An 81,069-nucleotide genomic window follows, 5' to 3' on the forward strand; every position below is an offset into this window, starting at 1 on the left:
GCCTGTTGCCATGCACCGAGTTGTCCGAGGCGGTTAATGGTTTTATAATAATCTGCTTCATTGTATTTATTTCCTCTGCTGAGAAAAGTATGTTCTCTTAGTGGACGGAACCGAAATAAACCCTGGTGGTATTTCATGATGCCATTCCGGAACGTATCCACCTTATAATCTTTCCTTTGAATAACACTATCTGGTATATCTGCAATACCGGTTTCAGGATAATAATAAATATTGCCCATGCTGAATTGCAATAATTTGCTTGAATCTGCAATGGGTCTATGCGTGAGGTTAATATCCCAGGTGGGGTTTTCTTTTCTTTTACGGTCCGCCTCTGCAATCATTTCGGCCTGTTTAAAAGGGTCTAATGTGAGGGGCAGTAATTTGGTGTCAAGCGTATCAACTACAGCGAGAAGGTCGTCTCTGTTAAAATTATAGTACCCGTTCTGGCGAAATAAATTCGTGAGGCGATCCATTTCGTCGCTGATTACCTGTTTTGTATAAGGAATACCCTTTTTTAATAGTTGAGCACTTTTATTGGCCATTACAAGCGCCTGAAGGGTAGAATCTGAGAAATCGTAAGAAACCGAATCGATATGAATATTTTTTCCTGCCTTTATATTCATGATTACATTGGCCCGGATTTGTTTTTTAACGGTATCAATCACTACAGAATCCTTTAGGTCACTATAAAAATATCCCTGACTATTCAGGTAAGCATTCATGAAATTGATGGAGCGGGGGAGGTTGCTGCTATCAAAAACTGGCGGATTATATAGGTAGTTTCTTAGACCTGCATATTTCTGAACAATCCTGACCTGTAAACTATCTTCCCAATAATTCTGTAATTCAGTTATTAAACGTTTTTTCTCATCTTTGGGAATTGTGTCAAGGATATTGATCTTGTTGCTATAAACAAATGGTCTGTTAGCAGGAAAGTTTACCACTTTTAGATGCTTTTGTTCGGAACAAGCGCTCAAGAGTCCTGCCAACAACAGTAAACTGATGAACGATGCCAGATAACCTCTTTTTCCAATCAAACGCATAGTAGATGTTAAGCAAGAATGAGCTCAAATATATTCAATCTTTATGCCAGAAAAAACAAAGGATCAGTGAAAGGTTGTTTTTGGCCGAAGGCACAAAACTTGTTGCGGAATTATTGGAAGCAGGTTATCCCATCAAAAACATCTATGCATTGGAGTCCTGGGCAGCTCCTTTACCTGATTTGCCCATCACCCGCATTTCACCCATCGAGCTGGAAAAAATCAGTACCCTTCAAACCCCTAATCAGGTTGTAGTAGTGGCAGAACAAAGGGAACCAACTGGTGAACCAGTATTAAAAAATAAGCTAACCCTTGTTTTAGATGGCATTCAGGACCCGGGTAACCTGGGTACCATTATTCGCATTGCAGACTGGTTTGGCATTGACCAGATTATTGCCAGTAACGATACCGTTGAACTATACAATCCAAAAGTAATACAGGCTACCATGGGTAGCTTTCTCAGGGTGAAAATCTGGTATCGTGAATTGGAAGAGTTACTAACCACAATCAATGTGCCTGTTTACGGAGCTTTATTAAATGGAACTTCAATGTATGCAACAAAGCCACCCAAAGAAGCTTTACTGGTAATTGGGAATGAATCAAAAGGCATCAGGGGAAATATACTGCCCTATATTAAACATGCTATAACTATACCCCGCACTGGAAAAGCAGAATCATTGAATGCAGCTGTAGCAACGGGCATCTTATTGGCGCAATTGTGTGCATCTGCAGGAAAATAATTACCTGAATTGAATCGCTTTTACCGGACTTAATTTTCTTACCATCAGAGAAGGGATTAGCAATGCACAATAGCAAACGATAGTAGTACCAGCAATAACAGTGGCCACCTGCCACCATACAATCTCCATAGGTGCTTCAGTAACATAATAAGACGCCTCTTCCAGTCGGATAAAACCAGTGAGTTGTTGTAGCCAGCAAATGCCTAAGCCGGATAAAGTGCCAATACCAATTCCCAAAAGGGTAATAAAGGAAGCATGCAAAAGAAAGATTTTCTGGATGGTCCAGTTACTTGCGCCAAGGGCTTTCAGAATACCCACCATTCTGGTTCTTTCCAATATTAGTATCAATAAACAGGTAATCAGGTTAATGATTGCAACTGAAGACATAACAATAAAAATTACATCCCTGTTTACATCCTGAATATCCAGCCAATCGAATATATTGGGGTATACTTCCCGTATGGTGCGGCTCATCCATTCGGTAGGTAAAGCGGCCGATAAGTTTTTGCTGATACTATCCATCTCAGTATACTGGTTCACAAAAATTTCATAGCCACCGATCTGTTCCTGGTTCCAGTCGTTAATTCTCCTGATCAACCTGATATCGCCCAGAATGAATAGTTTGTCGTATTCTTCAATGCCGGTTTTATAAATGCCTTTCACCAATAGTTTTCTATAGGTTCTGCTGTCATCGAGTGAGGATACAAAATGAACCTTTACTGTATCAAATACTTTAATACCTAATTGGTTTGCGAGCGCTTTTGAAACAATGATTTCCTTACTGTATAAACTATCACTAAAGTTGATCCAACCACCTTGTTGCATAAAAGGTGTTAAAGTGCTGCTGTCGTACAAATGGTCAACCCCTTTTAGCAACACACCTTCAATTTCATTGTTGTTTTCTATTACAGCCGACTTGGTAGCAAAATGTTGCACACTTTTAATGCCGGGTTGAAGGCGAATGGTGCGCTCAATGGCGCTATCCATGGTAATAGGTGTTTCTTCTGCAATAAGTGATTTGCCTGTTTCATATTTCTGTACCCGAAGATGTCCCCAGAAACTAAAGACTTTTCCGGCAACGGTATGCTGAAAACCATTAACAAAGGCAAGGGTAATAATCATCGCCATTACACTAAGTGTAGTAGCAGCAATCGACAATCGAATGATGAAGCGGGAAAACGCATGCTGGTGATTAAAAGCAATTCGCTTCGCGATGTCGGATGAAAGTCCCAAAGGCGGTGATTTTGGTAAAAATACGAACTGACAATGAATGATCGGTAGCTTTTAGTTTTTAGGTATTAGGTGTTAGGTATTAGGCGTTAGGTGTTTGCTATTTGGTTATGTGTTTGGGCAAGTATCTCAAATAACTGGTCAACTTATTTTAGGCATTAACAACCTGCAACCCAGTACCCAGCACCTAATACCTAACACCTAACGCCTAACCCCTCAAACAAACAACAGTAATTTTCAACACCTGATTCGCATTGATTGCATTATCTTGTTCTAACTTGCGTTTTATTGTGATGCTATGAAATATGTCTTACTGATACTCTTTATTTTCAGTGCCGGAACACCGTTGATGAGTCAACGGAAACCCGATTTTGTTTACATGGATGGCATCAGAAGCCCCAAACTCTTTCAGCAAAATGATCAGCAGTCGATACCCATGATCAGGTTAGGAAGCAGTGATTTGTTAGAACTTCATTTTGATGACCTGACCGGATACCCGAGAAACTTTTTTTATACCTATGAATTATGTAATGCCGACTGGACGCCTGCAATGTTAAATCCTTTTGATTATATAAAGGGCTTTGTTCAAAACAGGATATCACAGTACAGGGTATCATCATTGGCCCTTACCAAATATGTACATTACCAGGCCTTATTGCCCGATAGAAGTGCGGTGCCAACAAAAAGCGGAAATTATATACTCAAGATTTTTTTAGATGGAGATACCAGTAAGCTGGCATTTACCAAACGTTTGATGGTAGTTGATAATCGGGTAGATATTGGAGCGAGAATTTCACAGCCATTTAATAGTAACTTACTCAGAACACACCAGAAGATACAGGCAACCGTAGCGGCAAAGGAGTTGAATATTATGAGTCCGCAGCAACAAACCAAACTTATCATTATTCAGAATAACAGATGGGATGATGCTTCAACCATTATTCAACCAGCATTTATTCGTAACAATATGCTGGAATACAATAGTGAACAGGAGGCAATTTTCCCGGCGGGAAAAGAATTTCGATGGGCCGATCTGCGGAGTTTTCGATTTGAGAGCGACAGGGTTGATAGAGTCGACAGAACCGTACAACCCAACCGCATATTCATGAAGCCAGATGCTATACGTAACGATTTACGCTATGCATTTTTTAACGATAGAAATGGGTGGGATGAAATTGGTTCGATTGAATCTATTAATCCATGGTGGCAGACAGACTATGCATATGTAGAATTTTCATTAATGCCTAATGGGGGGAAACCGATTCTGGGTAAAGATGTTTTTATAACAGGTTCATTTACCGGTGCTGCGGCAAGTGATAGCTCCTTAATGTATTTTGATGAAGAGAAGGGTATGTACCGAAAAACCTTATTCCTGAAGCAAGGCTATTACAGTTATAATTATGTGACTAAGAATAAAGGCAAGCAAAAAGAAAAATCCGATCCTGGATTAACAGAAGGAAATTATTGGGAAACAGAGAATGAATACCTAATTTTATTTTATTTCCGTCCACTCAGCGGTCGTCATGATGAATTGGTGGGCATAACCAGACTCAATTCAAGAAATCTCAACAATGGATTCTGATATCCTCTGCGTAAACTCCTTTCCTCCTGTTCCCTGCGGTGAATGTGCGTACTTTTTCACAGTATGGAACAGAGGAAACGAGTGTTTGAGCTGAGGGAAATGATAAACTGAAAGTTCAGCAACCAAAAAATTAGGGAAAATAGGTCTCAACCCTTACTTTTGCACCGGCAGGTCTTACACGACCAGCTCCTGCTGAACCTCCCCAGGGCAGGAATGCAGCAAGGATAGGCGGTTGTAGCGGTGCGATGTGAGTAGCCTGCCATTTTTTTCTTCCCTATACCCTGAAGGCTTTGCCTGAAGGGTTAACTCAAATACACTATGAAATTTTTTATCGACACTGGTAACCTCGAACAAATTAAAGAAGCTAATGACCTGGGTATCCTGGATGGTGTAACAACCAATCCTTCCCTGATGGCAAAAGAAGGCGTAAAAGGCGAAGCAGCAATTGCGAATCACTACAAAACCATTTGTGAGCTTGTAGATGGCGATATCAGCGCTGAAGTATTGTCTACCGATTTTGTCTCAATGGTAGAAGAAGGTAAAAAGCTCGCAGCTATTCACCCAAATATCGTGGTTAAAGTGCCGATGATTAAAGATGGTATCAAAGCCATTAAATGGTTCACTGATAATGGTATCCGTACGAACTGCACACTGGTATTTTCTGCCGGACAAGCAATCCTTGCTGCTAAAGCAGGTGCGAGCTATGTATCACCATTTATTGGTCGTATCGATGATAGTGGTTGGGATGGTATGGATCTGATTGGTCAGATCCGTCATATTTATGACATACAGGGTTTCAAAACGGAGATCCTTGCTGCATCAATTCGTAATGCATTGCACATCATCAAAGCTGCTGAATTAGGTGCTGATGTTTGTACCTGCCCGCTCGATTCTATTCTTGGATTACTGAAACATCCTTTAACGGATATCGGTCTTGCCAAGTTCCTGGAAGATGCTAAAAAAATGTAAACTTACATGGTTGAAATAGTAAGGCCGGATTTAATAGATCCGGCCTTTTTTATTATTATAGTTTAGTATTCTTTGGTATTTATGCATGTGCAGTTAGTTCAATACATTTTCTTTCCTTGTTGCTGAGCCTTGCTGCCTCGAGCACCTGCATTACCCTGATACCATCTACAGCCGAAACCGGGTTTTCTCCTTTTTGACGAATCGCATCATGTAGTTTGGAAAAATAATGACCGTAATTGCCTGCAATGGTTGATATTTTTTCTTTTATCTCTTTTCCGTTTAACCTGGTATGCAATAAGCCCATTTCCGAATCAGGCTCAACACCCCAATTTGGCTGGTCTGGGGTAGCGCCAGTTAATAGTACTGTTTCCTGATTATCGGCCCTTGTTTTGAGGAAGGAACCATATAAGCCATGCAGGATAAAAGAGGGCAGGGGTTCTTTTACTAATAGGCCAGATTTCAGACGTACCCTTACTTTGGGATAATAAAGTAACAGATCAATATAATCATCAACTTGTGATCCAGGTCTGAGTGTTCTGATATCTGCGAAAACTGCTTCTGGTAATCCAAATAAACAGATAGCCTGGTCGATCAGGTGTGGACCAAGATCATATAATAGACCAGCACCCGGGGCCGCAGTTTCTTTATGTAATTTCGGACTCAACTCATCTTTGTATCTATCGAAATGAAATTCAGCTTCATGAATCGGTCCCAGTAAATCTTCAGACACTACTTTTTGTACCGTTTGAAAATCACTGTCCCACCGCCTGTTTTGAAAAACTGAAAGCGTTTTGTTTTGTTGTTTTGCCAGTTGATCCAATTCAATAGCTTCCGCAACAGTGGTCGTGAATGCTTTTTCTACCACTACATGTTTATTTGCAAAGAGGGCTTTTTTTGCATAGTCAAAATGTGTACCGGTAGGTGTATTAACAATAACGAGTTCAATACTTTCATCATTCAGTATCTCATCAAGAGAACGTGCAATTTTTACATAAGGATAGATAGCAGTAGACTCAGATTTCGTTCTTTCCCAAATATAAACCAGCTCAAATCCAGGATTGAGGTGTATGAATGGGGCATGAAATACTTTTCCTGATAATCCAAATGATAAAATAGCGGTTCTGATGGGTTGCATGATGTATGATTAACTTGTTTGGTGCTGGGTGCTAGGTACTAGGTGTTAGGTATTAGGTATTAGGTGTTAGGTGTTAGGTGTTAGGTGTTAGTTCTGAAATAAATAGTGGCTAAGCATTATTTATTAAGTGATACCGCCTAAAAGCTAAATGCTAATAGCTAAAGGCTAAAAGCTAACACCCTTCTCCCTCGCTTTCATCTTGTCCATATAGCTGATACCTTCAGTGATCCATTTTTCTGCTGGTTTACCGAGCAGGTAATGCTCAAACCATTCACGTTGACGCTTCTGGTAATCGATCTGGTTTTCTTTTTTGGCTAGTCCATGGTTTTCGTCTGCATAAACCAACATAACATGTGGTTTCTCCATTCTGCGCATGGTACCATACATTTCTATGCCCTGATGCCAATCAACTGCACCATCTTTATCTCCAAATGCAACCAATAAGGGTGCTTTTATTTTTGCCGCATTGAACATAGGTGAGTTGCGTATATGTTCCTGTGTGCGCTCATACCATGGGCCATCAAAACGACCCTGACTTGTTTCAAAGATTTTCTGGTCAGGTGTTCCGGAGTTCCAGTAGATGGAGAGTGACATGCTGATCAAATCAGTTAACGGAGCGCCTGCACATGCTGCTTTGAAAAGATCCGTTTGTGTAATGATAAATGATGTTTGGTAAGCACCCCAGCTATGTCCCATGAGACCAACCTTAGTTTTATCAATCATGCCTGATTTTAAAACTTCTTCAACAGCAGGTACAACACAGTTAACTGCGCTCATGCCAGGTTCATTGGCGTCGTAAACAATATCAGGTCTGAATACAAAGTATCCATTACTGGTATAATTGGTAGTGTTGTAGGCGCTTCTTTCTGAAGGGGTAACATAACTATGAACAGTATTCGATAATAGTTCATAGATGTAAACAATCATCGGATATTGTTTACCCGGCTCATAATTGGCAGGATAGAAAAGTGCACCTTGCATTTTTTTACCTTTTTTATTGGTAAAATTTACCAATTCACTTTTACCCCAATAAAAATCGTTTTGTTGTGGATTGGTGCCGGTGATTTTTTTCTGGTTACTGAAATCATCTGTAGTAAATAATTCCGGAGACAGGTTATAGTCTTGTTTTACATAACTGAAACTATTTGCTTCACTGGCTTTTGTAATACGGCCTATTGATAAGTTTTCAAAAATCAAAGGTTGTACGGAATTGTTTTCCAGTTTGGCATAACCAAACTTCTTTGTCTTATCACCGTACAAAGAAATAAAAATAGGCTTGCTATCATCCAGGTAAGGATATTCAAAATCAGTTCTGGTAATACGATGGGTTATTTCTTCTTTTTCTCCATTGGTAATTTTCCTTGCACCAGATCCATCAGGTTTTACTGCCCAAATATTGTATTCGTCATATAGTAATACCTCTTTATCATCTTTCAACCATCCACCCATTCCAAATGGTGGCTTGCTGGCAGTATGATCGTCTCTGGTGTTCCAGAATGTAGATTTGATATTTTGGGTAAGGTTTACGGTTTGTTGTGATGCTATATTGTAGCTCCACCAATTTTTATCGCGGAAAAAATACAGGAACTTACCTCCTGGAGATGATTGCGGGCCAGTATAAAATCCAGACAGCATTTTCTCATACATTAACTTCTCTTCCCCTGTTTTGGTATTTACAAGGTAAAAATCAGCGTAGTCTTCTTTAAATGCCGGTTTGTATTTTTTATTGGTAGCAGTAATGGCATAAGCCTGATCGCCGCTAAGCAGTGCTATCGGAGTAGCTTCTTTGGCCAGTTGTACAAACTGGTTGCCGGTGAAGTTCCAGGCACATAAATAGCTGGCATCTTTGTCCTGACCAAAAGTTACTTTTTGTCTGGGTTGGATTTCCGGGTCTTTCCAATGCCAGATATCTACCGCTGCCAGTTTATCATCTGTTTTGGCTACTGGTTTAGGTGTTTTAGACGAGTCGCCAGGTTTTTTATCTTCTTTTTTTGGTTTAGCTGTCCAGGGTTTAATACCAAAAAACAGTGCACTCATATCATCGCTTAACCTTGGGGCGGATCCATTATGTATCCGCATATCTTTAGGAAAGGAGGATACCTGCAAAGGATCAAATGATTTAAGTGTTGGGTTGTTATAGAGATTGATATACCCATGAACGGTGGCATTCTCTTCTTCAAAATCTTTGTGCTTAATGGTTTTAAAGAAAGCAAAACCTTCCCCTTCACGTTGCCAGCTTAATTTAGAAAAGCGCAAAGTATCGCTGGCGATGATCTTTAAACTATAATTTTTAAGACTCAGTAATTCAACTGCATTACCGGCTGCATTCGTTGATTCAACTATATAAGAGAGGTAATCACTTTTTTTATTGAAAGCATATTCTGTTACATTGCCGATGGTGTGGGTACTTCCATCAGCAAGATTTTTAATGAGTAGTACACTTCCTTTGTCTTTATGTTCTTTTGGAGGAGCTAGATAAACTGCCAGAAATTTTCCGTCTTTGGAAAAACCGAAACGACTGATGTTCTGGATTATTTCTTTTTTTCCGGTTGCCAGGTTTAATAAACCCATTTTATATTCTATCGGTTTACTTTGCTCGCGTAATTTCTCTGCTTCTTTATACGGTAAGCCAATACGATATGCTACCCACTGGTTATCACCGGAAAATTCGAATGAAGTAGCGAAAGCGAGTTTATAGGTATTATCCGTTTTACGGTTTACAATGAAAAGGGTGTCATTGTCTTCCTGAATATTGATATTATAACCTACCCAGTTACCATCGGGTGAAAGGTCCGTTATACCCAACTGCTGCCATTTTCCATAATCAGCAGAAGTAAGTTGTTTTTTTTGCTGTGCATCAGCAGTGAAAAAAGCCAATGAACCCATTAGCAGCAGGTAGAAGAAATGTCTCATTTTGGTTGTTTTATCCCAACAAGATAGTGAAAATGGTTTATTTAGGTAAAGGGCAAGCGCTCTGGGGCTATTGGAAGAAAAAAATGTTAAAACTATAAACAAGTAAAGCAATAATCGCCTTCTTTTGTTATTGTCGCAAAATGCAAAGCTCTGCGTTTGCCAAAAAATATACACATGAAGATTCTGTTAATTGAGGATGAGTCAGCCGTAATATCACTTATAGAAAGGGGGTTGAAGGAAAAGGGACTTGATATAAGTGTGGCCATGGATGGCAGTACTGGCTTACAAATGATTCAGAATCATTCCTTTGATCTGGTGATCCTTGACCTCATGTTGCCCGGTATTAATGGGGTACAGGTTTGTAAGGAAATTCGCACACTTGGTTTCGACCTGCCCATCATTATGCTTACTGCTTTAGGAAGCACCGAAAATATCATAACCGGACTCGATAGCGGTGCAGACGATTATATGGTAAAACCATTCAAAATAAATGAGCTTATCGCAAGGGTAAATGCATTGGGTAGAAGATCGATAAGGCTAACCAAAAACACAAATGCCAACCTGTTACAGATTGCAGATCTCAAATTAGACATGGATGCGAAAATTGCTATGCGCAATGACGAAGTGATCGCACTTACCTCTACCGAATATAAACTGCTGGAATTTTTTATGAAGAATCAATCGAGGGTTCTTTCCCGGATGGAAATCCTTGAAAATGTATGGGATATTGATTTTAACCTGGGCACTAACGTAGTAGATGTTTATGTAAACTACCTCAGAAAGAAAATTGATAAAAGCAGGGAAACCAAATTATTTCATACCATGATTGGAATGGGGTATATGATGAAGGAGCAAGCCTGATGACGATACGTAATAAAATTACTACACTATTTACCATACTCACTGGCGCGATTATTTTCATGCTGAGTATTTTTATTTACCATTTTTCCCGTCGCTCCATCGAAAAAGAATTTTTTCACCGGCTTGGTGTTCGTGGCAGTATTGCTGCACAGGCTCACTATGAAGCAGAAACTTTAAGCGCAGCGGTATACAATGAGATAAGACAAAAACACTTACAGCACTTACCAGAAGAAAAAGAACATTTTTTTGATAAACTCCCCAACAGTGATTCATTGAAGCGCCTTGGCATAACAGCACCGGCAGGATTTAATGAACAAATCGTAAAGAATGTATCGATTGAGTTTATTGAAAATAATACCTATTACGTGGCAAGGCCTTATCTGCATGAAGGTAAACGATATACGGTGTTTATGTCTGCCAGAAACGAAAGCGGAGAATTGGCATTGAATGATTTAAAGCAGAACCTGTTTCTGGGTATTGTATTTTCTGTATTGGTGGTGTTTATTGTCGGGCTAATCTTTTCCGCAGAAATTGTGGGACCTATTACCAATATCATTAACCGGGTTAAGAAGATCAGTGTTTCGAACCTTGATCTCCGGCTGCCGGAACAAAAAGTGCGTGGAGAGATCACCGATCTTACCCAAACATTTAATGATATGCTCGACAGACTCGAAACCTCTTTCGAAACACAAAGAAATTTTGTAAACAAGCTATCTCATGAATTGCGTACGCCGCTTACCGCAATCATTGGAGAGGCAGAACTGGCATTGGATAAAGAGCGTACATCAGAAGAATACAAAGGTGCATTATCCGTAATATCAAGAGAAGCAGATCAATTACATCATTTAACCACCAGCTTATTAGAGCTGGCACAGGCAGGGAATAGTATCAATGAAGAATTCATGGGAACTATTCGTTTGGATGAGTTGGTGATAGCAGTAAAAAAACTGGTAGACTTCACTGATCCGCAAAATGAGGTGTATTTGAACTTTGAAAGACTTCCCGCTGATGAAGCCAATCTCACTGTATTCGGAAACCAGAATCTTTTAAAATTAGCCATTACGAATGTGGTTCAAAATGCCTGTAAATATTCCGATAATGGGAAAGTAACGATATCTCTCAGCGCTACTTCAGATAAACAATGTATACTGGTGGTGGAAGACCATGGAATTGGTATACCACAAAAGGAGATACGGTATATTTTCGATCCCTTTTTCCGTGCATCAAATACCAAGGATTATAAGGGGTATGGTGTTGGACTTCCACTTGCACAAAAAATCATCCGGATTCACCGGGGTGAGATAAGGTTTACTTCGATGGAAGGGGCAGGAACAAAGGCAGAAATGCGTTTTCCGATTCATTCCTGATCAATTACAATACTACATATTATAATATTTTCACTGCAAATTAGAGCGGGATTAGAAAATGTCTCGATTTCTAATCCCGCTCTTAACAAGTTCTAACAGACCCTTAATTGAATCCTTAGGCCATCCCAATGACTGCCAGGTAGTTTTGTTTTTTATTCAACTAATTCGGTTGATGATAAAACAAGACAGCATGAAAAGAATTATTATCCCAACAAGATGTACAACCCATGCGGTGCATCTGTTTCAATTGGCAATCAAATTATATAGTAAAGAAGGTTTTCATTGTACTTTCTTACAGGTAATACCGATTCCAGACAATGAAAGTGATTTAATGACCCTTGGCAGGGCTCCTTCTGGTTATGTGTTTGAACCCAAAGACTTGTCGGCCATTAAAGAAATGACAAATGAAAATCCTTCCATTATAAAAGGGTATACCATTGATCAGGTTTATGGTGATTCTCCTGCAGTATTCAAACAATTTATAGAAGAGTATGGGGTTGATATGGTTTTTTATGCCCGGGAAGAATGGCAGGATCAGGCCAGAAAATCTGGTCTGGATGTTTTCAGGATGCTTTGCCGTGCCCGTTGCCCGATTATGTATGTAGCTAAATCTGAACTCTCAGAAATTTCAGCAGAATTCCTTCAGCCGCAAACAAGGGATTATGCATCAGCAAGGGAAATGACCGATGCTGTTTCCCGTATTCATGCATCGAAACAACCGGGTATGGAAATTCCGGAAACAATGGTTTACCAGTTTAATGCAGTAGAGAAAAAACTTTCAGGTTATGCTGATAAAATGCAATCGAACGATATCCCTACAATGAAAATGGGTGGACTATCAGGCTATTTCCTGAGAGAACAAAGACTCGAGAAGATATTGTTGCAGTCAAATGCATCCCTGTTATTATTGACCATTTGATCTTATATAAACTAAACCGAAAACAGTCGTTATGTTAATGAAGGGCAAGATACCAGTGAGGTATATACTGGGTAAAATAAAATATGAGATCCTGCTGATAACACTATATACTTCTGCTATATGGTATCTCAGTAAAAAATACAATATCCATGAATTGTCGATACCATTGGGTGTGCCAACCATATTAGGTACGGTACTATCATTGCTATTGGCATTCCGATCGAACCAGGCTTACGATAGGTGGTGGGAAGCAAGGATTATTTGGGGGGCAATTGTCAACGATTCAAGAACGCTGACAAGACAACTGCTTTGCTTTGTACAGTCAGGTTATAATGATCCGGAAAAACAACACTTTGTCAACCGTTTTGTAAACCGACAAATATTTTGGTGTTATAGCTTGGGAAAAGCGCTGCGTGGATTAGATCCGTTGGAGGGAGCAGGTAGGCTCATGTCGAAAAAGGAAATTGAATTTGTAAAAAAACATGATAGTGTTCCTTATGCAATACTCAACCTTCATGCGAAAGATTTAAAACTGGCATTGGAAGAAGGATGGATCAATGAATTTCAGCAGGTAGAACTTGATGATACATTAAGCCGTTTATGTGATTCGATGGGTAAATGTGAGAGAATCAAGAACACGGTATTCCCTATGACCTATAGCCTATACATACATTTTGCGCTTTATTTCTTTATTGTGCTTTTACCATTTGGTGTAATTGAATTTGTTGGTGTGATAGAAATTCCACTGGTAACCATTCTTGCTTCTTTCTTTTTACTCATTGAAAGGATGGCAGTACATCTGCAAGATCCTTTCGAAAACAGACAAACCGATACGCCAATGATGGCTATTGCAAGAAGTATTGAAAGAAACCTTAGACAAATGCTGAATGATGAAGAAGTGCCGGAGAGCATGCGGCCGGAGCGGTATTTTTTGATGTAGGGGGGGAGTCCGATAGTCCGAGGTCCGGAAGTCCGGAAGAATTAGGGATAAGTAGTTTGGGAGTCGGGAAGAAATAGTTTTATACAATTAGCGTTTTTTAGAATGAAGATCCTACAAACTCTTCCAGGCTTCCAAACTACTCATCCTCCGGACTTCCAGACCATTGTTGTCCGAGGAAATTTAACCACGAGCTGTAAGTGTCGCGTATGATGGAACACAGAAAGGCTTGCAGCTTGAAGCCAATTTTCCCCGGACCTCGGACTTCCCGACTCCCCTCAAAACAACTTCATCCCATAATGCCCAATCGTAGTAAAAAGTGCGCAACGGGTAAAGACGCCAATACAGCACCAAACCAATAATTTATTGAGCGGTACATTAAAACCTACTCCAACACCAATACTCACAGGCGCGCCAACTGTCATGGTGCCAAAAAAACCAAGACCAATAAGGCCATATTTTTCCCAGAGTGTATAGATTAAACCTGTTTTTGGTTTTGCGGGTTTTGGCTTTCGATACCTTGCCAGAAATTGTTTGATTTTATCGCCCAGAAAAGTGGCTATAAAAACACCGGAAAGTCCGCCGATCAAACTCGCCAGAAAAATTACCCAGGTAGGTAAACCAAAAGCAAAACCGGCTGGTATTGCTGCATAAATTTCAAAAGTAGCCAAACCTGCAACGGTTAAAATCTTTAATGTCATAAACAGTATACTGAATAAGGTATGTAATAGCGTGAAAATAGGGAGAGAACCGCAATGTATAATCAGTTAAAAGGTAATTGTTTGTGAAGGTTTTATAAGCTGTTATCCCCCTATTATGAACATATATTGGTTTTTGGGTTAAAAAGCTTGCATTTGCACAAGTTGCTGTCTATTTTGTTTTGCAAATTAATTTAACCCTCTAAAGCTTGCTTATGAACAATTCAAAAATGTTGGTATCCGGTATTGCCGGAGGAATCGCTGCATTTTTTGCAGGATGGCTCATTTATGGAATTCTATTGACAGATTTCATGGCCCAAAACACCACGAGCAGTGTTATGCGTGCGGAAACGGAAATGGTATGGTGGGCGATGATTGTTGGTAATCTTTTATATGGATTACTATTCTCCTATGTTTTTAGTCGTTCAGGTAATGTAAACAGTCTCTCTAGCGGACTAATAGGAGGAGTTGTTTTAGGTGTCCTTATTGGCGCATCTATCGACCTCACTATTTATGCGCAACTGAATATGTTCACCCTCAATGCAGTATGGGCCGATATTGGTGCATCTGCTGTTCTTGGTGGGGTAACCGGAGCCGTTGTAGGCCTGGTGAATGGCATGGGTAAAAAAGCCTAGCCAATAAACAAAGCAAAAAAGCGACCTGAAAGGGTCGCTTTTTTTTTGACTGGTTTTTGGTTTAGGAAATGTGTGTCTATCTTCCCTCTCTTTTAATATTATGAATCGAATAGATCGTCTTTTTAGCATCCTTACTTTTCTGCAGTCTAAAAAATTTGTGCCTGCCGAAAAAATTGCTGAAAAATTCAACCTAAGTATCAGAACTGTTTACCGGGATATTAAAGCGCTCAATGAATCTGGCGTGCCGGTTAGTTTTGAACAGGGTAGGGGATATTTTATAGTAAATGGATATTTTCTTCCGCCTGTTTCATTTACCAGTGAAGAAGCCAATGCATTACTGCTGATGGAAGCAGTTGTAAATGGTTTTTCGGATAAATCCATCCAAAAGCATTATTCCAGTGCATTGAATAAGGTAAAGTCAGTATTGCGCGGAACACAGCAGGATAAACTGGAGACATTGTCATCTCGCATCAGGTTACAAGTGCCGGAATGTATGACCTTACAGGTATCATACCTTTCTGTACTCCAGCAATCAATTACCGGACGAACGATGATACAAATTGCCTACCTCAACAAAAACCAGGAACCCAGTATCAGAAAGGTAGAACCCATCGGGCTTATCTTTTACGCATTTGCCTGGCACCTGATTGCCTGGTGCCATAAAAGAAAAAGCTATCGTGATTTCAAAGTCGCAAGAATACAGAAGCTCACCAATACCGATATCCCCTTTATCTACAAAAAACATATTTCCCTGGATAGCTACATGAAAGATATTCCCGTTGAATACTGAAGAACAGAGGAACAGAGAAACAGAGGAATGTCCAATGTCCAATGTTTATTCGAAACCCAAAATTGGAAATTGGACATTCCTCTGTTCCTCTGTTGAATATTTTTTTCCCCGCTGCCATAGGGTTGTCAGTGGGGCATAATTGTTTTGTGGAAACATTTAAAACAATCAATTATGACACAGATTCAAGCCTTTCAGCAAGAGCTGGAAAACGAAGCAGTAGTAACCCGTAAAATGTTGTCGCTGGTGCCCAACGACAAGTACTTTTGGAAGCCTCATTCAAAAAGTATGACCCTGCAACAGCTCGCTACACATATTGCAGAACTGCCTACCTGGATTGGCATGGTATTGAATACCGATGAGCTCGATTTTGCCGCGCATCCGTATAGTCCGAAAATTATCGAAAACACAGCCGACTTGCTGGCTTATTTTCAAAGCAGTTTAGAAGAAGGACGCAAAGAACTTACCAACGCCGACCTGTCTACACTCAATAAAAACTGGACTTTACGCAATGGAGATCAGATTTATACTGTAGAAACCAAGTATAGCTTTCTTCGATCAACCTTCAGTCAGGTAATACACCATCGTGCGCAATTAGGTGTATATCTAAGGCTGCTCGACATTCCCATTCCTGGAAGTTATGGTCCCAGTGCAGATGATCATATAATGTAGCTCCTATCCATTGTTGTCCCGGGAAAATTTGCTAGCATCTTCTGAGCCACAGGCTACATGCCACAAGCTGCAAGCAATTAGTAAACCAGACATTAAACAGGAGCCAGGTAATTAGGGAAGATAAAAAAGAATAAATACAATCAGTACCCGTGGACAGACCTTCATTGGCATTGGTGTCAAGCGCAGCGATGACAGACTAAATCATGCGTAGCAGATTTAGTCAGAGGCCAATGTAGTCTGGGAACGGGTACGGGGCCATTCGGCCCAGGAGTAATATTCAATTTTGACCAGACGAGTGATCGAATTTATTCAGTGTCAAAATGGAATAAAGATTGCTAAACCCTTAGATAAGGCCGATTTAAAAAGTAAGGGTTCTATTTTCAACTTACGTCAAGATGATTGCTGCAGAAGCATTTCAGAGATAGATGCTTTTTTTTACCGGACAGCAATGGCTTCAGGCTGCAAGTCAAGCGTAGGATGGAACACAGATCTTCATGATTTTCAAGATCTATCATGATAAATCTTGAAAATCATGATAATCCGTGTACTATTAATAACAGATAGTCTATTTACGGCAACCAAATATTTCTTTAAGCAACTGACTTTAAATTTTCTCCCTCTTTAATTCTATTGCATAAAGGAAAATTGTCCATCTATCAGCAGACATTATCCATTTTTCAGAGGCGTTAATCGAATCAATTTTGTATTGTCAATTTCGACACAACAATTGAAAAATTACAACAATGAAAAATTTTACCGTTCCAACAAGAGATCAAGTATCTGCAGCTAACCAGGCAATTTTCGACAATTTGAACAAAGCACTGGGCTTTGTACCGAATTTATATGCCACAATTGCATATTCCGATAATGGACTTGGAAGATACCTTGCCTATCAAAATGCTAAAACAAGCCTGAGTAATAAAGAAAAAGAAGCGATCAATCTTGTAGTCAGCGAAATTAATAATTGTGTTTACTGTAAAAGCGCCCATACCGTAATCGGTAAAATGAATGGGTTTACAGATGAACAATTATTGGATATACGCCGTGAAAAAGCAGCAGATCCAAAGCTTGATGCACTTGTAAAACTCACTGGTAGCATTACCCGTAACCGTGGTAATCGAGACAGCGTTTTATTGGGTACATTTTATGCGAATGGTTATACCGATGAAAACCTGGTTGACCTGGTTTTACAGATAAGTGAAAAAACAGCGATGAATTACCTGCATAACCTAACGCAAGTGCCAGTTGATTTTCCAGTTGCTCCTGCACTTTAAACTGTAACTTACATTGCTTAATATGGTATTTCCCCAACAAAGAGCCGGCTATATGCCGGCTTTTTGTTAGGGAAAGGGAAAATTGTCCATCCTTTTGCGTCCATCCTCCATTTTTTACTGGTGAGTTTTGAATCATTTTTGTATGGTAAAAGAATTAGCATGAACAACACAACAGCAATCAAAGAAGCTACAAAATCTGACTACCAAAAATATATGGCAGATGGGGTAAGTTATTTGGTATACAAACAACAAATGGCGGCAGATCTTGCCTTGAATCCTGATCAGCAAATTCAATCTTATATACATCTTAACCAAAGCAGAATGGCGAGGGTTGAAAAAACCTATATACCTTCTGAAACTATAGTGCAGCAGGTAATGAACCTGAAACACCAGGTAAACTGGTTGATATTAACAGAGCACTGGTGTGGCGATGCCGCACAAACTTTACCAGTGTTCAATGCTATTGCTGCTTTAAGTAATGGAAAAATTGCATTGAGACTGGTTTACCGCGATAAAAATGAACCGCTCATGAATCAATACCTGACTGAAGGCTCCAAATCGATTCCTAAGTTGGTTCAACTTGATTCAAATTTCAACGTAACAGGTATTTGGGGTCCAAGACCATCGGAAGCGCAAAAATTGGTTAAAACCCTGAAAGCAAACCCCGAAACAAGCGCTACTTACGCTAATGCCTTACACTTATGGTATGCAAAAGACAAACAACTATCCCTTGAAAAAGAGATCAGCCAATTATTGGTTAGGGCAAATTTGTTTTGTGTGGATTGCTTTTCATAAGATAGATCAATAAAAGTTAACATGGAAAAACGATATCCTTTACCCCCATTTACGGAAGAAACTGCCAGACAAAAAATTCAAATGGCAGAAGATGCCTGGAACAGCAAGGACCCCATAAAGGTTTCTGCAGCTTATACACCAGACAGTGAATGGAGAAACCGTAACCAGTTTATCAATGGACGGGATGAGATTATTCAGTTCCTTACGGATAAGTGGCACAGAGAATTGCATTATGTGCTCAGGAAAACATATTGGGCACATGGAGATAATCGAATTGCGGTTCGGTTTGAATATGAATACATGCTAGAAACAGGACAATGGTATCGTGCCTATGGTAATGAGAATTGGGAATTTGACGAAAATGGATACATGGCAAAACGCTATGCAAGCATCAATGACCTGGCAATTGAAGAGAAAGACAGGTTGATTAAATGAACAATGTAAACACTATTTTATATGAATCAGCATAACATAAACCCAGACCTTATCGTAATGGCAGATGAGTGTGGTGATAGCTTATGGGAAACTGTGTTAAGTCAGGCAGATAATAAGCATAATGCAAATGAACCCAATAATGCATTACCAGTTCCAACTACAGAAACCACCAAAAATCACCAATAATGGCCAGGAATTTCGCTTCAATAGCATTTACCGATACCATTAAAGCAATGCAGGAAAAATATGGTAGCAGGTTGAGTTATGCCCGCATGGAAAAAGAAGTTTACCAGGAAGGGTTAACAGAAAATGAAATTCAATTTATTGAACAAAGAGATAGTTTTTATATAGCAAGTATTGGTGAACAGGCCTATCCTTATATACAACACAGGGGAGGCCCCAAAGGATTTGTAAAAGTGTTGGATAAGCATAAGTTCGGGTTTATTGATTTTAGCGGAAACCGGCAATACATATCTGTCGGAAATATTTCGGTAAACAATAAAGTTGCTTTAATCATGGTTGATTATCCTTCCAGGACCAGGTTGAAAATTTTAGCCAGAGCAACCATACTTGAACTGAAGGATCATCCGGAAATATTTAACCTGCTTAATCTTACAGATTATAAATTCAAGCCTGAAAGAATGATGGTATTCGAAGTAGAAGCTTACGACTGGAATTGTCCCCAACATATAACTCCCCGGTACACAATTGAGGAGATTGAAGAAGCATTTGCCGGACAGCGCGAACAGATCGTTAAATTGCAGGATGAAATTGCTTTACTTAAGCAAAAATTAAAAGAAAAATGACCAAAGAATTAAAGCGGGTAGTAATAACCGGAATGGGAGCAATTACACCATTAGGAAATTCAGTAGAAACATTTTGGGAAAATATAGTGGCAGGAAAAAGCGGAGTAGACTTGATCACAAAGTTTGATACCACTTTGTTTAAAACCAAATTCGCTGCTGAAGTAAAAGATTTTGATGCAGGATTGTATTTTGAAAAAAATGAAGCTAGAAAGTATGACCTTTTTACTCAATATGCTGTGGCAGCTGCAGAGGCTGCCATAAAAAATGCTTCCCTGAATTTTGATATTCTCAACAAAAATAAAATCGGCGTAATCTGGGGATCCGGTAATGGAGGCATCATCACTTTTCAGGATCAACTGGAAGACTTTTTCAAAAGCAATAAAAACCCCAGGTTCAATCCATATTTTATCCCTAAGATTATTGCCGATATACCTTCCGGCGTTATTTCCATACGACATGGTCTGAGAGGTTTAAATTTTTCTACCATATCGGCCTGTGCTTCTTCAACCACAGCCCTCATTGATGCGTTCAATTATATCCGTTGGGGAAAAGCTGATATTATTATTGCAGGAGGTTCAGAAGCAGCCATCAATGAAAGTGGGGTAGGAGGTTTCAATGCGTCTAAGGCTCTGAGTACAAACAATGAGAACCCACAACAGGCATCAAGACCTTTTGATACTAACAGAGATGGATTTGTAATGGGTGAAGGTGCTGGTGCCCTGGTTTTGGAGAGTCTGGAGAGTGCATTGAATCGCGGTGCTCATATTCTGGCAGAGATAGCAGGTGGAGGCATGGCAGCAGATGCCTATCATTTAACCGGCACACATCCTGAAGGAGAAGGGGCCTATCTTGGTATGATAGATGCATTGGAAGATGCAGGCATTAATCCTGGAGATATTGATTATATAAATGCACATGCTACTTCTACACCTTTGGGAGATGAAAGTGAATTAAGAGCTATTGAAAGGGTTTTTGGTAGGCGAAATGACCTGAACATCAGTGGCACCAAGTCAATGACAGGTCATTTATTGGGCGCTGCTGGTGCTATTGAAGCCATCATTGCCGTAAAATCTGTACAAGATAATATAGCGCCCCCTACCATCAATACAGTGGATGTAGAACCAGCCTGGAAAGATAAATTCAACCTTACACTGGGAAAAGCACAGCATAAAGAGATCAACTATGCGATGAGCAATACCTTTGGCTTTGGAGGGCATATTGCAACCCTTATTGTAAAAAAATATGGTTAAAATTTGCCTTAGTATTACGTTACCTGTCTCTCGCTAACTTTAAAATCAAACCATGCTTCAGCAATCTGCATTTACTCTTGTGAATAAGCAAAATGGAAATCTTGCTTTTAAATTATTTTCATTTGAAGATAACAGCCATTTTGATCATATACAGCGCAATAATTACTTTTCGCTAATATGGGTTAAGGAAGGAGCAGGGGTTCTAAAAGCAGATTTTTCTGAGTATCATTTTGAGTCAAATAGTTTATTTGCATTTTCTCCATATCAGCCTTATATGTTTGCTGAAAGTACCAACATAAAAGGAATAGCTATTTATTTCCATCCAGAGTTTTTCTGTATCTACAAACATGATCGCGAAGTTTCCTGTAATGGGGTGCTTTATAATAATATATATAACCCTCCCTTTGTTTCGGTAGACGACAAATCGGCAAATACTTTTCAACTATTGTGTGAGCAGATAAAAACAGAAATGCAAAACACGGAACTGGCCCAGTATGAATTACTTGTTTCTTATTTAAAGATATTTTTAATCACTGCATCCCGGCTTAAAGTACAGCAGCATCAGGATGTGTTCGATGAAAAGCAAACGGATAAAGAACCTTTTATCCTTCAAAAACTAAAAGATGCAATTGAAGCGCATTTTAAAACCAAACATGCACCGTCCGATTATGCTGAAATGCTTTATATCACACCCAAGGCACTGGCTAAAATAACTAAATCGCATTTCAATAAAACACTCAGCAGTATCATTAACGAAAGGATTATTATTGAAGCCAAACGAGAGTTATACCTCACTAATAAGACCGTCAAACAAATCGCCTACGAATTAGGTTATGATGATGAATACTATTTTAGCCGATTTTTTAAAGTAAATGCAGAAGTGTCGCCACAGATATACCGGGAAACTGTTGGTTATGCTAAAGCAATGGGATAGCAGGTGTTGATGGGAGATTTACATTTAAAATAAAAATCCCCCGATAAATTAGCGGGGGATTTTTTATTGGAAACAGGTTAAAGAATTAACCTGCCACTTGTTTGCGAATAATATTCAATGCACCACCTGCTTTAAACCATTCAATTTGTTGTTGGTTATAAGTATGGTTAACACTGATTTTGTCAGAAGAACCATCTGCATGGTGCAATACAACCGTTAATGGCTCACCTGGTGCAAATGAAGTAAGTCCTTCAATATCGATGGTATCATCTTCCTGAACTTTCTCGTAATCGTTTTTATCGGCAAAAGTCAGGGCAAGCATACCTTGTTTTTTCAGGTTGGTTTCATGGATACGGGCAAATGATTTAACCAGTATTGCACGAACACCTAAGTGACGGGGTTCCATGGCAGCGTGTTCTCTTGAAGAACCTTCACCATAGTTTTCATCACCTACCACGATTGAACCAATATTTGCTGCTTTGTAAGCACGCTGTGTAGCCGGTACTGGACCATATTCACCAGTCAATTGATTTTTAACTGAGTCGGTCTTTTCATTGAAAAAGTTCAATGCACCAATCAGCATATTGTTACTGATATTATCGAGGTGACCACGGAATTTCAACCATGGACCAGCCATTGAAATATGGTCAGTGGTACACTTGCCTTTTGCTTTGATCAGGAGTTTCAAACCTTTAAGGTCAGTTCCTTCCCATGCTGCAAAAGGATCAAGTAATTGTAAACGTTTAGAAGTAGGATCAACTGCCACCTGAACGCCACTACCGTCTGCAGCAGGTGCCTGGTAGCCGGCATCTTCAACTGCAAAACCACGCTGGGGTAATTCTTGTCCAGTTGGTTCATCCAATTTTACCTGCTCTCCTTTTTCATTGGTAAGTGTATCGGTAATTGGATTGAAAGTTAAATCACCTGCAATTGCCAGTGCTGTTACCAGTTCTGGTGAAGCAACAAAGGCAAGTGTATTTGGGTTACCGTCTGCACGCTTCGCGAAGTTTCTATTGAAAGAGTGTACAATGGTATTGCGTTCTGCTTTTTCGGCACCTACACGATCCCACATACCGATACATGGTCCGCAGGCATTGGCAAATACAGTTGCGCCAATTTCTCCAAAAATATCCAGGAAGCCATCACGTTCAATAGTATAACGTACTTGTTCACTACCAGGTGTAATGGTGTATTGTGCTTTTGTTTTCAATCCTTTTTCTTTTACCTGACGAGCAAGACTAACTGCGCGACTGATATCTTCATAAGAACTGTTGGTACAGCTACCAATCAAACCTACTTCTACTTTGGTAGGCCATCCATTGGCCGCGGCCATTTCTTTCATTTTAGAAATAGGTGTAGCCAAATCCGGAGTGAATGGTCCGTTCAGGTGTGGTTCCAATTCACTCAGGTTGATTTCAATAATTTGATCGAAATATTTTTCAGGATCTGCGTAAACTTCCGGATCAGCATTCAGGTAATCTTTCACACCATCGGCCATGCTTGCAACTTCCGCACGTCCTGTTGCTGATAAGTAACGGCTCATACTTTCATCATAACCAAAAGTAGAAGTGGTTGCACCGATTTCGGCACCCATATTACAAATGGTACCCTTACCAGTACAACTCATTGCACTTGCACCTTCACCAAAATATTCAACGATAGCACCAGTACCACCTTTTACTGTAAGGATACCTGCCACTTTCAGGATTACATCTTTAGGGGCAGTCCAGCCACTGAGTTTACCAGTAAGTTTAACACCAATCAGTTTGGGCCATTTGAGCTCCCAAGGTAATCCCGCCATAACATCACAAGCATCCGCACCACCAACACCGATTGCAATCATACCCAATCCACCTGCATTTACGGTATGTGAGTCTGTACCAATCATCATACCACCAGGGAAAGCATAGTTTTCCAATACTACCTGGTGAATGATACCCGCACCTGGTTTCCAGAAACCAATGCCATATTTGTTAGAAACAGAAGCCAGGAAGTCATACACTTCTTTGCTCTCTGCATTGGCTACTTCAAGGTCTTTTTTAGCTTCCAGTTTGGCAGTAATCAGGTGATCACAGTGTACAGTTGAAGGAACGGCCACTTTAGGTCTGCCTGCCTGCATAAACTGCAACAATGCCATCTGCGCTGTTGCATCTTGCATTGCTACGCGGTCTGGTGCAAAATCTACATAAGATTTACCTCTTTCAAAATTGCTAAGGGCTTGATCCTTATGCAGGTGGGCGAAAAGAATTTTTTCAGACAGGGTAAGCGGGCGTCCCAGCGCCTTACGTGCAGCATCTACCTTGGCAGGCATCTCGGCGTACACTTTCTTGATCATTTCAATGTCAAATGCCATGGAATAATAGTTTAATATTTTTGGATGTCAGATCTCAGATGTCAGATGTAAGGATGATTGAGGGTTTGGAATGGGTCAATCGATGTTTTACCTCTGATTGGGTGCAAAATTACGAAAAAAGAGGGTACGGTGGATGGCTTGTGGTTATCGTCTATGGGCATAGTTATAATTCAAAATTCAAAAATCAAAAGCTAGTGGCCGGACTATGGACCATGGACATAAACTAATCGACATTCGCGCTCTCATTCAACAAAATTTTCTATTTTGCAGTACAAGCCCCTTATCAACCGTAGATTATGCAAAAAATCAGAGAATTTTTAGAACTAAGGGCATTTGGTGTTTGCACCGCCATGGGGGAGAAGTTGGGAATCGCCAGCTCCAGGATCCGGATGTGGTTTATCTACATTTCCTTCCTCACCATGGGCTCGCCCGTAATCATCTATATGATCCTCGCTTTTTGGATCAATATCAAAAATTACATCCTCGCCGGAAGGAGAAACCCGTTGAGAAACTGGTAAAACAGACGAACAAAGGAACAGACGAACAGAGGAACAGAGGAATGTCCAATGTCCAATTTCCAAGTATATACTTCGACGTTGGATATTGGACATTGGACATTCCTCTGTTCCTCTGTTCTATACCGCTTTCCTAAGCTTTACCAGCTTTTCCAACAGTGGTTTTAACAGGTCTAGTTTGAGCATATTTGCGCCATCGCTTTTTGCTACAGCGGGGTTGGGGTGGGTTTCGATGAAAAGTCCATCAGCACCTGTGGCAATAGCAGCTTTGGCGATAGTGCCTATTAGTTGAGGGTTACCTCCGGTTACACCGGTGGTTTGATTGGGTTGTTGTAAAGAATGGGTACAATCCATGATTACCGGACAGCCATGTTCCTTCATCCAGGGAATATTACGATAATCAACTACCAGGTCCTGATAACCAAATGTAGTACCACGTTCGGTAAGCATGATTTGCTCATTACCCGCCAGTTTAATTTTATCAACCGCAAATTTCATGGATGGACCACTTAAGAACTGACCTTTTTTCACGTTTACAACCTTACCGGTTTCTGCTGCAGCAATCAGCAGGTCGGTTTGGCGACAGAGAAATGCTGGTATTTGAAGAATATCGATAAATGGCGCTGCCATTGCAGCCTCATCGTGTGCATGTATATCAGATGTGGTGGGTAATTTGTATGTATCTCCCACTTTTTTAATCAGGGATAAACCATTGTCGTCACCTATTCCGGTAAAAGAAGAAGCACTGGTACGATTAGCTTTGCGATAACTGGCTTTAAATACATAAGGAATACCAAGGTCCGCACAAATCTTTGATACGGTATCACCCACTTCCATTACCAGGTCTTCACTTTCTACTACACATGGACCAGCAATTAGGAAAAAATTATTGGCATCATATTGCTGGTGCTTGAACAGGTCGGCTAAATAGGAAGGAATCATGGTAGTTGTTTAGTAGGCAAAATTAAGGAAATGTTTTAGGTGAATGGTCAATGGTGAATTGTCAATACTGGAATCTGTTCTTCAGTATTCATCATTCACAATTAACAATTCACCATTCACCCAAAAACATTCCTGTTTTTTGTCTTTCTTTGTCCCTCTAAATCCGTATTGCATGTCGCAACAAAAAGAAAAAATTCTTGTTATTGGTGCTTCTGGTCAGATTGGGGTTGAATTGACAATGGCACTTCGCAAATTGTATGGCAATAATAATGTGATAGCTTCTGATTTACGCGAACAGAATCCTTTATTGGAAGGTACTGGTCCTTATGTGAGTCTGGATGTAATGAACAAGGAAATGTTACATGTCCAGGTTATCCGCCAGAACATTACGCAGATATATTTGCTGGCAGCGATTCTTTCTGCTACCGGAGAAAAAAATCCCAACCTTGCCTGGCACTTGAATATGCAGGGCTTATTGAATGTGCTCGATATTGCCCGTGAAGAGCAATTGACCAAAGTTTACTGGCCCAGCAGTATAGCAGTTTTCGGTCCTACTTCACCCAAACAAAATTGTCCGCAACAAACCATCATTGAACCCACTACTGTTTATGGTATCAGTAAGTATGCGGGTGAGTTCTGGTGCAATTACTATTTCCAGCGTTATGGTGTTGATGTAAGAAGTATTCGTTATCCAGGGTTAATCAGTTATAAGTCTGCCCCAGGTGGCGGAACAACAGATTATGCGGTTGAAATTTATCATGAAGCCCTGGAACATGGAAAATATAACTGCTTTCTCGAGGAAAATACTTACCTGCCTATGATGTATATGCCCGATGCTATTCGTGCAACGCTCGAATTAATGGAAGCCCCTGCTTCTAAAATAAATGTTCGAACATCTTATAATGTGGCCGGAATGAGTTTTTCACCAAAAGAAATAGGCGCTGAGATAGCCAAACATATTCCCGGATTCTCAATGGCTTATGCCCCAGACTATCGCCAGCAGATTGCCAATAGCTGGCCACAAAGCATCGACGATAGTGTTGCTGCAAGCGATTGGGGGTGGAAACCTGAGTATGATTTGTCTAAAATGACAAAAGACATGCTGGATAACCTGAAAAAATAGATAGTTGGTGCAACTTTTTTTACCCCGGTCGTATCATTATATACGATTTGACACCTGAAAGGATATCATTTCCATTTCAATCAAATCTTTACCGGGGGGTAAACTAAAAAGAGTCGCAATATTTTTTATTGCGACTCTTACTTTATAAATGAGGTCAGTATTTAATTAGAACCTGAAACCGATATTAATACCGGCTCCACGAATACCTGCCCAAGGGCCATCAGACTGAATACTTGCACCAGTAGAAGTTACAACAGCGTTTTTAAATTTAAATGGCGCTGCATCGATGCCATCCAATTCAGCTTTAACAGCATCTCTTTCCTGTTGAGTATTGAAAGCCTTGGTTACGGCAAGGGTACCGCTACTGCTTCCATAGTGACCACCAATGATCCAGATATCCAAAGTCAACACTTTGAAAATTCTGTGCTGGGTGCCGAACATAAGTCCACCACTGGTAGATTTTATTTTACCTGCAACTGGCGCTTCATCTGTTACATTAGTTGTACCATTATTATAGGTATACTTAACTGGCGCAGTAATATCGAAGCTGGCGAAACGCATATAAGGAGCCACATAGAATCCTCTCATATTGCCTTTTCCAAGGTAGATACGAACTTCAGGAGTAATAGCGGTATTACCCATCTGAAATTTGTTGAAATCGAAATCGGTACCGTCTACCAGGCTTTCAAATGTACTTTTGAAAGGAAGTGTTCCTTTAGCCATGGTTCTAAAACCAATTGCTGCTGAGAAGCGGTTGGTAAGTTTTCTTTCATAAGTAAAGTGAACGTTTTTGGCCACGAGAGAGCTCAGGTTCAGTTTTACAATGTTTTTTCCTTTTAACAACAAAGGAACCTGTGCTTCCGATACAAACGGAATACAGAGTAGGAGTACAAGCCATTTTTTCATACTGTTAGTTTTAGTGGTTACAATATAGCCAGGTCGGCTACAGTTTTATTTTCAAGCACTTTTAGGGTATTGTCTCTAACCTCAATCATGACTCTGTTCAACCCGCATTTTTTTTCATTGCAGTCATGACATTTTTCATAGAAATTCAAACTCACACAGGGCAGTAAAGCTATGGGTCCTTCGATCAGCCTCATTACAGTGGCTAAAGGGATTTTATGTGGCTCTACATTGAAAAAATAGCCACCCCCTTTGCCTTTTTTGCTTTCTAATAACCCCGCTTTCTTCAGTTCAAGCAGGATATTTTCCAGGAATTTCAAGGGTATTTTCTTTTTGCTGGCTATTTCAGCTATCAATACCGGCCCGTCTTTCTTGCGCTCCGCCATAAAGGTAAGGGCTTTAAAGGCATATTGTGTTTTTTTTGATAGCATAAAATGTTGATTAATGGAATATTCTAATAGCCCCTCGAATAATTTTAATAAAAGGTTATTACCGGGCTATGAAAATAAACTGGCCAAAAATGATTTTCTTTACAAAGAAATCAATCCCATGCGAAAAATATCAAAACTTTCTTTATTTCTCCTATTAGCACTCGTATTTTCTTCTGAAACAGAAGCACAAATCATTAAAAGGCCCAGGGCACTTTTATTCGGTAACATGGCTTATGTATCGCCATATGGTGCAGGTCTGGATGCTAATTATCGTGGTGGTGTTGCTGGAGAATTTGGCGGTGGACTCGGTCTGGGTAAAACCATGCTCACTGGTAGCATCGGATATCAACTTATCAGCAGTCGCTCAGGAGTGGCAGCAGGAAATCTGCGGATCATTCCTATTAAAGTTGGCATCAGGCGCTATCTTGTTGGGAGCATTTTTCTGCAAGCCAATGGTGGTATTGCTTCACAGAGTTATGCGCACAATGGACCCAGCGGATCATCCTTTGTATATGAATTAGGTGGTGGATTGAAACTCCTGAAATTATTAGAGTTACAGCTTACCACAAATAGCTGGAAACAACCATCGGCATCAGCAAGATCAAATGCATTGTTTTTTAAAGCAGGCTGGTCTATCAGGCTATAAACCCAATACCTCCTTCATACCCAATACACCTTTGTGCTGTATGGCATATTCAGCGGCCAGTACTGCACCGCCCGCAAAACCTTTTCGGTTGTGTGCGGTATGAATGATTTCTATGTCATCAATGGGTGAACTGTATTTTATTTTATGTGTGCCGGGTGCTGGATCAATTCTTTCAGAAATGATGGTAAGTGCTTCTTTCTCTGTTGAAGCTTCATTCGTCCAATGTTTTTTGGTTGGAATGGAAGCCATGATTTGTTCTGCTAATGTAATAGCAGTTCCGCTTGGTGCATCTTTTTTTTGAGTATGATGAATCTCTTCCATAGACACATCATAATCTGTGTGCTTACTCATTAATTTGGCAAGCTGTTGATTGATTTCAAAGAATAGATTTACACCGATGCTGTAATTACTTGCATAAACCAATGTGCCATTTTGTTGGATACAATATTGTTTTGCTTCATCAAATTTTTCAAGCCAACCGGTTGAACCACAAACTACGGGCAGTCCTAGTTCCAAACATTTCATTACGTTGGTGAATGCACTGTGTGGACTGGTAAACTCAATTGCCACATCTGCTTTGGCAGCATTTGCTGCGTTGAGTTCATCGGCATTGTCGAGGTCTACCTTGAGGGTAATGGTATGTCCTTTCGCTACTGCAATTTCTTCAATGGCTTTACCCATTTTACCGTATCCAACTAAAATTATATTCATTACACAGGTTTGAATGGTTATCTTATGTTAACTGGTTTTTTATTCGGTTGTTTTAAATTCATGACCAGACCAAATCCTGGCGATTTTGTTACAGGATTAAATGTTGGTGTAACCTGCATGCTTAGGTCGCTGCTCACATCAAAATGTTTGAGGTGCGCAAAAACGGTTGCATCTGCAATTTGTAATCCATAAGCTATAATAAACCAAAGGATAGAATAATCCCGGTCGCGGCGAAACGCATTTCGGTAACTCTGTACCGATGAAATACTTAGGCCCTGCAATTGCGGATCTATTTTCCAGTAATCTGTACTATCCCTATTTGGTACGGGCAACTGTGCCTTAAACAAAGCTTCATAAGCAAACTTTGTTTTTTTGTACATGTTGTTATTATAGAAGAAGGTAATGGTAGGAATGGCCAGAATGCCATACACCACCGGTATCTTCCAGTATTGTTTGTTGTATGCCTGTCCCCAGCCCGGTAATAATGCTCTTCTGGTAGCTATTTTAGGAATATGCGGTTTAACAGGTTTCTTCATCTTTGCCAGGCTGTCTTTTTGCACTGTGGTATCGGCTAAGTTGAATGCAGAACTGCCAGCGAGCTGTTCTTTATCAGATTGCGCGTGGAGATTTGAAAGCCCGGTAATGAGGGCAACAGATAGTATGAAGGACCTTAATACACCCATTTAGCTATTAACTCACCGTTACATTCATGGCATCGAGTATCTTATTGAGTTCTTCCAATGAATAATATTCGATGGTGATACTGCCATAACCTTTTTTGTTATGTACCATTTTCACTTTGGTGGCAAAGTGTGATGCTAAGTTATCTTCAATTTTTTTGTAAGCGGGCGGAAGATCTGATTTTGCCGAAGATTTAACAGGTTCATTTTTTTCTGCCTGGTAGAGTTTACGTACCAGTTCTTCGGTTTGTCTAACGCTTAATCCGCGTTGCTGAATTTCTTTATAAACGAATAATTGTTTATCAATGGTATCGATATTAACGAGTGCCCTGGCATGTCCCATGCTAAGGTTTCCGCTTCTAACTGCCAGTTGAATATCAGGAGGTAATTTTAGCAGACGGATATAGTTGGTAACCGTACTTCTTTCTTTCCCCATTCTCTCAGCCACCTGCTCTTGTGTATAACTGAGTTCATCCATCATACGCTTATAGCTGAGGGCTATTTCAACCGCATTCAGGTTTTCTCTCTGTAAATTCTCTAAGAGTGCAAGCTCAAGTAATTGCTGGTCGTTGGCCTGACGTATATAAACTGGTACGTCTTTTAATCCAGCCAGTTTTGCAGCACGAAAACGGCGTTCGCCTGCAATTAGCTGGTATTTATTATTCGCTAATTTAGAAACAGTAAGCGGCTGAATAATATCATGCAGTTTCAATGATTCTGCCAACTCCTTCAAAGCCTGCTCATCAAAATCGCGACGGGGTTGTTTAGGGTTAATCTGTATGTCTGCTAAAGGGATACGACTGATATGGGTAACCTGCTCAACAACATCTGTCTTCAAAGTACCGGCCGTAGTCTTAAGATCCGCATCAATATTCTGCAACAAAGAACGAAGTCCCTTGCCAATGAGTTCTTTATTTTGTTTTGGGTTGGTCATGGTTTTGTTTTTTGGAAGGGTATTGGGAGTCAATGGTAAATAGTCCATAGCGCATAGTAGCAAGAAGGTTTTACCATGGACTATGGACTATCGACTATGGTCTACTCAATTATCCTCTCCTCATTCGACATTTTAGTTAAGCCATTATTTTGCAGTATCTCTTTTGCCAGATTCAGGTAATTGATGGCACCTTTACTTTCTGCATCATATAGTATCACCGGTTTACCTACGCTGGGTGATTCGCTCAGGCGGGTATTTCTGTGTATGATGGTAGAGAAAACCATTTCATCGAAATGTCTTCTAACTTCACTCACGACCTGATTACATAAACGTAAACGGCCGTCGTACATAGTCATCAAAATGCCTTCTATCTGTAATTCCGGGTTTAATCGGCTTTGAACAATTTTAATGGTGTTCAGGAGTTTACCCAAACCTTCCAGCGCAAAAAATTCACATTGTACAGGAACAATTACGCTGTCGGATGCTACCAGTGAATTCACGGTAATTAAGCCGAGTGAAGGAGAGCAGTCGATGATGATGAAGTCGTATTTATCCTTCACTGCATCAAGTATCCCTTTCATAACATTCTCACGGTTGGGATAATTGATCATTTCAATTTCCGCACCAACGAGGTCGATATGTGAAGGGATGATATCCAGGTTGGGTATTTCACTTTTCAGGATTACATCTGCAGCAATCGTATTATTCACCATACAGTCGTATAAACTGCTGGTAATATTGTGCAGATCAAAGCCTACACCAGTGGTGCTGTTTGCCTGAGGATCGGCATCAACCAGTAATGTTTTGAATTCTAAAACAGCAAGGCTGGCTGCCACATTAATGGCAGTGGTCGTTTTACCGACGCCTCCTTTCTGATTAGCAACTCCAATAATTCTCGCCATAATTGTCTCTTGTTCGTATGTACGAACTTTTTATAAGTTATAAGTCTATCGCTGTTCCGATTGCAGGAAGAAATAATTCCTTACCTGCTGCTGCAAATGCTTGTTGTGCCGCAGTTTTATCAATTTTAATAAAACCGAAAGTATCGTAATGTACGCCAACCACTTTTTTGCATTGTACAAAATCTGCACATCTTACTGCGTCGGCAACATCCATCGTGAAATTATCACCTATTGGCAGTACACAGAAATCAAGTTTACTCCAGGATGGTATTAATTGCATATCCAAAGTAAGTGCAGTATCTCCGCTGTAATAGAAATTACCTTCTTCTGTTATAAAAAGAAATCCCATTGGATTACCCCCATAACTCCCATCTGGTAAACTACTGCTGTGTTGTGCCACTACGCATTTTACTGTGCCAAAATCAAAGGACCATTTGCCACCTGTATTCATGGGGTGTGATTTTTCAACACCTTGTTTTTGTAACCACTCATGCACTTCCCATGCTGATACTACCTGACAACCTGTTCTTTTGGCAATCGAAACAGCATCGGCTACATGATCAGTATGACCATGCGACAGAAAAATATAGTCTGCCTGAATGGAGTTTACATCGATATCTTTTGCCAGTTCATTATAAGTAATAAACGGGTCGAAAAGGATTTTTTTTCCCTTCACTTCCACCTGAAAACAGGAATGTCCATAATAAGTCAGTTTCATATCCGCCTAAGTTTTGAAGGAGGTCAAAAATACGGTTTCGGGCATATCTTTTGAAAGAATCTTATCCATAGGGGCGGGGCTTAGTCCTTGGTCATTAGTCAATGGTCGATAGTCCATAGACCATAGGAGGGCAATAATGGTTGAATGTGCTGAAATTGAGTAGTTACCATGGACCATGGACTATAACCCAAAATGCAATATTTTCATCCCCTGGTCGTCTACATATAAGATAAATCAACTACATGCGTAACGCGGGAACACTTTGGATCATAGCATTGATCATGCTTTTATTGGATTTTTATGTATTTCAGGCGGTACGTACCGTGTCACAGAATCTCTCTGAAAGGGCCAGGTTTTGGGTAGCGGTTGGGTATTGGGTATTTTCTGTGCTGGCAATACTGGCATTGATTTCCTTCCCTTATGTGCAGGCTTTCCAGGCTTCCCGCTTTTACCGTAATTATGTTTTTGCTATCCTGGTGGGCCTGTTTTTTGCCAAGCTGGTAGCGGCTATTTTCTTCTTTTCCGACGATTTACGCCGCATGGTACTTTGGCTCATGAGCAAAATATTTCCAGGTACAGGTGCTCAATATATGAACAATAATGGCGGTGGAATACCCCGGTCAACCTTTCTTAGCTGGCTGGGTATAGGCGTAGGAAGCTCCCTTTTTGGCACACTATTATATGGATTTAGTAATAAATATAATTACCAGGTAAAAAGAATCAAGCTCAAATTCCCCAATCTACCTGCCGCATTTAATGGATTTAAACTGGTGCAGATTAGTGATGTGCACAGCGGCAGCTTCCAGAATAAAAAGGCGGTTAACCATGGTATTGACCTGATTTTACAAGAAAACCCCGATCTGATCCTTTTTACCGGCGACCTGGTAAACGACAGGGCCAGTGAAATGGATGAATACAAACCCATTTTTGCCCGGCTAAAAGCTCCGATGGGTGTTTATAGCACATTGGGTAACCACGATTATGGCGATTATGTAGCATGGCCAACCCCGGCAGAAAAAATGGCTAACCTGGATGCATTGAAACAGGTTCATGCTGATATGGGGTGGCGACTGCTGATGAATGAACATGTGAAGCTGGAAAGAAATGGCGAACAAATTGCCCTACTTGGTATAGAAAACTGGGGCGCAAAAGGTCGTTTCCCCAAATACGGTAAAATGAACGAAGCCTACCCCGGCACAGAAACCATACCTTTTAAAATATTGATGAGTCATGATCCAAGTCATTGGGACGCCGAGGTAAGAACCAGTTACCCGGATATAGACCTCATGCTCTCCGGACATACACATGGCATGCAATTCGGTATCGAAAACCCTTATTTCCGCTGGAGCCCTGTACAATGGATGTACAAGCAATGGGCTGGATTATACGAAGAGGGAAAACAAAAACTCTACGTAAACAGAGGCTTCGGCTTTATCGGTTACCCCGGCAGGGTGGGGATATTGCCGGAGATTACGGTGATTGAATTGGAGATGTGAATTGTCAATGGTGAATGGTGAATATAGATGGTGCTGCTTGAGCTATTGACCATTCACCATTGACAATTCACATCTCCTACAATTTCACCGGTAAAATAAGTTTCAAGTACTCCCATGCTATTGTAATAGCCGCATCCTTACCCTGCTTTTCAATGTCATAGGTAAGTCGTTGGGTCATTTTGTTTTTCAGGGGTTTAACTTTTACCCGAACAAGGTCTTCTGCAGCATTGTATTCATCTGCAAGGTGTTGCTTATTTCTGGAGTTGATGATGATGATCCACTCATTTTTACCCGGGATAGTAAAGAGGGCATATTTTCCTTTAGGAATTTTTTTGCCACCAATGGTTACCGGAGTTGAGAAGTCGACCGTAGTAGCATTATGTGCACCAGTAGCCCAAACCTGGTCATAAGCTACTAATCCGCCCCAGATCATCCTGCCTTTTACACCTGGTGAACCATATTCGATATGAATATGCGTGTTATTGATCGTTTCCATGGTCACTCTTTTTGGACTGCTTTTCATGGTGTCTTTGGCAGTCAAGCCATTATTTACACTGTCTGCATACCCATTTCCAGCCATGTGGTTGTGTTGGGCATTAATAGTAATAGACAGGATTGAAAAAAGAGTAAGCATGAAGAAGGTTCGCATAAACTGGGTGGTTTATACAAATAAACGAATTATGTACTATCGTTTACTAATCTTATTTCGACTGATATTTCTTTGCCGGGTGCATTTAAAACGTTTAATGGAGGATGTTCTAAGCATCGCATGCTTGGTATTTCTTCCCTTCATTCTCTTTCTCCATAAACGGAAACTAGTTTTTTTACTGAATTGGCGCATCAGCTCAATCACCTCCTGTTCTTTCAAACCAAACTGAAAATGGATGGCTTCAAATGGGGTACGGTCTTCCCAGGCCATTTCTATAATTCTATCAATATTCAGATCCGTTAAATGTTCCATAAAGCTTTAACAATTACAATAAGAAATCGTTTAGTACGTTAACACTATATCCATATTTTTAGTTATAAGACAACGATTTAAGGCTGTCTGGTGTCTGATTGGGGAAGTTTGGCACGGTCATTGAAATGTTAGGGAGTATAAAATAAACCTTATGAAGAAGAAATTAATTTTAGCAGTGTTTACGGTAACAGTGTTAGCCGTTTCCACACAGGCACAGGGTATCAGGCTGGGCGCCAAATTAGGGGCTAACTTAAACAAGGTATCCGGACAGTCATTCAGCGACGGATTTGACCTCGCTTACCACGTTGGTGGATTCCTTGAAATAGATTTTAATAAAAAATGGGGTATCCAGCCGGAGGTATTATGGAGCCAGACTGCTACCAAGCGTTCCAGTTTCAATACCATTTATGCCAGTGAAATAAATCCTTTTAATAATCAGGAGAAAATCAAGCTCGACTACCTGAGTATCCCAATTTTATTGCGTTATAATGTTGGAAGCATACTTACTTTAAACCTTGGTCCACAGTTTGGTATTTTGCTGAATCAGGATAAATCATTATTGCAGAATGGCGAATCTGCTTTTAAAACTGGGGATTTTTCGATGGTCGCTGGTGGACAGCTAAACTTTAAAGTATTGCGTATATATGGTAGGTATAATATTGGCCTGCAAAACATCAATGATATCGATAATAAAGATAAATGGACAAATCAACAGATCCAATTGGGTCTGGGTTTGAGGTTTTAAGATCCAATATCCATCAGGGTTTTAAACCAGGGGTAATCTTCTTTCGAAGGTTACCCTTTTATTTTGAAGGTCTTTTTTACCCCTGCGATTTCCTGTTTAAAATCTGCCAGCTCTTTCATTTGCTGTTGAATAAAACTGTTGTCTTCTAACTTGCCAATCACCGCATTCATTTCAGCCATATTCTCATACACCATTTTACGATAAGGGTTTTGATAGTCTTTGGCCCTTGCATCATAAATTCCCTTGGTCATCCATTCTTTGGTGGTTATTGCATCAGTAAGCAATTGAGATAGCTGGTGCTGGTTTATCTTTTTTAAATTTAAACCACTTATTTCTGCCAATGCAGCAAGTGCATGTGCCGTTTTGTTGGAGGCATATTTGTTACCCAGTAAAATATAATGGGCATGTACTTCATCCCATGATTTTATTTTACCAGACCTTATTCTTTCTTTTAGCTGTTGTAATTCTTCCTCTGTTACAAGTTGACCGCCCAGGTTTACCCAATTGGTTTTTTTGGTTTTTGCAGGAAGAGCAGCCAAAAGCGTATCTAGCGATTTTATCTTTTGTTCTTTAACCAGTTTCAATAAATGTAATGTGCCATAATAATGAATCAGTTCCCGAAACAGATGATATGCCATACGCACTTTTATCAGGATTACTTTTCTTTTGCTATTTTCAAATCCGTCAACAGTTATTTCAAGTTCATCTACCAACTTATCACCGCTTGATAATAATTGTTTTCCGATTTTGGCGGCTTCTGCTGGGGTTAAAACTGTTTTCGCTTTGTTGTGTTGTGTATGATATGCCCTGCCTGTTGCTTCCTCCATAATAGTGAGGGCAGTAAATAATTCGTTGATGGTATCCGGCGCCAGATAGTCGTATTCGATATTTTGTATCCTTTCGGTTCTTTTGTCTCTGTCAACATATTTCCAGGCATTTCTTGCAAGGGCATACATATTGTAACGAAACCAATAGCCCGGCATAATAACCAGTTGATCCTTGCTTACATCATTGCTTACAAGTGAGAATGGGAGTTGGATATTTAATTCGGCAGGGTAGTCGCCTTTGGTAAGAATGGTAAAGCCCGCAAATACAGAATTGTGTTTTAAGCTAACACAGAGTCCAGGCCAGAAACCTCTTCCCATAATGATTTCGCCATCCGCACCGCGACTATTATGGTTTGAGCCAATAGTAGCACCGGCGGCAATATTACTCTGACCCATTACGAGTGAAGCGCAGAGGAATGAATTGTTATGGTGTTGTTCGTATGCGGGGAAGATTAAAGAGTTTAATACTTCACAGCAGGAAATGGTGGCATTATGACCAAGGTATGAGTTGATAAGTCTAGCACCGTATTTCAACTGTGAGTGGGAAGCCATGATAAAGCGAACGGCTTTAACCCCATAAAACATTTTACAACCAAATCCAATAATGCCATTCACTGCTTCACAGCCTTCGCCAATCTGGGTACGACCTTCCTCTCCTGAGTTTACCGTAAGGTTTTTTAGTTTGTTCGCACCTTTTATATAAGCGTCTGTGCCGATCCAAACATCCTTAAGGATATTACAGTTTTTGATTACAGTACGATCACCAATCTTGCCGTAATAACCTCTTTTATTATCGTAGCGAGCTTCTGTAAAATCCCTGAATTTATCCTGTAAAATTTTGTCGTGTTTATCCCTGCTCCATAAGAAAGCATCGCCTGCGAGCATTCCGTTAAAGGGTAATACCCTTCTTCCGGTGTTTTCATTGCAGATTTCCATCCAAATCCTTACCTCTTCTGATTCTCCCTGTTTTACTATTCCGTTTCCGAATTTGGCATGGTTTGTTGAAACAACTTCATTTACATTGGTAATGATTACTTCACTGCCAATAATATAGTGAGAGAGATAGTTCACATTATCAATACAAACATTATCTCCAAAATCGCAACTGATGATGGTGGAATTGTAAAGTCCAACAGGCACTTTCAAATCACTAAACCCTAAGCAAAATGGTTCCAGTTTACCAATGCGAACCAATCCGAAGAATTTGCAGTTTTTAACCAGTTCAGGATTAAAAGCATCTGATACCAATATTTTGGTCCAATCATCACTGGTATTTCTGTTTCGCACCAATACTTCTATTTCATAAGCATTGAGCATGCGATAAGTTATACCATTGCGGTTTTGCATGTTCCTTAAATAGTACTCATTCTTACCTTTTGGAAGGTATTCTGGTCCAAGGAAATGATAACCGAGAGAAGATATAGGTGTTTTGGTAATCTTATTTTGCGTCATGCACTGGTTGGTTTTGGTGCTTGAAATGAATGCTTATTCTACTGTTACACTTTTGGCAAGGTTTCTTGGTTTGTCCACATCTAAACCTTTTGCCAATCCAACATAATAACTCAATAATTGTAATGGAATACAACTGAGTAATGGTGCAATTACTTCATCAGTATCGGGAACAAACATAACATCATCGGCCATGCCTGGAATAATATCATCGTTTGTAGTTGCTACCGCAATTACTTTACCCTTTCTTGCTTTGATTTCCTGCACATTGGAAACAATTTTCTCATAATAAGAGTCTTTGGTTGCGACAAATACAACCGGCAGATTTTCATCTACCAATGCAATTGGTCCATGTTTCATTTCTGCAGCCGGATAACCTTCTGCATGGATATAAGAAATCTCTTTTAGTTTTAAAGCACCTTCCAACGCAACGGGGAAATTGTATCCGCGACCCAGGAACAGGAAGTCGCTGGCGTCTTTATATTTTTCTGCTATGCGTTGGATATTTGAAGTATCAGCCAGAATCTCTTTTACTTTTTCCGGTACCGATTCCAGTTCTTTCATTAATGAGAAATACCTGTTTTGATCGATGGTGCCTTTTGCATAACCAATTTTCAATGCCATCATTGCCAATACAGCTAACTGACCTGTGAATGCTTTGGTACTTGCTACGCCAATTTCTGGTCCGGCGTGTGTGTAGGCGCCTGCATGACTTAATCTCGCTATACTGCTTCCAACAGCGTTAACTACGCCGAAAATGAATGCACCTTTTTCTTTGGCGCTTTCTAGTGCTACTAATGTATCTGCAGTTTCACCACTTTGAGAAATGGCAATAATTACATCTCCCTGGTTTACTACCGGGTTTCTGTAACGGAACTCAGATGCATATTCTACTTCAACCGGAATTCTGCACAATTCTTCTATCTGGTATTCAGCAATTAGTCCGGCATGCCAACTGGTACCGCAGGCGACAATCAAAATACGTTGTGCATTTTTCAATGCTTCAATATGGTTGTCAACACCGCTCATGATGATCTGTCCTGTTTGTGGCAATAACCTTCCTCTCAGGCAATCAAAAATGGTATCAGGTTGTTCATGAATTTCTTTGAGCATGAAATGATCATAGCCACCTTTTTCAATGGCAGCCAGTTCCATATCAAGTTTGGTAATGAATGGTGTTTGTTTTTCATTACCTAAATTTTTCAGGATCAGTTCATCTGGTTTAACGATGGCGATTTCATAATCGTTTACATACACTACTTCTTTGGTGTATTCTATGATGGGTGAAGCATCACTGGCCAGAAAATGTTCGCCTTTTCCGATGCCAATAACAAGCGGACTTCCTTTTCTTGCCGCAAGAATAGTTTCGGGGTCATCGTTTGAAATGAGCAGGATACAATAGGCACCTACAATACGTTTCAAAGCAATACGCAGCGCTTCTTCGAGTGTGCAGTTATTGTTTTTTTTGATGTCTTCAATAAAGTTCAACAATACTTCTGTATCTGTATCGCTTTTGAAGCTATAGCCTTTAGAAATCAATTCCTGTTTAATAGGGGCGTAGTTTTCTATGATACCGTTGTGTATCATGGCCAGTTCGCCACTTTGTGAAACATGCGGGTGGGCATTGCGATCACTGGGTTCACCGTGGGTGGCCCATCTTGTATGCCCAATTCCGATATGAGCCTGTACATCTTTACCCACTGTGTCTTCTTCCATCTCGGCCACTTTACCTTTTTTCTTATACACGTTTAGTTTGCCATTATTCAATAATGCTACTCCTGAACTATCATACCCTCTGTATTCCAGTCTTTTTAAACCTTTTAATACAATCGGATAGGCTTCTCTGTGTCCTGTATAGCCAACAATACCGCACATAATTTTTCACTTTAATAGGTCAATAATCAACGGTAACTTTCCTTTTTGAAAACTTACCAGAACTGCAAATATTCAACTTAAACTTAAATAAATTCAATGCATTACACATTCAATCTTTCAAAAGAATATGTTTTAGAAGATGATTGCGTTTTATTGCGTCCTTTAGCCATGGAAGACTGCGAGAATCTGCGGTATTTTTCCGCGAATGAACCGGATATCTGGACTTACTCCTCGCAAAAAGCAGCAGGAGAGGAGCATTTAAAAAAATATATTGCAACGGCACTGGAAGCAAGGGCTGCTGGTAATGAATATCCTTTTATTGTTTTTGATAAGAGAACGAATGAGTATGCTGGCAGTACACGTTTTTACGATATTCAGTTGCAGCACCATACGTTACAGTTAGGATTTACCTGGTACGGTAAGAAATTTCAGGGAACTGGATTGAACAAGCATTGTAAATATTTACTACTAAAGTTTGCCTTTGAACAATTGGGCATGGAAAGAGTAGAGTTTCGTGCCGACAACCTCAACGCCAGAAGTATTGCAGCCATGAAAAGCATAGGATGCACAGTTGAAGGCATATTACGCAGCCACACCATCAAATCCGACGGAACCCGCAGAGATTCCATCGTTCTGAGCATTTTAAAACACGAATGGTTCGAGCATGTCAAGCAGCGTATCGAAGCTCAGTTATAGCAGGTAGCAGATGGTCCATGGTCGATAGTCCATAGACCATAGTCGATAGGCCATGGTTTGTTGTTTATCTACTAATTAGGTGAGTGAAAGAAAAGTAGTATTAGTTCACAATGCCTTCAAACCATGGTCCATGGACTATAGACTATGGTCTAAGGCCTATCTGCTATTCATGTGAATGAAAGAAAAGTAGTACTAGTTCACAATACCTTCAAACTATGGTCCATGGACTATCGACTATGGTCTATCTGCGTCTTTTCGCAGTTGACTACTGATAAATTTTAAGTAACTTTGTTCTATAGACAGTCCCCCCCGCTGAATCTATTTTTTAAAGTTATGCAACAGCGGACACTTGTAACCAACACCGAAGACATTCGTAGTATCGCAAGAGAGATAAATATCTTTTCTTGTAAAAGACAGATTTTTAAAGTTCAGTTGAACCAGTTTTCAGAATCGGAGAATTTCGAAGTGGAGAAAAGACTGGTCAGACTTTATTCTCTTGGTCAACACAGAATTTGGGCAGTATTGCCTGTTTATACCATCATTATTTACCTGGCATTGGTTTTTACCAAAATCATTCCATATGGTGAACTGGGTATAGTACCAACGATTCTTTTATATGCACCTTTTGCGTTTGGTGCCATACTACTGTTGAAAGTTTTGACAGCATGGTATGCAAAGCGTTCACTGATTAAGTTGTCGCATGAATTAAATGCTGCACCTTCCTTTGTTTTCGGCTAACTTTTCTGAGCATTCGATTGATAAAAGTTTCACCTCAGCCGGTGGAACTTTTTTTATTTACAATAATCATGATAATCCGTGTTCCATCATACGCTCCTGTATAGGTCGTGAAAAATTTCCCCAGAAATCAATAACATATAATTCCTGGCTTTACCATGGACCATGGACCATCGACCATGGACTATAGCCCCGGCTATATGCTAAAGCAACAACCCCTGCAGAAAGAAATACGCAAAACTGAAATAGATGATAAGTCCTGTTACATCTACCATTGTAGCAACAAAAGGTGCAGATGAAACAGCGGGGTCGGCACCCAGTTTTTTCAGGAATATCGGTAGCATTGAACCAGATAATGTGCCCCAGAGCACAACACCTATCAGGGAGAAGCCAACCGTAAAGGCAATCATCATCCAATGTTCACCATAAATTTCTGGAAAGAAGGAATGCCATACAGAAACACGTATAAAACCAATGATGCCCAATACGGAGCCCAATAATAAACCACTTAAAATTTCTCTTCTCAATACACGCCACCAATCGCTAATGGATATTTCACCAACCGCCATCGCCTGTATTATAAGGGTTGATGCCTGTGAGCCACTATTACCTCCACTTGATATAATCAAGGGTACAAATAAGGCAAGCACAACTGCTTTGGCGATCTCATCTTCAAAATAACCCATCGCAGTAGCTGTAAGCATTTCACCCAAAAAAAGTACAATCAGCCAGCCAACCCTTTTCCTGAAAAGTTTGAATAAAGGAATATCCAGATAAGGTTCATTCAATGCTTCCGTACCACCAATTTTTTGCATGTCTTCACTGAACTCTTCATTGGCTACCCATAACATATCATCGATGGTAACAATGCCCAGTAGTACATTATGATCATCTACTACAGGAAGCGCCACGCGGTTATTCATTTTAAATACCTGATTGGCATGTTCCTGATCGTCGTTTACATTTAGTGAAACTACACGACCATCTATTATTTCATCAATGCGTTTATCGGGTGGTGCAAGGATAACATCCCTGATCCTGATATCATCAATTAGTGCACCCGTTTCATCGATTACATAAATCACATCAATGGTTTCACTGTTCTTGCCAAATTTCCGGATGGTAGAAAAAACCTCAGAAACTTTATTGTAGGCATACACATACACATAATCGGGTGTCATCAACCTGCCTACACTGTCTTCCGGATAACCCAGCATCGCCAGGGTAATTTTACGTTCTTCAGGATCCAGTAGTTTGATGAGATCACGAATGGCTGCTTTAGGAAGTTCTTCTAAAAAGTCGGTCCGGTCATCCGCAGGCAATTCATTCAACAACTCTGCTGTTTTTGCAGAAGGAAGTTCTTTTACAATATCTTTCTGTTGCGCAATATCCAGGATCTTAAAAACACTGGCCGCCCGATGAATGGCCATATTGGCAATAATCTGAGCCTCATATTCAGGGAAATCATTGATCAGTTCAGCCACGTCGCTGATATTCTGGTGATCCAGGAATTCCCTGATCTCCAGCTTATCTTCTTTTGCAATGAGCAATTCGAACTGCTCATTGATTCCGGGATGTTCTAATTCGAGCGACATAGGCGCAATTTACGGGGGATTGTGCAATAGGCAAACCGGAAACCTCTAAATCGTTGTAATTTGCCCTGCGCTAATCCTTACATTTATCTTATGATACTTCCGATACTTTCTATTGCAGCATCCCCTGAGAGAGGAAGGGGGGTGTTTACCACAGCAGATATTGAAACAGGTACCATTGTTGAAATATCTCCTGTATTGGTACTCGATCCGGAAGAGAGAAGCAAAGTAGAACAGACCATGTTGTTCAATTATATTTTCGAATGGGGCGATGACCTGAAAGGAGCCTGTGTTGCGTTGGGATATTTATCGGTTTATAACCATTCCTATACCGCTAATTGTATTTATGAAATGGATTTTGAACATGAATTGATGCAGATTAGAACAGTTAAACCCATTAAGGCAGGAGAAGAACTTTTCATCAATTATAATGCAGACCCGGATGATGCCAAACCCATTTGGTTTGAAGTAAGCTGAAATAAATGGATTACCAAACTTATATACCAAGGGATGATCTGGCTGCATTTATAAAATGCTATTGGACTTTATCTGCACCAGCTTCCGGCACTGAAGAAAGACAACGTATTGTGCCCGATGGCTGTATGGAAATGATTTTTCATTCCGGCGATTTGTACCGGCAATATTTACCAGATGCGACAGCTATTTTACAACCACGCTATTTTGTTTTCGGACAAATTACCCAACCCCTCGAAATAGCCGCAACAGGAGCAACAAAAATCTTTGCGGTACGCTTTCATCCCGAAGGATTTCTGCCTTTTATTCAAATGCCCATTCAGGAAATGGATAACAAAGCAGTAGACCTGACCCATCTATTCGGTACCGAAGGGAAATTATTAGGAGAAAAAATAGTTGGCGAACAAACAGTAGCAACACAAATAAAACTGGTAGAAGATTTTTTACTGCAACAAATCAAAAACCCGCTAACGATCGACCGGATAGCAGCCTCTAGTGTACAAGCCTTACTCGAATTAAAAGGCCAGCTTTCTGTGGACGCACTGGCCGACCAGATTCAGGTGCATCGCCGGCAACTCGAAAGAAAATTTGCCACAGTTATCGGTTTAAGTCCAAAACAATTGGCGAAAATTATTCGTTTACAAGCGGCATTAAAAATGATGCAGGAGAAAAAATTTACACACTTAACAGAACTAGCCTATGAAAATGGGTATTTCGATCAGGCACATTTTATCAAAGACTTCAAAGAGTTTACAGGCGTTACCCCCGGAGAGTTTTATGCAGACCAATTAAAAATGAGTCATTTATTCAGTGGTTCCTGAGTATTGTCGCGATTTTACAATTTTAAATAAGTAGATAATCTCAGTTTTGAAAAAAAATAATAGCATGAAAAGGATGATAGTCATGGTTGCATTATTACTGGCAGGTAATATGGCCCTGGGACAGCAAATTAAAGCCGTTCAGTGGATGTTGGGTAAATGGATAATAAATACACCGCAGGGTGCGATAATGGAAATATGGGAGGCCAAAAACGATAGTACGCTAAAAGGTAAATCTGTATTTGTAAAATCTAACAACGATACTATTCCTCAGGAGCAGATTGAATTAGCTTTTCGAAATGGCAGTTGGTATTATATACCTACGGTAGGTAACCAGAACAACGGTCAGCCTGTTTCATTTAAACTGATCTATTTACGCGGAACAGAATTCATCAGCGAAAACCCAACCCACGATTTCCCCCAACGAATAGCCTATAGGCGTATAAAGCAAAACCTATATGCCAGCATTGAGGGTAAAAGAAATGGACAGTATAGCAAACAGAATTTTGATTTTATAGCTGAATAGTTTTAGCCACAGATTCACAGATTTTGAACAGATAATCTGTGAATCTGTGGCTAAATAATAAATTTACAGGTGCCTATATAATTCCTGAACCCGCTTCATTTCAAACGTTTGGAAAGTTTTAAACCCTTCCCAAAGCGCAACCATAAAAATCTGCCATCTGCCATCCTCCAATTCAAATCCGCCATCAGCGATCAGACATCCGCCATCAATGAATTATATCCTGCACATTCTTCCCAATGTTCTCTGCAATTTTTTGCATCGGTAAATCATTGTCGTCTTTGCCAAATGGATCTTCAATTTCTTCTGCAATTAATTCAAGGCTTGCAAGTACATAGAATATAAATACCACTACAGGAATGGTTAATATACCGAGTGAAAGAGCAAATCCTAATGGTAAAGTAATTACATAGAGGAAAATAAATTTCTTGATAAATGCACTGTAAGAATAGGGAATAGGCGTGTTTTTAATTCTTTCACAAGCTCCACAGATATCGAGAAAGGATTGTAATTCATTGTTTAAAAACAATAACTGGTAATCACTGATTACTTTATCGCGGTGCAGCAGGTTGATTTTATTCATCAATAACATAACAATCTGGTTAGGTATATGCTTGCTACTGTCGAAGCCTGCTATTTCAGGATGTGGATTTGTATCCAGGGCCAGTCTTGTTTTTTCATTTTGTAAATGCAACCTTAGCTCCTGTGCAAACAGCGGGATAAGTTTTTTGAAGAAAGTCCTGTTTTTATCATCATCAATAGGAAGGATACTGTTGATTTTAACGGCAAGGTTTCGGCTATTATTGACCAATGCGCCCCATAATTTTCTACCCTCCCACCAGCGGTCGTAGGCTGTATTGGTTCTGAAAACCAGCAGCATTGAAATGGCAAAGCCAAGCAGGCTATGCATTACCGTGATGTTTTTAGCATAGCTTCCTTCGGAGAGCTTTAAATAGTTTGCCTCGAGGTAAACTATACCCCATGAGTATAATCCGATAAAGATGAGAAGGGGAAAAAGTTGGCGGATGGTTTCTGTTTTATGAAAACTAAATAAGAAACGCATCCAGTCTTTTGGGTTATAGCTGATCATGGAATAAAAGTAATCATCCCAATGCAATCTTGTATACAGTCCGTAACAAAAGCTTAATATTGGTCAACCGTCATGAACACAGAATTTTGCAGAAAGCAACCTCTTGCACCAACAGCACGCATTATCTAAATCATCTTTCGGCAGGAACTTTCAGTGGGGTGTAGCCATTTCTGCGGCACAGAATGAAGGTGCATGGAATATTGATGGACGTGGTCCCTCCATCTGGGATCAGTTTGCAAGAAAACAGGGGAAAATAAAAGGCAGCGCCAAACCTTACCAGGCCTGCGATTTTTACTATCGTTATAAAGATGACCTGATGCTGGTGAAAGCCATGGGTTTCGATTGCTTTCGCTTTTCCATCTCCTGGAGCAGGATATTACCTGAGGGTATGGGTAGGGTAAACAAAGATGGAATAGCTTTTTACAACAAACTGATTGATGAGTGTTTGCAGCTTGGGTTAACCCCTTATGTTACCTTATACCATTGGGATCTGCCATTGGCATTGCACAAAGATGGTGGCTGGACGAGTCACCAGATGCTTAAATGGTTTACGAGATTTGTTCAGGTATGTACGCATGCCTTCGGTGACAGGGTAAAAAATTGGATCGTACTCAATGAACCAATGGGGTTTACCTCGCTTGGTTATATGATAGGAAAACATGCACCAGGTAAAACAGGGCTGAGTAATTTTCTTCCTGCTGTACATAATGCTATTCTTTGTCAGGCAGAAGGGGGTAGACTTATTCGATCAGAAATTTCGAGAGCCAATATTGGCACCAGTTTTTCTTGTAGTGAAGTAGTACCATATACACAAAGGGAAGAAGATATAAAAGCGGCAAAAAGAGCAGATATACTGCTTAACCGGTTATTCATAGAACCTTTACTCGGCCGTGGATATCCGCAGGAAGCAGGGTTTACACTGCTCGATAAACTGCATATTTACAACAAAGCCTGGAAGTACACAGAGCGCATGCAGTTTAATTTTGATTTTATCGGTATCCAGAATTACTTCAGTACAACGGTAAAACATAATCCACTCATTCCATACATACAGGCATCCGAGGTAAAAGCTGCAACACGGAAAGTTCCTCATACAGATATGGGATGGGAAGTAAATGCAGATAGCTTTTACCGCATGATCAAACGTTTTTGGTTATATGGGGGCGTTAAAGAAATTATGATTACAGAAAGCGGCGCATTTTATAAAGACCAATTGATGAATGGCATCATTGCTGACACCCAAAGAATTGCATACTTTGAACAATATCTTTCAGCCGTTCTTCGTGCAAAAAAAGAAGGGGTGAATATCGGAGGTTATTTCGCCTGGACCCTCACCGATAATTTTGAATGGGCCGAAGGCTATCATGCCCGATTTGGATTGGTACATGTTGATTTTAAAACACAGTTGCGCACCATCAAGCAATCAGGATATTGGTTCCGCGATCTTTTGTACAATAAGCTTTGAAGAAGGGACTTAGCTTCAGGCTACAAGCTTCTAGCCACTAGCTTCTAGCTACTAGTTTTTTTTCTTTTAATTTAACCATCCACAAGTGTAAATAAGGTAATTAAATATTTATTTTAAATAGGATTCTTACAAAACAAATTCGTAAGCCCTGTCAATAATTCAAATAATAGCAGAAAATCTAAAACAAGCACCCATTAAGGCTTGTAGCTTGCAGCCTGAAGCTTGCAGCTAATATTCCCCCCATTCCTGAATTGTTTCAGTAAGTTTGGAGTCACTAAAAACTAAAGCATGCGGGCAATTATTGGCTTGTTCGGAATCCTCCTTTTCGCAACTACAGTATCAATAGCACAAACAAAGCAGGTACTGCCTTTTTATACGTTGTATGAGACCACCAAAGATATCAAGGTTGTAAAAAATCGTTCTTCTTTACGGAAAGATGCATTGGTTTGGACTGATACCACCAAAAGATTGCGTTTCTATATGCACAATGCAAGAACAGGGCAACTTAATATTGCATTGCAGGCAATGGCCACTAAAGCTGTAAAGCAAATAACACTTGAAGTAAAAGGGAAAACCTTTCGTTTTTCCGTACCAGTATCTTCAAAGCCGCGTGAAATAAAAATAGGTAGTCTACAACTAACAGATACTGGTTTTGTTGAACTGGTATTATCCACTAAAAAATTATTACCGGGTAATGCAGGCATCGGTAACCTGATACTATCCGGCGAAGCAGCAGAAGGAATGCGTTTTAACGCCAAAGAAAGACTCAATGCCGCTTCTGTTCACCTACGTTATCCATTGGCTGACTCAATTAAAGCGATTGGTTTTTATAATGAAGTAACAGTGCCTGCAGGGTATGATCCTGTGCATAGTTATTATATGGCTACCGGGTTCTCGCGTGGTTATTTTGGCATACAGGTAAACAGCGAGCAGGAACGCCGGGTTATTTTTTCTGTATGGGATGCCGGAAATGAAGCCATCGACCGCAACAAAGTAGCTGATTCTAACAGAGTGAAACTATTGGCAAAAGGAGATGGTGTAGTGGCGAATGATTTCGGAAATGAAGGTACAGGCGGACATAGTCATTGGGTGTATAACTGGAAAGCAGGTGAGACTTATCGTTTTCTGGTAACAGCACTTCCGGACAGTGCATCTCAAACCACTATTTATACGGGTTATTTCTTTGTACCTGAATTACAAAGATGGAAACTCATTGCAGCATTCAGGGCACCAAGAGATGGCAATACACTGAATAAACTGTATTCATTTAATGAAAATTTCTGGGGCGATAACGGACATTTACAACGTCGTGCATTATTTGGTAACCAATGGGTACAACAACAACGTGGAGGAAGATGGGTGCCCTTAACCGATGCGATATTTACAACTGATGCAACAGGAAAAGCAGGTGATCGTTTCGATATTGGCGCTGGTATTACAGGCGAACAGTTTTATATGTGGAACGGTGGTTTTAAAGAACAGGAGGCAAAACCAAACGATCAGTTTAAAAGACCTAATACATCAAAAGCACCATTAATCGATTATACCAAAGATGCAGATACACTGGCACAAGCGAAAAAAGATATTGCTGAGATTGCTGAAGCTGTTAAAGCCGGTAAGATCGATACTACAGGGAGTATAGAATCTGTGTACTACCATATTTTATCACAAGGCACTGGCGAATACGTATCTGTAACCGATACAGTAACGGTTCATTATAAAGGATCTCTATTATCAGATGGAAGCATATTCGATAAAACCCGCGATAAACCAGCCACATTTCCTTTGCGTAGACTTATACGCGGATGGCAGTTGGCATTGCCTAAATGCAAGGTAGGAGGTAAAGTACGGGTAATCATCCCCTCCGCCCAAGCCTACGGCATAAGAACCCGCAGCAAGGATATCCCACCGAATAGTATATTGGTATTTGATATAGAAGTCGTTGCGGTTATGAAGGCTGCTAGCTACTAGCTTCTAGCTGCTAGTATAGCGAATGATGGAACACAGATTTTCATGATTTTCAAGATCTATCATGATAAATCTTGAAAATCATGAAGATCCGTGTTCCATCATACTCGACACCTACAACTCACGGTTAAATTTCCCCGGACAACAATGACTTGCAGCTTGCAGCTCAATTATTGACAACTTATGCAGGTTCGCAACTAATTGCTTGCAAAGGCCGGAAAAGCTGTTTAACTTAAGACTATCTACTTTTAACGATAAACCTTGCCTATGAAAGCGGCTCGTCAATTAACGATCGCGATGTTGCTGTTGGCAACAGTTGCAGCATTATATGTTGGTTATCAACTCATCGCTGACCCAACAGGAAGTACCTTGAGTATTCCCGTTTATTTTCTTAATGGAACTATGTTCAAAGATTTCGGCACACCCGGCTGGGTCATACTGCTGTCGATCGGGGTACTGGGCTTAATCACACTTTTAACCGTGATAAAAAAACTCAGACACTTTCATGTATTTGTGGTGGTTCAGGGCATCATCATTTGTTTACTGGTTATTGCCCAAATGATCATTATTGGTGAAGAATACATCCTTCAATACCTCTTCCTCATGCTCGGCATGGCCATTGCCATTGTAGGCGGGCTGTTGGGGCAGGTGGATAGGAGGAAGAAATGAGAAATAAGGAATAAGAAATAAGAAATAAGGAATAAGAAAGTAATATTTCAACTTTCTCATTCCTTATTTCTTATTCCTTATTCCTCATTTTCATTGCCAGATACACTCCATTCGTCCAGCCAAACCCATCCTGATTGGGGTATTCGCCGCCGCCGGCTTTTGTTTGTATGTTTTGTACATTGTATTTTTCCATCATCTTACCAGTTTCGGCGTAGGTTTGTTCGTTGAGGCTTGTCCATCTTTCTTTTATTGTATCAGCCAGTTCATTTAGTTGGTAATTGCATAGTCCCTGATAGGTTACCCATTGTAACGGGGCCCATCCATTTGGCGCATCCCATTGCTGCCCTGTTTCCAATGTGGTGGTTAATACACCTCCTGCTCCCAATAATTTTTCGTTGATGGTATTTGCCACAGCGATTGCCTGCTCCTTGTTTGAAAGCATGATAAAAAGCGGGAAGCAACCTGCCATGGTAATGCGGTTGCTGTTTTGTTTTGTTTTTAGGTTATAGTCGAAATAATAACCGGCTGCTTCATTCCAGCAATACTGTTGTATCGCTTTTGTGCGGTTGTTTATTTTATTGGTGAACGCTTTAACTGCTTCCTCATTTTTATTTTGAAGGTAGGCGCTCAATAATGTTTTTTCGAGGTTCAGTAATAAACAGTTCAGGTCAACAGGTATAAGGTCTGTAGTCTGAATGGTATGCATTTGTTTTTCCTCAGCAAACCACCTGCTGCTGAAATCCCAGCCCGATTCTGCTGCGGCCCTTATATGCCTGTATATATCTGTAGCCTGCTGCTTTGATTCCTGCGCAATATGAAGGTCTTCAATATAGGCTTCCGGTCTGGGAGAAGGGTCATCGTCCCAATACCTGTTTAAAACAGTACCATCGGCCATTCTTACAACCCTGCGGTGTGTTGAATGATTTTCTGTTAGCTGGTCTGTGCCATCCATCCAGAATGCATATTCTTTTTCAAGAGCGGGTAAATATTCCTGAAGTATTTTATTTCCTTTTTCTTCCTCTAAAATGCCCACCATCATAGCGAAAAATGGAGGTTGCGAACGACTGATATAATAAGTTCTGTTGCCATTCGGGATATGCCCGATATGCTGAATGAGATAGGCAAAATTATTAACCATGTTTTCAATCAGATCATACCTGTTACTCACCGCTAATCCAAGCATGGTGAAATAGCTGTCCCAATAATAGATCTCTCTGAATCTTCCTCCGGGAACAATATAGGGGAAGGGCAATGGGATTAAAGTGCCACCGGTATCAGCGGGCTTTCTTTGTAAAACCTGCCATAATTCCTCTAAATGTTCAGGTAGGGGTTTTTGAGCGGAACTGTAATCAGCAGTATGGTCCTCGGGTAAATCGAAATAATGAATTACAAAACTGTGCAGGTCAAAACCAGGTTTATTCTTTTGAGATGAATAAGCTTCAAGAATATCAGCAACACTGGCTTTAGGAACTGCATCCACAAAATATTTTGAGTCTGAAAATATACCAGACTGCTGAACTGTTTCATACAGTGGTAATAATGAGGTAATATGGAATAAATCTTTACGCATTTGACCCATTTTCCGTTGACTGTTTAAATTTTTTCTGTAGTCTGCTAAATAGAATCAGGCATATTACCAGTATGGCCATAGGAATCAGTGAAAAATAAAAAGCCTGCTTGCCATCGTAATGCTGAAAAATATTCCCGGTAATGATAGATCCTGTTGTGCCACCGAGGGCAGAGAAAATAATGATGAGTCCCGACATCAGTCCATGCTGCTTCACCGGCAAAGTACTCAGGATAACAGAGTTGACAGCAGGATATATAGGTGCAAGTAATAAACCGATCATGGGAAATACAAATGCAGCAATTGGAGCAGTAGACCATCCTGTAATTGATGCACCTGCAGATTTTTCTGCAAGTGGGATAGCAACCAATACCAAAACAGCTGCAAGTATTAGACAACTAATCAATACCAATAACCAGTTTAATCGCTTTAATACAATACCTGCGAGGAAACGACCTATAGCTGTAGATCCAGCAAGTATACTGGCCATTTGTATGCTAAGTGCGGCAGGCAGTAATAATACCTTATTGTTGAAGGTTGGCAGCCAGCTCATGATGCTTTGTTCTATGAGTACATAAAAAAACGCACAGAATACGAATGCCCCAACAATAGGTTGTGCCGCCAGCTTGTAAATTTCTTTGAATTCGTTTAGTATCGATTTGTTTTCACTCACGTTAGCAGAAGATTCATCAAGTTGGGCTGACCAGAGTAATAAAAATGCCAATAAAGAAATACCACCCAACAGGTAATACACATTCAGCCAGGCGGTAGACTGGGGATTGCTGTCGTCCACAAAATAACTGAATATGAAATAGCCGGTAAGTATACCAATCATAAAGAACGACTCAATAAAATTCATTAGACTGATATGTTCTTTTTCATTTTTTGTAACCAGTCCGATGGTACTGTAAACCGACATTTTAATCAATGCAAAAGAAGCACCTACTGCTGCAAATAATAATTTCGTTGTAAAAAAGCTGGCAGTAAATGGCATGATAAAACATATGATGGTAATAAAGCCAAGTGCAATCAGCATAGCGCGTTTGTAGCCAATGCGAACGATATAGGAGGAAACAAGGAAAGATACAATGGCAATACTCAGGTCTTTAAAAGCCTCGAGTACCGAAGCCGCACTTTCAGATACCCCGAAATTTTGTTGTACCTGTAAAATGACTGTCCCTACACTATTCAGTAATATGGCAAAAACAAAATAGTTGAGGAAGAGGGAGGTTTTGATTTTCCAGTTTTGCATAAGCAGTAGTTGAAATTATTATTGTTGAACGGGAAGTAGTTTTAAACAAACCGGGTTGGGTACTTCTACCTGTCTGAGCAATTGCTGCAGCATACCTGTTGCCTTGTCTACTTTGTAGACAACGATATTGTTGGTTTTCTGATTGGCAACTAAAATGAAATTGCCATTGGGTGCAATAATGAAATTTCTTGGTCCAGCTCCTGGAACTGCCTGGTAACCTTTAGCAGTTAATTTTCCTGTTTGCGGATCAATGGCAAAAATGGCCAGATTGTTCTCATCGCCTCTGTTCGAAGCGTACAAAAATTTTCCATCTGGCGATACATGTATGTCTGCACTGCCGGGTTGTCCGGTATAATCTGCCGGGTGTGTAGCAATGGTTTGGATGCCTGTCATAAACCCATTATTATAGCGGTAAGCTTTGATGGTGCCACTGAGTTCTTCCAACACATACACAAACCGCTGGTTAGGATGAAAATCAAGATGTCGAGGTCCACTGCCAGGTGCTGAAGCAGCAAAAGGCATTGCAGCGGGTTTTAGTGGTTTTTTTTGTGTTGGATTGAATTGATAAAGCATTACTTTATCTGTTCCTAAATCCGGGGCAAGAATATATTTATCATCAGGCGAAAAAAATGTCGCATGTACATGGGGTTTGGTCTGTCGGGTTTTGTCAACACTGCTGCCTGTATGTTGTATGAGTTGGGCATAGGGTAATAAGCCGCCTTCCTTGTCTATGGGTAATGCGGCAAGATTGCCTCCTGTATAATTTCCAACAATAACCCATTTGCCTGTTTTGTCAACTGAAACAAAACATGGATGATCACCACCGCTAGGCTGACTGTTGATATAATATAATTGACCTGTGGCCTGGTCAAAATCGTAGGAACTCAGGTAACCAGGCTGGTCGCCGCCGGTTTCATTTACCGAATAAAGTTTAGAACCATCGGGGGAAACGGCCAGGAATGAAGGGTTGGTAGCGCTGTCGGTACTGCTGACCCATTGTACCTCGCCATTTTGTGAGTTAAAGCGAAACACATAGATCCCTTTACTTTTACCAGAGGTATAAGTGCCGACAAAAAGATAATGATCCTGTGCCAGTACAGTAAAGCTGAACAGGCATAGCGTAATCGCAAGCAAGAGTCTCATAAGGGTTGGCTTTGCCCTAAGATAGGGAATTTTGATGGCTGATGTCTGATGGCTGATGTTGGATTTGGATTTTTGGATGTCAGATGGCAGATTTCAGATTTGGTGAGGAGGGTACTTTTGGGAAGTTGTGAGACTTTCCAAAAGTTTGAATTGAGCGGGATGTTAATGGAACGCAGATTACCATAATAATCTATATGCCACAGTTTCCTATTGATTTTAGGCTCATGTTCGCAGATTGCTCATTTATAATCTGTGAATCTGTGGCTAAAAATACGCTCCCCCGACTTTATTAACACACTTATTCAGTAGACTATCCTAATTTCGCATCCGAAATGAATATTATGAAACGTATATTTCCAGCAGTAGTATTGTTTTTTGCAGCATGTACCGGCAATCATACAAGCTTAACAACCGGTGAATGGCAGGGCAAGTTATTACGGGAAGATGGTAACCATATTGTATTCAATTTTGAAGTGCAACAAATAAAGGATAGTATTCGCTGGATTATCAAGAATGGAGAAGAGCGAATTGAAGTAACGGATATCCGAACCGATGGTGATTCAATATGGGTGCAGATGCCGGTTTTTGAATCTTCTTTTAAATTAAAGAAAGAGGGTAATGGCAGTTTAAAAGGTATCTGGACGAAAGCCGGTTCGGCTGGTTTTCTGGATATGCCTTTTGAGGCAGTAGCAAATAAAACAGAACGCTTTACTGTTAATGCTGCCACAACAAAAAATATTACCGGCACATGGTCTGTTCGTTTTTTCCGAGCCGATGGTTCGCCAAGACCAGCTATCGCCACATTTGTACAAAACAATGCGGAACTAACCGGAACTTTTATAACACCTACGGGCGACTATCGTTACCTGAAGGGAGTAGTGGATGGAGACTCACTAAAACTTTCAACTTTTGATGGGAGTCATGCTTATTTATTTAAAGCCTTCATCAATAAAGACAGTGCCATCAGCAATGGTTTTTATTATTCCGGAGCCACCAGTATTGAACCATGGGAAGCGATTAAAAATGATACAGCCAGTTTGCCTGATGTTGCGGCTATGTATTTAAAAGATGGAGAAGAAAAACTCAATTTCAGTTTTCCGGATCTGGATGGGAAAAAAGTATCTATCAACGATGACCGATTTAAAAACAAAGTGGTGATTGTACAAATCATGGGCTCCTGGTGTCCGAATTGTATGGATGAAACAGCGTTCTTAAGTTCGTTTTATAAGCAGTATAAAGACAAAGGCGTAGAAGTTGTGGCGCTTGCTTATGAATATTATGAAGACTATAACCTCGCAGTGAACAGTGTCAGGAAATTTCAAAAAAGATTTGATGTTCAATATCCGATGTTGGTAACAGGTGTAACGGTTTCAGATACCTTGCGAACAGAAAAAACATTGCCGCAACTCACTAAAATAAAATCTTTTCCCTCTACTATTTTCATTGGTAAAGATGGCAAAGTGGCCAAGATTCATGCAGGATTTGAAGGCCCGGGTACTGGAAGCAGGTATACTGCTTTGAAGCAGGAGTTTATTGCTACGGTGGAAAAAATGCTGGGTAATCGCTGACGACTGATGGAGGATGTTGGATTTTATTTTTGGATGTCAGATGGCAGATGTCAGATTTGGATAGTGATTAACGGCTGGTTTATTAGTGAGAATAATTTAGCCACAGATGCACAGATTAATCGTTTATAATCTGTGCATCTGTGGCTATTATGCGAATCAAGGGCTAAAGGACGTATGGCTATAAACCAATGATATATTTGCTTTCGATGAAACATACTTAATAGGTACCCAATTCATAGTTCAATCCTTGATTCGTATTTATTGTTTTAATAGTGGGTATTTAATCGAATAAAGTTCACTGGTATTGTCTTATAGTGAGAATATGAGGACTTTATCAGCTTAAAAATGTTGCCACACATTTTATATGTGAACTTAAAATGAAATTTTTGTTGATGATTTTATATGCTAAAATAATCTGATTCATTAAGTATCAATTGTTTATACTAAAAAACAGTATCGCTACCGTTTTTTCCTCGTAGAAAAATGGGTGTTTTTCTCTTTTGAATTCTTGAATGTTCCTCTTAGGTTTGTTTTACCGATTAAATTTTACCCTTCCCGGTTTAATATTGGTATTTTCTCTTATCCCCCCTTTGAGAAAATTAGTTCCATTTAATTTTTTATGCGCCTGTTACACAGATAACAGGGATAGTAGATTATTATTCATGAATCTGATTCTAAACCTATGTTGAATAGAAAGGGGGCTAGTTTCTCGTCATTGTATCTTTTAATTTTTTTCCTGTTGTTGCATACGGTTTCATTTGGTGCAAGTGATACTACTATAAATACTATTCAGCCACATCAAATCAAAGGGGTTGATTTTCAAAAAATTGATAGGGGGATCGAAAAAATTTCAAATCGTTTAAAAGCAAGTACAGCAAAAGTATTAAAGCGAATGCGGAAAAAGGAATTGAGCTTGTTGCGTAAACTTCAGAAACGTGATAGTGTGTTAGCCGCTAATATTTCCCAGCAACAAGTTGATTCGATTTATAAACAGAAGCTGAACCAACTAGGTAAGACAACTGCAAGTTTTTCCAGTGCAGGTGAGTACTTTCCATCTCTTGATAGTTTGAACACGGGGTTGGCGTTTTTAAAGAAATCGGGTAGTGTGTTGTCAAACGAGAAGTTAGCTCAGATAGGCAATTTATCTGCGGACATTGGTAAGTTACAGCAACAATTTAAAACTACAGCAGATTTACAGACTTTTCTTACTGAGCGTAAAAGTCAATTGAAACAATATTTAAGTAATGCTTCACTTGTAAAAGAATGGAAAAGGGTTAATAAAGAAATTTATTATTACCAGCAACAAATCCGTGAGTATAAAGAATTGCTGAAACACCCAGATAAGATGTTGGAAAAAATGATGGGAGTGCTAAGAAAGCAGCCTTCTTTTAGTGCATTCATGGCTAACAATAGCCAGTTGGCTCAATTATTTCGTTTGCCGGGACAATCTTCAAATACCTCCTCGGCTACACCGATAGCAGGCCTGCAAACAAGGGCAGGGATAAGTCAGTTGTTGCAACAACAGTTTCAGACACAGGGAATGCAGGATCCAGGTGCATTTTTTCAGCAGCAGGTAGGTGCAGCGCAGGCAGAGATGAATGCGTGGAAAGAAAAACTGAACCAGTTGGGTGGCGGTAGTGCTGATTTGGAAATGCCGGACTTTAAACCCAATGGACAAAGAACAAAAACTTTTTTACAAAGACTGGAATGGGGGTTGAATATACAATCGCAACGCCCGAATGGATTGTTCCCGGTTACATCAGAATTTGCCCTGATGGTAGGGTATAAGCTCAATGATAAAAGTACGATTGGGTTGGGAACAGCGTATAAAATGGGTTGGGGTAAAAATTTCAATGATATCAGGATAACACACCAGGGGGTAGGCTTGAGGAGTTTTCTAGACATAAAATTAAAGGGAAGTTTTTGGATAACCGGAGGTTATGAACTCAATTATCAGCAGGAGTTTAACCGATTAGACCAGTTAAAAGATTTGAATGCATGGCAGCGTAGTGGATTGATCGGGTTAACAAAGAAATACAGTATTGGAAAGAAGAAAGGTAACCTTCAGTTATTATGGGATTTTTTGAGTTATGGGCAGGTTCCGAGAACTAAGGCGTTGCAATTTAGGGTGGGATATGTTTTCTAAATATTAAATGCGCAAATTCTAATCGATGGATAAAAAGTATTTATTTCTCTTAGGGTTCCTCGGGTCAGTTGCAATAGTATTGGCTAATGATATAGTGCTCCCTGACAATCCCTTTACTCAATCTTGGGTTAAAAATCGATCGAATTATTATTGGAAAAGAAAATTAGGGTTAGTTGATTATTTACCATTGAGTGGAGGAACATTAACAGGAAGTTTGTACGGAACTGTTGCATCCTTTTCTGGAGTAATAAATGCAAATGCAACAGGCGCAAATATACGTTTATATGCTGATGGAACAGGGGCGAATGATGGTTTTTTAGGCAGCGGGAATGATGGTACTTTATATTTTAGAAACTGGGATGGTACAAGAGGGCTGGTGATTAAGCCTTCAGGGGATATTTATTATGAAGGGGGGAAATTTGGAGTTGGAACATCTAGCCCAGCCTACAAATTTGAAGTAGTAAGTACTAACAGTCTGGGAATTAGATTGCAAACATCTGGCTCATCTGTTGGCGCCCCACAAATCGATTTATATGATGCTTCCAGAGCACACGAAACAGTTATTTCTTCAACCGACGGGGCTGTTACGGGAACTTATATCGCGTCCTATAGTAATCATCCGCTGCTTTTCGGTACTAATCATTCTTCTTCACAAATGTCACTTACAACCAATGGAAATCTGGGTATTGGTACAAATACACCTGGTTTAATACCCAATGGCACGGCGAGTGGATCTATTGCAAAACTCGAGGTTAATGGGAACATTCGTATTAATACAATGAGTATGGCAGGTTCTGGAGAAATTGGTAACCTTCAGTTCCTTAAAGCGCATACAGCTACATTGAATACTACTTATTCTACTGCTGAAGTACGAGCTTATACAACAAATGGTTACAATGGAGGGTTAAGGATATATACCAATAAGCATATTGGAAATGGTGATTATGATTTACGACCTATAATGACTTTGGGGCCTGATGGTAATGTAGGAATTGGCAACAATTCACCTAATCATCGTCTTCAAATATCCGGAGGAGATATTGCTTTTGATGCTGAACAAACAGAAAGATTTATTCGCATTAATAATTCATTTGGTGGAGCTATCCGTTTCAGGGGAAATGCTACAACTTCTTCAGACAGGGGATTGCAGTTCGGGAGGTTTGATGGAAATAATAACTGGTCACCTTTGATGACTGTTGATGCGAATTCCGGGTCTGTTGGAATAGGAACGACATTTCCAAATACTTCATTGGATATACAAGGTACGCCATCTTCTACATGGGGAAATATGGTTTTGTATGATAGTAGGTCGGCAAATACCGGAGTTGGTGGAGTTATGGTATTTGGTGGGTATAAAACATCTACTACGAATGGGGCTGTATTCGCAAAGATTGCAGGACAAAAAATGAACAGTATACAGGGGAATGAGGCTGGGAGGCTTCAAATATCTCTTTCTGACGACATGGGCAATGTATCGGAAAAAATGTGTGTAAACAGTAATGGTAATGTTGGGATCGGTATTTCTGATCCCATGGAAAAGTTATCAATAAATGGTAATGTAAAAGCAAAAAAAGTGATTGTGTCTCAAATAGGCTGGCCTGATTATGTTTTTGATTCGTCTTATACACTTCGCTCACTAGCCTCGGTGAATGAATTTATTAAACAACACAAACGTCTTCCTGAAATACCATCAGCGAATGAGGTAGAAGAGAAAGGGATTAGCATAGGAGATAATCAGGCTTTGTTGTTAAAAAAGATAGAGGAACTAACGCTTTACCTGATTAAACAGGATGCAAAGATGGAGTTGTTGACCAGGCAAGTGCAGGACTTAAAAGAGGAAAATGAAACAATAAAAAAAGCAATTTCTAAACCCGCTTTAAATAAACGATAGTGAATAAATATTTGATCATTTGCATGAGTGTATGCTTTAGTATTAAAATTTATGCTCAAAACACATTTCCATCATCTGGAAATGTTGGAATTGGTACTGCTTCCCCAGGGTACAAGTTGACAGTTATGGGGAATATTCATTCTTCGGGTACTATTGGAGGTAGCGGGGGATTTTACAATGTTTTGCAGATTTCACCATTAGGAGAATCACCAGCATATTTTTATTTTGATACAAATATTCCTGCCATAGACGCAGCTGCGCCTCAACTACATGTTACCGGATATACATACGGGGCTGAGAATAAGGCATTAAAATTAACAATAGGTTGGTACCATTATGCAGGAAACTTTTATTGGGCGCAGTATCATAGTGATCTTGGCTACAGAAAGCCTTCGAGAATCCGATTGGGAAAGTACACTAAAAATGGCATCAACTACATAAGGGTGGAAATAGCTAATGATGGTATTTATTGGTCTAACTACAATGTTTCAGCTACTGACCCATTTGGTGCAATAGCTAATTACGAAGGGTGGACATGGGCACAGGGTGAAATGCCATCAGCTACAACATTCGGAATTACAGAGGTCGGTAAATTGAATGATATAGCATTAGATGGAAAACTGGGAATTGGAACAGCTAGTCCACAAGAAAAACTACACGTAAATGGCAACGGACAATTTGATGGAACTGTTACAATAAATAAAAATAGTACAAGACCTATTGTACTTGGGCCGCTTGGTATGATTTATTCACAGGGAGAAAGTGGAGGTTGGGCATTTGGGCATCATGCAAAAAGTGCAACGGGAACAGATTTTGGCGGATTTGGTTTTTTGGGCTCTGATAATAGTCTTGATTATTTCTATATCGGAAGCTGGTATGGCAACCCCAGTTTAGTGGCGTTACCTAATGGAGGTAATATTGGTATTGGTACAAGTGTCCCATCAGAAAAACTTGCTGTAAACGGAAATATAAAGGCCAAAAAAGTAATTGTTTCCCAAAACGGTTGGCCAGATTATGTTTTTACACCTACGTATAAGTTAGCCACATTAAGCGAGATAAAACATTTTCTTGAGAAGAACGGCCATTTGCCAGAAGTGCCATCTGCAAAAGAGGTAAATGAACATGGACTTAGTGTTGGCGATAATATAGCGCTGTTGCTAAAAAAAATTGAAGAACTCACTTTGCATCTGATTAGACTTGACGAAGAAAATGAGATGTTGAAAAAAGCAATCCAAGGAGTTAAGAAATCAAAAAAATGAAAAAGATAGCTTCAATAATTTTGCTGCAATTGTTTTTCCTGAATTTAGTGGGTCAAACAAATACGTTTCCAGTAAATGGTAATGTTGGAATAGGCACATTGCAACCACAACAAAAATTAACAGTTGTTGGAAAAATTACGTCTGCAATAGGTAGTAGTGATTACTACGGAGCATGGCTTGATGGAACGTCTACGAATGCTTTACTCGGATTAGGTCCTTGGCATAATCAGGCGGGTTACCTTAAATGGTATGATAATTCGCATCCAAGACGGCTCTCACTTTACACATCTAGCTCTACGGAGAATCTCACATTTCAGGAATCAGGAGGTAATGTTGGGATCGGGACTACAAATCCTATTAAAAAGTTAGATGTTTGGTCATCCGAAAATGCTTTTGCTGCATCTTTTGGAACAACACTAAGTATCGGGCAATGGTCAGGTATTCATTTTGGTTATAAAGAAAATGGCAATGATTATTATAAACAAGCTGGTTTAGTTTTTGAAAGGACAGCATACAATGCACATGCACCGGGTAAAATACATATTCTAAATACAATTTCTTCCCAAAGCGCAACTTTAAGTGATGCCAAAGTAACTATTGATGAAATTGGTAATATGGGAATAGGGGTTACTTCCCCCTCAGAAAAACTTTCTGTTAATGGGAATATTCGCGCTAAGAAGGTACTGGTTTCTCAATCAGGCTGGCCCGATTATGTTTTTGATTCTTCTTATTCACTCCGCTCTTTATCTGAAGTAGAAGCATTTATTGTTAAGAATAAACATTTGCCTGACATGCCCTCTGCAAAAGAAGTGGAGGAGAAAGGTATTAGTGTGGGTGATAATCAGGCACTACTATTAAAGAAGATAGAGGAACTGACATTGTATTTAATTCGACAGGAGAACACTATAATGGAACAATCCAGAAGGATTTCAAAACTAGAAAAATCCCTAAAAAAATGAACTTATGAAATTCAGGTGCTTCTTTATATGCTTTTTATTGATGCAGCAGTTTGCATTTACACAAACTGCTAATGATATACAATTACATGATACAAGGGATAGCAGTTCATCGCCTAATATGTTCGGGTGGTATTCTCCTTATGTTAGCAAAGTCCGGTTCGACTTTAAATATACTCATCTAATAGGTTCACCGGGAGCAGGAACATATTCAACTTTACTAACTATTCCTCAATGGCCTGATAATAGTGGTGGAAGGATGCATCAGTTAGGGTTTAATGAGGGTGGTATATTTTTTAGGCAGGGGTGGCCATCTGCAACAAATTGGGAAGGTTGGCGGAGAGTGTTAGTTGAAGATAGTGATGGGAAAATTGGGGTAGGCACTTCATATCCAACAACTGTTTTTGATGTACAAAGAGCTCAGGCTGGTTCTAGTATTTCAATAACAGAATCTTCAGATGAAGGACTATCACCAGCGCTTTTTATATCCAAAAGATCACGAGGCACGAACTTAAATAGCCCCAATGCGATGCAAAATGGGAATTACCTTGGAGGATTGAGTATTCAAGGATTTGGAACTTCTTATGTAGAAGGTGCAAGGATTTATGGAGTTGCTTCTGAAGCATGGACAAGTTTAGCGAATGGAACGGATATTTTTTTTGCAACGGCAGCTAATCAAACTACTGGGATAGCTACAAAAATGGTTATTAAAAACGATGGTCGCGTTGGTATTGGCTTGTTGAATCCTTCAGAAAAGTTTTCAGTAGATGGAAATGTTCGTGCTAAAAAAGTTATCGTTTCTCAATCAGCCTGGCCCGACTATGTTTTTGATACTTCATATTCATTACGTCCATTGTCAGCGCTGGAAAAATTCATTACAAAAAATAAACACCTGCCAGAAATACCATCTGCTATAGAAGTGGAGGAGAAAGGTATTAGTGTGGGTGAAATCCAAGCTTTGTTGTTAAAGAAGATTGAGGAGCTCACATTGTATCTGATAGAACAAAACAAAAAACTCGATTATCTCATGAAGGAGAATACAAAATTAAAAAACCATGAGAAATAAATTATTAACAGCCATACTATTATTCACTTGCGTGAGAGTGAACAGCCAAACAATTTCTGAAATACAAATGCGAAATGCTCGCGCTACTGGCTATGCAATAGTTGCAGCAAGAAACCCTGGAATCCCATTTTCTATTTATATGCTTGAATGGGATGGAGTTAATACACTTGAGCACAACGCTACTACGAGAATAAATGCAGGATGGCATGCACAAGCTGTAATAAAAGGGAATTTCTTTTATCAGGAATTCGACGGAAGTGACTTTAGTCAATATAGCTCAGTGATATTAAGTCAGGAACAATTCGATATGTACAAACATTCAGGAACTCAATGGTGGATTGTTTGTAGCACGCTATCTCCGTTTAGTAGTACTATTACCAGCCAGGATGGAAATGTAGGCATTGGAACTACAACTCCATCTCAAAAACTCTCTGTTAATGGAAACATTGCTGCCAAAAAAATGATCATCACCCAAACCAATTGGCCCGATTATGTTTTCGATTCCTCTTATTCTCTCCGCACACTATCAGAATTAGAAAAGTTTATAACTAAAAATAAACATCTGCCAGATATGCCATCTGCTAAGGAAGTGGAAGAGAAGGGGATTAATGTTGGGGATAACCAGGCTTTGTTGTTAAAAAAGATTGAGGAACTCTCATTGTATCTGATAGACCAGCATAAAATGTTGCAAAATGTTTTAACTGAGCAAACAAAGCTTAAGTCTGAGAACCAGAAATTGTACACACAAATTCAAAAATTCCAATCTAAACACCGGCAATGAAAAAAATATTTTTGTATTGCGTATTATGGATGCTAGCATCCAGCATATTTGCTCAGTCTAACATATTTCCACCATATGGTAAAGTAGGTATTGGTACAACAACACCGTATTACAGGTTGCATGTAGATAGTGGCTACGTGTTTTCTTCAACCGGGTTTATAACGCCGGAATATTACTGGATCGGTAATGGTTCTGTGGGTTATATCAGAAAACTAAACAATAATATCCCCCTTCATTTTGCCAATGCTGGTGGAGTTCCGGAAATGACTATCGCAGGGAATGGAAATATTGGGATCGGGGAAAATAATCCACTTCACAGGCTTGATGTAGCAGGATCAATTAGAGGAAGGGCTCAATATGATAACTATACGCCAGATGGGTTATTTAATACCAATGCTTTGCCATCTGGAATTACAACTCCGAATGGAGCGATGCGTATTCGTTTTGGATATTTTGATCAGGGTTCGAACCAATACTGGGGGCGTATAGGTTTTTTAGGGAACACGAACTGGTCATTTGGCACGGCGAGTGGTGGGCATAGTTTTAGTATTGGCAGAGATTACTATGGGGAAGATTTTTTAATTGACAATACTGGGAAGGTAGGTATTGGAACATCTACCCCTTCGTCAAATCTTCATGTTTATGGAACCCGCTCAATTGCTACCATTGAAGCAACACCTACAGGCGATCATGCGAGTTTGGTAATTAAAGCGGCAGGAAACAATGGAGGTGGTGCACCATCTGTTTATTTTAGCAGAGGTGACAATATGTATGGTGCTCTTTTTGTTGAAAGGGGCAATGATGGAGAAAATCAGCCAATATTCACTGGCGCCAATACAACTGATTTTGTTTTAGGTTCTACAGCTTCGGTACCACTGAGGTTTGGTGTTAATAGAGAAATTAAGATGAGTTTAGATGTTTCTGGAAAATTAGGTATTGGAACCGCTAACCCTGGCTCTATTTTACATTTAAGGCGTGATAGCTATGGTGAGCAGTTTAGGATTTCAGCTTATGGAGATGGTATTAATGGGAATGGCCTTTCTATGGGAATAATGGGAGTTATTCCTCCCGCATATGGTGTACAAACTTCTTATTATTCTGCAATTAATAATGGGTACGCTGGTGATGACAATTCTCTACTTATTATAAATGATAAGGGTTATAATGATGGAGAAAAATTTGCAGATTTTGCTATTGGTAATGGCAAAGGAAGCCCTGTAGTGTTCGTTGACGGAAGTGAAGCTAAGATGGGTATTGGCACTACTACACCCTCTGAAAAACTTTCCGTCAATGGCAATGTCCGGGCGAAAAAGATAATTGTTTCCCAAACAGGCTGGCCCGATTATGTGTTCGACCCAACATATCGTTTAAAACCACTTGCAGAGTTATCTGCATTTATCCAGCAAAACAAACATCTTCCTGAAATGCCATCTGCTGCTGAAGTTGAAGCTAAAGGAATCAGTGTGGGAGATAACCAGGCATTGTTGCTTAAGAAGATTGAAGAATTGACATTGTATGTACTGGATTTGCAAAAACAGATTGATCAGCTTAAAAATAACAAACAATGAAAAAATATTTTTTTATTGTTATACTATTCTTAATTGGGCATGTTACCCTTACCGCACAAACAACTACCTATAATTGGAACGGTACAAGTTTTGGTGCTAATGGCACACAGGCAAAAAGAATAACCATCGGTAGGGTGTACTATAATCAATATCACTGGGGTGGTTATGGCAATATGAAAATCAGCCTCCGAAGTGCTTATTTTAAAAGTGCATTGGTTGAATATCTGGTACAGCCAAACCCTGCCACAAATGGTAATGTGCCTGTACTAACCTGTTTGAGTGCAGCAGGTGTTTTAGTTAACTCCGTAAAACTTGAACTTGGCCCGGCAACAGCAGTTGGCAATGAATATTCAGGTGGAATTAATTACTATATGGACCTGTATCTCGATGCGGATTATTATTCGGCCTGGTATGTAAATGCAGAGATAACTGGTGCTTTCGAATTAGATAGAAATACAATTGGATCCGGGGAATATGGTACCATGACTTTGTTCTCGTCTCCATTCAGCACCGATATTGCTGCGTTTAATCCTCATCGGAAAAGAATTGATTTACCCGCATACAATGCCAGTGTCTATATCCCAGAGAAATTAGGTATCGGCATGTCAGTTGAGCCAGTTTCTGCTTTAACTGTAAATGGAAATATCACTACCTACTCCCAGGATAATGTTTTACAATTTGGTACCAATACATCTACCGCACCTTATGTAGCCGGAATAAGTAGTGGCGAACTTGTGTTAGGTACGCAAAACACGGGGAAGCTATGGGTATTGCCCAATGGAAATATTGGTATTGGTACTTCAGCACCTGCAACTAAATTATCCGTGAACGGAGATATAAGGTCTAAGAAAATGATTGTTTCCCAAACAGGCTGGCCAGATTATGTTTTTGATTCTTCTTATTCTCTCCGCCCGTTATCAGAACTAGAAACTTTTATTTCAAAGCATAAACACTTACCCGATATACCCTCTGCCAGTGATGTAGACGAAAAGGGTATTAGCGTAGGTGATAACCAGGCTTTGCTGTTAAAAAAGATCGAGGAGCTGACTTTATACATGATTTCAATGAATAAAGAAATCATTCAATTAAAAGACGATAATAAGCAACTCAAAAAAGCACTGAAAAAATATGAAAAATAAATACTTAACCAGTCTTCTCTTGTTTGCTGTATCTATAACAAATGCGCAAACCAATACATTTCCGGCTACTGGTAATGTAGGTATAGGCACAACGAGTCCTACAGATATACTTACGGTAGCAGGACAAATAAAATCCGGCGCTATTCTAATGACTGGCTGGTCCAATTCACCCTATAGTAATTCTACCTGGCTCAGGGGTGCAAGTGGAGTTGGGGTTTTTCTTACAAATGAGAATGTTACCCGATGGGCAGGGCTTCAGGCAGATGGAAGTTTTGATGTGTCGTCGGGCAAATTTTTTGTTGATGCTGCAACAGGTTTTTCCGGGTTTAACAGTAAAACACCTACCCAACTGCTGTTTGTAAATGGAGGCAGTAAGACGAACAGCATGTATGTAGGTTCTTCAAGTAATTTTTCAGATCGTTCCGGAAATGGAGACAATATTTACATACGACAACCGATGCAGACTTCCGGGGGGTGGTGGGGTATGAATGTCGCTATTCAAGGGCCTTTGTCCGGACACACTGCTCCATTTTATCCTGTCAGATACCTGAGTGATGAAAACAGCGATGGATTAGATGATACTGAACATTTTTTTATTGATAAATATGGAGGCGGATTTTTTAGAGGGAAGGTTGGTATAGGTGAATTAAATCCAACACTTAAATTGGAAATCTATGAATCTAATCCGAGTACTAAAATAACCACTCTCAAAAGAGGGATACAGGGGTATGAACCCCAATTGCCAACTACGTACGGGAAACCTTATTTATCCATTGGTTCAACTGAATACAAGCCCAATTCAATTCAAAGTATTGCCTTTGGATATACAACAGGTGGAAGTCATCAACCAGCTGAAATAGGTTTTCAAACCACTGATGTTTCAGCATATACCCTTGGAGATATTGTATTTGCTAATAGATACAATGTAAGTGACCAGGCTCCAACTGAAGTTATGAGGTTGACAAGTATCGGAAACCTTGGCCTTGGAACAGCATCACCTTTATCAAAATTCGTAATCAATGAGAATGATCCGACAAAAAAAATATTTGTTATTCAACGAGGTATTCAAGGGTTTGAAGCGGGATTGCCAACTTCTTTTGGAAAGCCTTATTTATCAATAGGGTCGAGTGAATTTAAACCTAATTCGATTCAAAGTATTGCTTTCGGATACACTACAACCGGAAGCATACAGCCAGCTGAAATTGGATTCAGAACCACAGATGTCTCGGCATATACCCTTGGGGATATTGTATTTGCAAATAGGAGTAATGTAAATAATGAAGAACCAAGTGAAGTTGTGCGTATAACCAGTCAAGGTAATATGGGTATTGGAACAAATATTCCGGCAGAAAAACTTTCTGTAAACGGTAATGTACGAGCCAAAAAAGTCATCGTTTCCCAAACAGGCTGGCCTGATTATGTTTTCGACACATCGTATTCTCTTCGCTCTTTATCAGAAGTAGAAACTTATATCAAAAAAAACAAACGGTTGCCGGAAGTGCCTTCGGCTGCTGAAGTGGAAGAGAAAGGTGTTAGCGTAGGGGATAACCAGGCTTTGTTGTTGAAGAAAATTGAGGAGTTGACTTTGTATTTAATTGAAATAAAAAATGAAAATACAGCTTTGAAAAAGCGCATTGATAAACTAGAAAATAAATGAAAAACTTTTTAGTCATACTGATCTTGATGATGTCATTTGAAGGAAAATCGCAAAATCTTCCTTTGAATGCCGGATCTGCTTACCCATTGTCTGGACCATTGTATCATAGTGGTAATTCTTATATCAGGAGAAGTCTTACGCCAACTTATTTTGGTTATAGTAATAGTTACCGTGTACTGATGCTTGGTTCTGCATCTACTACCTATACAACACAAGAAGAAGGTTCTGTAACACTTTCTTTTGGGTATGATCCATCATCAAATACAAATGGGGCATTTACAGGAGACGGAAGGGAAATATTGTTTAGGAACGGAGTGGCTTTTACAACGCCAAATGCTGCAAATAATGGTTACCATCTGAATAATTTTGTTTTGAAAGATGGTAATGTAGGAATAGGCCCATCATCGCCTCTTGATAAGTTGCATTTGTACACAGGGCCAAGTCCGGCTTATGGTACAAGTGGAGGGATTACTATTAGCGACTCTTATACGGTTGGGAGACTTTGGGATTCCGGAGGTGGCCATGATATTGGTACACTTGATTTATACAATGATGGGTCACATAATATTAAGATTGTGGCAACGGGTTCATCTTATTTGAATGGTGGTAATGTTGGAATTGGCACCGCCTCCCCTTCAGAAAAATTATCAGTCAATGGTAATGTACGCGCCAAAAAAGTAATTGTATCACAATCAAGCTGGCCTGATTATGTTTTTGATCCATCATATAAACTTAGGACTTTACCTGAAGTTGAACAGTTTATTAAAACCAAAAAACGTTTGCCTGAAATGCCATCAGCTACTGAAGTAAGTGAGCAAGGTATAAGCGTTGGAGATAACCAGGCCTTATTATTGAAAAAAGTTGAAGAGTTGACTTTGTACCTGATTGAGTTGCGCAAAGAAAATGTAGAAATAAAAAAACAGCTATACGCACAGGCAAGTGAAATCCAATCATTAAAAAAGAAGAAATGAAATATCTATTGATATCCTTTATTATTCTCTATGAAATGACTTCTATAGTATGTTATGCCCAGAACACATTTCCGGCAACAGGAAATGTTGGGATAGGAACAACTAGTCCTTCAAATAAGTTAACGGTTGAAGGCCAAATTGAAGCAGGGCCACTTTTATTGAAAGCGTGGTCTCAATCACCTTATGCAAATTCCAGTTGGGTTCGGGGAATGTCTGATGTAGGTGTTTTCTTGACAAATAACAATGTTACCCGTTGGGCTGGACTTAAAACTGATGGAAGTTTTGATGTTTCTGCCGGGCTGCTATTTGTAGACGGAATTACGGGAAATGTAGGAATTGGGAGTACTAATCCACAGTTTAAGTTGGATGTTCAAGGAAATGTATATCATCAGGGCAAATTGAGTATTGGAACTACTTATAACGGCTTCGCATTAAATGTAGCAGGAAATGCTTACGTAATAGGTGGTCATACATTTGTTAACGAGGGGTATGGCTATTTGTCCGCATCTGGAGTTACAGGCATGTATCCATTATCTGATGGTATTGGTTTTAGGGTAAACAATAGTGAGCAAGTCAGGATAGACCAAAATGGGAATATGGGGATTGGTATTTCAAATCCTTCTGAAAGAATTACCGTTAATGGTAATGTGCGTGCCAAAAAGGTTATTGTATCTCAAGCCAGCTGGCCCGATTATGTTTTTTCACCTGAGTATAAGCTAAAGTCGATTCCTGATTTAGCCGCATTTATTCAAAAGAATCAACACTTACCAGGAGTTCCTTCTGCAAAAGAAGTGGAGGAGAAAGGTATAAGTGTAGGAGATAATCAGGCTTTACTATTGAGAAAGATTGAAGAGCTAACACTTTATGTAATTCAGTTAGACTCAGTCAACAGAAAATTGGGTGAAGAAATTCAACAACTAAAACAAAACAAAAAGAATGAGAAATAAACCAATTTTTATAATGCTAACTGTTTTTTCTTTTTGTCAAATAGAAATACTTGCATTTTATGCGGCGGGTAATGAAACTACTAATGATTTATATGAAAAAAGAAACAAAACGGATAATTATCTGAGTAAATATTTTAAATCTCTAAAACGAAAAAATAAATACACTTCTTTAGTAGATTATCTGCCTTTATCGGGCGGCACCTTAAGTGGTAATTTAGCTGGTACTACTGCCACATTTAGCAATACAATGCAGGCAGGTAGTTTTTATACTCCATCCGGATCTTATCAATGGGGTAATATTCAATATTCATGGTCTTCTTCTCCACGTATTACGCCTCCCAATAGTATCACTTTATTCGATCAGTATGGTAGTGACGGGGGCAGTGGAAGTCCTACTAATTATGGAACAATACTTGATTTGTATGGTAGAAATGGACATTTAAATAGTCAGTTGTACTTTGGAGAAAATGGGCAACTACTTTATCGGCATGCATTTTACGGAGAAAATACCTGGCCATCATGGCAAACGATTTTAACATCTACAAGTATTCAGAACCACAATCTTCCATTGAAAGGAAATAGTATTTTATCGACTGGCGATATTTCTGTCACTACCGGTTCTTATCGATGGTCAAATAACCAGTATAACTGGTCTTCTGCCCCACGCACCACACCGGCGAATAGCATCACACTATTCGATCAATACGGAAACGATGGAGGAACCGGGAATCCAACTGGTTATGGAACTATGCTAGATTTATATGGCCGAAACGGACACCTCAATAGTCAGTTATATTTTGGAGAAAGCGGACAATTACTTTATCGGCATGCATTTTATGGAGAAAATTCCTGGCCTAGTTGGCAAACTTTAATTACATCCGCGAATGTTCAGCAACACGCATTAGCAATTTCAGGCGGTACATTAACAGGTGTTCTGAATGGCACGTCCGCTTTTTTTAATGGAAATATTAAAGCCAAAAAAGTAATCGTTTCCCAAACAAGTTGGCCCGACTATGTTTTCGATTCATCTTATGCATTAAAACCGCTACACGAACTTGAATCTTTTATTGCCAGGCATAAACACCTGCCAGACATTCCTTCTGCAAAAGAAGTAGAAGAAAATGGAATTAGTGTGGGTGATCAGCAGGCTTTATTGATCAAAAAAATTGAGGAGTTGACATTGTACATATTTCAGCTAAAGAAAAATGAAGATTCATTAAGGAATAAGATTAACCTAATTGAAAAAAAAATAAACTTTTAATAAGATGAATATGAAAATTACAATTTGCATATTTCTATTTTTTGTTTTGGGTGTGATAAATTCTAAATCCCAAAACCCGCAAAATATTAATATGACTACTAATCTCCCAAAGATGACTCCGGTTTCTCCTGAGGCTGCATCTTTAGGTAAGTATGGGCAAATACCTGTTAGTCACTATACAGGTGTGCCAAATATATCGATCCCACTCTACAATATTAAGACTGGTGAAATTCAATTGCCTATATCAATGAATTATCATTCCGGCGGAATAAAAGTAGAAGAAATGCCATCCAGTGTGGGGTTAGGATGGTCGTTAAGTGCTGGAGGGGTAATAACAAGAAGTCAGAGAGGCTTAGATGATGAGAATGGATATTTTGTTGATGGTGCTGAAAAGGCAAGGAAACTGTATAACAATCAAATGACTGCAACAGAAAGAGATGCTTTCTTATTAGGCATTTATAGGAGGTCGATTGATGCTGAAGCAGATATCTTTTACTTTAATGTTGCAGGTATGACAGGGAAATTTTTTATAACTGACGAAGGTGTGTTTGTAACAACTCCAAGATCGGATATTAAAGTAACATACCTGGGTAATGGATGGAGGTTGACCAGTTCAACAGGTATTGAGTACACCTTCTCTGCTCCTGAAACCACACAATCTACGCCTTATTGTTGGAGTAGTTCTTCAGGTGGTAGTACAAACGATGCGTCTTCTTCTGTATCTGCCTGGTATCTTACGTCAATAAAGGATAAAAATGGGAATCAGGTTGATTTATTATATGAAAGCGACGGAGTTCAATATCAGACAAAGACCACAGCAACGCGCCACTTGTTAACTCAGGGAGTACAATCCTTACCAGATTTCTCCTATTGTAATAACATGGTAACAATTTCAGGTAAAAGGCTAAAGTCAATCCATTATGCAAATGGAAAAGTTGTATTTAACAGATCAACAACTGCTTCAGCAGAACAGATTTATCCTTTAAATACTATAACCGTTACAGATACTTTTAACAGAGATGTCAAAAAATACCAGTTTTATACCAGTGGATTTACTACTTCTGGTATTGGGGGCTGTGAAGACTTGGTATATAGTCGTCTTCGGCTTGATAGTATAAAAGAAATAACCAATTCTTCTGTTTCTATACCGCCGTACAAATTTACATATGATGCGACTTCATTACCTTGTCGCTTATCTAACGCGCAGGATCACTGGGGTTATTATAACGGGAAGTCGAATAGTACATTTGTCAGGTATCAGAATAGTCAAAATGGTCCATATATTGGAGCTGATAAGTCACCCGATTTTCAATACGCAAAAGCAGGAACGCTTATAAGAATTGATTACCCTACCGGAGGCAGTAATGTGTTTGAATATGAGGGCAATTCATATGGCGTATATAAGTCAGCTGGGTTTGATTTTGAAAATCCTGTTTCATTAACTGGTATTTCTGGCGATAATTCAAACCATAATAATGACTATATCGTTTATTTTAATGGTTCTTTTACGGTACAGTCTTCTGATACAGATCCTAGTGGGTATGCTTCCATTAATTCTCTATTCTCGTTTCAGAAAGATAATAATCCATATTTTCATGTTATTTATGCTACTATATATGGTCCGAATAACTATGTGCATCAAATCAATACGAGTTATTATCAAAATGGAGAAAACTTGTCTTTACAGGCAGGTACTTACTATGTGTATGTTACAATTGAAACGGAATATCCAGGAACACCTTGGGTGTCATTTAATTTGAATTTTTCCAAAAACCCTTATTATTCAGGTGGGTATCAGAATTATGCATATGGGGGTATTCGAATCAAGTCAATACAATCAAAAAGCTATTCTTCACCTGATGAAATAACTTCATTTTCATACAACTGGCACGATGGTTCTATTCCTAATAGCATATCGTCTGGGCAGTTCTCATTGAGGCCTGATTATGTGTACACAAATACTCAGTATAATACTACAAATGGTTTTTCGTCTTATATAAACTACAATAATGCTTCAAATTACCCACTGCTTCAAACTAATGGGGCTGTAATGGGGTATAAAAATATTACAGTACTATACGGAACGGACGGGCAAAATGGTAAAAAAGAATTTACGTTTACCGGATATAGTGATCACGGGGATATACTTGACTTAGGATTTCCTTATCCATCCGCTGTGGAATATGATTGGAAACGTGGTCTTATAACAAAAGAGACGATTTATGCAAAAAATGGAAGTGCATTTGTGCCAGTACAGCGCAAAGAGTATGCTTATGAATTTCATAGCTCAGATACAACTCGCAAATATGTAAGCTCTATAAAGATCGGAAAAAATCATACAGAGCAAAGTTTTACAGGAGATTCTTATGATATTTTGGGTATTGTTTATGCAGGGTATAGACCCATTGCAGAAGCATTTAATATAAGAAGAGAAACCGTTTATGATTATGATCAAATAAATGGTAGTATCGTTGGAACAACACAGTCTGAGTTTAATTATAATAACAAAAATTTTCAGCAACGCCGTCGGTCAGTTAATACGAGTAAGGGAGATTCCTTGATAACTTATACCTATTATCCTGTCGACTACAACGCTACAAATACATCGGCATCAGGAAAGTTTTTAAAAGATTTGGCAGATGCGAATATTGTTTCAATGCCAATAGAGCAACTCTCCACAAAAATTAGCAGTTCAGGTGAAAATATTATTGGGGGAACACTTACAACATTCAAATCAGATGTACTCGCTCCTGATAAAATCTCCAGACTTATTCTATCTTCTCCGCTAACACTATCTTCATTCGTGAAAAGTTACGTTGATGGTTCCAATCAACTTAATTATAGTTCATTATACAAACCAACTATAAGTTTTGATCAGTATCACACTAATGGTAAGCCGACGCAATTGCATAAAGTAGATGATATTAATCACGCCTATATATACGGGTATAAAGCAGAATTAGTGATTGCTGAAATTGTAAATGCCAATATACAATCTACAGCTTATAGTTCTTTTGAAGAAGATGGAACAGGCAATTGGACATTTAATAATGCCGGGATTATAACTGCAACTGCAGTTACTGGAAAAAGATATTATCAACTTGGGTATGGGAATATTACTAAGTCGGGGCTTTCAGCCGCTCAGAACTATGTAGTATCCTACTGGAGCAACACCGGAGCACATAATGTTTCAGGTGGGAATTTATTAAAGTCAGGTAATTCTACCAATGGCTGGGTTTATTACGAATATGAAGTTACAGGTGTTACTAGTGTCTCAATATCTGGTTCTGGTAATATTGATGAAGTTCGACTTTACCCTAAAGGATCTGAAATGAAATCATATACTTATGAGCCGTTGACTGGAATTACTACAACGAGTGATGCAAATGGGCGGATACTTTATTACGAATACGATATAAATGGAAGACTGCTACTTATTCGTGATCATCAAAGAAATATAATTAAATCCTTTTGTTACAATTATTCCGGGCAACAAATTGCTTGTGATAATTAACCACCTTAAATAAAAATGCAATGAAATATAGTGTAACCTTTTTTTTAGCTGTACTTATTTCGGGTATTACTAATGCACAAGTACATGGAGTTAAAGAAAATCGAGATAGTGTAATTAAACAATCAATTATTAAGTTGAAAAATAATATTTCAATTTCCCAAAACCAAGAGCAGGAAATTAAATTAGCACGCGAGCATGAAGTTAAATGTATTGATAGTGTTAATCTTTCTTTTACATCTGACCTGGAAATATTTAAGAAAAAAACAAAAGGGTGTATTGAAAAATATCAAGAGAAGTTGAAAAGAATATTGTCTGAGAGCCAGTTAGAACAGTATCGAAAGATTGGGAACGATCTTGTTAAAGAAAAACGAAAACAAACGAAGACTAGTAAATGAGATCAATGTATAGACTTCATTCCAAAATTAACATCATGAAAAAAGCTTATTGCAATATAATTGGGTTGTTATTTTTATTATCACAAGTTGCTTTTGCACAAACCAACAAACCCAACGGCAGCGTTCGCCCAACAGCCACCGCAGTTAACGCCCCATCGGCGTATAATAGCGGCGTATTGGTAAACTATGTACGCACCCGTGAGGCAGTGGCACCCATTACCGATCCCAGTACTTTTAACAGTGCTGGTTATACACAGGTAAAACAGGCCACACAATTTTTAGATGGGCTGGGTCGCCCTTTACAAACGGTAATAAAACAGGCAAGCCCGCTGTTGAAAGATATGGTGAGCCCTGTGGTATATGATGCTTATGGGAGAGAAGTATATAAATATCAACCTTATGTATCAACAACCGATAACGGCAGTTTTAAACTAAATCCGTTTGGGGAGCAATCTTCATTCATGAACAGCCAGTATGCGGGAGAGTCTGTCTATTATAATGAATCCCAATTTGAAGCATCGCCACTAAACCGTGTTATCAAAACGCTGGCGCCTGGTAATAGCTGGGGAGGCAGTAACCGGGGCGTAAGTATGGAGTATCGCTTAAATGATGCCAATGATGCGGTACGAATATGGGATATAACCAACAGTGCTTTAACGTTCAGCAATAATGATGTTAGTACCAATATACCCACCACCTCAGGTATATACGGAACGGGGCAGCTATATGAAACACATACTATAGATGAGGCAGGAAACAGGGTAGCAGAATACAAGGATAAGGAAGGCAAAGTGATCCTTAAAAAAGTACAGACAGACAGCTCGCCATCAGAAAGCCATAACGGCTGGCTATGTACCTATTATGTATATGATGATTTTGGACTGCTGCGTTATGTAATACAACCCGAGGCAGTAGCCTACATGAATGTAAATGGCTGGACACTAGGTACAGATGCCATCAATGAACAAAGCTTCCGATATGAATACGATGGCTTAAACCGAATGATTGCCAAAAAAGTACCCGGAGCAGGATGGGTATATATGGTATACGACAAACGCGACAGATTAGCCTATACACAGGACGCGAATATGCGCAGCCAGAACCAATGGATGGCTACCCTTTACGACGGGCAGAACAGACCTACAACCACCGGTATGATTACTTATAGTGGTACCCGCAATGATTTACAGGCCTTACTGGACAGTCGTTTTGACGCGGCCCAGTCAACAGTGGTAACCGTAAATTTTAGTGCACCCGATATTTTATACCTTGATAAACATGTATCAGGCCAAACGGTGTATCGTGCAGTAACAGAAATACAGTTTACGGATGGCTTTGATTCAGGTACCGAAAATTTTGAAACCATCATAGGCCCCTATGTACAAAGCAGCAGTACGGTATTATTAAATTATGACCCCTTTCCATCAGGAGCAAATTTTATTGCACTTACTTATACCTATTATGATGATTATGCATTCACCTCGAAAAACTATAATACCAGTTACAATAGTCAGATAGACGCGGGAGGAAATGCTTACCCTGAAACAGTGCCATCAGTGTCCAGCGCACTAACCCGCGGACAGGTAACGGGAACCAAAGTAAGGGTAATAAAAAACCCGGCTGATCTGAGTCAGGGCGACTGGCTGGAATCGGTAAGTTTTTATGATGATAAAGCACGGGTGATACAAACCCAGTCGCTCAACCATAAAAGTGGTACAGATATAACCACGATGCGTTACGATTTTACGGGCAAGCTAATTACCAGTTACCAGGTACACAACAATGCTGCAGCGGGTTTAACGGTGAGAACCAAAACGAATATGCTGTATGATCATGCTGGTCGTTTGCTGGAAGTTAAAAAAACACTGAATGATGATGGCAATACCACGCGTTATCTGGCAAGGAACAGCTACGATGAACTTGGACAGCTAAAAGAGAAAAAACTGGGTCAGCAATACGGCACCAGTACTGAAATGGAATTGCAGGCTTATGAGTACAATATACGTGGCTGGTTGCAGGGGCTAAACAAAAATTACAGCAATACCACAAATAACAGTGCCTGGTTTGGTATGGAGCTGAACTATGATTATGGTTTTGAAACCAACCAGTACAATGGAAATATTGCTGGCATACAATGGCGCAGTAAAGGAGATGGAGAAAGAAGGGCATTTGGTTATGGTTATGATAAAGCGAATCGTATACTGTTTGGCGATTTTAACCAGTACACGAGTAGTAGCTGGAATAAAACAGCCAACCTGAACTTCAGCATGTTGATGGGCGATGGCGTCAGCCATAGCAGTGCCTACGATGCCAATGGGAATATAAAAGCCATGCTGCAGTATGGAGTAAAAGGCGCATCGAGTCTGGTGATTGATAACCTGAGTTACAGTTATAACAGCTTAAGTAATAAGTTGGGTTATGTAAATGATGCGGTAACAGCCGACCAGAAGCTGGGCGATTTTACCAATAATAATACGGGAACAGATGACTACAGCTACGATATAAACGGAAACCTGACGACAGATAAAAACAAAAACATCACAAGCATAGCCTATAACCACCTGAACCTGCCCTATTTGGTAACGGTAAATGGCAAGGGAACCATAAAATATACTTATGATGCGGCGGGTAATAAATTGGAGAAAGAAACCATAGAAACCTCCCCATCCTCCAAAACAACGAATACCAGTTATTTGGGAGGGTATGTATATGAAAACAATGTATTGCAGTTTTTTGGTCATGAAGAAGGGAGGATACGCCGTAAAACAGATGGCAGTTATGTGTACGATTATTTTGTAAAAGACCACCTTGGCAATACGCGGATGGTACTCACGGAAGAGCAGCAAACGGATGCCTATCCTGTGGCATCGCTGGAAGCGGCAACAATAAATAATGAAAAGCTGTATTATACCATACCGGACGATGCTGGTACCCGTGTAAACAAAAACACAGTAGCTGGTTACCCGAGTGATACATATACCGACCCGAACGATTATATCCATAAACTGAATGGTAGTGGAACGAAAGTGGGAAGTAGTATGGTGTTAAAGGTAATGAGTGGCGATAAAGTAAATATACACGCAAAAAGCTGGTATCGTTTAAATGGTGTAACCCCCGGCAGTCCGGTGAGCCCTTTAACTGACCTGGTGGCAGCCTTGGCAGGCGGAGTGGCGCAGTCAGCAGCGGGTAAGTACGCGGCGGGCGACCTTATCATCAATGGAAGTTTGAGTCCTGGCATGACGGATATGTTGAATACCCAAGGATACAGCAGCACGAAACCGAAAGCCTATCTCAACTGGGTATTATTTGATGAACAGTTTAAATACGTAGGTTCTGGAAGCGGATTTGACCAGGTAGGAGCAGACCAGGAATTAAAACAACATATCTTAACCAATTTGCCCGTAACAAAAAATGGATATTTGTATATTTACGTAAGCAACGAAACACCAAATGTTGATGTGTTCTTTGATAATTTACAGGTGACCCATGTAAGAGGTTCTTTACTTGAGGAAACGCATTATTATCCGTTTGGGTTGACGATGGCGGGGATTAGTAGTAAGGCGGCTGGGAAGTTGGATAACAAGTATGAGTACAATGGTAAAGAGAAACAGGAGAAGGAGTTTAGTGATGGTTCAGGACTTGAATGGTATGATTATGGAGCAAGGATGTACAACAATCAAATAGGGCGTTTTCAAAGTACTGACCCTGATGCAGTTTCCTACTATGAATGGAGCCCATACATGTATGTTCGTAACAATCCAATTTTACGCATAGATCCAACAGGAAAGTGGGATGTAACCATACATGTGGCGCGCAATAGAGAAAAGTATGGCTATGGAGTAGCAATCGTTACAGATAGGCATGGTAATGAAGTGTTTCGATTTAACGTTAGAGCAGAGGGGGTTGGTGGAACAAATAGAATGAAAAAAAATTCAAATACTCCATTAGGTGTTTATGATATACCTGATAAACGAGGGGGAGCTTGGACTAAAGGAGGTAGCAGACTTTCATATGGTCCAAATGCTCGACTTCTAATGACCCCTGAATCAGGTGAAATTGTTGAAAGTGGTAGAGATTTAATACGCATGCATGGAGGAAGACAAGAAAAAATGAATGAAACAACTGGTGAGTGGGAGCCTATTAAAGATGCACGTTTAAAGAAAACACAGGGATGTTTAAGATGTTTTGAATCTGACATAATAGACTTTAAGGCAATAACAGATCAATTAGAAAAGAATGACAAAGAAGAGTTTGGAGGGAAAGTAACAATAGTTGATGATTTGTCTGAAAACGATGCTCAATCTTTAGTTGTGACTAAAGCTAATGGGAAAAAAGCGTCAAAAAAAGAGGTAGAAAGATTGTTTGATCGAATATTTAAGAATATTAATCAGATGTATGAAGATTATGTGAAATGGAGTAAAAAACAACCAAAAGAAAATGAAAACCACTAAAACCTTAGTTTATTGGATGTTGAGTACATTTATTATTACTTCTTGTAGTGCTCAACAAAACCCCAATACAGATGCGTGTGTTATCTCAAAAAATGTTGAAAGTAACAGTCAACTTATTAAAAGTAAAAATCTCAAATCAATTCTGGCAAAAAGTAAGGATAACTGTAATCTTCGCCTTGTTGATTCAATTTATGCTACTTTTTTACGGGAAGGAAATAAGTTGGGGTTTGAATTCTTAACAAGTATTGCAAACCAAAGTGATGGGTATCTTTCGGAATACATTGTAGAAAAGATGGGAAAAATTTATTTTACTAAATTTGAATCTTTCTTTAACTTTTTATACGAAGATTTTTCAAATAAAAGAAAAAATGAACTTGCTCTTTTTTTGGTAGATTGTTGGTCTTCGATTGCAGCTACCAGCGACAATGCTACAATTGCTATTGCCAAAATTCGAAAAAATACCCAGAGTATTGTTGGAAAGCAACAAAGTGATTTAGAAAATCGAATGAAATATTTAAATACTCTTCTTGAAAAGATTAATGCCAAGTATTTAGATTAGTTGAAACAAGGGAAAAAATTAGAACCACTCCACAAAACGGGGTGGTTTTTTTATGCTCAAAACTCATGTTATGAAAATGAATACAGAAAATACAAATTGTTTTGTTTATGAAACAGAAGAATTGCTCATAGAACTGTTAGGAGGTGTACGAGTAGAAGGGTTGGACAGAATGCGAGTAACGATGAAAGTGAGTGTAGTAAACAGAAAACACCCACAATACACAAGAGAGTTAGCTGATTTAGCCATCAGACACAATTTAGATTTGTACAATGATAGACAGGTTGAGAAGTTTGTAAGCTGCAACATTCACGATTTTCCTTAATAAAAGCGTTCGAATATTTGGACAAGTGCAAAAGGGAGAAATATAAATGACAGATTAATGGAAAATTAAACTGCCATGCTTTATAATGAGTAGCTGATTGGGAGGTACTGCCGTAATTATAGACAACAATCGCCTGATTTATTGGTATTGATCCTGTTTCTTACAGCCTTTTGAATATATTCTTTGATTTTATTTAAATCTGGTACAGTATTATTCAACACTTCCAGTGGTGAAGGTCCCTGAAGAATATGAACGGGTCTGTTATTGTAATTGAGAACTGCCTGTTCCAGTATTTTTTCTAAATGTTGGCGGTTATTAATGGGTTATTGATCAAAAAATAGAGAAGTATTTTTATATTACCTGCACGGGAATTTATTCCCGTGCAAAAGGTAGGAGCCGACCAGGAACTAAAACAACATATCTTAACCAATTTGCC

General features: G+C 39.5%; 71 protein-coding genes and 1 other RNA gene (1 of these 72 running past the window's edge). 49 read left to right on the forward strand and 23 right to left on the reverse strand.

The features are described 5' to 3' along the window. A protein-coding gene (locus tag ACH30E_RS10715; protein ID WP_490824813.1) for a BamA/TamA family outer membrane protein crosses the window boundary here: on the reverse strand, window positions 1-1,043 show its 5' portion. Its footprint begins 1,348 nt before the window's first position; 1,043 of the gene's 2,391 nt are visible here — the first part of the coding sequence; its start codon is at window positions 1,041-1,043; its stop codon lies beyond the left edge, outside the window. Window positions 1,044-1,048: 5 nt separating this feature from the next. Here ACH30E_RS10715 and ACH30E_RS10720 point away from each other — a divergent pair, with 5 nt between their 5' ends. Continuing rightward, on the forward strand, window positions 1,049-1,780 hold the full coding sequence (locus tag ACH30E_RS10720) for a TrmH family RNA methyltransferase (protein WP_490824814.1): 732 nt from the start codon (window positions 1,049-1,051) through the stop codon (window positions 1,778-1,780). Here the strand turns inward: ACH30E_RS10720 and ACH30E_RS10725 are convergent, their stop codons facing one another. Next, entirely contained in the window at window positions 1,781-3,013 is a 1,233-nt protein-coding gene (locus tag ACH30E_RS10725) for an ABC transporter permease (RefSeq protein ID WP_490824815.1), read from the reverse strand. Window positions 3,014-3,308: 295 nt separating this feature from the next. Here ACH30E_RS10725 and ACH30E_RS10730 point away from each other — a divergent pair, with 295 nt between their 5' ends. The 3 genes from ACH30E_RS10730 to fsa all read left to right on the forward strand — a co-directional run bounded on the left by ACH30E_RS10730 (window position 3,309) and on the right by fsa (window position 5,561). Continuing rightward, on the forward strand, window positions 3,309-4,592 hold the full coding sequence (locus ACH30E_RS10730) for a type IX secretion system plug protein (protein WP_490824816.1): 1,284 nt from the start codon (window positions 3,309-3,311) through the stop codon (window positions 4,590-4,592). Between the two features lie 165 nt (window positions 4,593-4,757). Beyond that, window positions 4,758-4,857, forward strand: an RNA gene (gene ffs, locus ACH30E_RS10735) — signal recognition particle sRNA small type. A gap of 53 nt (window positions 4,858-4,910) precedes the next feature. Next, window positions 4,911-5,561: a fructose-6-phosphate aldolase gene (gene fsa / locus ACH30E_RS10740; protein ID WP_490824817.1), complete on the forward strand. Its 651-nt coding sequence runs from the start codon at window positions 4,911-4,913 to the stop codon at window positions 5,559-5,561. Between the two features lie 79 nt (window positions 5,562-5,640). Here the strand turns inward: fsa and ACH30E_RS10745 are convergent, their stop codons facing one another. Next, complete coding sequence (locus tag ACH30E_RS10745; protein ID WP_490824818.1) at window positions 5,641-6,696, reverse strand: Gfo/Idh/MocA family oxidoreductase; 1,056 nt, start codon at window positions 6,694-6,696, stop codon at window positions 5,641-5,643. A gap of 165 nt (window positions 6,697-6,861) precedes the next feature. Further along, window positions 6,862-9,609 carry a S9 family peptidase gene (locus ACH30E_RS10750; protein WP_490824819.1) on the reverse strand — a complete coding sequence of 916 codons (2,748 nt, stop codon included), beginning with the start codon at window positions 9,607-9,609 and terminating at the stop codon, window positions 6,862-6,864. Window positions 9,610-9,783: 174 nt separating this feature from the next. Here ACH30E_RS10750 and ACH30E_RS10755 point away from each other — a divergent pair, with 174 nt between their 5' ends. The 4 genes from ACH30E_RS10755 (at window position 9,784) to ACH30E_RS10770 (ending at window position 13,696) form a co-directional block, all read left to right on the forward strand. Then, window positions 9,784-10,470 (forward strand): response regulator transcription factor, encoded by a 687-nt coding sequence (locus ACH30E_RS10755; RefSeq protein ID WP_490824820.1) that lies wholly within the window; start codon window positions 9,784-9,786, stop codon window positions 10,468-10,470. Beyond that, entirely contained in the window at window positions 10,470-11,837 is a 1,368-nt protein-coding gene (locus ACH30E_RS10760; protein ID WP_490824821.1) for a sensor histidine kinase, read from the forward strand. Before ACH30E_RS10755 ends, ACH30E_RS10760 begins: the two co-directional genes overlap by 1 nt. Before the next feature lie 190 nt (window positions 11,838-12,027). Further along, a complete protein-coding gene (locus ACH30E_RS10765) occupies window positions 12,028-12,756 on the forward strand; it encodes a hypothetical protein (protein ID WP_294994070.1) in 729 nt (242 codons plus the stop codon). A gap of 31 nt (window positions 12,757-12,787) precedes the next feature. Beyond that, entirely contained in the window at window positions 12,788-13,696 is a 909-nt protein-coding gene (locus ACH30E_RS10770) for a bestrophin family protein (protein WP_490824822.1), read from the forward strand. Window positions 13,697-13,971: 275 nt separating this feature from the next. On the opposite strand, the gene ACH30E_RS10775 is transcribed toward ACH30E_RS10770, so the two are convergent. After that, complete coding sequence (locus ACH30E_RS10775) at window positions 13,972-14,394, reverse strand: small multi-drug export protein (protein ID WP_490824823.1); 423 nt, start codon at window positions 14,392-14,394, stop codon at window positions 13,972-13,974. Between the two features lie 212 nt (window positions 14,395-14,606). Here ACH30E_RS10775 and ACH30E_RS10780 point away from each other — a divergent pair, with 212 nt between their 5' ends. From ACH30E_RS10780 to ACH30E_RS10825, 10 genes are all read left to right on the forward strand, one after another. Continuing rightward, entirely contained in the window at window positions 14,607-15,026 is a 420-nt protein-coding gene (locus ACH30E_RS10780; RefSeq protein ID WP_490824824.1) for a hypothetical protein, read from the forward strand. A 100-nt stretch (window positions 15,027-15,126) separates the two neighbouring features. Next, a complete protein-coding gene (locus ACH30E_RS10785) occupies window positions 15,127-15,816 on the forward strand; it encodes a helix-turn-helix transcriptional regulator (RefSeq protein WP_490824825.1) in 690 nt (229 codons plus the stop codon). Between the two features lie 171 nt (window positions 15,817-15,987). Further along, on the forward strand, window positions 15,988-16,485 hold the full coding sequence (locus tag ACH30E_RS10790) for a DinB family protein (RefSeq protein ID WP_294994056.1): 498 nt from the start codon (window positions 15,988-15,990) through the stop codon (window positions 16,483-16,485). Window positions 16,486-17,228: 743 nt separating this feature from the next. Next, window positions 17,229-17,759, forward strand: coding sequence for a carboxymuconolactone decarboxylase family protein (locus ACH30E_RS10795; protein ID WP_490824826.1), 531 nt, complete (start codon window positions 17,229-17,231; stop codon window positions 17,757-17,759). 159 nt (window positions 17,760-17,918) lie between these two features. Further along, the gene (locus tag ACH30E_RS10800; RefSeq protein WP_294994948.1) at window positions 17,919-18,554 is read left to right on the forward strand and encodes a thioredoxin family protein; all 636 of its coding nucleotides are present in this window, start codon (window positions 17,919-17,921) and stop codon (window positions 18,552-18,554) included. 21 nt (window positions 18,555-18,575) lie between these two features. Continuing rightward, on the forward strand, window positions 18,576-18,989 hold the full coding sequence (locus tag ACH30E_RS10805; RefSeq protein ID WP_294994945.1) for a nuclear transport factor 2 family protein: 414 nt from the start codon (window positions 18,576-18,578) through the stop codon (window positions 18,987-18,989). A gap of 21 nt (window positions 18,990-19,010) precedes the next feature. After that, window positions 19,011-19,175 carry a hypothetical protein gene (locus ACH30E_RS10810; RefSeq protein WP_490824827.1) on the forward strand — a complete coding sequence of 55 codons (165 nt, stop codon included), beginning with the start codon at window positions 19,011-19,013 and terminating at the stop codon, window positions 19,173-19,175. Beyond that, window positions 19,175-19,795: a pyridoxamine 5'-phosphate oxidase family protein gene (locus ACH30E_RS10815; protein ID WP_294994939.1), complete on the forward strand. Its 621-nt coding sequence runs from the start codon at window positions 19,175-19,177 to the stop codon at window positions 19,793-19,795. Before ACH30E_RS10810 ends, ACH30E_RS10815 begins: the two co-directional genes overlap by 1 nt. After that, the gene (gene fabF / locus ACH30E_RS10820) at window positions 19,792-21,045 is read left to right on the forward strand and encodes a beta-ketoacyl-ACP synthase II (RefSeq protein WP_490824828.1); all 1,254 of its coding nucleotides are present in this window, start codon (window positions 19,792-19,794) and stop codon (window positions 21,043-21,045) included. Before ACH30E_RS10815 ends, fabF begins: the two co-directional genes overlap by 4 nt. Window positions 21,046-21,097: 52 nt before the next feature. Continuing rightward, entirely contained in the window at window positions 21,098-21,979 is an 882-nt protein-coding gene (locus ACH30E_RS10825) for a helix-turn-helix domain-containing protein (protein WP_490824829.1), read from the forward strand. A gap of 85 nt (window positions 21,980-22,064) precedes the next feature. Here the strand turns inward: ACH30E_RS10825 and ACH30E_RS10830 are convergent, their stop codons facing one another. After that, entirely contained in the window at window positions 22,065-24,332 is a 2,268-nt protein-coding gene (locus ACH30E_RS10830) for an aconitate hydratase (RefSeq protein ID WP_294994931.1), read from the reverse strand. Window positions 24,333-24,628: 296 nt separating this feature from the next. On the opposite strand from ACH30E_RS10830, the gene ACH30E_RS10835 reads away from it, so the two are divergent. Then, entirely contained in the window at window positions 24,629-24,850 is a 222-nt protein-coding gene (locus ACH30E_RS10835; RefSeq protein ID WP_294994929.1) for a PspC domain-containing protein, read from the forward strand. Window positions 24,851-24,967: 117 nt separating this feature from the next. Here the strand turns inward: ACH30E_RS10835 and kdsA are convergent, their stop codons facing one another. Then, on the reverse strand, window positions 24,968-25,789 hold the full coding sequence (gene kdsA, locus ACH30E_RS10840; protein WP_490824830.1) for a 3-deoxy-8-phosphooctulonate synthase: 822 nt from the start codon (window positions 25,787-25,789) through the stop codon (window positions 24,968-24,970). A gap of 172 nt (window positions 25,790-25,961) precedes the next feature. Here kdsA and ACH30E_RS10845 point away from each other — a divergent pair, with 172 nt between their 5' ends. Next, window positions 25,962-26,912, forward strand: coding sequence for an NAD-dependent epimerase/dehydratase family protein (locus tag ACH30E_RS10845; RefSeq protein WP_294994923.1), 951 nt, complete (start codon window positions 25,962-25,964; stop codon window positions 26,910-26,912). Window positions 26,913-27,077: 165 nt separating this feature from the next. On the opposite strand, the gene ACH30E_RS10850 is transcribed toward ACH30E_RS10845, so the two are convergent. After that, window positions 27,078-27,818 carry a hypothetical protein gene (locus tag ACH30E_RS10850; protein ID WP_294994920.1) on the reverse strand — a complete coding sequence of 247 codons (741 nt, stop codon included), beginning with the start codon at window positions 27,816-27,818 and terminating at the stop codon, window positions 27,078-27,080. A gap of 17 nt (window positions 27,819-27,835) precedes the next feature. After that, complete coding sequence (locus tag ACH30E_RS10855) at window positions 27,836-28,246, reverse strand: RrF2 family transcriptional regulator (RefSeq protein ID WP_294994917.1); 411 nt, start codon at window positions 28,244-28,246, stop codon at window positions 27,836-27,838. A gap of 13 nt (window positions 28,247-28,259) precedes the next feature. Here ACH30E_RS10855 and ACH30E_RS10860 point away from each other — a divergent pair, with 13 nt between their 5' ends. Further along, window positions 28,260-28,892, forward strand: a complete 633-nt coding sequence (locus ACH30E_RS10860; protein ID WP_490824831.1) for a hypothetical protein — start codon at window positions 28,260-28,262, stop codon at window positions 28,890-28,892. On the opposite strand, the gene dapB is transcribed toward ACH30E_RS10860, so the two are convergent. The 5 genes from dapB to ACH30E_RS10885 form a co-directional block, all read right to left on the reverse strand. Next, on the reverse strand, window positions 28,887-29,603 hold the full coding sequence (dapB, locus tag ACH30E_RS10865; protein WP_490824832.1) for a 4-hydroxy-tetrahydrodipicolinate reductase: 717 nt from the start codon (window positions 29,601-29,603) through the stop codon (window positions 28,887-28,889). The genes ACH30E_RS10860 and dapB overlap by 6 nt on opposite strands. Before the next feature lie 17 nt (window positions 29,604-29,620). Continuing rightward, window positions 29,621-30,286: a DUF5683 domain-containing protein gene (locus tag ACH30E_RS10870; protein ID WP_490824833.1), complete on the reverse strand. Its 666-nt coding sequence runs from the start codon at window positions 30,284-30,286 to the stop codon at window positions 29,621-29,623. A 7-nt stretch (window positions 30,287-30,293) separates the two neighbouring features. Then, window positions 30,294-31,217 (reverse strand): ParB/RepB/Spo0J family partition protein, encoded by a 924-nt coding sequence (locus ACH30E_RS10875; RefSeq protein ID WP_294994905.1) that lies wholly within the window; start codon window positions 31,215-31,217, stop codon window positions 30,294-30,296. A gap of 101 nt (window positions 31,218-31,318) precedes the next feature. Beyond that, window positions 31,319-32,119 carry a ParA family protein gene (locus tag ACH30E_RS10880; RefSeq protein ID WP_294994902.1) on the reverse strand — a complete coding sequence of 267 codons (801 nt, stop codon included), beginning with the start codon at window positions 32,117-32,119 and terminating at the stop codon, window positions 31,319-31,321. A gap of 37 nt (window positions 32,120-32,156) precedes the next feature. Beyond that, on the reverse strand, window positions 32,157-32,837 hold the full coding sequence (locus ACH30E_RS10885; RefSeq protein ID WP_294994899.1) for a metal-dependent hydrolase: 681 nt from the start codon (window positions 32,835-32,837) through the stop codon (window positions 32,157-32,159). Window positions 32,838-33,079: 242 nt separating this feature from the next. Here ACH30E_RS10885 and ACH30E_RS10890 point away from each other — a divergent pair, with 242 nt between their 5' ends. Continuing rightward, window positions 33,080-34,333 (forward strand): metallophosphoesterase, encoded by a 1,254-nt coding sequence (locus tag ACH30E_RS10890; protein ID WP_490824834.1) that lies wholly within the window; start codon window positions 33,080-33,082, stop codon window positions 34,331-34,333. Window positions 34,334-34,409: 76 nt separating this feature from the next. Here ACH30E_RS10890 and ACH30E_RS10895 read toward each other — a convergent pair whose 3' ends face one another. Together ACH30E_RS10895 and ACH30E_RS10900 are read right to left on the reverse strand one after the other, a co-directional pair. After that, entirely contained in the window at window positions 34,410-34,982 is a 573-nt protein-coding gene (locus ACH30E_RS10895; RefSeq protein WP_490824835.1) for a DUF2911 domain-containing protein, read from the reverse strand. 36 nt (window positions 34,983-35,018) lie between these two features. Continuing rightward, window positions 35,019-35,294: a TIGR03643 family protein gene (locus tag ACH30E_RS10900; RefSeq protein ID WP_294994890.1), complete on the reverse strand. Its 276-nt coding sequence runs from the start codon at window positions 35,292-35,294 to the stop codon at window positions 35,019-35,021. Between the two features lie 151 nt (window positions 35,295-35,445). Here ACH30E_RS10900 and ACH30E_RS10905 point away from each other — a divergent pair, with 151 nt between their 5' ends. Next, window positions 35,446-36,039 (forward strand): porin family protein, encoded by a 594-nt coding sequence (locus ACH30E_RS10905; protein WP_294994887.1) that lies wholly within the window; start codon window positions 35,446-35,448, stop codon window positions 36,037-36,039. A 50-nt stretch (window positions 36,040-36,089) separates the two neighbouring features. On the opposite strand, the gene ACH30E_RS10910 is transcribed toward ACH30E_RS10905, so the two are convergent. Together ACH30E_RS10910 and glmS are read right to left on the reverse strand one after the other, a co-directional pair. Continuing rightward, window positions 36,090-38,318, reverse strand: coding sequence for a DUF4954 family protein (locus ACH30E_RS10910; protein WP_490824836.1), 2,229 nt, complete (start codon window positions 38,316-38,318; stop codon window positions 36,090-36,092). A gap of 33 nt (window positions 38,319-38,351) precedes the next feature. Next, window positions 38,352-40,190, reverse strand: a complete 1,839-nt coding sequence (glmS, locus tag ACH30E_RS10915) for a glutamine--fructose-6-phosphate transaminase (isomerizing) (RefSeq protein WP_490824837.1) — start codon at window positions 40,188-40,190, stop codon at window positions 38,352-38,354. Window positions 40,191-40,286: 96 nt separating this feature from the next. Here glmS and ACH30E_RS10920 point away from each other — a divergent pair, with 96 nt between their 5' ends. After that, window positions 40,287-40,886 carry a GNAT family N-acetyltransferase gene (locus tag ACH30E_RS10920; RefSeq protein WP_490824838.1) on the forward strand — a complete coding sequence of 200 codons (600 nt, stop codon included), beginning with the start codon at window positions 40,287-40,289 and terminating at the stop codon, window positions 40,884-40,886. A gap of 333 nt (window positions 40,887-41,219) precedes the next feature. After that, entirely contained in the window at window positions 41,220-41,624 is a 405-nt protein-coding gene (locus ACH30E_RS10925; RefSeq protein ID WP_490824839.1) for a hypothetical protein, read from the forward strand. A 200-nt stretch (window positions 41,625-41,824) separates the two neighbouring features. On the opposite strand, the gene mgtE is transcribed toward ACH30E_RS10925, so the two are convergent. Next, a complete protein-coding gene (gene mgtE, locus ACH30E_RS10930; RefSeq protein ID WP_294994872.1) occupies window positions 41,825-43,216 on the reverse strand; it encodes a magnesium transporter in 1,392 nt (463 codons plus the stop codon). A gap of 90 nt (window positions 43,217-43,306) precedes the next feature. Here mgtE and ACH30E_RS10935 point away from each other — a divergent pair, with 90 nt between their 5' ends. The 3 genes from ACH30E_RS10935 to ACH30E_RS10945 all read left to right on the forward strand — a co-directional run bounded on the left by ACH30E_RS10935 (window position 43,307) and on the right by ACH30E_RS10945 (window position 45,031). Continuing rightward, window positions 43,307-43,690, forward strand: coding sequence for an SET domain-containing protein (locus ACH30E_RS10935; RefSeq protein ID WP_294994869.1), 384 nt, complete (start codon window positions 43,307-43,309; stop codon window positions 43,688-43,690). Between the two features lie 5 nt (window positions 43,691-43,695). Further along, on the forward strand, window positions 43,696-44,508 hold the full coding sequence (locus ACH30E_RS10940; RefSeq protein ID WP_294994866.1) for a helix-turn-helix transcriptional regulator: 813 nt from the start codon (window positions 43,696-43,698) through the stop codon (window positions 44,506-44,508). Window positions 44,509-44,572: 64 nt separating this feature from the next. After that, window positions 44,573-45,031, forward strand: coding sequence for a DUF6265 family protein (locus tag ACH30E_RS10945; protein WP_294994862.1), 459 nt, complete (start codon window positions 44,573-44,575; stop codon window positions 45,029-45,031). 205 nt (window positions 45,032-45,236) lie between these two features. Here ACH30E_RS10945 and ACH30E_RS10950 read toward each other — a convergent pair whose 3' ends face one another. Beyond that, window positions 45,237-46,118, reverse strand: coding sequence for a bestrophin family protein (locus ACH30E_RS10950; protein WP_490824840.1), 882 nt, complete (start codon window positions 46,116-46,118; stop codon window positions 45,237-45,239). Window positions 46,119-46,221: 103 nt separating this feature from the next. On the opposite strand from ACH30E_RS10950, the gene ACH30E_RS10955 reads away from it, so the two are divergent. The 3 genes from ACH30E_RS10955 to ACH30E_RS10965 all read left to right on the forward strand — a co-directional run bounded on the left by ACH30E_RS10955 (window position 46,222) and on the right by ACH30E_RS10965 (window position 50,220). Further along, window positions 46,222-47,583 carry a GH1 family beta-glucosidase gene (locus ACH30E_RS10955; protein WP_490824841.1) on the forward strand — a complete coding sequence of 454 codons (1,362 nt, stop codon included), beginning with the start codon at window positions 46,222-46,224 and terminating at the stop codon, window positions 47,581-47,583. Between the two features lie 288 nt (window positions 47,584-47,871). Further along, complete coding sequence (locus ACH30E_RS10960; RefSeq protein ID WP_490824842.1) at window positions 47,872-49,554, forward strand: DUF3472 domain-containing protein; 1,683 nt, start codon at window positions 47,872-47,874, stop codon at window positions 49,552-49,554. Window positions 49,555-49,818: 264 nt separating this feature from the next. After that, a complete protein-coding gene (locus ACH30E_RS10965) occupies window positions 49,819-50,220 on the forward strand; it encodes a hypothetical protein (protein ID WP_490824843.1) in 402 nt (133 codons plus the stop codon). Window positions 50,221-50,290: 70 nt separating this feature from the next. On the opposite strand, the gene treA is transcribed toward ACH30E_RS10965, so the two are convergent. From treA to ACH30E_RS10980, 3 genes are read right to left on the reverse strand one after another with little or no spacing between them, the layout of a single operon-like run. Continuing rightward, a complete protein-coding gene (gene treA / locus ACH30E_RS10970; protein ID WP_490824844.1) occupies window positions 50,291-51,790 on the reverse strand; it encodes an alpha,alpha-trehalase TreA in 1,500 nt (499 codons plus the stop codon). Then, on the reverse strand, window positions 51,783-53,039 hold the full coding sequence (locus tag ACH30E_RS10975; RefSeq protein WP_490824845.1) for an MFS transporter: 1,257 nt from the start codon (window positions 53,037-53,039) through the stop codon (window positions 51,783-51,785). The genes treA and ACH30E_RS10975 overlap by 8 nt, the downstream gene beginning before the upstream one ends. An 18-nt stretch (window positions 53,040-53,057) precedes the next feature. After that, a complete protein-coding gene (locus tag ACH30E_RS10980) occupies window positions 53,058-54,182 on the reverse strand; it encodes a lactonase family protein (RefSeq protein ID WP_490824846.1) in 1,125 nt (374 codons plus the stop codon). Between the two features lie 341 nt (window positions 54,183-54,523). Here ACH30E_RS10980 and ACH30E_RS10985 point away from each other — a divergent pair, with 341 nt between their 5' ends. From ACH30E_RS10985 to ACH30E_RS11070, 18 genes are all read left to right on the forward strand, one after another. Next, window positions 54,524-55,750, forward strand: coding sequence for a peroxiredoxin family protein (locus tag ACH30E_RS10985; RefSeq protein WP_490824847.1), 1,227 nt, complete (start codon window positions 54,524-54,526; stop codon window positions 55,748-55,750). A gap of 682 nt (window positions 55,751-56,432) precedes the next feature. After that, a complete protein-coding gene (locus ACH30E_RS10990) occupies window positions 56,433-57,896 on the forward strand; it encodes a hypothetical protein (protein ID WP_490824848.1) in 1,464 nt (487 codons plus the stop codon). 25 nt (window positions 57,897-57,921) lie between these two features. Beyond that, complete coding sequence (locus tag ACH30E_RS10995; protein ID WP_490824849.1) at window positions 57,922-59,787, forward strand: autotransporter outer membrane beta-barrel domain-containing protein; 1,866 nt, start codon at window positions 57,922-57,924, stop codon at window positions 59,785-59,787. A 23-nt stretch (window positions 59,788-59,810) separates the two neighbouring features. Next, window positions 59,811-61,046, forward strand: a complete 1,236-nt coding sequence (locus tag ACH30E_RS11000; RefSeq protein ID WP_490824850.1) for a hypothetical protein — start codon at window positions 59,811-59,813, stop codon at window positions 61,044-61,046. After that, window positions 61,043-62,005, forward strand: a complete 963-nt coding sequence (locus ACH30E_RS11005) for a hypothetical protein (protein WP_490824851.1) — start codon at window positions 61,043-61,045, stop codon at window positions 62,003-62,005. The genes ACH30E_RS11000 and ACH30E_RS11005 overlap by 4 nt, the downstream gene beginning before the upstream one ends. Before the next feature lie 40 nt (window positions 62,006-62,045). Next, a complete protein-coding gene (locus ACH30E_RS11010; RefSeq protein ID WP_490824852.1) occupies window positions 62,046-63,068 on the forward strand; it encodes a hypothetical protein in 1,023 nt (340 codons plus the stop codon). Next, window positions 63,058-63,849 (forward strand): hypothetical protein, encoded by a 792-nt coding sequence (locus ACH30E_RS11015; protein ID WP_490824854.1) that lies wholly within the window; start codon window positions 63,058-63,060, stop codon window positions 63,847-63,849. Before ACH30E_RS11010 ends, ACH30E_RS11015 begins: the two co-directional genes overlap by 11 nt. Beyond that, the gene (locus ACH30E_RS11020) at window positions 63,846-65,417 is read left to right on the forward strand and encodes a hypothetical protein (RefSeq protein WP_490824855.1); all 1,572 of its coding nucleotides are present in this window, start codon (window positions 63,846-63,848) and stop codon (window positions 65,415-65,417) included. Before ACH30E_RS11015 ends, ACH30E_RS11020 begins: the two co-directional genes overlap by 4 nt. Beyond that, on the forward strand, window positions 65,414-66,556 hold the full coding sequence (locus ACH30E_RS11025) for a hypothetical protein (protein WP_490824856.1): 1,143 nt from the start codon (window positions 65,414-65,416) through the stop codon (window positions 66,554-66,556). Before ACH30E_RS11020 ends, ACH30E_RS11025 begins: the two co-directional genes overlap by 4 nt. Continuing rightward, the gene (locus tag ACH30E_RS11030; RefSeq protein ID WP_490824857.1) at window positions 66,546-68,213 is read left to right on the forward strand and encodes a hypothetical protein; all 1,668 of its coding nucleotides are present in this window, start codon (window positions 66,546-66,548) and stop codon (window positions 68,211-68,213) included. Before ACH30E_RS11025 ends, ACH30E_RS11030 begins: the two co-directional genes overlap by 11 nt. Beyond that, on the forward strand, window positions 68,210-69,184 hold the full coding sequence (locus ACH30E_RS11035) for a hypothetical protein (RefSeq protein WP_490824859.1): 975 nt from the start codon (window positions 68,210-68,212) through the stop codon (window positions 69,182-69,184). The genes ACH30E_RS11030 and ACH30E_RS11035 overlap by 4 nt, the downstream gene beginning before the upstream one ends. Continuing rightward, complete coding sequence (locus ACH30E_RS11040; RefSeq protein WP_490824860.1) at window positions 69,181-70,131, forward strand: hypothetical protein; 951 nt, start codon at window positions 69,181-69,183, stop codon at window positions 70,129-70,131. Before ACH30E_RS11035 ends, ACH30E_RS11040 begins: the two co-directional genes overlap by 4 nt. Further along, window positions 70,121-71,392, forward strand: a complete 1,272-nt coding sequence (locus ACH30E_RS11045; protein WP_490824862.1) for a hypothetical protein — start codon at window positions 70,121-70,123, stop codon at window positions 71,390-71,392. The genes ACH30E_RS11040 and ACH30E_RS11045 overlap by 11 nt, the downstream gene beginning before the upstream one ends. 10 nt (window positions 71,393-71,402) lie before the next feature. Then, window positions 71,403-74,906, forward strand: a complete 3,504-nt coding sequence (locus ACH30E_RS11050; protein WP_490847342.1) for an RHS repeat domain-containing protein — start codon at window positions 71,403-71,405, stop codon at window positions 74,904-74,906. A gap of 20 nt (window positions 74,907-74,926) precedes the next feature. After that, the gene (locus tag ACH30E_RS11055; RefSeq protein ID WP_490824865.1) at window positions 74,927-75,301 is read left to right on the forward strand and encodes a hypothetical protein; all 375 of its coding nucleotides are present in this window, start codon (window positions 74,927-74,929) and stop codon (window positions 75,299-75,301) included. 35 nt (window positions 75,302-75,336) lie between these two features. Then, complete coding sequence (locus ACH30E_RS11060) at window positions 75,337-79,752, forward strand: DUF6443 domain-containing protein (protein WP_490824867.1); 4,416 nt, start codon at window positions 75,337-75,339, stop codon at window positions 79,750-79,752. After that, complete coding sequence (locus ACH30E_RS11065; protein WP_490824869.1) at window positions 79,739-80,311, forward strand: hypothetical protein; 573 nt, start codon at window positions 79,739-79,741, stop codon at window positions 80,309-80,311. Before ACH30E_RS11060 ends, ACH30E_RS11065 begins: the two co-directional genes overlap by 14 nt. 70 nt (window positions 80,312-80,381) lie before the next feature. Continuing rightward, window positions 80,382-80,633: a hypothetical protein gene (locus tag ACH30E_RS11070; protein ID WP_490824870.1), complete on the forward strand. Its 252-nt coding sequence runs from the start codon at window positions 80,382-80,384 to the stop codon at window positions 80,631-80,633. Window positions 80,634-81,069: the final 436 nt, after the last annotated feature.

Source organism: Sediminibacterium sp. FW305-C-61 (assembly GCF_058231065.1).

Bases quoted from the DNA above. Each gene is read 5' to 3' on its own strand.
- ACH30E_RS10720 (WP_490824814.1), top strand. From the start codon at position 1,049: ATGTTAAGCAAGAATGAGCTCAAATATATTCAATCTTTATGCCAGAAA.
- ACH30E_RS10730 (WP_490824816.1), top strand. From the start codon at position 3,309: ATGAAATATGTCTTACTGATACTCTTTATTTTCAGTGCCGGAACACCG.
- fsa (WP_490824817.1), top strand. From the start codon at position 4,911: ATGAAATTTTTTATCGACACTGGTAACCTCGAACAAATTAAAGAAGCT.
- ACH30E_RS10745 (WP_490824818.1), bottom strand. From the start codon at position 6,696: ATGCAACCCATCAGAACCGCTATTTTATCATTTGGATTATCAGGAAAA.
- ACH30E_RS10750 (WP_490824819.1), bottom strand. From the start codon at position 9,609: ATGAGACATTTCTTCTACCTGCTGCTAATGGGTTCATTGGCTTTTTTC.
- ACH30E_RS10755 (WP_490824820.1), top strand. From the start codon at position 9,784: ATGAAGATTCTGTTAATTGAGGATGAGTCAGCCGTAATATCACTTATA.
- ACH30E_RS10760 (WP_490824821.1), top strand. From the start codon at position 10,470: ATGACGATACGTAATAAAATTACTACACTATTTACCATACTCACTGGC.
- ACH30E_RS10765 (WP_294994070.1), top strand. From the start codon at position 12,028: ATGAAAAGAATTATTATCCCAACAAGATGTACAACCCATGCGGTGCAT.
- ACH30E_RS10770 (WP_490824822.1), top strand. From the start codon at position 12,788: ATGTTAATGAAGGGCAAGATACCAGTGAGGTATATACTGGGTAAAATA.
- ACH30E_RS10775 (WP_490824823.1), bottom strand. From the start codon at position 14,394: ATGACATTAAAGATTTTAACCGTTGCAGGTTTGGCTACTTTTGAAATT.
- ACH30E_RS10780 (WP_490824824.1), top strand. From the start codon at position 14,607: ATGAACAATTCAAAAATGTTGGTATCCGGTATTGCCGGAGGAATCGCT.
- ACH30E_RS10785 (WP_490824825.1), top strand. From the start codon at position 15,127: ATGAATCGAATAGATCGTCTTTTTAGCATCCTTACTTTTCTGCAGTCT.
- ACH30E_RS10790 (WP_294994056.1), top strand. From the start codon at position 15,988: ATGACACAGATTCAAGCCTTTCAGCAAGAGCTGGAAAACGAAGCAGTA.
- ACH30E_RS10795 (WP_490824826.1), top strand. From the start codon at position 17,229: ATGAAAAATTTTACCGTTCCAACAAGAGATCAAGTATCTGCAGCTAAC.
- ACH30E_RS10800 (WP_294994948.1), top strand. From the start codon at position 17,919: ATGAACAACACAACAGCAATCAAAGAAGCTACAAAATCTGACTACCAA.
- ACH30E_RS10805 (WP_294994945.1), top strand. From the start codon at position 18,576: ATGGAAAAACGATATCCTTTACCCCCATTTACGGAAGAAACTGCCAGA.
- ACH30E_RS10810 (WP_490824827.1), top strand. From the start codon at position 19,011: ATGAATCAGCATAACATAAACCCAGACCTTATCGTAATGGCAGATGAG.
- ACH30E_RS10815 (WP_294994939.1), top strand. From the start codon at position 19,175: ATGGCCAGGAATTTCGCTTCAATAGCATTTACCGATACCATTAAAGCA.
- fabF (WP_490824828.1), top strand. From the start codon at position 19,792: ATGACCAAAGAATTAAAGCGGGTAGTAATAACCGGAATGGGAGCAATT.
- ACH30E_RS10825 (WP_490824829.1), top strand. From the start codon at position 21,098: ATGCTTCAGCAATCTGCATTTACTCTTGTGAATAAGCAAAATGGAAAT.
- ACH30E_RS10830 (WP_294994931.1), bottom strand. From the start codon at position 24,332: ATGGCATTTGACATTGAAATGATCAAGAAAGTGTACGCCGAGATGCCT.
- ACH30E_RS10835 (WP_294994929.1), top strand. From the start codon at position 24,629: ATGCAAAAAATCAGAGAATTTTTAGAACTAAGGGCATTTGGTGTTTGC.
- kdsA (WP_490824830.1), bottom strand. From the start codon at position 25,789: ATGATTCCTTCCTATTTAGCCGACCTGTTCAAGCACCAGCAATATGAT.
- ACH30E_RS10845 (WP_294994923.1), top strand. From the start codon at position 25,962: ATGTCGCAACAAAAAGAAAAAATTCTTGTTATTGGTGCTTCTGGTCAG.
- ACH30E_RS10850 (WP_294994920.1), bottom strand. From the start codon at position 27,818: ATGAAAAAATGGCTTGTACTCCTACTCTGTATTCCGTTTGTATCGGAA.
- ACH30E_RS10855 (WP_294994917.1), bottom strand. From the start codon at position 28,246: ATGCTATCAAAAAAAACACAATATGCCTTTAAAGCCCTTACCTTTATG.
- ACH30E_RS10860 (WP_490824831.1), top strand. From the start codon at position 28,260: ATGGAATATTCTAATAGCCCCTCGAATAATTTTAATAAAAGGTTATTA.
- dapB (WP_490824832.1), bottom strand. From the start codon at position 29,603: ATGAATATAATTTTAGTTGGATACGGTAAAATGGGTAAAGCCATTGAA.
- ACH30E_RS10870 (WP_490824833.1), bottom strand. From the start codon at position 30,286: ATGGGTGTATTAAGGTCCTTCATACTATCTGTTGCCCTCATTACCGGG.
- ACH30E_RS10875 (WP_294994905.1), bottom strand. From the start codon at position 31,217: ATGACCAACCCAAAACAAAATAAAGAACTCATTGGCAAGGGACTTCGT.
- ACH30E_RS10880 (WP_294994902.1), bottom strand. From the start codon at position 32,119: ATGGCGAGAATTATTGGAGTTGCTAATCAGAAAGGAGGCGTCGGTAAA.
- ACH30E_RS10885 (WP_294994899.1), bottom strand. From the start codon at position 32,837: ATGAAACTGACTTATTATGGACATTCCTGTTTTCAGGTGGAAGTGAAG.
- ACH30E_RS10890 (WP_490824834.1), top strand. From the start codon at position 33,080: ATGCGTAACGCGGGAACACTTTGGATCATAGCATTGATCATGCTTTTA.
- ACH30E_RS10895 (WP_490824835.1), bottom strand. From the start codon at position 34,982: ATGCGAACCTTCTTCATGCTTACTCTTTTTTCAATCCTGTCTATTACT.
- ACH30E_RS10900 (WP_294994890.1), bottom strand. From the start codon at position 35,294: ATGGAACATTTAACGGATCTGAATATTGATAGAATTATAGAAATGGCC.
- ACH30E_RS10905 (WP_294994887.1), top strand. From the start codon at position 35,446: ATGAAGAAGAAATTAATTTTAGCAGTGTTTACGGTAACAGTGTTAGCC.
- ACH30E_RS10910 (WP_490824836.1), bottom strand. From the start codon at position 38,318: ATGACGCAAAATAAGATTACCAAAACACCTATATCTTCTCTCGGTTAT.
- glmS (WP_490824837.1), bottom strand. From the start codon at position 40,190: ATGTGCGGTATTGTTGGCTATACAGGACACAGAGAAGCCTATCCGATT.
- ACH30E_RS10920 (WP_490824838.1), top strand. From the start codon at position 40,287: ATGCATTACACATTCAATCTTTCAAAAGAATATGTTTTAGAAGATGAT.
- ACH30E_RS10925 (WP_490824839.1), top strand. From the start codon at position 41,220: ATGCAACAGCGGACACTTGTAACCAACACCGAAGACATTCGTAGTATC.
- mgtE (WP_294994872.1), bottom strand. From the start codon at position 43,216: ATGTCGCTCGAATTAGAACATCCCGGAATCAATGAGCAGTTCGAATTG.
- ACH30E_RS10935 (WP_294994869.1), top strand. From the start codon at position 43,307: ATGATACTTCCGATACTTTCTATTGCAGCATCCCCTGAGAGAGGAAGG.
- ACH30E_RS10940 (WP_294994866.1), top strand. From the start codon at position 43,696: ATGGATTACCAAACTTATATACCAAGGGATGATCTGGCTGCATTTATA.
- ACH30E_RS10945 (WP_294994862.1), top strand. From the start codon at position 44,573: ATGAAAAGGATGATAGTCATGGTTGCATTATTACTGGCAGGTAATATG.
- ACH30E_RS10950 (WP_490824840.1), bottom strand. From the start codon at position 46,118: ATGATCAGCTATAACCCAAAAGACTGGATGCGTTTCTTATTTAGTTTT.
- ACH30E_RS10960 (WP_490824842.1), top strand. From the start codon at position 47,872: ATGCGGGCAATTATTGGCTTGTTCGGAATCCTCCTTTTCGCAACTACA.
- ACH30E_RS10965 (WP_490824843.1), top strand. From the start codon at position 49,819: ATGAAAGCGGCTCGTCAATTAACGATCGCGATGTTGCTGTTGGCAACA.
- treA (WP_490824844.1), bottom strand. From the start codon at position 51,790: ATGCGTAAAGATTTATTCCATATTACCTCATTATTACCACTGTATGAA.
- ACH30E_RS10975 (WP_490824845.1), bottom strand. From the start codon at position 53,039: ATGCAAAACTGGAAAATCAAAACCTCCCTCTTCCTCAACTATTTTGTT.
- ACH30E_RS10980 (WP_490824846.1), bottom strand. From the start codon at position 54,182: ATGAGACTCTTGCTTGCGATTACGCTATGCCTGTTCAGCTTTACTGTA.
- ACH30E_RS10985 (WP_490824847.1), top strand. From the start codon at position 54,524: ATGAAACGTATATTTCCAGCAGTAGTATTGTTTTTTGCAGCATGTACC.
- ACH30E_RS10990 (WP_490824848.1), top strand. From the start codon at position 56,433: ATGTTGAATAGAAAGGGGGCTAGTTTCTCGTCATTGTATCTTTTAATT.
- ACH30E_RS10995 (WP_490824849.1), top strand. From the start codon at position 57,922: ATGGATAAAAAGTATTTATTTCTCTTAGGGTTCCTCGGGTCAGTTGCA.
- ACH30E_RS11000 (WP_490824850.1), top strand. From the start codon at position 59,811: ATGAGTGTATGCTTTAGTATTAAAATTTATGCTCAAAACACATTTCCA.
- ACH30E_RS11005 (WP_490824851.1), top strand. From the start codon at position 61,043: ATGAAAAAGATAGCTTCAATAATTTTGCTGCAATTGTTTTTCCTGAAT.
- ACH30E_RS11010 (WP_490824852.1), top strand. From the start codon at position 62,046: ATGCAGCAGTTTGCATTTACACAAACTGCTAATGATATACAATTACAT.
- ACH30E_RS11015 (WP_490824854.1), top strand. From the start codon at position 63,058: ATGAGAAATAAATTATTAACAGCCATACTATTATTCACTTGCGTGAGA.
- ACH30E_RS11020 (WP_490824855.1), top strand. From the start codon at position 63,846: ATGAAAAAAATATTTTTGTATTGCGTATTATGGATGCTAGCATCCAGC.
- ACH30E_RS11025 (WP_490824856.1), top strand. From the start codon at position 65,414: ATGAAAAAATATTTTTTTATTGTTATACTATTCTTAATTGGGCATGTT.
- ACH30E_RS11030 (WP_490824857.1), top strand. From the start codon at position 66,546: ATGAAAAATAAATACTTAACCAGTCTTCTCTTGTTTGCTGTATCTATA.
- ACH30E_RS11035 (WP_490824859.1), top strand. From the start codon at position 68,210: ATGAAAAACTTTTTAGTCATACTGATCTTGATGATGTCATTTGAAGGA.
- ACH30E_RS11040 (WP_490824860.1), top strand. From the start codon at position 69,181: ATGAAATATCTATTGATATCCTTTATTATTCTCTATGAAATGACTTCT.
- ACH30E_RS11045 (WP_490824862.1), top strand. From the start codon at position 70,121: ATGAGAAATAAACCAATTTTTATAATGCTAACTGTTTTTTCTTTTTGT.
- ACH30E_RS11050 (WP_490847342.1), top strand. From the start codon at position 71,403: ATGAAAATTACAATTTGCATATTTCTATTTTTTGTTTTGGGTGTGATA.
- ACH30E_RS11055 (WP_490824865.1), top strand. From the start codon at position 74,927: ATGAAATATAGTGTAACCTTTTTTTTAGCTGTACTTATTTCGGGTATT.
- ACH30E_RS11060 (WP_490824867.1), top strand. From the start codon at position 75,337: ATGAAAAAAGCTTATTGCAATATAATTGGGTTGTTATTTTTATTATCA.
- ACH30E_RS11065 (WP_490824869.1), top strand. From the start codon at position 79,739: ATGAAAACCACTAAAACCTTAGTTTATTGGATGTTGAGTACATTTATT.
- ACH30E_RS11070 (WP_490824870.1), top strand. From the start codon at position 80,382: ATGAAAATGAATACAGAAAATACAAATTGTTTTGTTTATGAAACAGAA.